Genomic DNA, 114975 nt, shown 5'->3' with positions numbered 1-114975 from the left:
ACATATTGTTGAAGCGGTGCAGGCCACGGCGGAAGAGTGCGCGCTGCTGCATATTCACGCCCACGATCCGTGCCTGCTGATCCGTCGCCGCACCTGGTCGACAACCCACATCGTCTCCCACGCGCGCCTGCTGTTCCCCGGTAGCCGATATCGTCTGCAGGGGCGCTTTGGCTCCTGATCCACGCTGGCGTCAGCAAAACGTGATTGCTGACGCAATATAACAAAATTGTATCATTTCTGTTAAATCCTGGCTTGCGCATGCTTGTATAGACAAGTATATGTATCTACGTAAACAACGTTCATTGTCAGGAGAAACCCCGATGTCGCAAAGCAAATATCGCCAGCTGGACGTCCGTGCGCCAAGAGGCACGACGCTGACCGCGAAGAGCTGGCTGACCGAAGCCCCGCTGCGTATGTTAATGAATAACCTTGATCCCGATGTCGCCGAAAACCCGCACGAGCTGGTGGTCTATGGCGGTATTGGTCGCGCAGCGCGCAACTGGGAATGCTATGACGCTATCGTGAAGGCGCTGAAGAACCTGGAGAGCGATGAAACCCTGCTGGTGCAGTCCGGGAAGCCGGTGGGCGTATTCAAAACCCATGAAAACTCACCGCGCGTGCTGATCGCCAACTCCAACCTGGTCCCGCACTGGGCCACCTGGGAACACTTTAACGAGCTGGATGCCAAAGGGCTGGCGATGTACGGCCAGATGACCGCCGGCAGCTGGATCTACATCGGCAGCCAGGGCATCGTGCAGGGTACCTACGAAACCTTCGTCGAAGCCGGTCGCCAGCACTACCAGGGCAGCCTGAAAGGCCGCTGGGTATTAACCGCCGGTCTGGGCGGCATGGGCGGCGCGCAGCCGCTGGCCGCGACGCTGGCCGGCGCCTGCTCGCTGAATATCGAATGTCAGCAGAGCCGCATCGATTTCCGTCTGCGTACCCGCTACGTGGATGAGCAAGCCACCTCGCTGGATGACGCCCTGGCGCGCATCAAAAAATACACCGCCGAAGGGCGGGCCATCTCTATCGCGCTGTGCGGCAACGCCGCGGAGATCGTACCGGAGCTGGTGAAGCGCGGCGTGCGCCCGGATATGGTCACCGACCAGACCAGCGCCCACGACCCGCTGCATGGCTATCTGCCGAAAGGCTGGAGCTGGGAAGAGTATCAGCAGAAAGCCGAATCCGACCCGCAGGGCACTATTCTGGCGGCGAAACGCTCGATGGCCGATCACGTGCAGGCGATGCTGGCCTTCCATGAGATGGGGGTCCCAACCTTCGACTACGGCAACAACATCCGCCAGATGGCGCAGGAAGTGGGCGTCAGCAACGCCTTCGATTTCCCGGGCTTCGTGCCGGCCTATATCCGCCCGCTGTTCTGCCGCGGTATCGGCCCGTTCCGCTGGGTAGCGCTGTCCGGCGATCCGCAGGATATCTACAAAACCGACGCGAAAGTAAAAGAGATCATTAAAGATGATCAGCACCTGCACCACTGGCTGGATATGGCGCGCGAGCGCATCAGCTTCCAGGGGCTGCCGGCGCGTATCTGCTGGGTCGGTCTGGAGTGGCGGCAAAAGCTCGGTCTGGCGTTTAACGAAATGGTGCGCAGCGGCGAAGTCTCCGCGCCGATCGTCATTGGCCGGGATCACCTTGACTCCGGCTCCGTCGCCAGCCCGAACCGCGAAACCGAAGCGATGCGCGATGGTTCTGATGCGGTCTCCGACTGGCCGCTGCTCAACGCCCTGCTCAATACCGCCAGCGGCGCGACCTGGGTGTCGCTGCACCACGGCGGCGGGGTAGGCATGGGCTTCTCGCAACACTCCGGGATGGTTATCGTCTGCGATGGTACCGATGAAGCGGCGGCGCGTATCGCCCGCGTCCTGCGCAACGACCCGGCCACCGGCGTGATGCGTCATGCCGACGCGGGGTATGAGATTGCCATTGAATGCGCAGCAGAACAGGGTCTGAATCTTCCGATGGTGGCGGCAACGCAGGGGAACGCTAAATGAAATCTTTAACTTTGATCCCGGGTCAACTCAGCCTGTCGCAGCTCCGCGACGTTTACAGCCACCCGGTAAATATTACCCTCGACAGCGGCGCGTTTGCCGCCATTGACGAGAGCGTGGCCTGCGTCAACGCCATCCTTGCCGAAGGGCGTACCGCCTACGGCATCAACACCGGTTTTGGCCTGCTGGCGCAGACCCGTATCTCGACGGAAGATCTGGAGAACCTGCAGCGTTCGCTGGTGCTGTCCCATGCGGCGGGCGTTGGTGAGCCGCTGGACGATGATCTGGCGCGGCTGATTATGGTGCTGAAGATTAACAGCCTGTCCCGCGGTTTCTCCGGGATCCGCCTGAGCGTGATCCAGGCGCTGATTGGCCTGGTGAATGCCGGCGTGACGCCGTGGATCCCGGCCAAAGGCTCCGTCGGCGCTTCCGGCGACCTCGCGCCGCTGGCGCATATGTCGTTGACCCTGCTCGGAGAAGGTAAAGCGCGGGTACGCGGCGGCGACTGGCTGCCGGCCACCGAAGCGCTGCGTCAGGTGGGGCTGGAGCCGATTACCCTGGCGGCGAAAGAGGGGCTGGCGCTACTCAACGGCACCCAGGCCTCGACCGCTTTTGCCCTGCGCGGTCTGTTCGAAGCCGAGGATCTGTTCGCCTCCGCGGTCGTCTGCGGGGCGTTAACCACCGAAGCGGCGCTGGGCTCACGTCGTCCGTTTGATGCGCGCATCCATGAAGTGCGCGGCCAGCGCGGGCAGATTGATGCGGCGGCGTTGTATCGCCACCTGCTGACCGAAGATAGCGCGATCTCGCAGTCGCACCATAACTGCAGCAAGGTGCAGGACCCGTACTCCCTGCGCTGCCAGCCGCAGGTGATGGGCGCCTGCCTGACGCAGATCCGCCAGGCGGCTGAGGTGCTGCTGGCTGAAGCCAACGCGGTCTCCGATAACCCGCTGGTCTTTGCCGCCGAAAATGACGTCATCTCCGGCGGTAACTTCCATGCCGAACCGGTGGCGATGGCCGCGGATAATATCGCGCTGGCGATCGCCGAAATCGGCTCGCTCTCCGAGCGCCGCATCGCGCTGATGATGGACAGCCATATGTCGCAGCTGCCGCCGTTCCTCGTCAAAAATGGCGGCGTCAACTCCGGGTTTATGATTGCCCAGGTCACGGCGGCGGCCTTAGCCAGTGAAAACAAAGCGCTGTCGCACCCGCATAGCGTTGACAGCCTGCCCACCTCTGCCAACCAGGAAGACCACGTCTCGATGGCGCCGGCGGCCGGTCGCCGCCTGTGGGCGATGGCCGAGAACACCCGCGGGGTGCTGGCCGTTGAGTGGCTGGCGGCGGCGCAGGGGCTGGATATGCGCGAAGGACTGACCACCAGTCCGCTGCTGGAAGAGGCGCGTCACTTGCTGCGCGAACGCGTGCCGCACTATACGCAGGATCGCTACTTCGCCCCGGATATCGATAACGCCATTGCGCTTCTGGCGGCCCGTCACCTGACGCGTCTGCTGCCTGCCGTACTGCATTAATCACCGTTGTTCTCTGTACCCGCGTCGGGGGAAGTCATTCCCCCGACCGCCCTACACCGCATATTTGTCGTCATATAAAAAAATCAGGACACCTGTATATGCAACAACAACACAAGCCACATCTGCTGCGCGGGCTCAATGCCCGACACATTCGGTTTATTGCGCTCGGCTCCGCTATCGGCACCGGGCTGTTCTATGGCTCGGCCTCAGCCATCAAAGCGGCGGGCCCGGCGGTGCTGCTGGCCTATCTGATTGGCGGCGCGGCGGTGTTTATCGTCATGCGCGCGCTGGGCGAGATGGCGGTGCGCAACCCGGTTTCCGGCTCCTTCGGCAGCTATGCCCGCCAGTATCTCGGGCCGCTGGCCGGGTTTATTACCGGCTGGACCTACACCTTTGAAATGGTGATCGTCGCCCTGGCCGACGTCACCGCCTTCGGCATCTATATGGGATTGTGGTACCCCGATGTGCCGCGCTGGATCTGGATCCTCAGCATCATCTTCTTTATCGGCGCGATGAACCTGTGCAACGTGCGGGTATTTGGCGAGATGGAGTTCTGGCTGTCTCTGGTGAAGGTGGTGGCGATTATCGCCATGATGCTGGCGGGGGCGGGGATCATCTTCTTTGGCTTTGGCCACAGCTTCCCGGCCACCGGGCTGGAAAACCTCTGGAGCCACGGCGGCTTTGCCCCTAACGGCTGGCAGGGCGTTATCGCCTCGCTTGGCATCGTGATGTTCGCCTTCGGCGGGGTGGAGATTATCGGCGTCACCGCCGCGGAAGCGAAGGATCCTAAGAAGGTGATCCCGCAGGCCATCAATACCATTCCGCTGCGCATTATTCTGTTCTACGTCTGCACCCTGGCGGTGCTGATGGCGATCTTCCCGTGGAACAGCTTTGGCGAACAGGGGAGTCCGTTTGTGCTTATTTTCGACGGTCTGGGGATCCCGGCGGCGGCGACCATCCTTAACATCATCGTGATCAGCGCCAGCATCTCGGCGATTAACAGCGATATTTTTGGCGCCGGACGCATGATGTACGGCATGTCGAAAGAGGGGCTGGCGCCGAAAAGCTTCCAGCGCATCGCCAGCAACGGTGTGCCCTGGATGACGGTGGTGGTCATGGGCGGCGCGCTGCTGGCGGCGGTGGTATTGAACTATCTGATCCCCGAGCAGGTATTTGTGCTAATTGCTTCGCTGGCGGCATTCGCCACGGTATGGGTGTGGCTGATGATTCTGCTATCCCATTTTGCCATGCGCCGCGGTTTGTCTGCCGAAGAGCGCAGCCAGATCGCCTTTCCCATTCCGTTCTGGCCGGTTGCGCCGCTGTTGACGCTGCTGTTTATGGGGCTGGTCATCGCCGTACTAGGGATGTTTGCCGAAACGCGGATGGCGCTGATCGCCGGCCTGGTCTGGCTCGGGCTGCTGACGGTGGTGTGGTATGCGCGGGTGCGTAAAACGGCGCTGCAGGTAGCCACTGAACAGTAAGATCAATTTCCCCGGTGGCGCTGCGCTTACCGGGGCTACAAATGGCACGGACCGTAGGCCGGGCAAGGCGTCAGCCGCCGCGCGGCATAAAAGCGGCTCCGTGCCCGCGGCAATCGCCCGGCGGCGCTGCGCTTGCGTAGGTCTACGTGTATTGTAGATTCTGTTATCGGATTGCCACTTTCTCAGTCCGGCAAAAGCGTGTATCACGTGTGACTTCAGCGTTCTTTGCGCTCCCGGTTATTTTTTCTGCACTCTGTTTTTCATGGCGCAGGGAGCGCACAGGGGGCGGCCAGTCGCCGCCGCCCCCTGTACCCCCGGGCTTCGGCCAGCAACATCGCCACTGCGTGGTGCCTTCGACTTATCCCTGCAGGCTTCGGGTCGGGCCGAGGCAGCGTCCTTGCAAAACACGGCCCTCAGCCCGCATCCATGCGGGCTGCCCCGGCCTTCCGGGAACGTCTCAGCGATGTTGAGGCCGCAACACCGGCAGTTTCAGCAGGACTGGTGGGTAACTTCACGGCAGGTCGCACGCACCGTAGGCCGGGCAAGGCGTTAGCCGCCGCCCGGCATAAAAGCGGCTCCGTGCCCGCGGCAATCGCCCGGCGGCGCTGCGCTTGCGTGGGCCTGGGGGTAGTGTAGGTCGGGTAAGCGCAGCGCCACCCGAAAAACAAATGGCGCCGCGGGTACCCCGGATAAGGCGCAAGCCGCTATCCGGGGGGAAGATTAACTGAACAGGGCGGTGATGGAGGCGCTGGCGAGGGAATGGAAATGGACGTTAAAGCCGACCATCGCGCCGCTGGCCTCAGCATCCACCTCAATTTTCTCGACGTCCAGGGCGTGGACGGTGAAGATATAGCGGTGGGTTTCGCCCTTCGGCGGCGCCGCGCCGCCGTAGCCTGCCTTACCAAAATCGGTGCGGGTCTGAACGGCCTCTTCCGGCAGCTCCGCCTGACCGGAACCGGCCCCTTGCGGCAGGACGCGGGTATCGGCCGGCAGGTTTGCGACCACCCAGTGCCACCAGCCGGAGCCGGTCGGCGCATCCGGATCGTAGCAGGTCACCACAAAGCTTTTGGTTCCCGCGGGCACATCATCCCACATCAGATGCGGCGAAATATTGTCGCCATCGTAGCCCATGCCGTTGAAGACGTGACGATTAGGCAGCTTACCGCCGTCCTGGAGATCGTGACTGATCAGTTTCATGCTTCATCCTCATTGATAATGCGCTGATTAACAAAGAAGTGTAGCCTTCCCGACGACGCAATTCCGCTATTTATTCGCTAAAAAATGTTTCGTCCTGCACTGCCTGGTTGACCGCACGGGTCAGGCGGGTCAGCTGCTCGGGCGTGATGATGTACGGCGGCATCAGATAAATCAGCCGGCCAAACGGACGGATCCAGACTCCCTGCTCGACGAAAAAGCGCTGCAGGGTGGCCATGTTGACCGGGCGACGGGTTTCAACCACGCCAATAGCGCCCAGCACGCGGACGTCCGCGACCAGCGCAGATCCCCGCGCCGGGGCCAGCTCGGCCTGCAGCTGGGCTTCAATCGCCGCCACCTGCGGCTGCCATTCGCCGCTCTCCAGCAGGCGCAGGCTTTCGCTGGCCACCGCGCAGGCCAGCGGATTGCCCATAAAGGTGGGGCCGTGCATAAAGCAACCGGCTTCGCCATTGCTAATGGTTTCAGCAACCGTTCGGGTAGTGATGGCGGCGGAAAGGGTCATGGTGCCGCCGGTCAGCGCTTTGCCCAGACACAGAATGTCGGCGGTAATCCCGGCGTGTTCACAAGCGAACAGCTTGCCGGTGCGGCCAAAGCCGGTGGCAATCTCATCGGCGATCAGCAGTATCCCTTCCCGGTCGCACATTTTACGCACCCGCTTCAGCCACTCCGGATGGTACATCCGCATGCCGCCCGCCCCCTGGACGATAGGTTCGAGGATCACCGCGGCGATTTCGTGACGATGCGCGGCCATCAGGCGGGCAAACGGTACCATATCTATCTCGTCCCACTCGCCGTCAAAGCGGCTTTGCGGCGCGGGGGCGAACAGGTTATCCGGCAGGTAGCCCTGCCACAGGCTGTGCATCGAGTTCTGCGGATCGCAGACCGACATCGCTCCGAAGGTATCCCCGTGATAGCCGTTGCGGAAGGTCAGAAAACGACGACGTGGTTCGCCTTTAGCCTGCCAGTACTGCAGCGCCATTTTCATCGCCACCTCTACCGCCACTGAACCGGAGTCGGCGAGGAAAACGCACTCCAGCGAGGCCGGGGTCATCGCCACCAGCTGACGGCATAGCGCTACTGCCGGCGGATGGGTGATCCCGCCGAACATCACGTGCGACATTTGGTCAATTTGTCCCTTCAGCGCCGCATTGAGGCGTGGGTGATTGTAGCCGTGGATCGCCGCCCACCAGGAAGACATACCGTCAACCAACTGTTCGCCGCCGGCGAGGGACAGCTCGCAACCGTGGGCGGATACCACCGGGTAGACCGGCAGGGGGGAAGTCATAGAGGTGTAGGGGTGCCAGATGTGGCGCCGATCGAAAGTGAGATCGTCCAGTGTCATAAGCGACTTGTAAACCATTTTGAAAACATTTAGGTTTACAAGTCTACACTGAACTTACTTACAATGAAACGTACACAAAATATTTCGCGCAGCATCGAGGCGGCAAGCGAGAACATCCCCAGGAGCATAGTTCACTATGTGACTGGGAGGCGCGAGTGCCGCCAACAAAGAGGCTGTGTGAAATAGGAAGTGTACGACCTTTTGGAGAGGAAAATGGCTCACCAACCTCGCTGGACAATGTCGCAAGTAACGGAATTATTTAATAAACCGCTGATCGATCTGCTATTCGAAGCACAGCAAATCCATCGTCAACACTTTGATCCGCGCCAGGTGCAGGTCAGCACCCTGCTGTCGATCAAAACCGGCGCCTGCCCGGAAGATTGTAAATATTGCCCGCAGAGCGCACGCTACAAAACCGGCCTCGAAGCCGAGCGCCTGATGGAGGTTGAGCAGGTGCTGGAATCAGCGCGCCAGGCGAAAAACGCCGGCTCCACCCGCTTCTGTATGGGCGCGGCGTGGAAAAACCCCAATGACCGCGATATGCCTTATCTGGAGCAGATGGTAAAAGGGGTGAAGGCGCTGGGGCTGGAGTCCTGTATGACGCTCGGCACCCTGACCGACAGTCAGGCGCAGCGCCTGGCCGAAGCGGGCCTCGATTACTACAACCACAACCTTGATACCTCGCCGGAATTTTACGGCAACATCATCACCACCCGCACCTACCAGGAGCGCCTGGATACGCTGGACAAAGTGCGTGATGCTGGGATCAAAGTCTGCTCCGGCGGTATCGTCGGGCTGGGAGAGAGCGTAAAAGATCGCGCCGGACTGCTGCTGCAACTGGCTAATCTGCCGACGCCGCCGGAGAGCGTACCGATCAACATGTTGGTGAAGGTCAAGGGCACGCCGCTGGCGGATAACGACGACGTCGACGCTTTCGATTTCATCCGCACTATCGCCATCGCGCGCATCATGATGCCCACCTCCTACGTGCGTCTCTCCGCCGGCCGCGAGCAGATGAACGAGCAGACCCAGGCGATGTGCTTTATGGCCGGGGCGAACTCGATTTTCTACGGCTGCAAGCTGCTGACCACGCCGAACCCGGAAGAGGACAAAGACCTGCAGCTGTTCCGCAAGCTGGGGATCAACCCGCAGCAGACGGCGGTGCTGGAAGGCGACAATGAGCAGCAGCAGCGTCTGGAGCAGGCCTTACTTACCCCGGACACTGAGGAATATTACAACGCGGCGGCGCTATGAGCTGGCAGCAGCGAATCGATCGGGCGCTGGACGAGCGGCGGGCGGCGGAAGCTTTTCGCCGCCGCCTGCCGGTGACGCACGGCGCCGGGCGCTGGCTGGAGCGGGAAGGGGAGCGCTGGCTTAACTTCTCCAGCAATGACTATCTGGGCCTGAGTCAGCATCCGGCGATTATCGCCGCCTGGCAACAGGGGGCCACGCGCTATGGCGTCGGCGCCGGCGGCTCGGGCCACGTGAGCGGCTATAGCGAAGCCCACCGCGCGCTGGAAGAGGCGCTCGCCGACTGGCTGGGCTATCCGCGCGCATTGCTGTTTATCTCCGGCTTTGCCGCGAATCAGGCGCTGATCGCTGCCCTGGTGGAGAAAGACGATCGGATTGTCGCCGACCGTCTGAGCCACGCCTCTCTGCTGGAGGCGGCGAGCCTCAGCCCGGCGCAGCTGCGGCGCTTTACCCACAACGATCCGCAGCAGCTCGCGCAACTGCTGGCTAAGCCGCTGGCGGGCGAACAGTTGGCGGTCACTGAAGGCATTTTCAGCATGGACGGCGACAGCGCGCCGCTGGCGGCCATTCACGCCGCGACGCAGGCCGCAGGGGCAGTGTTGCTGGTGGATGACGCCCACGGTGTTGGCGTGGTCGGCGACGAAGGACGCGGGAGCTGCGCCGCGCAGGCGGTGCGCCCTGAGCTGCTGGTGGTTACCTTCGGCAAGGCCTTCGGCGTCAGCGGCGCGGCGGTGCTGTGCGACGAAGCAATGGCCGATTATCTGCTGCAGTTTGCCCGTCATCTGATCTACAGCACCGCGATGCCGCCCGCCCAGGCGGTGGCGCTGAGCGCTGCCCTGGGGATCATTCGCAGCGATGAAGGGCAGCAGCGTCGCGACATCCTGGCCGCCCGCATCCGTCAGTTCCGTGAGGGGATGGGCGAGGTGTCGCTGGGGTTGACCGACTCCGTCAGCGCGATCCAGCCGCTGATCGTCGGCGACAACGCCCGGGCGCTGAACCTGGCCTGCCGTCTACGCGACGCGGGCTGCTGGGCAACGGCGATCCGTCCACCGACGGTGCCGGTCGGCAGCGCGCGTTTGCGCCTGACCCTGACAGCCGCCCATCATATTGAAGACATTAACCGTTTACTGGAGGTGCTGCATGGCCACAGTGAATAAGCAGGCGGTGGCCGCGGCGTTTGGCCGGGCGGCCAGCGGCTATACGCAACATGATGAACTGCAGCGGCGCTGCGCCGATCTACTGCTGCGCCAGCTGGCGCGCCGCGATTTTGCGCAGGTGCTGGATGCCGGCTGCGGCCCCGGCAGTATGAGTCGCTATTGGCGTGAGGCGGGCAGCGTGGTGACCGCGCTGGATCTCTCCGCCGGGATGCTCGCCCAGGCGCAGCGTAACGACGCCGCGCAGCATTATCTGTTGGGGGATATTGAGGCGCTGCCGCTGCCGGACGCCTGCGTCGATCTGGCGTGGAGCAATCTGGCGGTGCAGTGGTGCGACGATCTACGGGCGGCAATTGGCGAGCTGTACCGGGTGGCGCGTCCCGGCGGCAGAGTGGCGTTTAGCACGCTTCTCGCCGACTCGCTGCCGGAGCTCAATCAGGCGTGGCAGGCCATCGACGACCGGCCGCATGCCAACCGTTTCCTTAGCGAAGCGGCGGTGCGCGCGGCGCTTAGCGGCCTGCGCGCGACCGGCGAGGTTCATCAGATTAGCCTGCCGTTCGCCGATGCGCTGAGCGCTATGCGCTCGCTGAAGGGCATCGGCGCCACCCATTTGCACCAGGGGCGGACCGCCGCCCCGCTTGGCCGCGGCAAACTGCGCGAGCTGCAGCTGGCCTGGCCGCAGCGGCAGGGCATCTGCCCGCTGACGTATTCTCTTTTTACAGGAGTCATTGAGCGTGACTAAACGTTTTTTTGTCACCGGGACCGATACTGAAGTCGGTAAAACCATCGCCAGCAGCGCCCTGCTGCAGGCGGCTAATCTGCTGGGTTTTCACACTGCCGGCTATAAGCCGGTGGCCTCCGGTAGCGAGCTTACCGGCGATGGGCTGCGTAATGAAGATGCGCTGGCGCTGCAGCGTCATAGTCGGGTCGCGTTGCGTTACGACCAGGTGAACCCCTATACCTTCGCCGAGCCGACCTCCCCGCACATCATCAGCGCCGACGAAGGGCGGCCGATCGCCGCGGCCAGGCTCTCCAGCGGGCTGCGTGAGCTGGAAGGTCTCGCCGACTGGGTGTTGGTGGAAGGCGCCGGCGGCTGGTTTACGCCGCTCTCGGATTCCCTGACCTTCGCCGACTGGGCGCAGGCGGAACAGCTGCCGGTCATTCTGGTGGTGGGCGTTAAGCTCGGCTGTATCAACCACGCAATGCTTACCGCTCAGGCGGTACGCCAGGCGGGACTACCGCTGGCGGGGTGGATCGCCAATGACGTACAGCCGCCGGGCAAGCGCCACGCCGAATATCTGGCGACGCTGAAAAACCGACTGGCCGCGCCGTTCCTCGGCGAAATACCGTGGCTTGCCGACATCGCGCAGCGCGACGATCTCGGCCAGTATCTGGACCTCAGGGCGCTGGATCCGGCGTTATCCACTGCGCCAGCAGCGGCTCATCCAGCGCCATAATATCGCCTTCGGCGACGTTACGGCCCCGGTGCAAGACACAGAAGCGATCCGCCACCCGGCGGATAAAGGGCAGGTGCTGCTCGGCGAGCAGCACCGTCAGGCCGATATCGCGATTTAACCGCAACAGCAGATCCGCCAGCTTTTGCAGGCAGCGCGGCCCTCTGCCGCGCGAGGGTTCATCAAGGATCAGCAGCCGCGGCTGGACGATCAGCGCCCTGGCCAGCGCCAGCTGGTACTGATCGTCGTCGCTCAGCGAGGCGCCTTTGCGCTGCCGTAGGGCATAGAGCTCGGGAAAATGCTCATAAATCTCGCCGCCGCTGGCGTTAGCCCCGGGTTTCCCGGCCGCCAGGGCGATGTGCAGGTTCTCTTCCACGCTGAGTTGGGAAAAAATGCGTTTATCTTGTGGCACGTAGCCGATACCAATGGCGCTGCGCGATTGAGCGGACAGGGGGGTGAGATCCTGCGGCGGGGCGCCAATGTCATGCCAGGTCATCCGGCCGCTGGCCACCGGCAGGTGGCCAGCAATGCAGTTAACCAGGGTGGTTTTTCCCATGCCCTCGCGTCCCAGTACGCCAATGCACTCTCCCGGGCGTAGTACTAGATCGACATTCCACAGCGAATGCTGGTTGCCGTAAAAGTGATTTACTGCCTGTAAATTCAACATGGACGTTTTCTCCTTATCCTGGCGTCAGGGCGACAGAAAGATGCTGCAAAACTCTTGCCAGGAAAAAGAACGCTCGGAAAAAAGCGCTAAACGCCGATACCATCGGGCCTCGTCAGCGCCGGGGCTGCACTTTTCCGGTGCCAGACGCTAAAGGGTGGTGCAAAAAGCAGCAAAAATCGAGCGGCTTTAAGCGGATAGTTATCAAAAATAGTTCGATAAAAATTTTTCGCCACGCGGTTGACGGCAAAAGGCGACAGGCGCCGGGCGGCGGTGGTCTTGGGCTGCGGACAGTTATCCACTATTCCTGTGGATAACCTTGTGTATTAGAGTTAGAAAACCTGCGGTAAGCTAGAGCGTACGCGGCTTGCGGCTGAATTGGCGCGAAAGGCGTCTTTTCTTGAAAGATCTTAAATATCAGCTTGTTAGATAAAATCAATGGGTGTAAGAAAAGCGTCATCTGCTGCCATAAAAGTTTCATCCGTCCGCTTGACAAATGTTAAAAGGTAAAATTTTTTGGGGATAACCCTGGCGGCCGGAGGATTATTCCGTCTGACGCGCGTTTTGCACCCAGCTTGCCGGCCAATAAGACCCTTTTGTGGCGTTATCATAAGTACGCACTGTTTAAATATCCAGTGTAATTTATTGGCAAAAAACGGCCCGGGGGGTAGAATTAAACACCGGCCGCTAATTCTTTTTTCAGGTTCTGATTGATGAGTAAATCGTTTGTACTGCATTCCGCCTTTCGCCCCTCCGGAGACCAACCGGAAGCCATCCGCCGCCTGGAAGAGGGGCTGGAGGATGGGCTTGCGCATCAGACGCTACTGGGGGTTACCGGCTCCGGTAAAACCTTTACCATCGCCAATGTGATTGCCGACCTACAGCGGCCGACGATGGTGCTGGCGCCAAACAAAACCCTGGCGGCTCAGCTCTACGGCGAGATGAAAGAGTTTTTTCCGGAGAATGCCGTCGAGTATTTCGTCTCCTACTACGATTACTATCAGCCGGAAGCCTACGTTCCCAGCTCAGATACCTTCATTGAGAAGGACGCCTCGGTAAACGAACATATTGAGCAGATGCGTCTGTCGGCCACCAAAGCGCTGCTCGAGCGGCGCGACGTAGTGGTGGTGGCGTCAGTCTCGGCGATCTACGGCCTCGGCGACCCGGACCTGTATCTGAAAATGATGTTGCATCTGACGGTCGGTATGCTGATTGACCAGCGGGCGATCCTGCGTCGTCTGGCCGAACTGCAGTATACCCGCAACGATCAGGCCTTCCAGCGCGGCACTTTTCGCGTGCGCGGCGAGGTGATCGACGTCTTCCCGGCGGAATCCGACGATATCGCTCTGCGCATTGAGCTGTTTGACGAAGAGGTCGAGCGTCTGTCGCTGTTCGACCCGCTCACCGGCCACGTCGAAGGGACGGTGCCGCGCTATACCATTTATCCCAAGACCCACTACGTGACGCCGCGGGAGCGCATCGTCCAGGCGATGGAAGAGATCAAGCTTGAGCTGGCGGAGCGGCGCAAGGTGCTGCTGGCCAACAACAAGCTGCTGGAAGAGCAGCGCTTAACCCAGCGTACCCAGTTTGACCTCGAAATGATGAACGAGCTGGGTTACTGCTCGGGCATTGAAAACTACTCGCGCTTTCTCTCCGGGCGCGGGCCCGGCGAGCCGCCGCCGACCCTGTTCGACTATCTGCCGGCGGATGGCCTGCTGGTGATTGACGAATCCCACGTCACGGTGCCGCAGATCGGCGGTATGTACCGGGGCGACCGGGCGCGCAAAGAGACGCTGGTGGAATACGGTTTCCGCCTGCCGTCGGCGCTGGATAACCGGCCGATGAAGTTTGAAGAATTTGAAGCGCTGGCGCCGCAAACCATCTATGTGTCGGCGACCCCGGGCGCCTATGAGCTGGATAAATCCGGCGGCGAGGTTGTGGATCAGGTGGTGCGGCCGACCGGTCTGCTTGACCCAATCATCGAAGTGCGCCCGGTGGCGACTCAGGTCGACGATCTGCTGTCAGAGATCCGCCTGCGCACGGCCATCAACGAGCGCGTGCTGGTCACCACTCTCACCAAGCGGATGGCGGAGGACTTAACCGAGTACCTTGAGGAGCACGGCGAGCGCGTGCGCTATCTGCACTCGGATATCGACACCGTCGAGCGCATGGAAATCATCCGCGACCTGCGTCTTGGCGAGTTTGACGTGCTGGTGGGGATCAACCTGCTGCGTGAGGGGCTGGATATGCCTGAGGTGTCGTTGGTGGCGATCCTGGATGCGGATAAAGAGGGCTTCCTGCGTTCTGAACGCTCGCTGATCCAGACCATCGGCCGCGCGGCGCGCAACGTCAACGGCAAGGCCATCCTCTACGGCGATAAGATCACCCCCTCCATGGCCAAAGCCATTGGCGAGACCGAGCGTCGACGGGAGAAACAGCAGCGCTACAACGAAGAGCACGGCATCGTGCCGCAGGGGCTCAATAAGAAAGTGGTGGATATCCTGCAGCTGGGCCAGGGCCTGGCGAAAACCAAAGCCAAAGGGCGCGGTAAAGCGAAGGCCGTTGAGCCTGCCGGGCTTAGCGCTGTGGATATGACGCCAAAAGCGCTGCAGCAGAAAATCCACGAGCTGGAAGGGCAGATGATGCAGCACGCGCAGAACCTCGAGTTTGAGGAGGCGGCGCAAATACGCGACCAGCTGCATCAGCTGCGCGAGCTGTTTATCGCCGCCTCCTGATTCTGGGCGCAGACTGGCGGAGTGGACGTGCGGGATATAGTGAAGGCGCGCTTCTCTTATATCGTCCTGCTTGCCAGATAACAAACATTTGAGAAGAAAAAAGGCCGCGTTGCGGCCTTCTTAATGTTTGCTTAATCTCGCCAGGCGACACTATCTTCAACCTGATGAGGATAGCGCCCATGCAAAAAATTAACTTCCGTGAATATCTGGCGGTCGCCACCGCCCTGGTCATTATTGTTGCCTTCTTCCATCAATGGGTGCTGACGTTCTGACCCCCGCGCTGCGGGAATAGCACCCACGCGCGGACCCCTGGCCCTGGCTGTCGGTTATGCAAAAAAAACTGGGCGTCATGCAGCTGAGCGATGCGCGTGACGATGCTCAGTCCGAGGCCAATGCCGCCGTAGCGACTGTCCATGCGCACGAAGGCTTTACTGAGTTCGCCGCTTTTCGCCTCATCGATCCCCGGCCCTTCATCTTCCACCGCCATCACCGGCATCAGGCCCGCTTTCACCGACACGCGGATCGTCGACCCTTCAGGGCTGTAGCGGTGAGCATTCTCCACCAGATTGCGCAGGATCACGCGGATTAACGTCGCATCGCCAGAGACGACGGCCTCGTTTTCGTCCGTCAGCAGCAGCCGCTGCTGACGCTGCGCCAGCATAGCCTCCAGTTCGTCCTGCAGGGGTTTTACCACGTCATCCAGCAACAGCACCTGCTGGTAGCTGCCGGCGGAAAAGGACTGGCCGACGCGCGCCAGCTGCAGCAGCTGGGAAATGCTGGTGGTCATCTGATCGAGACGCTGGATCAGCGGGTCGACGCCCATGCCATGCACTTTCGCCAGCAGCTCAAGGTGCAGCCGCAGCCCGGCCAGCGGGGTGCGTAGCTCATGCGCCACGTCGGCGGTAAACAGCCGCTCGCGGTCGAGGGTCAGATTGAGGCGGGAAACTAACTGATTCAGGGCGGTGGTCACCGCCGTGACTTCGGGCACCGATTCGCTGAGTACGATAGGAGTGAGGTTGTCCGGCGTGCGGTTCTCCAGTTCGCTTTGCAGTCGTGAAAGCGGGCGGGTGATCTTGCGCACCGCCAGCATGCTGATATACAGCGCCAGGCCAACGATCAGCAGGCTCGGCACCAGCAGGCTGGCAACCGCTTCCCGTACCTCATGCTCCACATGTTTCTGGTTGTTGTGCCCTTCGATGGCGCTGGCCACCAGCAGCTGGATCTGCTCTTTGCTCTCATGCCATAGCCAGAAGACGCTTATCAGCTGGCAGACCACCAGGATGGCGCCGATGGTCAGCAGCAGCCGGTGGCGCATGGTCCAGGTTTCAGTTGCAAACAGAGCCATGGTCTATTCCGTGTCGATGTTGTTAGCCAGCATATAGCCAAAGCCCCGGACGGTGCGGATCCGCGATTTGCCAATCTTTTCGCGTAGGTTGTGAATATGCACTTCCAGGGTATTGGTCGCCGGCTCGTTGTCCCAGCTGTAAATGTCGTTGTAGAGGATCTCGCGATGCACCGGGCTACCGGCTTTCATCATCAGTCGCGACAGCAGGGCATACTCTTTCGGCGTAAGATCCAGCGCCGTTTCACCCAGCCACACCAGGCGGCGAGTGACGTTAAGGCGCAGATTGCCGACGCTGATTTCATTATCGCCCTGGTTGTTATGCCGGCGGAGCAGGGCGCGAATGCGCGCATTGAGTTCCTCCAGGGCAAAGGGTTTTACCAGGTAGTCATCCGCCCCGGTATCGAGACCGCTAATGCGATCCTCAAGCGTATCGCGGGCGGTGAGGATCAGCACCGGCTGGGTCATTTTCTCCCGCCGCATGCGGGAGAGAAAATGCAGCCCGTCTTCATCCGGCAGGCCGAGATCCAGCACGATCAGGCTGTAATGATTGCTGGCCAGCGATAGCGCGGCTTCGTGCGCGGTGGAGACGCCGTCGCACACGTATCCTTCACTTTGCATCGCCAGAATTAACCCCTGCAACAGCAGCGCATCGTCTTCAATGACTAAGATTTTCATCAACCAGCCTCTCTACATGGCGTTAAGATATCATCTGCCGCCTGGTACTCGCGGGTGCTGACGCCGAGCAGGCCGAGCAGGGTGGAGAACAGATTATCCTGCGAGTAATTCTCTTTTTGCGCCCGCTGCTGCAGACAGTGCGCGGAAATGCCGTAGCGCTGCTGGTAGTCGGCGGAGAGCCACAGCGCCATCGGCACATGTTTCTGCGTATCCGGCGCGATGGAATACGGTAGACCATGCAAATAGACGCCATCTTCTCCCAGCGATTCGCCGTGGTCGGACAAATAAACCAGGCTAGTGGTAAATTTATCCTGTTTAGATTGCAGTAGTTTTATCGCTTTATCAACGACATAGTCGACATAAAGGATGGTGTTGTCATAGGTATTGGTCAACTGCTCCCGGGTACAGCCCTGGATCTCATTGGTGTCGCAGGTCGGCGTGAATTTGCGAAACGCCGCTGGATAGCGATTGTAGTACGTCGGACCGTGGCTGCCGATGGTATGCAGCACAATAATGCCATCCTGTTGCAGGTTATCGATATAGCTGTCGAGATTATGGAACAGGACGTCATCGTAGCACTCGCCATCGATGCACTGCCCGGTGAGCTTCAGGTCGGTGACGTTCTGGTGTGGTACCCGGTCGCAGGCGCCTTTGCAGCCGCCGTCATTATCGTTCCACAGCACCTGGATCCCTGCGCGTTGTAGAATATCCAGGACGCCTTCCTGATGGTGCGCCAGCTCTTCGTCATAATGCGCGCGCGGCATATTGGAGAACATGCACGGTACGGAAACTGCGGTTGCCGTGCCGCAGGAAGTGGTATGCGGAAAATAGATCACGCCGTCCTGCCGCATCAACGGGTTGGTGTCGCGCGAATAGCCGCCCAGTGAGAAGTTATCCGCTCGCGAAGTCTCGCCGAGCACGACGATCGTCAGGTTCTTACGGGGAGCGTTATGCATCACCGCTTTCTGCGTGGCATCTTCGCCAATCTTCACCAGCGGCAGGTTGTCCATCCGATGATGAGCATACCATGAGTTCACGGCCACAATGCTGTTGGAAGGGCTCAGGGATTTCACCAGCTCTTTGTTGTTACGGAACACCGAGGCGTAATCTTTGTAGAACAGCGCGGCCACCAGAATAATCAGCAGCGCCGAAACGGCGATATTGAGCAGGCGCATCGCCGCGCCGCGCCACCGCGTGGCGGGCTTACGGATTTTCACCCACCAGGCGACGAATACCGCCAAAACCCCGGAAAGGCCGAGGACGGCAATCATTTCGCCGGAGAGTAGAGCAAAGCTTTCCGCCGGAGTGGTGTCGAGGATATTGGTGATCATGCTGCGGTCGATCACCACGCCAAAGTTCCAGATGAAGTATTGCGCCGAGGCGCTGAGCAGAATGAACAGGCTAATCACCAGCCGGTCCAGCTTCAGGAACGAGGCGAGAGTGGTGAGGATATTCATCACGCTAATGGCCACGATCGGCATACTGAGAAATACCAGCCAGTTATGCAGGCTATTTACCGGCAGTAACGGGAAAACCTGGCGATAAAAAGCCAGGTTGAGAAAGATACCGATATAGCAAGCAAAGAGAATCAGATAAGTCGTGCGGCTGACCACCGGCCGACGCAGAGGCAATAACGACATAATGCACACCCACAGAAAAAGATGAGGGTATAGTGCCAGCCCTATTTTAAGACAACCTTAAGATTTTAAGGTGCGCCGAAGTGGGCCGCTTCCGGCGCGCAGGATCAGCCCGGCAGCTGGATCGCTTTCTCCAGCGCCCCGCGGAGCAGCGCCCGGTCATGACGATAGGGAACGTCGCTGGCCTCCAGCGGCGTCTGGATCACCAACCGGTCGTCGATGCCGCTGATATCGGCTTTTGGACCGGCGATCACCGCATCCACCACCCGCTTGCCTACATAGCGCTCCATAATCGCGATGCGCTCCGCCAGCGACAGCCTCGCGGCCGGGCTATGCTCTTTGCCGAGGTTATCGATAAAAACCATCGGCGCCGGGGTGCGGCGCAACGCCTGGGCCATCTCGTCGAGCAACAGGATCGGCAGCAGGCTGGTGTAAAAACTGCCCGGCCCAATGAGGATCAAATCGGCTTCGGCGATAGCCTCCACCGCCTCGCGGGTGGCCGGTACCGGCGGGGTGAGCATCAGCTCCTGCGGCACATTATCAAGCTGATCAATATTCACTTCGCCATAAACTTCATGGCCTTCATGATCGAGCGCCATCAAATCCACCGGTTGTTCTGACATCGGGATCAGGAAAGCGTCCACTTTCAGCAGGTTTCTGATCAAATTGATCGCCTCTAACGGCCGCACGCTCAGGTGATCCAGCGCCTTTAACATCAAATTTCCGAGGTTATGTCCGGAAAGCTCGCCGTTACCGCCAAAACGATACTCAAACATCGCCGACGCTACGCTCGGCTCGGCAATTAACTGGTTGATGCAATTGCGCATATCGCCCCAGGCAATGCCACCTTCCGAACGACGGATCCGCCCGGTGGAACCCCCGTTATCGGTGGTGGTGACAATGCCGGTCAGCCGTGAACCGAGCGAGGAGAGGGAGGACATCACCCGGCCCAAACCATGCCCGCCGCCGAGCGCTACCACCCGATCGAGGTCAGCGAATGTACGATTGCGCATAGAAATTCCTTATTTCACATAAACGGCCACACACTACCCGATCTACCCCTAAAAGACGATGGGAGGAGCCCGACAAACTGACCGACATCAAGGCAAAAAAATGATTTATGGCTATTCTGTAGCGAAAATGCACGAAGATAGCGATATGTATAAAATTATATAGCGAAATCGCCAATGGCGAAACTGCCTGTAACGCGCTACTATCGACATAACCTGTTAACACTCTAGCCTCTTCGCCTGTGTCAAAAGATATGGCGATTTGGCCGCGACGCCGCCGGTTGTCGCCAGGGCGTGGAAAGAAATGACCGCGTCTCCCGTATTTGGAAAGGTGTATATGGCCTCACAGCTTACCGATGCATTCGCGCGTAAGTTTTATTACCTGCGTCTGTCGATTACCGATGTGTGCAACTTCCGTTGCACCTACTGCCTGCCGAACGGTTACAAACCCGGCGCCGTCAATAACAATGGCTTTCTCAGCGTAGACGAAGTACGCCGGGTTACGCGCGCTTTCTCCGCGCTGGGCACCGAAAAAGTTCGCCTCACCGGTGGGGAACCCTCCCTGCGCCGCGACTTCACCGAGATTATTGCCGCCGTGCGTGAAAACCCGGCGATCCGTCAGATTGCGGTCACTACCAACGGTTACCGCCTGGCGCGCGATGTCGAACGCTGGCGCGATGCCGGCCTGACGGCGATTAACGTCAGCGTTGATAGCCTCGACGCCCGCCAGTTCCATGCCATCACCGGCCAGGATAAGTTCCACCAGGTGATGGACGGCATTGACGCCGCCTTCGCCGCCGGCTTTGACAAGGTAAAGGTGAATACCGTGCTGATGCGTGATGTTAACCATCACCAGCTCGATACCTTCCTCGCGTGGATCCAACCCCGCCGTATCCAGCTGCGCTTTATTGAGCTGATGGAAACCGGTGAAGGCAGCGACCTGTTCCGCCGTCACCATCTCTCCGGCATGGTGCTGCGCGATGAACTGCTGCGCCGCGGCTGGATCCATCAGATCCGCCAGCGCAGCGATGGCCCGGCGCAGGTCTTTTGTCACCCGGACTACGCCGGCGAGATCGGTCTCATCATGCCGTATGAAAAAGACTTCTGCGCCACCTGCAATCGGCTGCGCGTCTCGTCCGTTGGCAAACTGCACCTGTGCCTGTTTGGCGAAGGCGGCGTCGACCTGCGCGACCTGATGGCCGAAGACCAGCAGCAGGCTGCGCTGGAGGCGCGGATCGCCGAAGCCTTAACCCATAAAAAGCAGACCCATTTCCTGCATCAGGGCAACACCGGTATTACGCAGAACCTGTCCTATATTGGCGGTTAATCTTTTTCGAAAGGAGCATTCAGATGAGCCAGGCTAGCGCTGAGTTTATCCCGACCCGTATTGCTATTCTTACCGTTTCCAGCCGTCGCGGCGAAGAGGACGACACTTCCGGTCACTGGCTGCGCGAGGCGGCGCAGGAGGCGGGGCACCAAGTCGTCGAGAAGGCGATCGTCAAAGAGAATCGCTACGCCATCCGCGCTCAGGTATCGGCGTGGATAGCCAGCGATAACGTGCAGGTGGTGCTGATCACCGGCGGCACCGGTTTTACCGACGGCGATCAGGCGCCGGAAGCGCTGCTGCCGCTGTTTGATCGTGAGGTCGAAGGCTTTGGCGAAGTGTTCCGCATGCTGTCGTTCGAAGAGATCGGCACCTCGACGCTGCAGTCCCGGGCCGTGGCCGGCGTCGCCAATCGCACGCTGATTTTCGCCATGCCGGGCTCAACCAAAGCCTGCCGTACGGCGTGGGACAACATCATCGCCCCGCAGCTTGATGCCCGCACCCGTCCGTGTAACTTCATTCCACACCTGAAGAAATAATCTATGTCACAACTGACCCATATTAACGCCGCGGGTGAAGCCCATATGGTCGATGTCTCCGGCAAAGCGGAAACGGTGCGCGAAGCGCGCGCCGAGGCTTACGTTGAAATGCAGGCGACGACCCTGGCGATGATTATCGACGGCAGCCACCATAAAGGCGACGTGTTTGCCACCGCGCGTATCGCCGGGATCCAGGCGGCCAAACGCACCTGGGAGCTGATCCCGCTGTGTCATCCGCTGATGCTCAGCAAAGTGGAAGTCAATCTGCAGGCGCAGCCGGAACATAACCGGGTGCGCATTGAATCGCTCTGCCGACTCACCGGGAAAACCGGCGTTGAGATGGAAGCATTGACCGCCGCCTCGGTTGCCGCGCTGACCATTTACGATATGTGCAAAGCGGTGCAGAAGGATATGGTGATTGGCCCGGTGCGCCTGCTGGCGAAAAGCGGCGGCAAGTCCGGCGATTTTAAGGTGGGTGAATGCCATGATTAAGGTTCTGTTTTTTGCCCAGGTGCGCGAGCTGGTCGGTACCGATTCGCTGACCCTTGATGCCAGCGAACTGGCGACTGTCGAAGCGGTTCGTCAGCAGCTTGCCGCTCGCGGCGATCGCTGGGCGCTGGCCCTGGAGGAGGGCAAGCTGCTGGCGGCAGTTAACCAGACGCTAACCTCTTTCGAACATCCAGTGGCCAGCGGCGACGAAGTGGCGTTCTTCCCACCGGTAACAGGGGGCTGACATGACGCAAACCCGTATCGTGGTCAGCCCGGCGCGCTTTAGCGTCAGTGAGGAATATCCCTGGCTGGCGGAACGCGATGAAGACGGCGCGGTGGTCACCTTCACCGGTAAAGTGCGTAACCACAACCTCGGCGACAGCGTGAAGGCGCTGACCCTCGAGCACTATCCGGGGATGACTGAAAAATCGCTGGCGGAAATTGTCGAGCTGGCGCGCGAGCGCTGGCCGCTGGGCCGGGTGACGGTTATCCATCGCATCGGCGAAATGTGGCCGGGGGAAGAAATTGTGTTTGTCGGCGTCACCAGCGCTCACCGCGGCAGCGCCTTCGCCGCCGGCGAGTTTATTATGGATTACCTGAAAACCCGCGCGCCGTTCTGGAAGCGTGAAGCGACGCCGGATGGCGAACGCTGGGTCGACGCCCGCGACAGCGATCGCCAGGCGGCAGAGCGCTGGTAGTGTGATACGCTTACAGGGTGAAACTTTGTTTATCAGGAGAGAGTCATGGACAGATATCCGCGTTCCGATTCAATAGTGCAGGGCCGTACCGGCCTGCAGACTTACATGGCGCAGGTGTACGGCTGGATGACGGTCGGCCTGCTGCTGACGGCGTTTATCGCGTGGTTTGCAGCGAATACTCCGGCGGTGATGATGTTCGTCTTTTCGAGCAAAATCACTTTCTTCGGGCTGATTATTGCCCAGCTGGCGCTGGTGTTTGTGCTGTCGGGAATGGTGCAGCGGCTGAGCGCCGGGATGGCCACCACGCTGTTTATGCTCTATTCGGCGCTGACCGGACTGACGCTATCGAGCATTTTTATCGCCTATACTTATTCATCGATCGCCAGCACCTTTGTGGTCACCGGCGGGATGTTTGGGGCGATGAGCCTGTATGGTTACACCACGAAGCGCGATCTGAGCGGCTTCGGCAGCATGCTGTTTATGGGGCTGATTGGCATCGTGCTGGCGTCGCTGGTCAACCTGTGGCTGAAGAGCGAGGCGCTGATGTGGGCCGTGACCTATATTGGGGTGGTGCTGTTTGTCGGTCTGACGGCGTATGACACCCAGAAGCTGAAAAACATCGGCGAGCAGATTGATACCCGCGACAGCGCCACGCTGCGTAAATACTCGATCCTTGGCGCCTTAACGCTGTATCTGGACTTCATCAACCTGTTCCTGATGCTGCTGCGTATTATGGGCAACCGCCGCTAACCTCTTTATATCACGGGGTTGCATCTCCGAACGCCCGGCAAGCGCAGCGCCGCCGGGCGAGATATCAGGCACGGTACCCGTGGTATTGCCGGGCGGCGGCTACGCCTTACCCGGCCTACAGGATCCTCTCACAGGCTCACACTCCGTAGGCCCGCGCAAGCGCAGCGCCGCCGGGCGAGATATCAGGCACGGTACCCGTGGTGCTGCCGGGCGGCGGCTGCGCCTTACCCGGCCTACAGGCTCCTCTCACAGGCTCACACCCCGTAGGCCCGCGCAAGCGCAGCAACGCCGGGCGAGATATCAGGCACGGTACCCGTGGTATTGCCGGGTGGCGGCTGCGCCTTACCCGGCCTACAGGCTCCTCTCACAGGCTCACACCCCGTAGGCCCGCGCAAGCGTAGCGCCGCCGGGCGAGATTTCAGGCACGGTACCCGTGGTGCTGCCGGGTTGCGGCTGCGCCTTACCCGGCCTACTGGATCTTCTCACAGGCTTACACTCCGTAGGCCCGCGCAAGCGCAGCGCCGCCGGGCGAGATTTCAGACACGGTACCCGTGGTGCTGCCGGGCGGCGGCTGCGCCTTACCCGGCCTACAGGATCCTCTCACAGGCTCACACTCCGTAGGCCCGCGCAAGCGCAGCGCGACCAGGCCGTTTCATTCGCGGGCCAGCTTGCGCTGGTTCTTTTGCCGTAGCTTTTTCGCCCGGCTCTCCAGCAGCAGATAGGCCACCGTCGCCAGCAGCAATGGCAGGAAATAATAGAGCGCGCGCCAGGCGAGCAGGGCGGCAATGATCGCGCCCTTCGAAATATCTTCCCCGGAGAGCATGGCGATAAACACCGCCTCCAGCACGCCGATCCCAGCCGGAATATGGATAATCACCCCGGCGATACTGCTCACCAGCAGCACCCCTAATACCAGAAAATAGTTAATCTCGCTGCCCAACAGCAGCCAGATTATCGCCCCCATCGCCATCCAGTTCGCCGCCGAGAGCCCCATCTGCAGCAGCGCGAAGCGCCAGGAGGGCAGCACCAGCCGCTGGCCTTTAATCGTCAGGTGACGGCGTTTGGCGAACGCGCAGCCGAACAGATAGCAAAGCGTAAGGATCAGCATCACCCCGCCGATAATACGCAGAGTGGTCTGGCTGATGTACCAGTGCGGCGGCAGCTTCACCAGATCTGCCGTGAATATCACCCCGCCCAGCAGAATATAGCCCAACCAGTTGGTGGTAATGCTTAAGGAAAAAATACGGGTGATGGTGCTGCCGTTCAGCCCCAGCCGCGAGTACAGCCGGTAGCGCATACCGATCCCGCCGACCCAGGTGCTGAGTGTCAGGTTAAAGGCGTAGCAGATAAACGACACCAGCATGACCTGGCGTTTCGCCAGCTTGTGCCCGCAATAAGCCCGACCGAGCAGATCGTAGCAGCCGTAAATGAGGTAGCTGACGATAACCAGCGCAATGGCGCTAAACAAGGCCAGCCGATCGTAGCCGCGGATCACCTTCCACACGTCCTGCCAGTCGACTTTTTGCGCGTAGATCACCAACAGGACGATGACGGCGATAAAAAAGAGCACGGTCAGCACTCTTTTCGCCATCCGCCAGCGGGGATGTGATTTGCTCATAGTGGATTATCCCTGGCTGGAGACTCGACGCGGTCCTGAGTTTCAATTTCCGGCTGGACCGGCGGGCTGACTCTGGCCAGCCGCGGGGTATGAGCCGGTAGCCAGCCGACCCATGCCGGGAAGTGGCGCAGAAAGTGGAAAGCCATCACGCTGACGCCCAGCCGCCACCAGTTGCGTTTCGGCAGCATCGTTTTATCGATCCGCTGGCAATCCCGGGCGATAAGCCCGTTGAGATTATCGCGCAGCGTCTGGTTAAACACCCGATCGTGGATGATCAGATTGGCTTCCAGATTCAGCGACAGGCTGAGCGGATCCAGGTTGCTTGACCCAACGGTGGCCCAGTGGTCGTCTGCCAGAGCGACCTTGCCATGCAGCGGGCGACGGCGATATTCGTAAATCTGCACCCCGCCCTTAACGAGATAGTGATAGAGCAGGTGGGCGCCAAACTTCACAATGGGAATATCCGGTTCGCCCTGCACGATCAGCTTAACCCGTACTCCGCGCCGCGCGGCATTGCGCATCGCATGCAGCAGGCGGTAGCCGGGGAAAAAATAGGCGTTAGCGATAATCACTTCCCGGCGGGCGCTGGTCAGCATCTTCAGGTAGTGGCGTTCAATATCGTCGCGGTGATCCTGGTTGTCGCGCCAGACGAACAGCGCCTGCGCTTCGCCGGGGGTCTGGTTAATCTCCGGCTGGTGGCGACGACGTCGCCACCAGCGGCGGGCGGTTTCGCTGTTGGGCAGGTTTTCCAGCTCGAACTGCAGGATGTCGAGCACCACCGGCCCTTCGACCTGCACCGCATAATCCTGCTTCGCCTCCGGACCGTAGTCGCTCATATGTTCGGCGGAGTAGTTAATACCGCCGACAAAGGCGGTGGTGTCGTCGATTACCACGATTTTACGGTGCATGCGACGGAACAGATTGGTGCGCATCCCCATCAGCTTAGGACGCGGATCGTAGTAGCGGAAAATCACGCCAGCGGCGGTGAGCTCGCCGACAAATTCATCGCTGAGATCCGGGGAACCATAGCCGTCGAGGAGCACCTCCACCTGGATGCCGCGGCGGGCAGCCTCGAGCAGGACCGCGTGCAGCCGCCGGCCTACCTCATCTTCAAACCAGATAAAGGATTCGAGGATCACCCGCCGGCTGGCGCGACCGATGGCCGCAAACAGCGCCGGATAGTACTGGTCGCCATTCTCCAGTAGCGTAATGCGGTTGCCTTCCTGCCAACGACATTTCACAAATGTATCTCCACGCTAAGGGGTGCATGATCGGACAGATGCCGCCATTGTTTAAGGGCCAGCGCCTTCGGGCGACTGGCGTGGGCGTTCTTGACGTAAATGCGGTCGAGGCGCAGCAGCGGAAAACTGACCGGAAAGGTGCGCGCCGGCCGTCCGCGGGCGCGGGTAAAGATCTCTTCCAGCCCGGCCTGGGCTTTTAACGGCTGGTTAGCCTGCTGACGCCAGTCGTTAAAATCGCCAGCCACCACCACCGGCTCGCCCGCGGGCAGGGTATTGACCCACTCCGCCAGCATGGTCAACTGCGCCTGCCGTTGGTCGGCGCGTAGACCGAGATGGACGCAAATCACGTGAATAGTTATCCCGCTCTGCGGCGGCACGATGCGGCAGTACAGCAGGCCGCGCTTCTCCCCGTTGCCGACCGAGATATCGCGATTTTCGTAGTATTCAATGGGAAAGCGCGACAGCACGGCGTTGCCGTGGTGGCCTTCCGGATAAACCGCATTGCGCCCGTAGGCGTAGTCGCTCCACATGGTGCCGGCGAGAAATTCATAATGGGTCGTATCCGGCCAGTTTTCGATGTGCAGCGGATGTACCTCATGAGCGCCCATCACCTCCTGCAGGCAAACAATATCCGCGCTAACGCTGCGCACGGCGTCGCGCAGTTCGGGCAAAATAAAACGCCGATTAAACGCCGTAAAGCCTTTATGGGTGTTAATTGTCAGCACGTTCAACGAAAATCCCGCCGTTGGCTCAGCCATAATTCTCCAGTAAATGTCACTTTCCTGAATAAAATAGTGTAGTAGACGTCACAAAAAGATGCGGTGTTACGGAATTTTCCGTAAAGTGCGGTACTCTGAGTAGCAGAGAAAAATCCTTCAGGAGAGAAGCCATGAAGTGGCAACAACGTGTACGCGTCGCAACGGGTCTTAGTTGCTGGCAGATTATGTTGCATCTACTGGTCGTGGCAGTACTGGTGATGGGTTGGATGAGCGGCGCGCTGGTGCGCGTCGGATTGGGACTGTGCGTCCTCTACAGCGTCACGCTGCTGGCGATGCTGTTTTTACAGCGTCACCATGAGGCGCGCTGGCGCGATGTGGGAGACTTCCTTGAGGAGCTCACCACGACCTGGTACTTCGGCGCGGCCATGATAGCGCTGTGGCTGCTGTCGCGCGTGCTGCACAACAACCTGCTGCTGGCCCTCGCCGGGCTGGTGATACTGGCAGGCCCGGCAGTGGTCTCGCTGCTGGCGAAAGATAAGAGCCGTTACCCTAAAGCGTTCGGGCTACAACAAGGCGGCAACGCAGCGAATCCCCAGAAGCATAGATAACTATGCGACTGGGGTGAGTAAGGAAAGCCAACGCCGTTGTAGTTTGAACGATGACGGGTATTACGCAATCTTCCTTCGGAACATCGCATACGCCGCTGAGCCGGTGGTGGCCGCTATGACCAGTAGCGGCCACAAACTTCCCCACACAATCTCCAGACTCGCATCCTTCAGATAAATTTGCTTGGTGATATCGGTAAAGTGGCGGATGGGATTTATCCAGGTCAGATCCTGCAGCCACTGCGGCATGTTTTCCACTGGTGAGACGTACCCCGACAGGAGAATAGCCGGCATCATAAAGACGAACACGCCGATAAACGCCTGCTGCTGGGTGGCGCACAGCGACGAAATCAATAAGCCAAAGCCCACCAGCGATAGACCGTAAATCACCATGGTGAAATAGAACAGCAGCAGCGAGCCGGCAAACGGGATCTGATAGGCCCAGATACCAATCGCCAGCACGATAGTTGCCTGCAGGGTGGCGACGATCAGCGCCGGCACCGCCTTGCCAACGAAAATTTGCCAGGTGGCGAGGGGGGAGACCAGCAGCTGGTCAAGGGTGCCCTGCTCGCGCTCGCGAGCCACCGACAGCGAGGTGACGATCATCACCCCGATGGTAGTGATCATGGCGATAAGCGACGGCACCACGAACCATTTATAGTCGAGATTCGGGTTGTACCAGTTGCGCACCACCAGCTCGCTGTTGTTCGGCTTCGCTTTACCCTCCAGCAGCTCCTGCTGATAGTTTTTCACAATCTGTTGTAGATAGTTGGCGGCGATTTGCGCGCTGTTGGAGTTGCGTCCGTCGAGCAGAAGCTGCAGCGGGGCGGTTTGATAGTTATCCAGATTGCGCGAGAAATCGGCCGGGAAGCGCACCACCAGCAGAGCTTTTTGTTCATCGATGGTCGGCTGGATCGCCTGCGGGCTTTGCAGCAGCAGGACGTGGGTAAAGGCTTTGGCGCGGGCAAAGCGCTGAGTGAGTTCCACCGCGTGGCGACCGCTGTCCTCGTTGTAGATGGCGATGGTGGCGTTGGTCACCTCCAGCGTCGCGGCAAAGGGAAAAAGCAGCACCTGAATCAGCACCGGCATGATTAAAATCGCCCGCGTCTGCGGCTCGCGCAGCAGCGACTGCAGCTCTTTGCGGATTAATGTCCATAAACGGTGAAACATAATAGCTCCTTTGGCCCATTCAACCACGCCGGGCGGCACTGCGTTTGCCCGGCCTACGGGATCGGCGAACCGTATAATCGATGTTGGTTAAACCGTAGGCCCGGTCGGCGCAGCGCCACCGGACAAAACCTAATCCAGACGCCGTTTGGTTTTCAGCCACGTCAGACCGATAAACATCACCGCCGACGCAATCAAAAACAGCACGTTGACCAGCAGCACCACCGGAATATTGCCCGCCAGAAACAGGCTTTGCAGAGTACTAACGAAATAGCGCGCCGGGATCACATAGGTCACCGCGCGGATCACCGCCGGCATACTGTCTATCTGGAAAATAAACCCGGACAGCATAATCGACGGTAAAAAGGCGGCGTTCAGCGCCACCTGCGCGGCGTTAAACTGGTTGCGGGTAATGGTTGAGATCAGCAGCCCCATCCCCAGGGTGCTGAGCAAAAACAGACTGGTAATGACAAACAGGATCGGCAGCGAGCCGCGATAGGGCACGCCGAGAATAAATACCGACACCAGCATACACAGCAGCATCGCCAGCATGCCGAGGAAATAGTAGGGAATGAGCTTGCACAGCAGCAGTTCGGCGCGGGTGATCTCCGTCGACAGCAGCGCCTCCATGGTGCCGCGCTCCCATTCGCGGGCCACCACCAGCGAGGTCAGTATGGCGCCGACCACGGTCATGATGATGGTGATCGCCCCGGGGATAATAAAGTGCTGGCTAATAGCCGCCGGGTTAAACCAGTAGCGCATCTGCACGTCGATCAGCGGTTCAAAGGTTTCGCCGCGGTCTTCCGCCCGCTGCTGCTGCCAGATTTGCCAAATACCTTCCACATAGCCCTGAGCGAAGTTGGCGGTATTGGGCTCGCTGCCGTCGGTGATGAGCTGCAGCTGTGCGTCGGCGCCGGGGCGGGCCATCTGGCGGTCGAAATCCACCGGAATGACCACCATGGCGCGGATGCGCCCGGCCTGCATCATCTCAATCAGCTGCCTGCGGCTGTCGCTGACGGTGGCGTCGATATAGGGCGAGCCGGTCATGGTATGGACGAAATCCAGCGCCTCTTCGCTCTGCTGCTCAAGCAATACGCCGACCCGCAGCCTGCTGGAGTCGAGGTTAATGCCGTAGCCGAAGATAAACAGCAGCAGCAGGGGGATCACCACCGCGATCAGCCAACTGCTGGGATCGCGCACAATCTGCCGGGTCTCTTTGACGCACAGGGCGCGGACCCGCCGCCAGGAGAGAATGCTATTGCCCATGGCTATTCTCCTTGTCCCAGCGGTTAATCAGGGTAATAAACGCCTGCTCCATGGTCGGGTCCGTCTGGCTGTCGTCCGCCGCCTGGGCTTTCAGCTCATCCGGGGTCCCGCTGGCGATAAGCTTGCCGTGATAGACCAGCCCGATGCGGTCGCAGTATTCCGCCTCATCCATAAAGTGGGTGGTGACCATTACCGTCACGCCTTTATCAACCATGCTATTAATATGTAGCCAGAACTCGCGGCGGGTGAGGGGGTCGACGCCGGAGGTGGGTTCATCGAGAAACAGAATATCGGGTTCATGCATCAGGGAGCAGGCCAGCGCCAGCCGCTGCTTGTAGCCGAGCGGCAGCTCGTCGGCGGCGTGGCGGGCGATCCTTTCCAGGCCAAAGGCATCGCTCATCCGGGCGATTTTTTCATTTTGCGCCCGGCCGCGCAGGCCATAGACGCCGGAGAAAAAGCGCAGGTTTTGCTCGACGCTGAGGTTGCCGTACAGCGAAAATTTTTGCGCCATATAGCCCAGATGCTGGCGCGCCTTGCCAGAGCTGACCTTGAGATCCATTCCCAGCACCAGCGCTTTGCCGGAGGTGGGCACCAGCAGGCCGCACATCATTTTGAAGGTGGTGGATTTCCCGGCGCCGTTGGGGCCGAGCAGGCCGAAAATTTCACCGCGCTTAACCTGGAAATCGACATGGTCGGTAGCGGCGAAATCACCAAACTTTTTCGTTAACGACTGGGCTTCAATGACCGTTTCCTCTTTGCTGCCGTCAACGCGATGGATAATCGCCCCCAACGGCGATTCAGCGGTCCCGGCGCCGCCGAGCAGGTCGATAAACGCATCTTCAAAGCGCGGCGCGGTGTCGGCCACCTGCAGCGGCGGCATGTCGCCATGCTGCTGGACTTCCTCAATGCGCGCGTCCTTTTTCAGGATCAGACGCACCGATTTGCCCTGGATCACCCCGTCGCTAACCTGCGGCAGCTTCAGCGCCCGCTGCAGCAGGCGGCGGTTGTTCTCCTGCGGGCTGGAGACCAGAAAGCTGCGCCCGGCCATGGTTTGCGTCAGCGCCGTCGGCTCCCCTTGATAGAGCAGTTTGCCTTCGTTCATCAGCAGCACATCGCGACACTGCTCGGCTTCATCGAGATAGGAGGTGCTCCACAGGATCAGCATGCCGTCGCCGGCCAGCTCGTGCACCATCTGCCATAGCTCGCGGCGCGAGATAGGGTCGACGCCGACGCCGGGCTCATCGAGCAGCAGTACTTTCGGATCGCCCACCAGGGTACAGGCGAGGCCCAGCTTTTGCTTCATCCCGCCGGAAAGCTTGCCTGCCAGCCGTTCGGTGAATGGACCAAGGGAGGTGAACTCCAGCAGGCGATCGAAAATTTTCTTCCGCGCCTCGCCGGTGACGCTGCGCAGGTCGGCGTACAGGGTCAGGTTTTCCATCACCGTCAGATCTTCATACAGACCGAACTTCTGCGGCATATAGCCGAGCACCGCGTGCAGGGCGCTGTCGTCTTTTAGCGGGTCGAAGCCTATCACGCTGGCGCGGCCCTCATCAGGCTTGAGCAATCCGGCGAGCATTCGCATCAGGGTGGTTTTCCCCGCGCCGTCGGGCCCCACCAGCCCGGTGACGTAGCCGGCGCGGATCGTGCAGGTGAGCGGCGCTACCGCTGGCCTGTCCATACCGGGAAAACGGCGGCTCAGGCCGTTTAAGGCGATGACGGTCTCACTCATGTCCGTTCCCGTGGCTAAAGGAGATGGTCACCGGCATTCCCTGGCGCAGCGCGCCGTCGGCATCAGTCACCACAATGCGCAGACGGTAGACCAGATCGGTGCGCAGATCCGGGGTCTCGACGGTCTTCGGCGTGAATTCAGCGCTCGGCGAGACAAAACCGATTTTGCCGTGATAGGGCTTATCCGGCCGGCTGTCGGTATAGAGCAGCACTTCTTGTCCCGGCTGCGCCTGGCCGAGGTTTTTCTCGTCAACATAGGCGCGGACCCACACCGGATGCGTTAACGACAGCGTCAGTACGGTACCGCCGGCGTTGAGCATAGTGCCGGGCTCGACGGCGCGGGTCATCAGCGTACCGTCAGAAGGGGCGGTGAGCACGGTATCGTGCAGGTCCAGTTTGGCCTGGGCCAGCGCCGCCTGCGCCTGTTCCAGACTGGCTTTGGCCTGGGCAATCTCCTGCGGGCGGTTACCGGCGCGATACTGACGCAGCTTATCCTGCGCCGATTTGAGCGTTGCCTGCGCCTGATCGCGCGAGGAGCGGGCATTCTCCAGATCGTTGGCGGAAATGGCGCTGCTGGCGCGCAGCCCGAGCTGGCGCTGATAAAAGTTTTGCGCATAGTCGTAAGCGGCCTGCGCCTGTTTCACCGCCGCCGCGGCCTGGGCAATCTCTTCCGCGCGGTAGCCGGCCATCATCAGGTCATACTGCGCCTGGGCGGTGGAGACATTGGCCTGGGCCTGCAGCAGGGCATTTTCATACGGCGCGCGGTCAAGCTCGCCGAGAGTTTGCCCGGCGCGGATGCTGTCGCCTTCGTCGACGGTCAGCGAGGCCAGCCTACCGCCAACGCGGAAGCTCATGTTGACGGTGCGGATATCGACATTGCCATACAGGGTCAGCGGCTGCTGCCGGCTGCTCTGGTACCACCACCAGCCGCCGCCCAGCGCGGCGAGAAGAATCACGATCAGCAGAATGACGACGACGGGTTTTTTCATCAGCCCAAACTCCTTTGCGATAACCCATGCAGGATGAAATCGATATGACAGGTAATGACTTCGAAAATCTGTTCCGTTTTTTGCGCGTCAAACTGCGTCCAGCCGGTGCGCAGCAGGATAGTTTCACGCCCGAGACGGAAAGCGAGCACCTCGCCCAGCAGGGCGTGGGTATGGAGGATCATTTGCGTATCACTGGCTTCGCAGCCGGTCCAGGCGGCAATCAGCCGGGTGAGATAATGGTGCAGGGGGGCAATCACCTGCTGGTGGATCAGATGGTAGGCGGCGGTCGGCGCCAGCTGCTCACGGGAAATGAATTTGCTTAAGTTAACCGTATCGTCCTGGGTGAGCAGCAGGATCATGTTGTGGCAGGCGCTAAGGATGAGGTCGCGGATCGCCTGGCGATCCGGCGCTTCCCCGGCAAGCAGGTGCTCCGCCGCTTCGGCCTGCGGGCGAAAATTGTCGCCGATAAAATCGGCGATCCACTGGGCGCAGGCAAGATACAGATCGTCTTTCGAGCCAAAATAATAGGTGATAGCGGCGATATTCTGCCCGGCCTGGGCGGCGATATCGCGGGTGGTGGCGTGCTGGCCGTACTCGCCAAACTGGGCGATAGCGGCCGCGATAAGCTGATTTTTTGCCTGTTCGCCTTTACTGGTCATCGCGCTCGGTAAAAATTAATCAATCGATTGATTAACTTTAGGCGCCGACTGGCGGTTTGTCCACCAGCCGGGATCAAATATGGAACCCTTCCTCTTTCAGCTCTCCGGCGACCCAGGCGAAGAAGCGCTGGACCTTCTCCTTCTGTTCATTAGCGTGGGGGAGGACGAAGTGGTGCGCGCCGACCGGCATGCTCCGCTCGTCGGCAAATACCGGCGTCAGCTGCCCCTGGCGCACGTGTCCGCCGGCCAGCAGATTGCTCTCGAGGATCACGCCCATCCCCATTCTGGCCGCCTCGATGCTCATATATGACCGGTCGAAATTAAAAATGAAGTTTTTATGCCAGCCGCGGACCTTGTGCCACGACAGCCAATTGCTCCAGTTAATTAAGGTGCTGTCGGAGTGGATCAGATCGCAGGCCAGCAGATCTTCCACAGCCTGCACAGGATGGCTGGCTAAATAAGACGCTGCGCTGTAGGGCAGGACGCGCTCATTTTTAATGGTTCTGACCAGCAGCGTCGGCCACTGTGACAGCCCGTGACGAATATCGATATCAATATTATCCCGGGAGAACTGGATGCTTTCGTATGAACAGGTCAGGCTGATTTTTAACGCCGGCCACGCCTGGCGGAATTTATCCAGACGGGGCATCAGCCATAGCAGGCCGAAGCTCGGCGCCGAATGAATGCGTAAATAATCCTGATGGATATCGTTGATCACTTGGCTGGTGGCCTGGCCAATCATATTTAGCGCCCCGGAGACCTCTTTGAGATATTTTTCTCCCACCGCCGTTAACGTGACGCCTTTGCTGCTGCGGGAGAACAGTTTTTTCCCCAGAAAGTGCTCCAGGCTAGCTATCTGATGGCTGACCGCCGAGGCGGTAATATTGAGATTCTCTGCGGCCAGGTTAAGGCTGCCGGTAGCGGCGACTTCAATAAAAGCCTGGATATTGCGTAAAGAGGGCATCGGCAGATTTTTATTGGGTAGCGGTTGGCTCATGGCGGCATCCTGCGCGGGGCGCGAATAAAAGAAAATAGCGAACAGCGTGGCGCAGCCGGGATGTACAGCATAGGGAAAAGCGAAAAAACAACGTTAATTTGTGATGGGCTTAACAATTTATCTTGTTAAAAGCGCGCAGGTCAGTAAACGCTAAAAATTTGCGGGAAGTCACTAACTCAATTTTTCTCAATCATAATTGAGGTTTTTTGAATACCGTTTCATTTTGGGGTTGTTATATTCCTCTCACAGGCCTGATAACAAACTGCGATGTGCTTGCATCGCAATTATAAAACACCTAACCACCTGTTTCGCTGGCGAAAAGCATTTATCTCTTGCTCCTGTATGGATAGTAAAACGCGGTGATCCGAAGCGGCAGCTTACAGCGAAGTGGATGAGGTATAAAACGAGGAAACCCTATGTCACGTATAGATACGCTGGTCTGTACTGACGCCAGGAAAACGAAATATCGTTTCGTGGTTTTGACGATGATTTTTCTGGTGTATGCCATCAATTACGCCGACCGAACGAATATTGGCGCGGTACTGCCTTTCATCATTGATGAGTTTCATATCAATAATTTTGAAGCCGGGGCCATCGCCAGTATGTTTTTCCTCGGCTATGCGGTAAGCCAGATCCCGGCCGGCTTTTTCATCGCCAAACGCGGTACCCGGGGGCTGGTATCGCTCTCCATTTTCGGCTTCTCCGCCTTTACCTGGCTGATGGGCACGGTGAGCTCCGTGTTTGGCCTGAAGCTGGTGCGGCTGGGACTGGGGCTGAGCGAAGGGCCTTGCCCGGTGGGGCTGGCTTCCACCATAAATAACTGGTTTCCACCAAAAGAGAAAGCCACAGCAACCGGCGTTTACATCGCGGCGACCATGTTTGCGCCGATTATTGTGCCGCCGCTGGCGGTGTGGATTGCGGTAACCTGGGGCTGGCGGTGGGTCTTTTTCTCTTTTGCTATACCCGGAATTGTGGCGGCCATCGCGTGGTATCTGCTGGTCAAATCCAAGCCTGCTGAGAGCGGATTTGTTTCCCAAAGCGAACTGGCAGAGATTAATGCCGGGCGTGAAAGTCATAATAATAGCGTACGCGAAAATATCTTAATTGCCGAAAGATTTACCTGGCTGGATAAAATCATTCGGGTAAAGAAAATGGCGCCAATTGATACGGCGAAAGGCTTATTCACCTCAAAAAATATTCTCGGTGACTGCCTGGCGTATTTTATGATGGTTAGCGTGCTGTACGGATTATTAACCTGGATCCCCCTGTATTTAGTCAAAGAGCGCGGTTTCGATGTAATGAGTATGGGCTTCGTGGCCAGTATGCCGTGCATCGGCGGCTTTATTGGCGCGATCGGCGGCGGATGGATTTCGGATAAGCTATTAGGCCGCCGGCGTAAACCCACCATGATGTTCACTGCGGTGTCAACGGTGGTCATGATGCTAATTATGCTGAATATCCCGGCCAGCACCCTGGCAGTTTGTATTGGATTATTCTTTGTCGGCTTTTGTTTAAATATCGGCTGGCCAGCCTTTACCGCGTACGGTATGGCCGTTTCGGATAGCAAAACCTATCCAATCGCCTCTTCCATAATTAATAGCGGCGGCAACCTCGGTGGATTTGTCGCGCCGATGGCGGCTGGTTTCTTGCTTGATAAAACCGGGAGTTTTAATTCTGTATTTACCTATTTTGGTATCTGCGCCGCCATTGGTTTGGTGGTGATTCTTTTCCTCGATGAACCACAATAACGGAAATATATCCTGTTAATTAATATGACGTAATGTCATGGAGTGAAACTATGTTATTAAAAGATAAAGTCGCCATTATTACTGGCGCGGCCTCCGCACGCGGTTTGGGCTTCGCGACTGCGAAATTATTCGCCGAAAACGGCGCGAAAGTGGTCATTATCGACCTCAATGGCGAAGCCAGTAAAACCGCCGCGGCGGCATTAGGCGAAGGCCATTTCGGCCTGGCGGCCAACGTCGCTGATGAAGTGCAGGTGCAGGCGGCCATCGAACAGATCCTGGCGAAATACGGTCGGGTTGATGTACTGGTCAATAACGCCGGGATTACCCAGCCGCTGAAGCTGATGGATATCAAGCGCGCCAACTATGACGCGGTGCTTGATGTTAGCCTGCGCGGCACGCTGCTGATGTCGCAGGCGGTTATCCCCACCATGCGGGCGCAAAAATCCGGCAGCATCGTCTGCATCTCGTCCGTCTCCGCCCAGCGCGGCGGCGGTATCTTTGGCGGACCGCACTACAGCGCGGCAAAAGCCGGGGTGCTGGGTCTGGCGCGGGCGATGGCGCGCGAGCTTGGCCCGGATAACGTCCGCGTTAACTGCATCACCCCGGGGCTGATTCAGACCGACATTACCGCCGGCAAGCTGACTGATGACATGACGGCCAACATTCTTGCCGGCATTCCGATGAACCGCCTTGGCGACGCGATAGACATCGCGCGCGCCGCGCTGTTCCTCGGCAGCGATCTTTCCTCCTACTCCACCGGCATCACCCTGGACGTTAACGGCGGCATGTTAATTCACTAAGCGAGGCAAACAGATGAAGATGACCGAATCACAAAAAGTCGCCGCGGCGGCGTGGCGTATTCGCCGTTACGCCCTGCAAATGGGGGAAGTGCAGGGGCAGGGCTATATCGGCCAGGCGCTGGGCTATGCCGATGTGCTCGCCACCGCCTTCAGCCATGCCATGACCTATCGCCCGGAAGATCCCGAGTGGGAGGGGCGCGATCGCTTCCTGCTCTCTCATGGCCATTACGCTATCGCTTATTATGCCGCGCTGCTGGAGGCGGGCATTATCCCGGAAGCCGAACTGGAAACCTACGGCTCCGACGACAGCCGCCTGCCGATGTCCGGCATGGCGACCTACACCCCGGGGATGGAGATGTCCGGCGGCTCGCTGGGGCAGGGGCTGTCCATTGCCGTCGGCATGGCGCTTGGGCTGCGGCAGAAACAGAGCAAGGCCTGGGTCTACAACTCCATGTCCGATGGGGAGCTGGACGAAGGGTCGACCTGGGAGGCGGCGATGTCGGCGGCTCACTATGGCCTGAGCAACCTGATTAACCTTGTCGATGTCAACAAACAGCAGGCTGACGGCGATTCACGCAAAATCCTCGGCTTTGAGCCGCTGCAGGATAAATGGGCCGCCTTCGGCTGGTACGTACAGCGCGTGGACGGTAACGATCTGCCGGCGGTGATGGCCGCCTTTGACAACGCGAAAAGTTATTCCGGCAATCAGCCGCGGGTCATTTTATGCGACACGCTGATGGGCAAAGGGGTGCCGTTCCTCGAAACCCGCGATAAAAACCATTTTATTCGCGTCGATGCCGACGAATGGCAAAAAGCGATCGCGGTGCTGGACGCTAACAAACCGGAAGGAGTGCTGTAATGAGCCAGAGTCAACCCCGTTTAAAAACGTCGGCGATGATCGCCTCGATTGCTGATGAAGGCCAGGCGACCGTCCCTGCGCCCTTCGGCGTCGCGCTGTCAAAACTGGCGGCGCAGCGCCCGGATATCGTCGGCATGACTGCGGATCTGTCAAAATATACCGACCTGCATATTTTCGCCCAAGCCTTCCCGGATCGCTTTTTCCAGATGGGCATGGCCGAACAGCTGCTGATGGCGGCGGCAGGGGGGATGGCGAAGGAGGGATTTATTCCTTTCGCCACCACCTATGCCGCCTTTGCAACCCGTCGCGCCTATGATTTTATTCACCAGGTCATCGCCGAAGAGCATCTGAACGTGAAGATCTGCGCGGCGCTGCCGGGCCTGACGACCGGCTATGGCCCCAGCCATCAGGCCACCGAAGATCTGGCGATCATGCGTGGTATCCCCGGGATGGTTATCGTCGATCCTTGCGATGCACTGGAGATAGAGCAGGCGGTACCGGCCATTGCCGATCACCAGGGGCCGGTGTATATGCGTCTGCTGCGCGGTAAGGTGCCGCTGGTGCTGGATAAATATGACTATCAGTTCGAACTGGGTAAGGCGAAGCTGCTGGAGGACGGCAACGATGTGCTGATTATCTCCTCCGGGCTGATGACCATGCGCGCGCTGGAGGCGGCTGAAAAGCTGCGGGCCGATAATATCGGCGTGGCGGTTCTGCACGTGCCGACCATCAAACCGCTGGATGAGAAAGCGATTATTGAACAGGCGTCGAAGCCGGGCCGCCTGGTGGTAACTGCGGAGAACCACACCGCGGTCGGCGGCCTGGGGGAAGCGGTGGCCGCGCTGCTGATGCGTAAGGGCGTACGCTGTGAGCTGGATAGCGTGGGGCTGCCCGACGCGTTCCTGTTAGCCGGCGCCCTGCCGACCCTCCACGATCGCTACGGCATCTCCACCGCGAAGATTGTCGAAAAAATTAAGTATCGTCTGCGTTAACCGCGCTGCTATGACCCACTGGCCGCTGAGCGCGCTCGGCGGCCTTCTCATGCCCGCCAGCCAGGCGCGGCATTCTTTTGCAGATTTTATGCGGCCTGTCACAAAATCTGCTAGACTGCGCCCCTTCATGGCATTGTGGTTTTTGCCATCTCTTATCGCAATAATCTCCCTGAAAACTACGCCCTTCACCGGGCCGGGGCGGTTCGGAGTTGTTATGTCTTTTGATTCCCTTGGCCTGAATCCCGATATCCTGCGCGCTGTCGCTGAGCAGGGCTACGTTGAGCCGACCCCTATCCAGCAGCAGGCGATCCCGGCGGTACTGCAGGGCCGTGACCTGATGGCCAGCGCCCAGACCGGCACCGGTAAAACGGCGGGCTTTACCCTGCCGCTGCTGCAGCGCCTGATCCAGAATGAGCCGCACGCAAAGGGCCGTCGTCCGGTGCGCGCGCTGATCCTGACCCCGACCCGTGAGCTGGCGGCGCAGGTGGGCGAGAACGTCCGCGATTACAGTAAATACCTGAATATTCGCTCGCTGGTGGTCTTCGGCGGCGTGAGCATCAACCCGCAGATGATGAAGCTGCGCGGCGGCGTCGACATCCTCGTCGCCACCCCGGGCCGTCTGCTGGATCTTGAACATCAGAACGCCGTCAGTCTTGATAAAGTTGAAATCCTCGTGCTGGACGAAGCGGACCGTATGCTGGATATGGGCTTTATCCATGACATCCGTCGCGTACTGGCTAAACTGCCGGCGCGTCGACAGAATCTGCTGTTCTCGGCGACCTTCTCCGACGAGATCAAGGGCCTGGCCGAGAAACTGCTGCACAACCCGCTGGAAGTGGAAGTGGCGCGTCGTAACACCGCGTCCGAGCAGATCACCCAGCACGTCCATTTTGTTGACAAGAACCGCAAGCGTGAACTGCTGTCGCAGCTTATCGGCGAAGGCAACTGGCAGCAGGTGCTGGTGTTTACCCGTACCAAGCATGGCGCCAACCACCTCGCGGAACAGCTCAACAAAGACGGCATCCGCAGCGCGGCGATCCATGGCAACAAGAGCCAGGGAGCGCGTACCCGCGCGCTGGCCGACTTTAAATCCGGCGGCATTCGCGTGCTGGTGGCGACCGATATCGCCGCCCGCGGTCTGGATATCGAAGAGCTGCCGCACGTGGTGAACTACGAGCTGCCGAACGTACCGGAAGATTACGTCCACCGTATCGGCCGTACCGGTCGCGCGGCGGCCACCGGCGAAGCCTTATCGCTGGTGTGCGTGGATGAGCATAAGCTGCTGCGCGATATCGAGCGCCTGCTGAAAAAAGAGATCCCGCGCATCGCGATTGCCGGCTATGAGCCGGATCCGTCCATTAAAGCCGAACCTATCCAGAACGGTCGCCAGCAGCGCGGCGGCGGTCGCGGGCAAGGTCAGGGACGCGGCGGCCAGGGTCAGGGACGCAGCGGACAGCCGCGCAGCCAGAATAATGCCCCGCGCCGTCAGGACGGCGAGGCGCCGAAAGCGCGCACTCAGGACGGCAAACCGCCGCGCCGCCGTCGCCCGCGTAAACCGGCTGGCGAATAACACGCTGATGTCCGGGCCGCGATAACGCGCCCCGGCTCAGGCCCGTCTGTCCGCTACGCGGCGGCGGGCCTTTTTCTTTCCATTACACTATTTGTCGAGCAGGCTTCCACACTCCGCAGAAAGCAATACCTCCGGGCGGGCAAAAATGGCACAATAGTGGCTGTTTATACAGTATTCAGGTTTTCTCATGGCTTTGACCGCTGCGCTGAAAGCACAAATCGCCGCCTGGTATAAGGCGCTTCAGGAACAGATCCCGGACTTTATTCCGCGTCCCCCGCAGCGGCAGATGATCGCCGATGTGGCGAAAACCCTTGCCGGGGAAGAGGGCAGGCATCTGGCTATCGAAGCGCCGACCGGTGTCGGCAAAACGCTGTCATATCTGATCCCGGGCATCGCCATCGCCCGCGAGGAACAAAAAACGCTGGTGGTCAGCACCGCCAACGTCGCCCTGCAGGATCAAATCTACAGTAAGGACCTGCCGCTGCTGCGTAAAATCATTCCCGACCTGCGCTTTACCGCCGCCTTTGGCCGCGGACGCTACGTCTGTCCGCGCAACCTGACGGCGCTGGCCAGCACCGAGCCGTCGCAGCAGGATCTGCTGGCCTTTCTCGATGACGATCTCACCCCGAATAATCAGGCGGAGCAGAAGCTGTGCGCGACCCTGAAGCAGGATCTCGACAGCTACCGCTGGGACGGCCTGCGCGACCATACCGACAAAGCCATCGACGATGGGCTATGGAGCCGGCTGAGCACCGATAAGGCCAGCTGCCTGAACCGCAACTGCCACTACTATCGCGAGTGCCCGTTCTTTGTGGCGCGGCGGGAAATTCAGGAGGCGGAAGTGGTGGTGGCCAACCATGCGCTGGTGATGGCGGCGATGGAGAGCGAAGCGGTGCTGCCGGAGCCGAAAAACCTGCTGCTGGTCCTCGATGAAGGCCATCATCTGCCGGACGTCGCCCGCGACGCGCTGGAGATGAGCGCCGAGATCACCGCCCCCTGGTTTCGCCTGCAGCTGGATCTATTCTGCAAGCTGGTGGCTACCTGCATGGAGCAGTTTCGTCCGAAAACCACGCCGCCGCTGGCCAATCCGGAGCGGCTCACCGCTCATTGCGAAGAGCTTTTCGAGCTGATTGCTTCGTTGAATAATATTCTCAATCTCTATATGCCCGCCGGTCAGGAAGCGGAGCATCGCTTCCCGATGGGCGAACTGCCGCAGGAGGTGATGGAGATCTGCCAGCGGCTGGCGAAGCTCACCGAGTTGCTGCGCGGCCTGGCGGAGCTGTTCCTGAACGATCTCAGCGAAAAGACCGGCAGCCATGACGTGGTGCGCCTGCATCGGGTGCTGCTGCAGATGAACCGCGCCCTTGGCATGTTTGAAAGCCAAAGCAAGCTGTGGCGCCTGGCGTCGCTGGCGCAGTCCTCAGGCGCGCCGGTAACCAAATGGGCGACGCGGGTGGTGCGCGATGGCCAGATCCACGTCTGGTTCCACTGCGTCGGGATCCGCGTCAGCGATCAGCTTGAACGGCTGCTGTGGCGCAGCGTGCCGCATATCGTGGTGACGTCAGCGACGCTGCGCTCGCTAAACAGCTTCTCGCGCCTGCAGGAGATGAGCGGTCTGAAGGAGAAAGCGGGGGACCGCTTCGTGGCGCTGGATTCGCCGTTCAACCACGTGGAGCAGGGGAAAATTATTATTCCTCAAATGCGTTATGAACCGCTGATGGATAACGAAGAGCAGCACATTGCCGAGATGGCGGCCTATTTTCGCCAGCAGGTGGAGAGCAAAAAACATCTCGGGATGCTGGTGCTGTTTGCCAGCGGGCGGGCGATGAACCGCTTCCTCGAGCATGTGACCGATCTGCGCCTGATGCTGTTGGTGCAGGGCGACCAGCCGCGCTACCGGCTGGTGGAGCTGCATCGCAAACGGGTGGAAAGCGGCGAGCGCAGCGTGCTGGTGGGTCTGCAGTCCTTTGCCGAAGGTCTCGATTTAAAAGGCGATCTGCTAAGCCAGGTGCATATCCATAAAATCGCTTTTCCGCCCATCGACAGCCCGGTAGTGATCACCGAAGGCGAATGGCTGAAAAGCCTCAATCGTTATCCCTTTGAGGTACAGAGTTTGCCCAGCGCCTCCTTTAATCTTATTCAGCAGGTGGGGCGTTTGATCCGTAGCCATAACTGCTGGGGAGAGGTGGTGATTTACGATAAGCGTCTGTTGACCAAAAACTACGGCGCGCGTCTACTGAACGCGTTACCTGTTTTTCCCATAGAGCAGCCGGGCGTTCCGGAGGTTATAGTAAAACGGAAAGCAAAACAGACAGCAAAACAGACGGGCCGCAAACGTCGCTGACGCCGGCGCGTGATGCACCAGGGGGAGCCATGGAGTACAGCAAAATTATAAAAGAGGTGGGTCGCGGTAAGAATCATGCCCGCGATCTCGATGAAGAGACCGCCCGTGCGCTCTACGCGCGGATGCTGAACGGCGAGGTGCCGGAGCTGGAGCTGGGGGGAATATTAATTGCCCTGCGCATTAAAGGCGAAGGCGAAGCGGAGATGAAAGGTTTTTACGCCGCGATGCAGCAGCATACGCTGCGCCTGACCCCGCCGGCCGGCAAGCCGATGCCGATCGTTATCCCCAGCTACAACGGCGCGCGCAAGCAGGCGAACCTCACGCCGCTGCTGGCGATGCTCCTGCACAAGCTGGGATTTCCGGTGGTGGTTCACGGCGTCAGTCACGATCCCACCCGGGTGCTGACCGAAACCATTTTTACCCTGCTGGACATTCCGGCCACCCTGCACGCCGGACAGGCTCAGGCGCAGCTGGAGGGCCATGAACCGGTGTATATCCCGGTGGGGGCCTTCTGTCCGCCGCTGGAGAAACAGCTGGCGATGCGCTGGCGGATGGGCGTACGCAACAGCGCCCATACCCTGGCCAAGCTGGCCACGCCGTTTGGCGAAGGGGAGGCATTGCGTCTCACCAGCGTGTCGCATCCGGAATATGTTCCCCGGGTGGCGAACTTCTTTCGCGAGACCGGTGGCCGCGCGCTGCTGATGCATGGTACCGAGGGCGAAGTGTACGCCAACCCGCAGCGCTGTCCGCAGATCAGCCTGATTGATGAGCAGGGCGTGCGGGTGCTGTACGAACGCCAGACTGAGATGGCAGCGGAGGCGGTGGTCCTGCCGACCTCGAAAGACCCTGAGGTCACCGCGCGCTGGATTGAACGCTGCGTCGCTGGCGTCGAACCGGTGCCCAACTCGTTGAAGATCCAGCTTGCCTGCTGTCTGCTGGCCTGCGGGGAAGTCACCTCGCTGGAGCAGGGCCTCAGCCGCGTCAACGACTGTTGGTGATCGGATCTGCAGGATAAAAAAAAGCCCGTCCGGTGGCTCGGACGGGCAAGGCAAGGGTATTAAAGGTCTTTTCAGGGTTAATTCAGTGGCTTACAGATGGGTGCAGCGATTATTTATAGATAACCGCAGTACCGCTCAGTTTGTTGTTGGTGTTAGCGGAAGTAATGCTGTAGCCGGTCGCGCCAGCGGCTTCGGCTTTAGCAGCCAGTTTTGCTTCCAGACCATCTAAAGTGGTTGCGCCTTGCGCAGACACCACGCCGATCTTATTCATGCTTTCAGCCTGAGCGGGGGTAACCGGTTCGGCGGCAAAGGCGCCGAAGGAAAGAGCGGTCAGAGCGATGGCAGCGGCAGCATATTTGATGTTTTTCATAGTTAATCTCTCGCAGGTTGTTCTGTTCAGGGGACGATGTTCCGTCGATGTGATAAGTATCACGCTTTTTTGCGGGAGATAAAATCGAAGGAAATTCACAGTCTTCATCGAATTTTTTGAATGATTAATAATTTACTGATTATTAATAAATTATTTCTTATTCTTTTCGTCACGAAGCGTAGCGAGGAACACCGACGCGTTTAAGGGCACATATTGCGACTTTTTCCGCCAAAAAATGTGCGCGAAAAGATAATGCGAAAGGCTGTCATAAACGGTAAAGGAAAGTCAGCGTAGCTGGCTATCCTTGGAACCGCGACGATTATATCCTGAAAATGTATTGTTATGTAAATCTTTCTCCTGCTGGCACTTCACGCAGTATCTGACCCCTGGGATGGCCTGTCGACGGGCCTCCGGAATCGGCTCTCCGCATTCATCACAAAATTTGTTGCTTTCGCCGCGCGGAAGCTCGCGGCGGGCGCGAGCCACCGCATCGTCAATAGTGCTGTCGATCTGATCCTGTACGGCGCCGTCGCTTGCCCAACCTGATGCCATCGTCTGCCTCCTGTAAAAGGTTATTGATAAATTATAGCTGAACCGTACAGCCGGTTACCGCTGCTGGCGGCATTGATCCGCCAGGCTATCGCCCCATGACGGTGGGCCTTATCCGCAAGGGCGGCCGTCAGGTCGTCCAGGGTGCTGGCGCCGAAGGCGGAGACGGTGCCGACAGGGCGGAGCGGCCCGTTATAGGGCAGTACGGATGGCGGTGGCAGGGGAGAGGCCGCGGTGGCATGAGCGGTGAGCGCCGCGGCGAACAGCAGCGAGACCAATTTCATCAGCATATCCTCATAAACCGCATGGGACATAGCTTAAGTGTAGGTCTTTCCAGACCGCGCGACAGGGAATGTTTAATGCAAAACAGTGCGTTTTGCATGCTACCGGCGCAGGGGAGCGCTACTCTGGCCGGTAGATTATTTAGCGGGCGTCAGGGCGGATCATGTCAAAGCGCAGGCTGTCATCAATACCGTAATAGGCGCTCGGGCCACCGGCGCGCAGGATCGGCTGGGCCCGGGCGGTTTGATAGATACCGTTGTCCAGCAGTGATTCATCGATATGCACGGCGACCACTTCGCCGAGCACCAGCCACGTATCGACAGGGTTGCCGTCGGCGGTGGTGAGTTGAATACACTGCGACAGACGGCACTCAAAGTTCACCGGACTCTCCGCGACCCGTGGAGCGCTGACCAGGCGGCTGGCGGCGGCGGTGAGGCCGGCGCGCACGAATTCGTCCTCATGGTGCGGAATCGAGGCTGACGTTTCATTCATCGCCATGGCCAGCGGTCGCGTCGCCAGGTTCCAGACAAACTCCTTTGTTTCGACGATATTTCGCACGCTGTCTTTCCAGCCGCTGCTGGCGAAACCAATGATTGGCGGCCGATAGTTAAAGCAGTTAAAAAAGCTGTATGGCGCCAGATTACGCTGGCCCTCGGCGTCCTGGGAGGCGATCCAGCCTATCGGGCGAGGCCCGATTATCGCGTTCAGAGGGTCATGCGGCAGGCCGTGGCCCTGCGAAGGTTGATAAAAGTACATGCTGCACCTGTCACGGATAATGGAGATATCCAGACTCCCTTATTTACCGCGCCGCCGTCAACGGGTATCTTACGCGGCTGTTCAAAGGAGATTGTCATGAAAGCCCAGAAACCGGGGTTACACCCGCGTAACCGCCACCATCAACGCTACGACCTGCCCGCGCTCTGCCAGGCCCATCCTGACCTGCAGGGCTACATTACGCTCAATCCGCTGGGTGAGCAGACCATTGATTTTGCCAATCCGCAGGCGGTGAAAGCGTTGAATAAAGCGCTGCTGGCGCATTTCTACGCGGTCAAACACTGGGACATTCCTGACGGCTTTCTCTGTCCGCCGGTGCCTGGGCGGGCCGACTATATTCATCATCTGGCGGATCTGCTGGCCGGGGATAGCGGCGAGGTGCCGAAGGATGCCACGATCCTTGATATTGGCACCGGCGCCAACCTCATCTATCCCCTGATCGGCGCCCACGAGTATGGCTGGCGCTTTACCGGCAGTGAAATCAACCCGCAGGCGTTCGCCAGCGCGCAGGCGATTATCAATGGCAACCCGGGCTTGACCCGGCAGATCCGCCTGCGCCGGCAAAAAGAGAGCCAGGCTATCTTTCACGGCGTGATCCATAAAAACGAGACCTACGACGCCACGCTGTGTAATCCGCCGTTCCATGACTCCGCAGAGAGCGCCCGGGCGGGGGGCGAGCGCAAGCGCCGCAACCTCGGACTCGGCGCCGAAAGCGGCCTCAATTTTGGCGGTCAGCAGCAGGAGCTGTGGTGCGAAGGGGGCGAAGTAGCCTTTATCTCGCAGATGATCCGCGAAAGCCAGGCCTTCGCCCGCCAGGTGAAATGGTTTACCTCGCTGGTGTCGCGTGGCGATAATCTGCCGCCGCTCTACCGCCTGCTGACCGAGGTCGGCGCAGTGAAAGTGGTGAAAAAGGAGATGGCCCAGGGGCAAAAGCAAAGTCGCTTTATCGCCTGGAGCTTTATGGACGACGCCAAACGCCGTCGTCCATTCTAACGCTACTCGGCGGCCGGGCTGTCGGCGCCCGGCATCGGCAGCTGCTGCCAGGTCTGTACCGGCGCGCGAACCCCGGCGCGGTCGAAGTGCTTTTTCACTTGGGTGTCGAGGGCAAAACGCACCGTCCACTGCTTCAGCGGCAGGGTAGTGAAGCTGACGCGTAGCGTAAAGGCGGTATTGCTCAGCCCCACCAGCCCGGCGAACGACGGTTCGCCAATGATCAGACCGCGGATCTCCTCCTGGGCCAGCAGATCGTCCACCGCCGCCTTCAGCGCCTGGCTGGCTTTATCCAGATCCTCATGGCGGTCAACGTCATAGTTAGCCACAACCGAGCCAATGCCGCGCACGAAGTTGGCAAAGGTGGTGATCGAGGACCAGGGAATAATGTGATAGGCGCCGGTATCCTGACGTACCCCCACGGAGCGAATCGACATTCGTTCCACGGTGCCGGTCAAAGGGCCGATGGTGACCAGGTCGCCGGTGTTCATCCCGTTCTCAAACTGGATAAATATGCCAGTGATAATGTCTTTGACCAGGGTTTGCGCACCAAACGAAATGGCCAGCCCTAACGCCCCGGCGCCCGCCAGCAGCGGCGCAATGTTTACCCCAATTTCCGAGAGCAGGATCATCACCGTGATGGTGCTGATCACCACCGCCAGCGCGTTGCGAAACAGCGTCAGCAGCGTCCGGGCCCGCGCGCTGGGCAGCGGACGGCCATGAATATCCGATGCCAGCCGGTTTTCAATCAGGCTGGCCAGAACCGTCCAGCCAATGGCGGAGAAGAAGAGGATCAGGGCGATGCGGATCAGCACATCCACCGTTTTTTGCCCGGCATCGTTGTGCAGCCATTCCCGGAAGTCAAACAGGCCCCAGGCGCTCAACAGCAGCATGATGGCGACACAGACGGTGAGAATGCGCGCCGCCTTCAGCGAGGCGGAGATCCAGCCATTTAGCCGCTTTTGCAGTTCAGGGTAGTTGCGCTGAGTGGCGGGCGACAGGGTGATGGTTTTGGCTATCCAGCGCGACAGGATGCCAGACACCAGCGCCGCGCCGCCGATAATCGCCAGGCTTTGCAGGGTGGCGCCCATCATGAATTTCAGGCTGTTGCCCGGGTCGAACAGGGAAAAGAAAAAAAGCACCACAAAGTAGGCGCAGGCCAGCCAGTGCCAGACCAGCGCGAAGGCGCGGATAAACAGGCTAAAGAAAGCGAGTGAGTGGTCGGCCAGGTGGATCAACCCTTGAGTAATCACCGCTTTGTTATGAAAAATCAGGTACAGCGCCCACAGCGTAATGCACAGCATGATGACGACGTTAGCCAGCGCGCCAACCTGAACATTCACCTGATTGGAAATAATCGGCACCGCGACGATCAGACCGTAACCAATCAGGCTGCTGAGCGCGCTCAGGCGCAGGCTCCAGTATGACGCGGCCTCGTCGCTGAGGTTAAAGGGCCGCAGGGCAGGAATGCGCGGGCAGAAAATGAGCCGCAGAATAGCTTTAAAAAACTCGATCAGCGCGAAGGCGTTGAGGAAAAGGCTCTGCTGGAAGGCGATGGTAGGGTTATTCCCATTCAGGCGATCGCTTAGCAGCTGACCGACAAACAGGGTTAGCGCCAGCAGCAGCAGGTCGATGATAAACGCCCCGGCGATGGTCAGGGGCAGCTGAAGCCAGTTACCGCGATCGCGGTTTTTATGCCGTCCCCATTCGCCCATTTTGCGATACAGCGGCAGCGCCGCGAGGCGTACCAGCCACCAGAAGGCAAACACCAGCCCGGCCAGCAGTAAAAAATGCCAGGCCGCGCTGGTAAAGGTTTGCGGATTAAAGGGCTTATGCGGTGAGCCGGTGATATTGCGCCACAGCTGGGAAAAGCGTGATGAGAGCTGTTCGCCATATTCCCGGCTTATCTGGGTGACGTTCTCCAGTACCGTGGTCTCTTCTTTCACCGCCGGTGGCGTCAGCGTCGGGGTGCTGTCGGGCGGCGGCGTGGCGGCTGCTTTACGCAGCTGGTCAATGAGCTCCTGACGGGCGGAGTCGTTGGCCAGCACATCGGCCAGTGCGGCATAAGCCGCTCTTTTCTGTTCCACATCGGGTTCGCTGGCGCTGTTTTTATCAGTGTTAGCCGTCGGCACGCCGGGAAGGGTGGCGGCGGAAAGCGGGGCAGTAAACAGTGCAGCGAGCAAAAGCAGGATCCACGGCATGGGCACCTCCGTTGCAACGTAAACGGGTAAGTATAGAAGCCGCTGGCGGAAGGGGAGGGAAGAGGATTCTGGAAAAGCGGCTCTCATCGTGGGGGAGAGAGCCGTTGTGGGTCAGGCGACGTGTTGCAGGAATTCACGCAGGCGCGGGCTGGGCGGGTTCTTCACCAGCTCCTGGGGATTGCCGTCTTCAGCAATTCGTCCTTTGTCGATAAAGATTAGTCGCGAGGCCACTTTTTCGGCAAAGCCGATTTCGTGGGTCACAATCACCATCGTCATGCCCTCTTCCGCCAGGTCCTGCATCACCTTGAGCACTTCATGGCGCAGCTCCGGGTCGAGCGCGGAGGTCGGTTCATCAAACAGCATCATCTTCGGCTTCACCGCCAGCGCGCGGGCGATGGCCACACGCTGTTGCTGGCCGCCGGAGAGTTCGGACGGATAGTGATGCGCGCGCTCAGCCAGACCGACTTTCGCCAGCAGCTCTTTCGCCTGCTTCTCTGCCGCCTGCTTGCTGGCGCCGCGTACCCGCAGCGGGCCAAACATCACGTTTTCCAGCGCCGTGAGGTGCGGGAACAGATAAAACTGCTGGAAAACCATCCCGGCTTCCTGACGAATCAGACGTTCGTCCACCTTCGGGTCGTTGACCTTCAGACCATCGACAATCAGATCGCCGCTGGTGATCTCTTCCAGCTTATTGATGCAGCGCAGCATCGTTGATTTACCGGAACCGGAAGGGCCGATAATGACCACCACTTCACCCTGATTAATTTTCAGAGAGATATCGTGTAGCACCTGGGTCGGACCAAAGTGCTTGGAGACGTTTTTAAATTCAATCACAGGATTTTCATCCTTCTTTCAAGACGACGCAGAATAAAGCTCAGGACCAGGGTGATAATCAGGTAGATCACGGCTACGGCGCTCCAGATTTCCAGCGCGCGGAAGTTGCCAGCGATGATCTCCTGTCCCTGACGGGTCAGTTCGGCGACGCCGATGACGATGAACAGCGAGGTATCCTTGATGCTGATGATCCACTGGTTGCCCAGCGGCGGCAGCATGCGGCGCAGCGCCAGCGGCAGGATCACGTGGCGAATGGTTTCGCGACGCGACAGGCCAAGCGCCAGGCCCGCTTCGCGGAAGCCTTTATGTATGGAGAGCACCGCGCCGCGGGTGATTTCCGCGATATAGGCGCCCGAGTTTATCATGATGGTCACTACCGCCGCGGAGAAGGGGTCGATGCGCAGATCGCTAAAGGCCATCGGCAGCGCAAAGTAGATGAACATAACCTGCACCACAATCGGGGTGCCGCGAATGATTTCAATAAAGACCAGCGCGATGTGGTTGGCGATCCAGCCGCCGAAGCAGCGGGCGAAACCGGCCACCAGACCAATTATCAGACCGCCGGCCAGGCCGAGGACGGAAATCCACAGCGTCATTTTGGCGCCTTCCAGCAAAATCGGAATGGCAGGCCAGATGGCACTCCAGTCAAACTGCATAATACGTTCCTGTTACCGTGTCGAGAGCAGAGGAAAGCCTCCGCCAAAATACCGTCTCCCGCTGAGCCTGTGCCGGAAGACCGTTGTGGTGTCGCCGGACCTCGGTCCGGCGAAGTACGTTTTTATTATTTGGGTTCAGTGCCGAACCATTTTTTATAAATTTCGTTATAGGTACCATTGTCGCGCAGCGTTTTCAGCGCACCGTTCACTTTCTCACGCAGCTCGTCGCTGCCTTTCGGGAAGGCGATACCGTAGTTTTGCGCTTCCAGTGATTCGCCTACCGCTTTGAACTTACCGTTGCCCGCGGTTTTGATGAAGTACAGAATATTCGGCGTATCGTGCAGCACGGCATCCGCGCGACCGGTTCCCAGCTCCATATAGGCGTTATCGATGTTCGGGAACTGACGCAGATCTTTGGTTTTGATATTGGCTTTCGCGTAGTCAACGGAGCCGGTGCCGCTCTTCACCGCGACCACTTTACCGTTCAGATCTTTGACATCTTTGATGTCGTTATTATTGGCGTTGACCATCACCAGCAGGCCGCTTTTGTAGTAGCCGTCGGAGAAGTCGATCGCTTTTTTACGCTCGTCGGTAATGGTGATCCCCGCCAGCGCCAGATCGATATTTTTGGTTTGCAGCGCCGGGATAATGCCGCTGAAGTCCATTGGCTTCAGGGTGTAGTCGAGCTTCAGCTCTTTGGCGATAGCCGCCCACAGGTCAACGTCAAAACCCACATACTTATCGCCTTGCTTAAATTCGAACGGGACGAACGCCGTATCGGTGGCGACAACCAGGGTCTTATTGGCGGCATGGGAAGAAACCGCAAAAGCCAGGGTCAGTGCAGCCAGTGAAACTTTAAATACAGACTTCATAGCATTTCCTTTTATATCCACGGGACGATCCCCTGCGAGAACGACTAGCCTAATGAAAAAATCGTGCCACTTTTACAAGCTGTTGTTTTTCAACAAACGAAGCGTAAGTCGTTGCACAAGATCGATCATTTCAGGCAGTGACTGCACCATGGTGGGGCGTCATTTTGGTGCGTCATAAGGGTGCTGAATTACCAGCCCATTTTTAGCGCAAACCCTGATGGGAAAACAATCTCGACGTAACGATTGTGTGAGGTGATTATTACAATCTTTTTACTTTTGCGCGCATTTTCATCAATCTGGTGCCCTGAAACGGTGCAAGGCCAGTGGGGGATGAAAAGCAAAGGATGGAATATAGGGCAGGGAGAAACGCTGTGGCGCCGCCGACCGCGCTGGGCCGGCGGCAAAGCCTTACTCAATGTTGGCTTCAATGAACCACAGGAATTTATCCAGATCGCGGGAAGCCGCGGTGAAGATATCTGCAGTGTCTTCGTCTTTTGCTTCGTCGATCGCCTTACGCACATCGTTCGCCACTACCGCGTAGCGGTCAGCCAGGGCTTTCAGGTGATCCTGAACGTGATGGATGTCCAGCGGGTAGCTCTGCAGCGGGGTTTTGCTGTTAATGACCTGAGTGGTACCCAGGGCGACGCCGCCCAGCTGCACCGCGCGCTCGGCCATGGTGTCCAGATGTTCGGTCAGCGCGGTACGGAAGCCATCCAGCATTTCGTGCACGGCGATAAAGTTCGCACCGCGCATATTCCAGTGTGCCTGCTTGGTGATAAGTGACAGGTCAATGAACTGGATCACCTGGCGATTCAACAGCTCAATGGTCGCTTTCTTTTCGCTGTCAGCGACATCGTTGCGGGTATAGACCAGATTAGACGCTTTTGATTTAACCAGTTTTGCGGTACTCATCGTTTCATATCCTCTTGATATTGATGCTCATCACACTTCAGATCTGAATGATGTGGAGCGTTGTCCCAAATGACTTCGGAAATAAGTATAGCAAGGGTTTTCAAGAGTGAGGCATCGGCAGGCTATATCACTCCGATAGCGCAAAGTGGTTGGTTATTTTAAAAATATTTAAATATCAGCTATTTATATTTGGCTGAACGGCTCGGATTTCTCTCGGGCCGGCGCCGTAACAGAATGTTAATTGATATCGACCTGCTCGACTTTACTCTGCCGTTGCATCGTCAGCGTGGCGCCCATCGAGGCGATAATGATCGCGCCGAGCGCCAGGGTCTGGGAGAGCTTCAGCGTTTCACCGAGGAAGATCATACCGGAGAGGGCGGCTAACGCTGGCTCAAGGCTCATCAGCGTGCCGAAGGTGCGCGTCGGCAAGCGCGTCAGGGCCATCATCTCGAGGGAGTAGGGCAGCGCGGTAGAGAGAATCGCGATCCCCAAACCCAGCGGCAGCAGCGACCACTGCCACAGCGTATCGGTGGCCTGCGCCATGCCTAACGGCACAAACACCAGCGAGGCGATGAGCGACCCCATCGCTACCGTGGCTGGACCATGCTCTTCACCGGCACGCTGTCCGGTCAGAATATAGACCGCCCAGCACGCCCCGGCGCCGAGGGCGAACAGCGCGCCGGTTAAATCGACCTGCGCCACGTTCTGCCCCAGCGGCAGAAGATACCATAGTCCGAGGATCGCCAGCGCCACCCAGACAAAATCCAGCGGGCGGCGCGAACCAAACAGCGCCACCGCCAGCGGGCCGGTAAACTCCAGGGCCACCGCCACGCCGAGCGGAATACGCTGCAGGGATAAATAAAAGAGATAGTTCATCGCCCCGAGCGCCAGGCCGTACAGTAGCAGCGGCACGCGCTGCGCCGGGGAGAAACGTAGCCGCCATGGCTTGAACACCACCACCAGAATCAGCGTTCCCAGCGCCAGACGCAGGGCGGTGACGCCCGGGGCGCCGACCACCGGGAACAGCGATTTAGCAAGCGATGCGCCGCTTTGAATCGAGGTCATGGCGACTAAAATCACCAGTATCGGCAACCATGCCGCCGCTTTTCTGGATGGACCGGGCATCCTTTCTCCTGTCAGGTTTTGTCAAAAGGGGTAAAAGTTCCAGTGTACTGGAATTACCTGCCGGCGGTTGAGCTAATGTTGAAAAAAACAGGGGCAAAAACAGTACAATGGCGAAAACTGCTGAGAAATTCACCAGGCGGTTAGGATTAATCTGGATGCTTGCGAATTTCTTAATGAGCGTTAAGATGTAAGTTAACGCCAAAAATTGTTGTTTTCCATATTGTTACAGAAATATGGAAACTTTTGGTTACATGAAAAAGTATGTTAGACAATGTAAACTCCAAAGAGTTTCCCAAAAGTTTTTGATATATTTAAGGCTTAGGACTTATTAGAAACACATTTGAGGTGGTTATGAATAAAATTGCACGTCTTTCAGCACTGGCCGTTGTTCTGGCTGCATCCGTAGGTACCACTGCATTTGCTGCAACTTCTACCGTAACCGGCGGTTACGCGCAGAGCGACATGCAGGGTAAAGCGAACAAAGCTGGCGGTTTCAACCTGAAATACCGTTACGAGCAAGATAACAACCCGCTGGGCGTTATCGGTTCCTTCACCTACACCGAGAAGGATAACAACAGCAACGGTACTTACAACAAAGGTCAGTACTACGGCATCACCGCTGGTCCGGCTTACCGTCTGAACGACTGGGCAAGCATCTACGGCGTAGTGGGTGTTGGTTACGGTAAATTCCAGAACAACAACTACCCTCATAAATCCGATATGAGCGACTACGGTTTCTCCTACGGTGCTGGTCTGCAGTTCAACCCGATCGAAAACGTTGCTCTGGACTTCTCCTACGAGCAGTCTCGTATTCGTAACGTTGACGTCGGCACCTGGATTGCTGGCGTGGGTTACCGCTTCTAATCACTCCGGTGATATGAAAAATCCGCCTCTCGGGGCGGATTTTTTTTGCCTGCTGACGGCCGGCCCGGGCGACTGGCCGGGCCGGCGCAATTAATTGACTGTGAACTCATCGGTACCGAGGTGAGCGTAGTCCACCTTCTGCAGCTGGAAGTTGGTGATGTACACCGGACCGGCCTTTTGCTCAGAGATAAACCGATAGCGTGGGGTGATTTCCGCCGCCTGGATCCCGGTCCACTGGGAGAAGAAACTGAGGAAATCATTCGCCGAACGCTGCGCCTTAATCACTTTATGCGCTTTGTCATCGCTGGATAGCACCATAAACGGCACCTGGAAGTTCTGCTGGAACTTATCATCATGCGCCAGATACTGCACCTCTTTGCCCCGCTCCTTGAACGCCAGACCATGATCGGAAAAATAGGTCAGGGAAAAAGTGTCACCGGAATTTTGCAACTGATGATAAAGCTTAGCCAGCAGCGAATCGGTCTGCGTCATGCTGTAGAGGTAGCATGAGGTCTCTTTCGACTGAACGAAAACCGTGTATTTGCCCTTGGTCCGATCGCAGGCCTGTGGGTGAGAGCCCATCAGGTGCAGGACAATCAGCTGCGGCTGGGTACGCTGGGTTGAGAGCACCTGCTCGGTCAGCTTCAGCAACTGCTCGTCCTGGGTGTTTTTATTGGCTTCGAAATCGCCGTTTTTCAGGAACTGTACTTCATCCGCCCGTTTGGCGATGCTGGCGATAGCGGTGTCGTACTCGCCAATTTGCCCCTGGTTGGAGAACCACCAGGTCTGGAAACCGGCGCGGTTGGCGAGGGTGACAAAGTTATCCTGATACTGTGGTTTGCCATCGACCACCCGGTTAAGCGTCAGGCCGAGCGATTTCTGCGTTGAGCCGCTGGCGGCGATGTAATTGTTAAACAGATAACCGTTTACCGAGCTGGCAAACGGCGTGTTGTCCCAATGGCCACCGAAAGCGCCGAGGGCATCGCGGCGCGCGCTTTCACCGATCACCACCACATAGAGATGGTATTTTGGCTTTACCGCCAGCACGTGCCAGCTGTCTTTCATGCCAGCCAGCTGCGCCATCCGCGCCTGTTCGTCCAGCACCTCGTTGTTATTCACCACCACGTCTTTGACAAAACGAAAGGCCGGATAACCGGTGTCAATCACCTTGAATACACCGCCCCAGGCAAGGTTTTGCACCGGCTGGAGAAAGAAGATCCCGATGCTGAACAACAGGCCCAGCGTATCCATTTTTCCCCAGCGGGAGGGCTCAACGATCCTGCGGCGGACCGCAATGATCCCCAGTGCGAAAATGAAGACCGCCAGCAGATAGTTGTACCACGGGAAGATGGTCAGGATTTCCGTAGACTCTTCCACGTTGGTGGCGTGCAGCGCCAGCAGAGTGTTGAAGTTGGGGGCACCGTAGGCCTGGCCAAAGGGATAGTACAGAGCCGCCAGCAGGGAATAGGCGCCGACCACCGCTTTCTGGACGCGCGGAAAGGCGCGCCACAGCAGATGTAACACGCAGGTAAATGCCACGGTATAAAGCAGGCTAAATTCATAGCCCAGCGCCAGGTTAATTAACAGCGACTGTAAAAAGTAGAATCCCGTCCATGGGTTCAGTGCCAGTCGGCGGGCGACCAGCGTATCTTTCAGGGTGGTGACATTCATAGTAAACAATCAAAAAGAGGCCATGCGCATCCCCTGGCGTCAAGGGGTAAAACCTGCTGGACAGTGCGTGAAGAGGGTCTCTGCGAGCCGCGAATGTGGCAGGGCTGTGCAAAGATAGGGCTTGTAAATGGTAAGGTCAACCAGACATAACAGATTGTTTTGCGAGGGCGCTTACAAAACTTGAAAAAAGGTCAGGGAAACGGGGGGAACCGGTCATTTTACCGGCAGAAAATGACAGAAAAATGAAGCGGCGTACCGCGACGCCGCCTTAGGAATTGGGTTTGCCCTGCTGCGGTTTACCGTTGATCATCTCGCACAGCATACCGATCAGCATTAATCGTACTTTAAAGGGTGAATGGCTAAACACGTTTATGCACCTCTTGAATTCATTCATCTGCTCTCCTCCTGCCAGTTCGCTCCGTCATTCCCTGATGGATGTTTGCATTATATACAGATATAGCACAGGCTATATTTTATAGCTATGGCTAAAACGTTAATTTTTTGTGCTCTTGGCGCAATCCATTACAATGTGGATCTTTTTATACGATGCTTGACGCGTCACACGAATGAGGAAGCACAATGAACCGTCGCGCAGGTAAGCCAATAACAAAAAAAGTGACGCAGTTAGTGAATGTTGAAGAGCACGTGGAAGGGTTTCGCCAGGTGCGGGAAGCGCATCGCCGCGAGCTGATCGATGACTATGTGGAGCTGATCTCCGATCTGATCAACGAAGTGGGCGAGGCGCGCCAGGTGGATATGGCCGCGCGTCTTGGCGTTTCGCAACCGACGGTCGCTAAAATGCTCAAACGCCTGGCCAGCGTCGGTCTTATTGAACAGATCCCCTGGCGCGGGATCTTCTTAACCCCGGAAGGTGAGAAGCTAGCCCAGGAGAGCCGCGAGCGCCATCAAATCGTGGAGAACTTCCTGCTGGCGATCGGCGTCAGCCCGGAGATTGCCCGACGTGATGCGGAAGGGATGGAGCATCACGTGAGCGAAGAGACGCTGGCGATGTTCCTGAAATTTACCCAAACACAGGGATCTCAGGAAGCATGACTCTTCCCTTCGTCCAGTCGCTGCTGCGCGATCGTTTTCTCCATTTGCTGCTGATTATCGCCTGTGTGCTCAGCGCCATCGTGCCGTTTGTCCCGGCAAGCTGGCCGGCGGCCATTGACTGGCATACCATCGTCACGCTTAGCGGCCTGATGTTGTTGACTAAGGGGATCGAACTGAGCGGCTATTTTGACGTGCTGGGCCGAAAAATGGCCCGCCGCTTTGTGACTGAGCGCCAGCTGGCCATCTTTATGGTGCTGGCGGCGGCGCTGTTGTCTACCTTTCTTACCAACGACGTTGCGCTGTTTATTGTGGTGCCGTTGACGCTGACGCTAAAAAAATGGTGCGCCATCCCGGTGAACCGGCTGATTATTTTCGAAGCGTTGGCGGTGAACGCCGGTTCGCTGCTGACGCCGATCGGCAACCCGCAGAATATTTTGCTGTGGGGACGATCCGGCCTCTCTTTCTTCGGGTTTATCGGTCAGATGCTGCCTCTGGCAGCGGCGATGATGCTGACCCTGCTGGCGCTGTGCTGGTTCTGTTTTCCGGCGAAGCGGCTAAGTTACCAGAGCAGCGACAGGGCGCCGTCATGGCAACCTAAGCTCGTCTGGAGCTGTCTGGGACTGTATGTGGTGTTTCTGACGGCGCTGGAGATGAATCAGGCCCTGTGGGGGCTGGCGCTGGTGCTGCTGGGCTTCCTGGTGCTGGCCCGGGCGGTGATCGTCCATGTCGACTGGTCGCTGTTGCTGGTGTTTATGGTGATGTTTATTGACGTCCATCTGCTGACCCAGCTTCCGGCGCTGCACCAGGTGCTGAGCGGGGTGGGGACCCTCTCCGGCGGTGGACTGTGGCTGACCGCTATTGGCCTGTCGCAGGTGATCAGTAATGTGCCCTCGACTATTCTGTTGCTCAACTATGTCCCGCCGTCGATACTGCTCGCCTGGGCGGTTAACGTGGGCGGCTTTGGCCTGCTGCCGGGCTCGCTGGCCAATATTATCGCCCTGCGTATGGCCAGCGATCGGCGCATCTGGTGGCGCTTCCATCTCTACTCCATTCCAATGCTGCTATGGGCGGCACTCAGCGGCTACTTGCTCTTCAAACTCAGCGCCTGATCTCAACAGAATCGCGCCATCATTCACATCGATCGCCAGGATCGCCTTTCGGGGCGATCTTTTTTTGTCCGGCTCACAGAAACCGATCCCGGCCTTTGCTTACCTTTTCACTTTCCGGTATATGACTAGTCATTACGTTTAAATGACTAGTCATATACCGAGGCGCAGCATGAAGAACAGACTACCGGCAGATTTTTTATGGGGAAATTCCGTCTCCAGCATGCAGACGGAGGGGGCGTGGAACGAGGATGGCAAGGGGATGTCGGTGTATGATATCCGTCAACCGGCGGAGTTCGCCTCCGACTGGAAGGTGGCGACCGACTCTTATCATCGTTATCGGGAAGATTTCGATCTGATGCAGGATTTGGGCATGAACTGCTACCGTTTTCAGATCGCCTGGAGCCGGGTGTGCCCTGACGGAGATGGCGAATTCAATGAACAGGGGATCGCCTTCTACCATCAATTTATAGATGAACTGATCGCCCGCGGCATTGAGCCGATGATCTGCCTGTACCACTTCGATATGCCGCTGTCGCTGGCGGAGCGCTACAACGGTTTTACCGACCGCAGGGTGATGGACGCTTTTATCCGCTACGGCCAGAAGATGATCGCCTGCTATGGCGACAAGGTGAAATATTGGCTCACCTTTAATGAGCAGAATCTGTACCATTCGCCGGAAGCGTTTATGATTTCCGGCTATCTGCAGGGAGAGAAGACCCTGCGCGAACTGTATCTGATCCAGCATCATGTGATGATGGCGCACGTCCATCTAACTCACTATCTGCACCAGACGAAGCCGCAGTGTCTGATGGGCGGAATGCTGGCTCACGCTCTGGTTTATCCGGCTACCTGCAAACCACGCGATATCCTCTGCGCCCAGCAGCTGGATGAGTTCTTAAACCAGAACCTGCTGCGCGCCTACGCGGGTGAGGGTTATAGCCCGGAGGTGATGCATTTTGTCGCCGCGGAAGGGTTCGATGATATCTATCGTCCGGAGGATCTCGCCCTGATGGCGACGGTGAGGGTCGATTATCTGGCGTTCAGCTATTACGCCAGCCGCACATTGAACAGCGACGCGATCCCGCCGGGAACGGCGGTCAACAACTATATGCTGTTTGGCAACCAGGATAACCCGTTCCTGAAAGCGACGGAATGGAACTGGCAGATTGATCCGCTGGGCTTCCGGACGATCATCACTCGTTACTATAACGACTGGCGCCTGCCGGTGTTCCCGATTGAAAACGGCATCGGGGTGATTGAGTCCTGGGACGGCGAACATCCCATTGCCGACGATTACCGCATCGCTTACCATCGCGACCATATCAACGCCATGAAAGCGGCCATCTTTGAGGATGGGGCGCAGGTGATCGGCTATCTCGGCTGGGGATTAATCGATATCCTGAGCTCACAGGGCGATATGCGTAAGCGCTATGGCGTGGTGTACGTCAATCGCGAAAACCATGACCTCAAGGACCTGCGGCGGGTGCCGAAGAAGAGCTATGCATGGTTGAAGCAGGTGTTCCGCAGCAACGGCGAAGCGATGTAACGCTGCCCTGGCGGTCAGATGGTGTATCCAGCCTGCCAGCCACTCACTGAATGGATAAGGACCGGGAAATGACGGCGAAGTATCTGCAAATCGCGCGGGAAATAAAAAAACGCATCATCAGCCAGCAGTATCCTGCCAGCGCGCCGCTACCCGACCAGTTTGCGCTGGCGGCGGAGTTCAGCACCAGTCGGATGACCATCCAGCAGGCGATGCGCCAGTTAATCGTCGAAGGGCTGATCTATACCCGAAAAGGGCAGGGCACCTTTGTGCGGAAAAATTTCCTTCAGCTGTCGCAGTGGGAGCTGCCCGGCAGCGACTATTTCGGCGCCACCAAAACCTGGGAGCATCTTGGCGAGGTGCAAAGCGAAGTGGTGCGCTTTGCGGTGCGCTTTCCCAGCGACAAGGAGCAAAGTTCGCTGCTTATCGACGCCGATGCCCCGGTGTATGACTTTGTTCGCCTGCGGCTGCTCAACGGCGAGCCGGTATCGCTGGATCTGACGGTCATGCCGGTGGGGCTGGTGCCGGGGTTAACCAAAAGCCATCTGGAAGGTTCCGTGTTTCGCTATGTGCAGGAGACGCTGGGGCTGAAGCTGATGGGATCTTACCGCGTGGTGCGGGCGATGAAGCCCGGGGAACTGGATAAACAGCATCTTCACTGCGAACCGACCGATCCGGTGCTGGAGGTGGAGCAGGTTATCTATCTGGAGGATGGCACGCCGCTGGAGTACGCCCACTGCCATTATCGCTACGATCACGGCGGGATTATTCTGGTGAATAACGGCTAGGCCGGGGCTCCTGCTGGCGCTGCGCATAGCGGGGTTACGGCGTGATAGGGTTTGGTAGCCCGGGCGAGCGTTAGCCGCCTCGAGGGAAAATGCCGATAAAAAACGGCGGGCATCAGGCCCGCCGTTTTTCTTGTCATGCACAACTTAGTTCAGACGCACCGGCATACCGGAGCGGTTCTGGATAGCCTGCTCAACCACGTTCTGATCGACATCAGACTGGCTGGTAACTGCCTGTACCGGCTGAGTCAGGGTGATCGGCACGATCTCGCCGCCCTGGAACTGCGCTTCGGTGGTCGACAGCGGGTTGTGCACCTCGATGTAACGGCTGCCGTCCGGCTCGGTGGTCGCTTTTACCGGCTCATCGATAAACTGTACGCGGGTGCCGACCGGCACGTTCTCAAACAGGAATTTGATGTCATCGTTACGCAGACGCACGCAGCCGTGGCTCACGCGCAGGCCGATACCGAAGTTAGCGTTGGTGCCGTGGATGGCGTACAGACGGCCGATATACAGCGCGTACAGCCCCATCGGGTTATCCGGACCGGCCGGTACGACGGCTGGCAGCGGGTTGCCGGCGGCGGCGTATTCAGCATGCATTTTGGCGGTCGGTGTCCAGGTCGGGCCGGCCTTCTTGCGTTCGACTTTGGTGGTCCAGTTGATCGGCGTATCTTTACCTAACTGGCCGATGCCGATCGGCAGAACGATCACGGTATTGGTGCCTTTCGGGTAGTAATACAGACGCATTTCCGCGCTGTTGATAATGATCCCTTCATGCACGGTATCCGGCAGAATCAACTGCTGAGGGATGTTCAGGACGCTACCGCCCTTCGGCAGGTAAGTATCCACCCCCGGGTTGGCTTCCAGCATGTTGGAAAGCCCCATCTGATATTTCGCCGCGAAGTATTCCAGCGGCTGTTTGTTATCATCCGGAATGGTAATGACCTGATTCTGACCAACCAAACGGCTGCCATCGGTTGGCAAAGGATAGGTGACAGCAGACGCTGTATTGCAAAAGCCTACGATGGCGAAGGCTGCCGCTAAGAGTGTAGATAATTTCATAGTCTTTAATGTCGTGTGCGAAATCAACGCCACACAGGCCTTTGTTAATGATTGAGACAGTAGATGGGAGCGCATTATATGTGCATTCCGCTGAACAGGTAAATCAGATGTGTACGAAATCACATTTTTTTCCCTGTCGCCTCGGCTGCCGCGGTCCGGCAGGCGGCCGAAGCATCGCTCGCCGCGCGGGTAACGGGCGGTTACTCTTCCAGCAGCCGGGCCTGCAGCGCGGCGCGAACCGGCGCCGTAAGCTGGTACTCTGCCGCCAGCCAGGCGTCGACGGTGCCATAGCGCTGGTGAATAGCCGACAGCGCGGCGGCGAGATAGGACTCTTTTACCGTCAGAATATCCGCCAGGCTTTGGCGCCCCTGGGCAGTGAGGTCGTTGCCGAGCAGCTCCAACATCCAGGCCTCCACCTGCGTCAGCATGCCGTGGGTAAGGAGATACTCCTCCATTACCGTTTCGCTGTCGCAGCCGACGGCGAACAGCGTTAACGCGCAGCCGACGCCGGTGCGATCTTTGCCGACCGCGCAGTGTTGCAGTAAAGCGCCTTCAAAAGGCGTGGTCAGCCAGGCGGCGAGCTGGCGATAGGCCGGGTTGTTAAACGGCAGCTGACGATAGAGTTGCAGCATAAACTGCTCGCCGTTCAGCGCGTTAAGGGTGGCGGCATTCAGCTCGGTGACCTTCGCATTTACCTCGCTCACCGGCGGATTGGCCGGCGCGTTGAGATAATGGGTAAGCGGGCTAAGCTTGTCCGGAGTACGGGCTACCTCTCCGGGGTCGCGATAGTCGAGCACCCGGCTGAGCGGCAAAGTATCGAGGTGGTTGAGATCCTCCGCCGTTAACCGGTTTAGCGCGCCGGATCGCAATAGCTTGCCGCTGCGGACGCGGCGTCCGTCGGCGGCAAGCTGGCCGCCCAGGTCGCGAAAATTGATGCCGCCCTGCAGGGATAAAAAAGCCGGGTGTCGCGATAGGCTGCTGGTCATGGGACTCCTTATAAATACGTACAGAATAACCGTTTGAGCGCGGGTTTCCGGCTCATCTGACAAAGACCTTAGCACAAGCGCCGCGGTGGAATTTACCGCAGGCCGTGAAAAGTGTGTCATTTGCTGGCATAATGTCTGCTGTATCACACCCCTCATACTCTTTTTTCAGGATATCCCCGTGCTAGTATCCAGCAACGTTACCATGCAGTTTGGCAGTAAGCCGCTGTTCGAAAATATCTCCGTTAAATTTGGCGGCGGCAACCGTTATGGTCTGATCGGCGCCAACGGCAGCGGTAAATCGACCTTTATGAAGATCCTCGGCGGCGATCTCGAACCGACGCTGGGCAACGTTTCTCTCGACCCGAACGAGCGCATCGGTAAGCTGCGTCAGGATCAGTTCGCCTTTGAAGCGTTCACCGTGCTGGATACGGTCATCATGGGCCACGGCGAGCTGTGGGAAGTGAAGCAGGAGCGCGATCGCATCTACGCCCTCGCTGAGATGAGCGAAGAAGATGGCTACAAAGTGGCCGACCTGGAAGTCAAATATGGCGAAATGGACGGCTACTCGGCGGAAGCGCGCGCCGGCGAACTGCTGCTCGGCGTCGGCATTCCGGTTGAACAGCATTATGGCCCGATGAGCGAAGTCGCGCCGGGCTGGAAGCTGCGCGTCCTGCTGGCGCAGGCGCTGTTTTCCAATCCGGATATCCTGCTGCTCGATGAACCGACCAACAACCTGGACATCGACACCATTCGCTGGCTGGAGCAGACGCTGAACGATCGCGACAGCACCATGATTATCATTTCGCACGACCGTCACTTCCTGAACATGGTCTGCACCCACATGGCGGATCTCGACTACGGCGAGCTGCGCGTGTATCCGGGCAACTACGACGAATACATGACCGCGGCCACCCAGGCGCGTGAGCGTCTGCTGGCGGACAACGCCAAGAAAAAAGCGCAGATTGCGGACCTGCAGTCCTTCGTTAGCCGCTTCAGCGCCAACGCCTCTAAATCGCGTCAGGCCACCTCGCGCGCGCGCCAGATTGACAAAATCAAGCTGGAAGAGGTTAAAGCCTCCAGCCGTCAGAACCCATTTATCCGCTTCGAGCAGGATAAGAAACTGTTCCGTAACGCGCTGGAAGTGGAAGCCCTTACCAAAGGCTTTGATGAAGGTCCGCTGTTCAAAAACGTCAACCTGCTGCTGGAAGTGGGCGAAAAGATCGCCATTCTGGGCGCCAACGGCGTGGGTAAATCCACCATGCTGAAAACCCTGGTAGGCGAACTGCAGCCGGACAACGGCAGCGTGAAATGGTCTGAAAACGCGCAAATCGGCTACTACGCGCAGGACCATGAGTACGAGTTCGAAAACGACCTGACGGTCTTCGAATGGATGAGCCAGTGGAAGCAGGAAGGCGACGACGAACAGGCAGTACGCAGCATCCTCGGCCGTCTGCTGTTTAGCCAGGACGATATCAAAAAGCCGGCGAAGGTGCTTTCCGGTGGCGAGAAAGGGCGCATGCTGTTCGGTAAGCTGATGATGCAGAAGCCAAACATCCTGGTGATGGACGAACCGACCAACCACCTGGATATGGAGTCGATTGAATCGCTGAACATGGCGCTGGAGATGTATCAGGGCACCCTGATCTTTGTCTCCCACGACCGTGAGTTTGTCAGCTCGCTGGCGACCCGCGTCCTGGAGATCACTCCGGACCGCGTGATCGACTTCAGCGGCAACTACGAAGACTACCTGCGCAGCAAAGGTATCGAGTAATCCCTGTCCGTTACCCGGGTAGCGGCTACGCCTTACCCGGGCTACCAAACCGCATAGTGCTGTAGCCCCGGTAAGCGATAGCGCCACCGGGGATTTCTAGACCACCAATACCGGCATTTCAGCCGGCCTATGGTCAGAGTCTCCACTCGGTCCCTTCAACGCCATTCACCAGCAGCTTACGCTTTTCTCCTACCGGTAATGACAGCTTCAGCGCTTTCCAAGCCGGGCGATAGTTGCCGCGGGCGTTGATATCCAGGTTTATGCTGCTGGCGCTGCAGGTCATTTCCCACTCCAGCCATAGCGCATCCCCCTGTTTATAGCCCCAGCTTTCGCCGTCGTCTTCAAACAGCAGACCGCGGGTTGAGCCGGTACCTTTCAGCGGGAACAGCTGCAGTTCGCGACGATCGTCTTTTTGCGCATCGACATGGCTGATACGTTCACTAAGCGGCAGACCAGCGCCGGCGCGGACCAACAGCGGCAGTTTTTCCAGCGGCGCGTCCAGCGTCACCCACTGGCCGCCGGCGAACCACTGATGGCTGTAGAAATCGTACCAACCGGCCTGATTATCCGGCAGCCATACTTCACGCTGGCGGGCGCCCGGCTCGACCACGCTGGCCACCAGCAGGTCGCGGCCCAGCAGGAAGTCATCGCATTCGGCGAAGGTCTGCGCATCGTGCTGGTGATCGAGGAAGGTCGGGCGGAGCATCGGCTCATCATCAGCATGCGCCTGCCATAGCAGAGTGTACAGATAGGGCAGCAGGCGGTAGCGCAGCTCAATGGCTGAGCGGATCGCCGGAGTGATGGCCGGATACATCCATGCTTCGTTTACCGTCTGGTCATCATTCCACGAGTGAATGGTAAAGCGCGGATGCATGACGCCATTTTGTACCCAGCGCACAAACAGTTCCGGCTCTGGTTTATCGCCGGAGAAACCGCCGACGTCGTGGCCGACGTTAAACAGCCCGGAAAGGCTCATCCCCAGGCCCATGCGGATGTTATAGCGCAGCGTATCCCAGTTGGTGCGGTTGTCGCCGCTCCAGGTCTGGACGTAGCGCTGCATCCCGGCGCAGCCGGAGCGGGAGATCAGATATGGGCGCTTTTGCGGCGCAAAGCGCTGCTGGGCTTCCAGCGAGGCGCGCATCATCAACAGCGGCATCACCGGGCGAATATGTTTGATGGCGATTTCACGGCCAAAGCCGTAGCAGCGGGCTTCGCCGTCCCATACTTCGTATTCGTTATTATCGTTCCAGGTCGAATCGATGCCCATCTCCAGTAGCTGGGTGGTCACGCCTTCCTGCCACCAGGCCACGGTTTGCGGATTGGTGAAATCGAGATGCGACCCTTCATCATCCCAGAAGCTGGAACGCTCCGGAGCGTCAGTTTGCGAATCGCGAATGAAGAGACCGCGCTCCGCCACCTCGCCGTAGCGCGGGTGATCCTGCAGCAGGCACGGTTTGATATTGGCGGCCAGCTTCAGCCCGGCATCGTGAAACGACTGGCTCATCACTTTGGGCTGCGGCACCTTGTCGTAGTTCCAGTTAAAGACGTAGCGCTTGCCGTTGATTGAGGTATAGCCGGAAGAGAGCTGGAACGAATCGCAGGGGATCGCGTGCTGCTCGCACAGGCGGATAAAGTTCATCAGCTGAATTTGCGCATCCGGCGCGTCGGTATAGTGCATGGTGGAGCCGCTGTAGCCGAGGCTCCATTTGGGTCCAAACAGCGTTTTACCGGTCAGGCGAACGAAGGCTTTGGTCACATCCAGCACCTGCTTACCGGTAAACAGGTAATAATCGATGTCGCCGGCTTCCGCCTGCCAGCGGCGATAGGCGGTGTGGTAGTTGTCGATCTCGTTCCCCAGATCCAGCCAGCAGCTGCTCAGGTTGTCATAGAACAGGCCGTAGCTGATATCGCTGCGCTGGGTGATGGTGAACGGAATATGTTTATACAGCGGGTCAGTGCTGACGGCGTTGTAGCCCATGGCATCGAGGTTACGCATCTCATAGCGTTTACCGGTGCGCTGCAGGTCGCCGGCCTTTTCGCCCAGGCCGTAGAAACGCTCGTCTTTGCGGCGGCTCAGATAATGGGCGACGCCGTCGCCGTGGGCATTCGCCAGGTAGGCGCTGGTCGGACGGTCATTGGCAAGCGGCTGCCATTCGCCGGCCTCGTCGCGATAGCTCCACTCCAGCCACAGCGGCTGGTGAACGGTGACGCGCAGCTGGCGGGTGGCGATAGTCAGCGTATCGCCCTCCCGGGTCAGCTGCCAGGCCGGGAGACTAAAACCGCTGAGGTCATCCCGGGCGCGGCCTTCCCACGGCACATCCTGCTGTGGAGCGATGCTCCAGGTGCGATCCAGCGCCAGCTGGCCCTGGCGTTTTAGCAGGACGCGGAACAAATTCTCTTCCAGTACGTACAGGCACAGGGTGTGCTGGCCATCGACCGTCAGTTCAACGTGATGCTCCAGCTGTTGATGCAAACTCCAGTGTTTCAGCGTCTTCATATCTTACATCCACTCTCAGGCGCGCTTGGCGCGACGTTCAGCAATAAATGCCACCAGGAAAACGGCGCCAATCAGGTCAAAGAAACCCATGGCGATAAATAGCGGGTTGAAGCCGATTTTGTCGGCGGTCACCCCGATTAATAACGAGAACAAGAAGCTGGCGATCCACGCTGCGGAGCCGCGCATACCGTTGACCGTCGCCATTTGTCCCTTGTCGAAAGACTCCACCACCAGCGCGCTGAGCATGCAGGAGATGATCTGATGGCCGAAGCCGCCAATGGAGATCAGGATGATGGTGATATAGGGATCGCGGGTGATGGCGACGAGGGCCAGGGAGAGCATCAGGAACGCGCCGGTTACCGAGCTGGCGATCACCGAGTTCACTCGCGTACAGCCGAACCAGCGAACATACAGGCGGGTGAGGTAGCCGCTGACCACGCTGCCGAGATCGGCGGCGAGAAACGGCAGCCAGGCGAACATGGCGATCTGCTTCAAATCCATGCCGTGCTCTTTCGCCAGGTACAGCGGCACCCAGAAACTCAGCACCGCCCAGGCGGGCTCGGCCATAAAGGCGGGAATGGCGATCCCGTAGAAACGTTTATTTTTCGAGACGGTTTTGAGCGCGGTAAAGAAGGGCTGTTTTACCGGCGGGGCTTCGTTATCCTGTTTGATGTACTCCAGCTCGCTTTTGCTGAGATTGGGGTGCTTTTCCGGGGTCTGATAGAAGGCCCACCATAGTATTACCCACAGTAGCGCCAGCGCGCCGGTAAACATAAACGCCCCTTGCCAGCCGAAGGAGGCGTGGGCGAAGTAGATGATCGGCGGGGCCAGCATCGCGCCGATGGAGAACCCAACGCCAGCCCAGCCGGCGGCAATCGGGCGTTCAGATTTCGGAAACCATTCGCCGATGGTTTTGGCGTTGGCCGGAGTAGCGGCCGCCTCGGCCCCACCCATAAAGAAGCGCAACATAGCCAGGTGCAGCCAGCTACCGGCCCCGGCGTGGGCGATACAGGCCAGCGCCCACAGGGTGGCGCAGATCATAAAGCCAAGCTTCAGGCCGATGACGTCGATAAGCCAGCCGCACAGCGGCTGGAAAATCGTGTAAGCCAGCTGAAACGCGCCGACGATCCACGAGTATTGTTCGGTAGTAATGCCGAGGGTCGCTTTCAGTTCCGGCGCGATAATTCCCAGCGAGTTGCGTGTGATGTAGTTGACGGTAACGCCAAGTAAAAACAGGACCAGCACCCACCAGCGCAGGTTTTTCACTACCCGGCGCGTTTTGCTGACGGCGATATCATTGTTGAGGCCTTGACTCATAGCACACTCCACAAGACGTTTGTAGGGGGAAAGTGACGGTCTCACTCCCTGAGTGGTCACGTAGATTTATTAACTATTTGAATAGTCTATTTTTAATCTCAACATCATTGGTATAACTAGTATGGGAGATGTTGGACCAATTCAGGCTAGGGCAGAAAAATCGTCTGGCAAAGCGCTATTTATGCAAGTTTTTTCATGAAATGAGCGAGATCGCATATTTGACAGCGGAATTTGCTTGTAACGTGTGCTTTGGCGATTATGAAAATTCTTTCATTTTTCAATCGGAGCTGGATCACAAAATGGATAAAAAGCTGCGCGTCGCCGAAATTGCCGCCCGCACCGGGCTATCGCCCAGCACCGTTTCACGCGTCCTGGCCGGGAAAGCGAATACCAGCGACAAGGCGCGCCGGGCGGTGCTGGACTGCGCCCGCGAGCTGGGTGTCATGCAGGGGTTGGCCGCCGGGCGTCTGCTGCTCAATCATCTGCTGGTGTTTGCCCCGCAGCGCGCATTCGATGAGCGATCGGATATCTTCTACTACCGGGTGATCCAGAGTATCAATAACGCGCTGGCGGCGCATGAAGTGCGCCTGCGCTACTGCGCGCTGGATGAGAACGACAGCGACGCCAACCTGTTTCTTGCCCGCATGAATGAACCTGAGACCCAGGCCGCGGTGCTGCTGGGGATCGACGATCCGCATATTCATGGCCTGGCGGCGGATCTGGGCAAACCCTGCGTATTGATCAACTGTCGGGATGAAGGGATGCGGCTGCCGTCCATCGCTCCCGATCATCGGCTGATCGGCCAGTGCGCGGCCCGCTATCTGTTTGATATGGGGCATCGGGCGGTGATGAACGTGATGTGCCTGCGCCGCTATACCATGGAGCTGCGGCTGGGGGGGATTCAGGAGGCGTGGCGCGCGCGTAATCTGCGCTTTACCGCCAGCCGGGATCTTATCAGCGTCGCCAACTTTAGCGCCAGAGAGACGGAAGAGCAGGTGGGCGCCTGGCTTGACGGCTTACAGGGCAGGCCGTTGCCCACCGCCTTCCTGGTGGGCGGCGATTTTATGGCCGCCGGCACCGTCAGCGCATTGCAAAAGCGTGGCCTGCGGGTGCCGCAGGATGTCTCGGTGATGAGCATTGACGGATTTAATCTGGCGGCGATTCAGGAGGTGCCGCTGACCGCGGTGCATGTGCCGCGGGATGAGCTGGGCAGCGAGGCGGTGCATCTCCTGCAGCAGCGCCTGCTGCGCCCGGAGGCGCCGCACGGCTCGCTACTGCTGCATGGCACGCTGGTGGTACGCGATTCGGTACGGCGGATCCGGCCGGGCAAAGGCCATACCGCCGTCGAGCCGCAGGGGCTGTATGACGATTAGACCGGCATACCCAGCGCCCGTTTGCCGTGGATATTCAGATCCTCCAGGGTGAAGCGCCCCTGCCAGCTGGCTTCATAGTCCTCGCGCGGGAAATCCCCCGGCGAGGCGCCTTTTTCCAGGGCGATTTTTACTTTCTGCGCGTAGGCGAGGTTCTTCTCGCACATCGGCGCGGCCGGAATGTACATCACATTTCCCCAGCCCTGCTGATTTTCCACCGGTGCCACCGAGTGAATGATGTCGCAGTGCCACCAGACGGAGTCCCCGGCATTCAGCGCTGGAATCGAGCTTAACGCTTTAATTAAGAGCGGGTGCCACTGCTCAGAGATCGGCAGCACTCTGCCCGGCGCGACGCCGCACAGCTCATCTTCCGGCACATCGTCGAGCAGGGGGCGCAGCAGCACATAAGCCATCGCCTCCGGGATCGGCACCACGTGCAGCAGCCCCTGACCCGGGATCATGTCCGACAGCGCGGTCCAGCCCTGGAAGGTACGGAACACCGAGCATTTGGTGGTGTTGTCGACGGTATACTCTTCCACTTCGGTACGGTGCGCGGCGTCCCACGGGTCGTAGGCGTCGATATTGCCATTAAAAACGTTGGCGAAAACCTGCTGATAGGCGGGAAGCAGCCAGCGCTCCAGCGCGCCGGAATCGGTATGCGCCCCCAGCCCCTTCGAAGTGGTTCCCGGCGGGCGGCGGCGGATGCGGTCGGGATAGATCACGCTGACGTCCGGATCGAACCAGCGTTTGCCATTCTGTTCAAAACGCCACAGGCGGTTGAGAAAAGATTGCACTGCCGCCATTTCATCGCTCTGCCGCGCCTGCATTTGCGAGGGCGACCAGTAGATCGGGTAGATCTCCGGGCGCGAAGCCTCCAGCGAACCGAAGAAGCTGTCGCCAGGCCCTTTGTAAACATCGTCGAAATGGTTGCGATCCAGATATTCCAGCATCGCGGTATCCCACGCCAACGCCTGTTCGCGTGGGAAGTGGCCTTTAATCACCGCGCAGCCCCGGCGCTTAATGGCCGCGCGCTGCTCATCGCTCACTGTTCCTTCGGCGATATCGCGGAACGGAACGGTTGGCCAGACCTCCTGGCCTGCGGCTTTCAGTGTCTCAATCTCCTGCAGCCGCTCGCTGATGCGCGCTGAGAGCTTATCGAACACCGCCTGGACGTCGCCAATTTGCGCCCGCAGGGCCTGTTTCATCTGGCGAATCGCCGCTTTGTGATCGGCGGGAAGTGTTTCGTGGGTCGGGAGAGCAGCCATAATAACCTCGCTGTATCTTTCATTCGAAAGTATCAAATCTTACAAACGTTAATTTAAGTTAAAATGGAGTTAATGCAAGTTTAAAATCTTGCTGCGGCGCACAAAATGGAAAACCGGGGCGCGATGCCCCGGCGAAGGGTCAGGCGTTGAAGGGCGGGGTGTTATCGAGGACGGCCTGGATAACGTTCAGCGCGCCGTCATGGTTATTATCGTCGGTAGCGTAGCCGGCGATGGCCTTGATGCTGTCGGCAGCGTTACCCATGGCGAAAGCGTATTTCACCAGCTTCAGCATTTCGGCGTCGTTGCCGCTGTCGCCGATGGCGACGCATTGCTGCGGCGAAAGATCCCAGCGCTTGAGCAAACGGCTGATGCCGTTGGCTTTATGCAGGCCAGGGATAATCAAATCGACAAAGCCAAAGCCGCTGGTGACCGGCTTCATGATGCCGTCGAGCGACACGTGCAGTTTATCAATCAGCTGTGGGATCTCGCTGTCCGGCAGGTTGAGAGAGAATTTAAACAGCGTATCGTCGATGGCGTGATAGTCGCTCACCCGCTGTAGGCGATGGTAGTGCTTCGACATCAGCTCAACAAAGGCGTCCGGAGCTTTATCGCTGACGTAGGCGCTCTGCAGGCCGCAGGCGACAAAGTTGAGCTGCGGATCTTTGAGCAATTCGCCAATCACCACTTGTGATTCGTGGCGGGTCAGTTCGCCGTGGAACAGCTGCGTGCCATGTTCATAAACCAGAGCGCCGTTTTCTGCGACGAACGAAATCTGCTCGCGGATCTCCGGGAAGAAGGAGATCAACTGATAGTACTGGTTGCCGCTGGCGACAACAAATTCAATGCCGCGCTGCTGCAACTGGGCGAATTGCGCCAGAAACCGTGAGCGATCGTAGGTTTTGGCGTCATTGAGAAAAGTTCCGTCCATATCGGTGACGATAACTTTAACGGTCATAAGGGGATGCTCCTGGCTTAACTTCGACCAGTAACATTCTAATTACAATGTGATGGGGAGCACAAATTTATTTCGAATGAAAGTTCAGGCATTCAGAAAATGCCGGAAGGGCATGTCTTTTCCGGCCTGCAGAACAGGGTTGGCCCGCTAAGCATAGCGCCAGCGGGCACGAAGGATTACAGCGTATGTTCGGTACGGGCGATGATATCGTCCTGGGTATCCGGCGACAGGGCGGTGAAGAACGCCGAGTATCCAGCGACGCGGACCACTAAATCGCGGTACTGGTCAGGATGTTTCTTGGCTTCCAGCAGCGTGTCGCGCGACACGATGTTGTACTGGATATGCCAGCCTTTGTGCACCTCGAAGAAAGTGCGCAGCAGCACCATCAGCTTCTGCTTATCGGACTCGTTCTCCAGCGTTGACGGATTCAGCTTCTGATTAAGCAGCACGCCGCCGAGGATCGCCCCGGTCGGCAGCTTGCCCACCGAACTGATAACCGCCGTCGGCCCCAGATGATCGGTACCGGAGGCCGGGCTGGCCCCCTCCGCCAGCGGGGTATGCGCTTTACGGCCATCCGGCGTCGCCATGGTCTGCGCGCCGAACGGGACGTTAGCGGAAATAGAGGAGGTGCCAGCGTAATAATTGCCGCCAATCGGGCCGCGGCCATAGCGCGGGTTGTGATACTGCTTCAGCTCGTCGATATAGGTCTGGTAGGCCCGCGCCAGCAACTCGTCGACGCTGTCATCATCGTTACCATACTTCGGCGCGCCGTTGATCAACCGCTGGCGCAGCTGCTCGTGGGTCAGACCGTCGAAATCTTCCGCCAGCGCCTTCGCCAGCTCCTGCTGGCCGATGGCGCCCTGATCGAAGACCAGTTTTTTCACCGCCGCGAGGCTGTTGCCGAGGTTGGCGATACCCACCTGCAGGCCGGAAACCCAGTCATACTTCGCGCCGCCTTGCTTAATGCTTTTCGCCCGTTCGATGCAGTCATCGACTAGCGCCGAGCAGAGAATATCGTGGACGTTCTCTTCCAGCATGGTATCGACCACGTACTCAATCTCGATGGATTTACGGGTGTAGTAACGAATCTGGCGGTCCCAGTCTGCCAGCACCTGATCGAAGTTAGCGAAGTTGCCTTTCGACAGGGCGTGCTCCTGCGGCAGGAACACCTGACCGCTGGTGGCATCGCGGCCGCCTTCCAGCGTCGCCAGCATCACCCGCGCGAAGTTAATAAAGCTCATGCCGGTACAGCGGTAGCCCCACTTACCGCCGACCGCGGTTTCGATACAGCCGATAGCCGCGTAATCGTAGGCGTCCTGCGGCTCAATGCCCAGCTTAATGAATTCCGGGATGACGATTTCATCGTTGTTAAACGCCGGCATGCCGAAACCGCAGCGGATCACCTGGACGCAGGCGTCGAGGAAGTCGTTGCTCATCCCGGCGTGGTAGCGCACGCTGAGGTTCGGCTGGGTAGAACGCAGGCGACCGCAGGATTCCAGGATCGCATAGGACAGCGGGTTGACCGCGTCCTGCGGCTTACCATCCACCAGATTCTGGCCGCCGATGGTGACGTTCTGGTATAGCGGGCTGCCGGCAGAGGCTTTGGAGTGCGAGCCGGAACGGATCTTATTGACCTCCAGCAGCTTCAGCCAGCAGCTGTGCAGCAGCTCAATGGCCTGTTCGCGATCCAGCGACTGTTGCAACTCAACGTCGCGGCGGTAGTACGGGTAGAGGTACTGGTCCATACGGCCGAAGGATACCGAATGGCCATTGGATTCAATCTGCAGGATAAGCTGAATGAAGTAGCACAGCTGCAGCGCCTGCCAGAAGGTTTTCGGCGGCTCATGGGCGATGACGTCGCAGTTTTCGGCAATCGTCAGCAGTTCGTGGCGGCGTGATTCGCGGGATTCTGCTGTCGCCATCTCGCGCGCCAGCGCGGCGAAGCGTTTGCTGTGATCGCTGACCGCTTCCAGCACGATATCAATCGCTTTCAGGAACTGCTCGCCGTGCAGGTCTTCCAGTACTGTCAAATTGATACGCGAGCGGCGTTCGGCGACTTTCGCACGCATCCCGTCGAGGCCTTTCTCCAGCAGCAAGGGGTAGTTGACCGCGAGGTGAGCATCCCCGGAGGTCATATTGCCTTCCGCCTTAATAATGCCGGTGGCGAGCAGCGCCTTTTGCTCATCGGTGAACATACCGTAGCAGCGGTCTTGTACGGTCTGGCCGCGCCACCATGGGCACACTTCATGCAATACGCGTTTATTCTCCTCGCTGACCGAGAAGCCGGCGCCGGGGCGGTCGGCGAGATCGTCGATCTCTTTCTCAATCCAGCTGACGGTGTATTCCGGGAAAATAGGCGCGGCGCGCACTTCGCTGGCCTGGTTACCGACGATCAGCTCATCGTGCTTGATCCAGATGGTGCGCTCCGCCAGGTGGTGAGCCAGCGCCAGCGCGCGGCGCACCGGGATCGGTTTATCGAGATGCCGCTGATACATCTCCGTATAGTGGCGGGCGCGCTCGGTACAGACCGGCGGCTTGACGATATGCACCAGCGCCATTTTATGGGCCTGGATACGGGCGCTGAGGGTGTTGAGCTTCAGGGTAGTCATAGGGTTATCCTCGTAATATCGCCGTTAGCCCCTTGCTTTGCGCATAATCCTGCGCGAAGGCGAGCAGCTCAGGAGCGTCCAGCGGTTTGTCCGGTGCGGTGTAGGGCTGACTGAGTAACTGGTATTTGTTCATTCCCAGCGTGTGGTACGGCAGGTAATGGATCTCGCTGACCTGCAGGCGATCGGCGGCAAAATCGGTGATCGCGGCAATGTCGGCTTCGCTGGCGTTGAATCCCTGGATCAACGGCACGCGAATAATCATTTTTTTCCCCGCCTGCGCCAGACGCTGCAGGTTATCCAGCACCCGGCGGGCGCTGCCGTCGGTCCACTGCTGAAAAACGGCCTCGTCAACATGCTTCAGATCGGCGAGAAACAGGTCGACAAAGGGTAAAGACGGTTCAATGTATTTCCACGGCACGTGCAGGCAGGTTTCCACGGCGGTGTGAATGCCTGCCTGATGACTGGCTTCGAACAGCGCTTGCGCCAGCGTTGGGTTCATAAAGGGTTCGCCGCCGGAAAGAGTGATGCCGCCGCCGCTGCGATCGTAGAATGGTTTATCACGCAGCACCGTCGCCATGATCTCCTCGACGCTCTTCTCCTCGCCGCACACCGTGAGCGCGGTGGTGGGGCAGCAGTCGCGCAGCGCGGCGATATGGCTGTCGTTAACGTTTTGCCGGTGAATGATCAGGCCATCGAGGGTGCGGGTGATAACCGCCGGCGCCGCCTGCTGGCACAGCTCGCAGCCGGCCAGGCACAGCCGCGAGTCATACAGCAGATCTTCGCTACGGGCGCGGCTCTCCGGGTTCTGGCACCAGCGGCAGCCCAGCGAGCAGCCTTTCAGGAAGACGACGGTGCGGATCCCTGGGCCGTCATGGGTGGAATAGCGCTGGATGTTGAAGATCATGGCTTATCCTCTTGCTTGCGTATGAACATAAAAACACTTTCGAATGAAAGTTGTGTTGACGCAAATCAACAAGCGGGATGGGGATAAGTCAGAGAGGAGAAAATAACGAGAGCGGTCACAAAACCACCGGCGACTCTCGTCGCCGGTGTGAGGGTCAGTGCGAGCCGCATACCTCGCACTGCGGGTGACGCATCAGCCTCATTTCGCGAAACTGGCAGGTCATGGCATCGTAGATGACGATTTTTCCGCTGGCAGGGGTGCCGTAGCCGCTCAGCAGCTTAATCGCCTCCATCGCCTGCAGCGAACCGATGGTGCCCACCAGCGGGGCCATTACCCCGGCTTCGACGCAGGTGAGGGCATTTTCGCCGAACAGACGGCTCAGGCAGCGGTAGCAGGGTTCGCCATCCTGATAGGTAAAGACGCTGATTTGCCCCTCCATACGGATCGCCGCTCCGGAGACCAGTGGGGTTTTGTGCTGAAAGCAGCCGACGTTAAGCTGGTTGCGAATGGCGACGTTGTCGGTGCAGTCGAGCACCAGATCGTGATCGGCAATCTGCGCCGCCAGCGCCGCCTCATCCAGCAAGGCATTGAGCGGGACCAGACGGACGTGCGGGTTAATGCGCGCCAGCGCCTCGCGGGCGGAATCCACCTTCGGCTGGCCGAGGGTGGCGTCGCTGTGCAGCGTCTGGCGCTGCAGGTTGGAGAGCGAGACAGTGTCGAAATCGAGCAGGGTGAGCTGCCCGACCCCGGCGGCGGCCAGATACTGCGCGGCGGCGCAGCCGAGCCCGCCGAGGCCGACCACCAGCACGCGAGCGGCTTTTAACCGCTCCTGGCCGTCAAAATCAAAACCGCGCAAGACGATCTGCCGGTTATAGCGCAGCATCTCTTCATCGCTCAGCTCAACGGTCATTACAGCCCCCCAAACAGGTGACTGAAGGGTTCGACCTCGACCCATTCGCCTGCTTCAACATGGCCGCGCTCACGCTCCAGCACGATAAAGCAGTTGCCGAGGCTGAAGGAGCTGAAAATGTGCGAGCCCTGATGGCCGGTGGTGTTCACCACCAGTTCGCCGTCCGGGTTGCGCTGCAGAATACCGCGCTGAAAATCGAGGCGGCCAGGCGACTTTTTCAGGCGCGTGGCGGCGCGGACCCGCAGGCGGGGCGCCTGAAGCGGGCCGTGCTTGCCCGAGAGTTTCGCCAGCAGGGGTTGCACCAGCTGACAGAAGGTGACGGTGGCGGACACCGGGTTACCCGGCAGGCCGCAGAACCAGCTGCTGCTGAGCTTGCCGAAGGCGAAGGGTTTCCCCGGCTTAATCGCCAGCTTCCAGAAGCCGATCTCCCCCAGCTCTTCGAGGATAGTTTTGGTGTAATCGGCTTCACCCACCGAGACGCCGCCGGAGCTAATGACCACATCGGCCTGCTGGTCGGCGTCGATAAAGGCGTCGCGCAGCTTCGCCGGGTCGTCAGGAATAATGCCGAGGTTAATGACCTCGTAGCCCAACTGCTGCAGCATCAGGTGCACTGCCAGGCGGTTGGTATCGTAAATCTGGCCGTCGCCGAGCGGTTGACCCGGCAGCTGCAGCTCATCGCCTGTTGAGAAGACCGCGACGCGTACCTTGCGCACCACCTCGACCTCGGCAATGCCGAGCGAGGCCAGCACCGGCAGCTCGGCCACCGTCAGGGGTGTCCCCGCCGGGAAGACCACCGCGCCGTGGGCAATATCTTCTCCGCGGCGGCGAATATGCTGCCCGGCTTTTACCGGCGCGATAAAGCGCACGCCGCCCTCGGTCTGTTCAGTCTCTTCCTGCATCACCACCGCATCGCAGCCTTCCGGCACCGGCGCGCCGGTCATGATGCGGATACAGGTGCCCGCCGGCCAGGCGTCGTTGAACGGCTGGCCGGCGAAGGCCTTACCGGCGACCGGCAGCGCCGCGCCGTCGCGAAGGTCGTTCAGCCGGACGGCATAGCCATCCATCGCCGCGTTATCAAAGCCGGGCACATCCAGCGGGGAGACGATGTCATGGGCGGTCACACGCGAGAAGGCCTGCAACAGCGGTACAGTTTCCGTCGCGTTCAGCGGCGTAATACGATCGAGCATCTGGGCGAGGGCTGTGTCGAGCGGCATCAGTCCGGCGGTAAAATCCATGGGTCACTCCTGCGGGCAAAACAGCGAAAACGCCTATTATGGCAGAAAAGCGGCGCGGGCTGTATGCCACCTGGGTACGAGGCTTTACATCGCCCGCCGCTCTTTCTATATTCAAAAATTGTATAAGACATTCAGCAATATAATGATATCAATACCCTTATTCATGACGTGACCGGCGCCGCGCCGCGGTACGACAGGGCAGGGGCGATCCACTTCATCGTTAAGGACTGGCGAAATGGGCAAGGCGGTTATAGCAATTCACGGCGGCGCAGGGGCGATTTCTCGCGCGCAAATGACGCCGGAGCGGGAGCGAGAGTATGTGGCGGCGCTGTCGACTATCGTCGAAAGCGGGCAGAAAATGTTGGCCGCGGGCGCCAGCGCGCTGGATGCCGTGACCGAGGCCGTTCGGCTGCTGGAGGAGTGTCCGTTGTTCAACGCCGGAATGGGCGCGGTATTTACCCGCGATCAAACCCACGAGCTGGACGCCTGCGTAATGGACGGCTACAGCCTGCAGGCGGGCGCGGTAGCCGGGGTCAAACATTTGCGTAATCCGGTGCTGGCGGCGCGTCTGGTGCTGGAGAAGAGTCCGCACGTACTACTGATCGGCGAGGGGGCGGAAAATTTTGCCATCTCCCACGGGATGGCGCGCGTGGATAACGATCTGTTTTCCACTCCTGAAAGGCTGCTGCAGCTGCAGGAGGCGAAAGCGGGCGGGGAGATTATCCTCGACCACCACGCCGCTCCCCTCGACGAACGCCAGAAAATGGGCACCGTCGGCGCGGTGGCGCTCGATCTGGCCGGCAATCTGGCGGCGGCGACCTCCACCGGCGGCATGACCAACAAACTGCCCGGACGCGTCGGCGACAGCCCGCTGCCGGGCGCGGGGTGTTATGCCAATAATGCCAGCGTGGCGGTCTCCTGTACCGGCACCGGCGAAGTCTTTATGCGCACCCTGGCGGCCTACGATATCGCCGCCCTGATGGAGTATGGGCAGCTCAGTCTCTATTCCGCCTGCGAGCGGGTGGTGATGGAGAAACTGCCGGCTCTCGGCGGCAGCGGTGGGCTGATAGCCGTCGATCGCGAAGGCAACGTCGTTTTACCGTTTAACAGTGAAGGCATGTACCGGGCCTGGTGCTATGCCGGCGATACGCCGACCATTGGCATTTATCGCGAATAGAACAAGGGAGAGGGCGAGTGTCGCAAACTCACGAAACCGATACCTGCGAAGTGCTGGTGGTGCGCAACCTGAACGTGGCGTTCCGCCAGCAGGATGCGCCGGAGGTGCAGGCCGTGCGTCAGCTTTCCTTCAGCCTGCGCCGCGGCGAGACGCTGGCGATAGTGGGTGAGTCCGGTTCGGGAAAATCGGTGACCGCGCTGGCGCTGATGCGTCTGCTAGACGCGGCCAGCAGCGAGGTGAACAGCGAGGGGCTGTGGTTGCGGCGGCGTAACCGGCAGGTGATCGCGCTCAATGAGCAAACGGACGCTGAGATGCGCCGGGTGCGCGGCGCGGATCTGGCCATGATTTTTCAGGAGCCGATGACCTCGCTGAATCCGGTTTTTACCATCGGCGAGCAGATTGCCGAATCCCTGCGCCTGCACCAGGGGCTGGGGCGCGAAGAGGCGCTGCGCGCGGCGAAAAAGATGCTCGATCAGGTGCGTATTCCCCAGGCGGAAGAGATGCTCTCGCGCTATCCGCACCAGCTCTCCGGCGGCATGCGCCAGAGGGTGATGATCGCCATGGCGCTCTCCTGTCGGCCGGCGGTGTTGATAGCCGATGAGCCAACCACGGCGCTGGATGTCACCATCCAGGCGCAAATTCTGCAACTCATTGCCGTCCTGCAAAAGGAGATGGCGATGGGGGTGATCTTTATCACCCACGATATGGGCGTCGTGGCCGATATCGCCGATCGGGTGCTGGTGATGTATCGCGGTGAGGCGGTAGAGACCGGCAGCGTTGAGGAGATCTTTCGTTCGCCGCAGCACCCGTATACACAGTCGCTGCTGGCGGCGGTCCCGCGGCTGGGGGAGATGCGTGGCCAGGATCTGCCGCGCCGTTTTCCGCTGCCGGGCCAGCCGCTGGCGGAGAGCGAAACGCCCGATACGGTAGTCGCCGGCGAGCCGATCCTGCAGGTGCGTGACCTGGTGGCCCGTTTTCCGGTGCGCGGCGGGCTGCTCAATCGCGTGACGCGCGAAGTGCATGCGGTGGAGAAGGTCAGTTTTGATCTCTGGCCGGGAGAGACCCTGTCGCTGGTGGGCGAGTCCGGCTGCGGCAAGTCGACCACCGGCCGGGCGCTGCTGAGGCTGGTAGAGACCCAGGGAGGCACCATTACCTTCGACGGTCAGCGGATCGATACCCTCGCCGGCGGCAAGCTGCAGGCTCTGCGGCGCAATATTCAGTTTATTTTTCAGGATCCTTACGCCTCGCTTGATCCGCGTCAGACGGTCGGCGATTCGATTATGGAGCCGCTGCGGGTGCATGGCCTGCTGCGTGGGGAAGCAGCGCGTGAGCGGGTCGCCTGGCTGCTGAAGCGCGTGGGGTTGCAGCCGGAGCATGCCTGGCGCTATCCCCATGCCTTTTCCGGCGGCCAGCGGCAGCGGATCTGCATTGCCCGCGCGCTGGCGCTGAATCCGAAGGTGGTGATAGCCGACGAGTCGGTGTCGGCCCTGGATGTCTCCATTCGGGCGCAGATTATCAATCTGATGCTCGACCTGCAGCGCGAGATGGGCATCGCGTTTCTGTTTATTTCCCATGATATGGCGGTGGTGGAGCGCATCAGCCACCGCGTGGCGGTGATGTATCGCGGTCGCATTGTCGAAATAGGCCCGCGCCGCGCGGTGTTTGAAAACCCGCAGCACCCCTATACCCGTAAGCTCATGGCCGCCGTACCGGTGGCCGATCCGGGCCACCGTCATCCGCAGCGGGTTCTGCTGTCTGATGACGTCCCGGGCAATATTTATAAGCGGGGCGAGGAGATCGCCAGCGTGCCGTTGCAGCAGGTCGGGCCGGGCCACTTCGTCGCCCGCGAATCCGCCGATGTGCTGGGCAGAACATAACAACACATAACGCATCTTTTCAGGAGAACACGATGACACAACCTGTTTCACGCAAATGGTGGCTGGCGCTGAGTATCGCGGCAGCCCTGGCGAGCGCTCCCGCCTTTGCCGCCAAAGATGTGGTGGTGGCGGTCGGGTCTAACTTCACGACCCTCGACCCCTATGATGCCAACGATACCCTGTCGCAGGCGGTGGCGAAGTCCTTTTATCAAGGCCTGTTCGGCCTTGATAAAGAGATGAAGCTGCAAAACGTTCTTGCTGAGAGCTATACCGTGTCACCGGACGGCCTGGTGTACACAGTTAAGCTGCACAGCGGGGTGAAATTCCAGGATGGCACTGACTTTAACGCCGAGGCGGTAAAGGCTAACCTCGATCGCGCGAGTAACCCGGATAACCATCTCAAGCGCTATAACCTGTATAAAAATATTGCCAGTACCGAGGCGGTCGATCCGACTACGGTCAAAATTACCCTGAAGCAGCCCTTCTCGGCGTTTATTAACATTCTCGCCCATCCGGCGACAGCGATGATTTCGCCGGCGGCGCTGAAAAAATATGGTAAGGATATCGGCTTCCACCCGGTGGGCACCGGGCCGTATAAGCTCGACACCTGGAACCAGACGGATTTTGTGAAGGTCAGCAAGTTCGATGGGTACTGGCAGCCGGGGCTGCCAAAGCTGGATTCTATCACCTGGCGTCCGGTGGTGGATAACAATACCCGGGCGGCGATGCTGCAGACCGGCGAGGCGCAGTTCGCCTTCCCGATCCCTTACGAACAGGCGCCGCTGCTGGCGAAAAACAGCAAACTGGAGCTGGTGGCCAGCCCGTCGATCATGCAGCGCTACATCAGCATGAACGTGACGCAGAAGCCGTTCGATAATCCGAAGGTACGGGAAGCCATCAACTATGCGATTAACCGTCAGGCGCTGGTGAAGGTAGCGTTCGCCGGCTACGCCACCCCGGCGACCGGAGTGGTGCCGCCGTCGATCGCCTATGCCCAGACCTACCCCGCCTGGCCATACGATCCGGCGAAAGCGCGCCAGCTGCTGAAAGAGGCGGGCTACCCTAACGGTTTCAGCACCACGCTGTGGTCATCACATAATCACAGCACCGCGCAGAAAGTACTGCAGTTCACCCAGCAGCAGCTGGCGCAGGTGGGGATTAAGGCGCAGGTGACGGCGATGGACGCTGGTCAGCGGGCGGCGGAAGTGGAAGGTAAAGGGCAGAAAGAGAGCGGGGTACGGATGTTCTATACCGGCTGGTCCGCCTCCACCGGTGAAGCCGACTGGGCGCTGTCGCCGCTGTTCGCCTCGCAAAACTGGCCGCCGACGCTGTTTAATACCGCGTTTTACAGCAACCCGCAGGTGGATAACGCGCTGAGCGAGGCGCTGAAAACCACCGATCCGCAACAGAAAACCAAACTCTATAAAGAGGCGCAGGATATTATCTGGAAAGAGTCGCCGTGGGTGCCGCTGGTGGTCGAGAAACTGGTCTCCGCCCACAGCAAGAACCTCACCGGTTTCTATATTCAGCCGGATACCGGCTTTAGCTTCGAACAGGCGGACCTGACGCCGTGATCATGTTCATCTTCATGCGTCCTCTCTCCCGGAATGGGAGGGAGCGATGCTGAATTATGTGATTAAGCGCCTGCTGGGCCTGATCCCTACTCTGCTTATCGTCGCGGTGCTGGTGTTTCTGTTCGTCCATATGCTGCCCGGTGACCCGGCGCGGCTGATTGCCGGACCTGAGGCCGATGCCCAGGTGGTGGCGATGGTGCGCCAGCAGCTGGGGCTTGACCAGCCGCTGCATGTCCAGTTCTGGCACTACATCACCAACGTGCTGCGCGGCGATTTTGGCATTTCCATGGCCTCGCGGCGTCCCGTTGCCAGTGAGATTGCCAGTCGCTTTATGCCCACGCTGTGGCTGACGCTGGCCAGCATGAGCTGGGCGGTACTGTTCGGGATGGCGGCGGGGATTGCGGCCGCGGTGTGGCGCAATCGCTGGCCCGACCGTCTGGGAATGGCGCTGGCGGTGAGCGGTATTTCGTTTCCGGCTTTTGCCCTTGGTATGCTGCTGATGCAGGTGTTTTCGGTTGAGCTGGGCTGGCTGCCGACGGTGGGGGCCGACAGCTGGCGGCACTATATTTTGCCGTCGTTGACCCTTGGCGCGGCGGTGGCGGCGGTCATGGCGCGCTTTACCCGCGCGTCATTCGTCGATGTGCTGCATGAAGACTATATGCGTACCGCCCGGGCGAAGGGGGTGAGCGAAACGCGGGTGGTGCTCAAGCATGGTCTGCGCAATGCGATGATCCCGGTGGTGACCATGATGGGGCTGCAGTTCGGCTTTCTGCTCGGCGGGTCGATCGTTGTGGAGAAGGTGTTTAACTGGCCGGGGCTTGGGCGCTTGCTGGTCGATTCGGTGGAGATGCGCGATTACCCGGTGATTCAGGCGGAAGTGCTGCTCTTTTCGCTGGAGTTTATTCTTATCAATTTAGTGGTGGATGTGCTGTACGCGGCCATAAACCCGGCTATCAGGTATAAGTAAGGTGCGATTGCTTAACTGGAGAAGGCAGGCGGCGCTGAACGCCATGCCGGGCATCAGACCCGGCGAGATCCATACCCCCTGGCATGAGTTCTGGCGGCGCTTTCGTCGCCAGCCGGTGGCGATGGGCGCTGGTATTTTCGTGCTGTTGCTGATTGCGGTAGCCATCGTTGCCCCATGGATAGCGCCGTACGATGCGGAAAATTATTTCGACTACGACCGTCTGAACGAGGGACCTTCGCTGGTGCACTGGTTTGGAGTCGACTCCCTGGGACGGGATATTTTCAGCCGGGTGCTGGTCGGGGCGCAGATCTCGCTGGCCGCCGGGGTACTGGCGGTGCTGATTGGCGCGGCCATCGGCACGGTGCTTGGGCTGCTGGCTGGCTACTATGAGGGCTGGTGGGACCGGCTCATTATGCGACTTTGCGACGTGTTGTTCGCCTTTCCGGGGATCCTGCTGGCGATCGCGGTGGTCGCCGTCATGGGCAGCGGGATGGCCAACGTGATCATCGCCGTGGCGATCTTCTCGATCCCGGCGTTTGCTCGTCTGGTGCGCGGCAATACGCTGGTTCTGAAGCAGCAGACCTTTATTGAATCGGCGCGCAGCATCGGCGCCAGCGATGCCACCATTCTGTTCAACCATATTCTGCCGGGGACGGTGTCATCGATCGTGGTTTATTTCACCATGCGCATTGGGGTATCGATTATTTCGGCGGCCAGTCTGTCGTTTCTCGGCCTCGGCGCGCAGCCGCCCACCCCGGAGTGGGGCGCGATGCTCAACGAAGCGCGGGCGGATATGGTGATGTCTCCGCACGTGGCGCTCTTTCCGGCGGTGGCGATTTTCGTGACCGTGCTGGCGTTTAATCTGCTGGGAGATGGCCTGCGCGATGCGCTGGATCCGAAGTTAAAGGGGTAGGGTGAGGGAAAGCTCCGCCGGGAGTCCTTTATGTTATCTGCGGCTTCAGCGCACATTGCGCTTCCGGTTAATTTTCTGCGTTAGGTCTCTCATGGCGCAGGGAGCGGTGTGAGGCGGAAACGACCGCCGGACGGTTCCCTCTCCTCCCGGGAGAGGGCCAGGGTGAGGCGAAGCATCGCTGGAAAGTCCTTTATGTTATCTGTGGCTTCAGCGTAGTTTGCGCTCCCGGTTAATCGTCTGGGTTATGTCTCTTATGGCACAGGGGGCGGCCAGTCGCCGCCGCCCCCTGTACCCCCGGGCTCCGGCCAGCAACATCGCCACTGCGTGGTGCCTTCGACTTATCCCTGCAGGCTTCGGGTCGGGCCGAGGCAGCGCCCCTGCAAAACACGGCCCTCAGCCCGCATCCATGCGGGCTGCCCCGGCCTTTCGGGAACGTCTCAGCGATGTTGAGGCCGCCAGCACCGGCAGTTTCAGCAACAATGGTGAATAAATTAACGGCAGGCCGCACGAACTGTAGGCCGGGTAAGGCGTTAGCCGCCACCCGGCAATATGAAGGCATGATGACTGATAAATTACCCGGCGGCGCTGCGCTTGCGCGGACCTGGGGGGTCAGCCTACGGGAGGACCCCGTAGGCCGTGGAATGCGCTAAGCCACTATCCGGGAAGCCGGACTAGACCCGGGTACCCCACAGGTCGTATTCGTCGGCGTGCTCGACTTTCACCCGCACCACGTCGCCCGGCTTAACGCGGGTTTCGCCGTTCAGGTACACCGCGCCGTCGATTTCCGGAGCGTCGGCCATGCTGCGGCCAATGGCGCCTTCTTCATCAACTTCATCTACCAGCACCAGGATTTCGCGCCCCACTTTCTCCTGCAGACGCTCGGCAGAGATCTGCTGCTGCAGCTGCATAAAGCGGTTCCAGCGCTCTTCTTTCACCTCTTCCGGCACCTGGTCCGCCAGCTCGTTGGCGGTAGCGCCTTCAACCGGGCTGTACTTGAAGCAGCCGACGCGGTCGAGACGCGCCTCTTTCAGGAAGTCGAGCAGCATCTGGAAATCTTCTTCCGTTTCGCCCGGGAAGCCCACAATAAAAGTGGAGCGCAGGGTCAGATCCGGGCAAATTTCACGCCACTGCTTAATGCGCGCCAGCTGACGGTCCGCAGAACCAGGACGCTTCATCAGCTTCAGAATACGCGGGCTGGCGTGCTGCAGCGGAATATCGAGGTACGGCAGAATCTTGCCTTCCGCCATCAGCGGGATCACATCGTCAACGTGCGGGTACGGATAGACATAGTGCAGGCGCACCCAGATGCCGAGCTTCGCCAGCTCTTCGCACAAACTGACCATGCTGGTCTTCACCGGCATACCGTTGTGGAAACCGGTGCGGTGCTTGACGTCGACGCCGTAGGCAGAGGTGTCCTGCGAAATCACCAGCAGCTCTTTCACGCCGGCGTCAGCGAGGCGTTTGGCTTCGGCCAGCACTTCGCCAATCGGACGGCTCACCAGATCGCCACGCATGGACGGGATGATGCAGAAGGTGCAGCGATGGTTGCAGCCTTCAGAAATTTTTAAGTAGGCGTAGTGGCGCGGCGTCAGCTTAACCCCCTGTTCCGGCACCAGGCTCAGGAACGGGTTGTGCTTCGGCTTCGGCGTATAATGGTGGACATGCTCCAGCACCTGCTCATAGCTGTGCGGACCGGTGATCTCCAGCACCTTCGGATGCACTTCGCGGATCTGATCCTCTTTCGCGCCGAGACAGCCAGTGACGATTACCTTGCCGTTCTCTTTCAACGCTTCGCCGATCGCTTCCAGCGATTCCTGCACAGCGCTATCAATAAAGCCGCAGGTGTTAACGATCACCATATCGGCGTTGTCGTAGGTCGGTACGACGTCATAACCTTCGGTGCGCAGTTCGGTCAGGATACGCTCTGAGTCCACGAGGTTTTTCGGGCAGCCCAGGGAGACGAAGCCGATTTTCGGCTGATGCGTGACATTGCTCATAGCTTAAAAAGTGTTCAATTATTGGAATGGTCAGGGCAGGAATTCTACAGATCTTTGCGAAAAAGAGTATAGCTCCGTCGCGGTTAATGGTGAAAAAGCGCCCCCGACCTGTCTTTTACGCCCCCCACCGCCAGAGCGGATCCCACACGCCCCGGAGCAGAGGGGCGGGACACGCTTCTGACAAGGCGTGCGCACAGGCGGCTCAAGCCCGGCGTGGCTGCCGGGCAGAGACTTATTGCGCCGGGTTAATGGCTGCGGAGGGCGTGGCGCCGGTTTTTTTCGGCTCGCGCTTATCCTGCAGCGTGAAAATAGAGATCAGGGTAAAGAGCCCGGCGACGCTGCCGAGAATCAGATAGGTGTTGGCGAAGCCAATGGTATCGTACAGATAGCCTGCCAGCGGAGAGTAAATGGCGGTGGCGATCGAGGCGACGAACAGCACCAGCAAATAGACCGTCGAAGAGAGCTTGTGGTCGAAGTTGGCGGCGATGAATTTAAAGACCGATACCAGAATCAACGGCTTCTCCAGAGCATGCATCATTTTCACCGCACCAATCCACACCGGGCCGAGGGGCACGGCTGAGCCGACAATACGTACCGACATGATCAGCCCGGCGATGATCAGCGCCCATTTGGCGCCGGTCCGGTTAACAAACCATGGCATCAGGCAGAGGAACAGGGTTTCACCGCAGACCTGAATAGACGCGAGGATCCCGTACCAGCGGTTGCCTTCCTCCGGCGTCGGGAACTGTAGCGAGAAGTACTGGGCAAACTGCTGATCGTAGGTGTCGTAAATCTGCGTGACGAACAGGGTAAAGAGCAGCAGCATCCAGAACTGACCATTCTTCGCCAGCTCAAGGGCATGAGAGACCTTCAGCGATTCGCTTCGCGCCACATCGGCGTCGGTTAATTCAATTTTGGTTAGCATAAAGCAGATGGCGGCGATGACAATGGCGAGGCTGGCGAGCCAGAAGGCCAGATTAGGATTGCTGTCGATATATTTACCCACAATCCAGGCCGCCGCTGCCCAGCCTAACGAGCCCCACATCCGCACACGACCATATTCGAACTGATAGCGCCGGGAAATCTTATCGATATAAGAGTCGATTACTCCGCAGCCGGAGTTAAAGATGATCCCCAGATAGATCCCTCCCAGCAAGGCGCCAAACCAAAAGTTGTGCACCAGCAGCGGCGCGTAAACGTAGATAAAGAAGGGGCCCACCGGCAGGAGCAGGGCGACCAGCAGCCAGATAAGCCGTTTTTTCAGGCCGAACTTGTCAGAGATAAAGCCGAAGAAAGGCTGCATCAGCAGGGCGATAAAGGCGTTGACCGAGTAAAGCAGCCCGGTCTTCGTGGCGCTGATGCCAAGATGCTGGGTGGTCCAGATAACGAAGAAAGCCATGGTCGACGACCAGGCGAACAGGTAGAGGAAATCGAAAAGACTCAACAGAAGGTAGTTTCTTTTACCGGACGTCATGTTTAAGTTCCTTGCAAATGGGCAGAGAGAATGTCAGCGATCCGCGGGCCGCGTTCGCTGTTTTTCTGGGATGTTATACGTATTACATTAATTATTTGTTATGACATCCGAATTGACGATGGTGCAACAGATCATATGAGGTATTGTGATCATTGCTGCACTAATTTTGTCTCTTATTGCCATTTTCTGTTTATTAATTTCATCTTGAAATTAATTGTGATCGTATAACATTATTTTTGTTATACACCCTACAATGCGTTAAAGTTGTCACATTGTAAATGATGTTAAAGAACTGGGGATTATTGACCTGGCGCATCATTTTGCACAAAAAATAACCGTATTATGGAAAGGGTAAAGGACGACAGAGGAGGAACCGTGATGACCGTTGACAGACTATACCGCCACCTTCTGCAGAAGCTTATTAACGCCAATATCGATATTGACGCCTATCTGCAACTGCGAAAGGCCAAAGGCTACATGTCAGTCAGCGAAAATGACCATCTGCGTGATAACTTGTTTGAGCTTTGCCGTGAAATGCGTGCGCAGGCGCCGCGCCTGCAGAATGCCATTTCACCGGAGGAGAGGGATGTCCTTCGCCTGGCCGGCGAATCGGTCGCCGCCGCTGCACTATGCCTGATGAGCGGGCATCATGATTGTCCGCTATACATCGCTGTTAACGTAGAGAAGCTAGAACGCTGTCTGACAGGATTGACCTCAAATATTCATAAATTGAATAAATTGGCGCCAATCACTCATGCCTGATCGGCTGAAACCCAGGGGAAGTGAACGCTTCCCCTGTTAAAGGTTATGTAAAAATCCCCGCGCAAATTTCCCCGCTGGCTACCCTTTAGCCCAGAGCTGACGAAAGGAGAATGCCATGCGTCCGATCCCACTGCTGTTGATATTGAGCGCCTTAGCGCTACCAGCCCTGAGCCAGGCCGCGGTGCGGGTGGAGGTATTGCAAAACCGGCTGGCCCAGCCGTGGGGCATGGCCTTTCTGCCTGACGATCAGGGCATACTGATCACCCTGCGCGGCGGCGAGCTCAAGCGCTGGCAGCCGGGTAAAGGTCTGTCGGCGCCGATAGCCGGCGTGCCGCAGGTATGGGCCAACGGCCAGGGTGGCCTACTGGACGTGGCGCTGGCCCCGGATTTCGCCCAGTCGCGGCGGGTGTGGCTGAGCTATGCGGAAAGCGACGCCAGCGGTAAGGCGGGCACCGCGGTGGGCTATGGGCGGTTGAGCGAGGATGCCACGCAGCTGACGAACTTTACCGTGGTCTTTCGCCAGCAGCCGAAGCTCTCCGTCGGCAATCATTTTGGCGGCAGGCTGGTGTTCGACGGCAAAGGATATGTGTTTATCGGGCTGGGCGAAAATAATCAGCGCGCCACCGCCCAGGATCTCAGCAAGCTGCAGGGGAAAGTGGTCCGCCTGACGGAGACCGGAGGTGTACCGCCGGATAACCCTTTTGTCGGCCGGGCTGACGCCAGGCCGGAGATCTGGGCTTACGGCATCCGTAATCCGCAGGGCATGGCGATGAATCCCTGGAGCGAGGCGCTGTGGCTGAACGAGCATGGCCCGCGTGGCGGAGATGAAATTAATATTCCGCAGGCGGGGAAAAATTACGGCTGGCCGCTGGCGACGCACGGTATTAACTACAGCGGCCTGCCCATTCCGGAAGCAAAAGGCAAAACGGTTCCGGGGACCGAACCTCCCCTGTATGTCTGGCCGGTCTCTCCCGGGGTGAGCGGGATGGCCTTTTATTCGGCGCCGACCTTTCCCCAGTGGCAGCATAAGCTGTTTATCGGCGCGCTGAAGGAGACATCGCTGATTGTCCTGGCGGTGGACGGTAATCAGGTCCGCGAGGAGGGGAGATTACTGGAGGCGCGCGGAAAACGCATCCGCGATGTTCGCGTGGGACCCGACGGCTATCTGTACGTTTTAACCGACGAGTCTAACGGCGAGCTATTGCGGTTGAGTCCCGAGGCTTAGCCTCAGGTCACCGGGATCTGCACTACTTCGCGCCAGGCAGGACGTTGGCTAATCTGCTGATACCAGCGCTGCAGATGGGGCCGCGGTTGCCAGCTGTCGAGGATCGACAACAGATTGTAGACGAAGGGAGCGACGGCAATATCGCCAAGGCCGAACTGCTCGCCGGAGAGCCACGGCATTTTGGCCAGTTCGTCATCCAGCATGGCGAACAGCGCTTCGCAGGCGCTGATCCCCGCGGCGATGGCCGCCGGGTCGCGCTGCTCCGGCGGCGTTCTCACCAGGCCCATTAATACCGGGCGATGGGCGGGAGAGAGGGTGCCGTTGGACCAATCCATCCACTTTTCCCCTTGCGCGCGCTGCGCCGGCGCGGCCAGCCACAGACGGTCAACGCCATACTGGGCCGCCAGGTAGCGAATAATCGTATTTGATTCCCACAATACCACCCCGGTGGCATCGTCCTTTAACAGCGGCACCAGCCCGTTCGGGTTCATCGCCAGATATTCCGGGTCATGATTGAGACCAAACTCCAGCCCGGCGAGGATCTGCTGATAAGGCAGATCCAGCTCCTCCAGCACCCAGCGTACTTTCTTCACGTTGGTCGAGTTATTACGTCCCCACAGTGTAATCATTTTCGCTCCTGAGTTTGTTTCACTGCCGTTGCAGCGCGATCGGCGATCATGTTGGGATAAAGTTAAAAATCCGGCAAGCTTTTTTATTTGGCTGTTATTAAAGGTTTTTATGCTTACTCCCTTCAGCCAGGGGCACTCCTGGGTCACAGGGCCCGGAAAGTGTTTTTACTATTTTACAGGAGTAATATCTATAGGGTGTTACGCTACGAAGGAAAGGGCGTGATCATGGTATATCTTATTGATAATTAAAGCTTTAAATCATGCGCGCATCTATAAAAACGCTCCCTCTCCGTCTCGGTTAAAATCTCAATGTCGCCTGAGGGTATAATTTGATGCTGATTATTGCATCGCAATCATCTGAGGAACACAGGTTAATATTAATAAATAGAAAGTCGGTGAAAGAATTATTTTTTTACAGGGATGAACTGTTGTTTTTATCGATCGGATATACATCTTTTTCATCCCACCCAGAAAAAATAGACCATGAGAGGCGCCGACTGGCTGGAAGATATTCTGAAAAATAGCAAAAAAAACCCAGTGACTGGCACTGGGGAGTAAATTTACTCAGGGTTGCATGCTGTTCTCAAGATAATATTCGAGTCTCGAAGTATGGGTTAACCAAAGGTAACCATCAACTTCCATACAGACTACATGGGAAATATACTGTATTAAATAACCAGGAATCCACCCTTACTTTTGTGCTATTTATCTTACCTGGGTAATCACTGCGGGGGTAAGTGGTATATAATGCAATAATCAGTATTTGAATCTATAGCGTTAAACGAGCAGAGCCTGGTAGAGGACTTTACTTTCCCCGGAAGGATTTGAAAAAGGCGGTTAAAATGAATGACTGATAAGGATGGCCAGCATACTATCGCGGTGCTATCAAAACATCCCTGCAAAACGAAATAGGGATAAAAGAAGCACTGGCGAACTGCAGTCTGGAAGAGCGAGTCGTAGAGCTCGATATGGCATCGGACGAGAAGGGTAGGAGATTACCCGGGAAGAGATGTTAACCTTTTCATCAAACCGGCGTGATTAATAACGGGCAACAGAATCAGAACGGCCCGGGGTTTTGAGAGCAATACTTCTGTAAAGGCCACGGCTGTGGATGCGCTGTTATGAATGTATTTGTAAAATTTATCACCATCCAGAGTCGCCTTGAAAAAAAAAGCCCAGCGACAGGCTGGGGTGTAATTACACGCATAAAGGGATATGCCATTTTCAACACAATATGCGAATCTTAATTTATGGAATAACTGCGGGTGAGCTACCCGCTTCCATAAAGATTGCAGGGGAAACTATACTGTATTTAATGACCAGGAATCCATCCTTATCGATGTGCTATTTTTCTTACTTGTGTAATACGGAAAGTGAAAATAGCCCGATAAACTATTTTTTACCGATATGCCGACTAAAACAGGGAAGCCGTCTGCCTGCTTATCCACTGGGCGAATAATTCATATCATTAGCGGGAGGCTCTCCCTTCCTGACCTCAATCCCTGATGGTGGCGTATAGAGGGGATAGCTGATTGATATCCTTTATCAAGGAGATTGCGCCTCCATCGGCGGAATGCTGTGGCAATCGAAGCCCTGCTGAACATGGCGATCAGGCAGACCCGATGGAGAGAAAAGTGCGGGCGTTGTTGCTAATTTCCTGAGACGGGCGTAATGACCGTCTCAAGCATAGCCCGGGAGTTCTCAACTGCATTTCAGGCGTAAATAGGGCCTACAGAACCTTCAGGTTTATATTTAAGCGTCTGAGACTTCTACAGCAGCAAGTCAGATGTGGTTATTGTGAGTTCGGAAGTTGAGCTGGGCCTCATGGAATGCAACCGGGCCGACATTTTGAGTTTTGTGAAGGGTATCAGCAGTAACAACCATCCCCGGTTCTCAGGTGAAGGGGGTAGGGGCGAGGCGACTGGATATCACTGGCCAGGCTTTCGCTTACCCCACACGGCCCCGCCATAATGTGAATATATGACCAGGCAAACCACAATGAAAGACACGCTCGCGACGTCTCTTTAGTAGCATTTTTCCCGAAGAGAAGTGAGCTATGTCATTGAAATTTCGGTGACTAATTGGTTTTGAAAGGCGATTTTTTTCTTGCCATAATAAAGTTAACATTAAGGCGATTACGATCAAAAAAATTGTTCTGATTAAAGCACAGCGGCATGTTATTGCGTAAACTTTAAAAACTTTACCAACTCGCTGTTTCTTTAAGGTCATTTGTACGCTTTACTCACCGGTTGCTGCGGCGCGGTCAGAGTGGCGCGGCATATTTTGTTTGGAAAGGATACTTGGGTGGCTCTTATGATGCATGACGCTTTTTCCCTTCGCGGCCTCGCGGCAGGTTACGCGCTGTTATTTCTTGTCGCACCTGCGGTGCAGGCTGCGGAACAACTCCCCGACGCCCCTTCAATTGACGCTCGCGCCTGGATCCTGATGGACTATGCCAGCGGGAAGGTGCTCAGCGAAGGCAATGCCGATGAAAAACTCGACCCGGCCAGTCTGACGAAGATCATGACCAGCTACGTGGTAGGGCAGGCAATAAAAGCGGGAAAAATCAAACTGACCGATATGGTGACCGTTGGGCGCGATGCCTGGGCGACCGGCAACCCGGCGCTGCGCGGCTCATCGGTGATGTTCCTCAAGCCTGGCATGCAGGTTTCCGTAGAAGATCTGAACAAAGGGGTCATCATTCAGTCCGGTAACGACGCCAGCATTGCGATTGCTGACTACGTAGCGGGCAGCCAGGACGCTTTCGTTAGCCTGATGAACGGCTACGCCAAAAAAATGGGGCTGACCAACACCACCTTTATGACCGTCCACGGCCTTGACGCGCCGGGGCAGTTCAGCACCGCCCGCGATATGGCGCTGCTGACCAAAGCGATGATCCACGACGTACCGGAAGAGTACGCGGTACATAAAGAGAAAGAGTTCACTTTCAATAAAATTCGCCAGCCGAACCGCAACCGCCTGCTGTGGAGCAGCAACCTCAACGCCGATGGCGTGAAAACCGGGACCACCGCCGGGGCCGGCTATAACCTCGTCTCCTCGGCCACTCAGGGTGATATGCGTTTGATTGCCGTGGTGCTGGGGACCAAAACCGACCGCATTCGCTTTAACGAGTCAGAAAAACTGCTGACCTGGGGCTTCCGCTTCTTTGAAACCGTGACGCCGATTAAACCAGATGCCACCTTCGTTACCCAGCGCGTGTGGTTTGGCGATAGCAATGAAGCGAAACTGGGGGCTGGCGAGGCGGGCTCTATCACTTTGCCGAAGGGCCAGCTGAAAAACCTGAAAGCCAGCTATACCTTAAATCAGCCACAGCTTACCGCGCCGCTGGAGAAGGGGCAGGTGGTCGGGACTATCGACTTTAAGCTAAATGATAAAACCATTGAACAGCGTCCGCTGATTGTCATGGAGCCGGTAAAAGAGGGCGGTTTGTTCAGCCGGATGATCGACTTCGTGCTGATGAAACTGCACGGCTGGTTCGGCAGTTGGTTCTCCTGATGCCTGCCCGCGCCCTGCGGGGCGCGGGCAGCGACGCTTCAATACAGTAGGGAAATCTGCTGCGCCTTCGCCAGCGCGACCAGCTCATCATCCGGGCAGATATCGCTGGCAATCACGTCAAATTTCGCTAACGCCCCCATGCGCGCCGGACGCACTTTGCCAAACTTGCTGTGGTCGACCACCAGCACGTGATAGCGCGCGTGACGCATCGCCCAGTGCTTAACCGGCAGCTCTTCCAGGTTATAGCAGGTCGCCCCCTGCTCGCAGTCGATCCCCGCCGCCGAGTAAAAGGCGATATCAGGGCTCAGATGGCTGAGGGTATCCTCAAGGCTCAGCGGCATAAAAATCGCGTTGCTGGCATGAAACTCCCCACCGCACAGGACCGCGCGGCACTGGGGTTTTTCCTGCAGGGCCAGAAAGGTGTTCAGGGAGTAGCAGACGCCGGTGAAGGGCAGGGCATCGTCAATGGCGTCAATAATCCACGGCGTGGTGGTCCCGCAGTCGAAGAAGGCCATCTGATGGGCCTCCAGCAGCGCGGCCGCATGGCGAGCGGCACGGCGTTTTTCCTCGACCAGCCGGGTTTTTTGATCGCTGAGCAGGTAATGGGTAGCGCTGCGCGGCTCCAGCACAATGTATCCGCCGAGCAGCACAACCGGGCCGCTGTGGCCATTGAGGTCGCGACGAATGGTCATTTCCGACACCCCAAGCAGGGAAGCGGCTTCTTTCAGATGCAGCTTATCGCTGCGTTTAAGTGCCTGAATGAGCTGACTGATACGTTCGTCACGGCGAGTTTCCATATTCCCTCTGCGCTAAAATCGCCCTGCGGGGGCAGGGCGTTAGCGGGATTTTACCTGTCGCTTGCGGGTTAGTCACGCGGTGGCCGCAGCGACGGCGGCGTTTAGCCGCGCACCCAGCCTTTGCGGATTGGCAAGGAGAAGCAGAGACGATACAGCCGCTGCAGCTGATGGTATAGCGCCGGGCCGAACGTGTGCCAGATCAGCGCCGCGCCAAGGCAGCCGCACATCCCGGCCAGCAGCCCGCCGACCATATCCAGCGGCCAGTGCACGCCGAGATAGACACGGGACCAGGCGATGGCGGCGGCAATGGCCATCAGCAGGGCGCCGGACCACAGGCGATGCCAGAACAGGAAGGCCAGGGCAAAGGTAAAGCTGACGGTGCCATGGTCGCTGGGGAAGGAGTCGTCCGCCGCGTGGTGCAGGAAGTTATAGCCTACGCCGGCGACAAACGGCCGATCGTGCGGATAGAGGTGGCCGATCGCCCACGACACGGTCAGGCTGATCGTCAGCGCCAGCATCAGCTTAAACACCATCTGCCGCTGGGCAGGCCCCCACAGCCACAATGTCACCACCAGCAGAGGTACGATCAGAATCAGATCTTTAGCGATGAAGATCGCCATCTCAATGGCCCACTGCGGCGAGGCAGGCGTCGCGTTGAGCAGGGCGAACAGCGCATAGTTAATATTTTCCAGCATAGACTTCCAGGCTCGTTGGTCCGATAGCAATTAAGCCGCCTACCCTAAATAAAAGCGGTGCGGAGTTAAAGGCGGCATTGTCTTAAAGATCAGGTTGTTATGAAATCCACTACCATAAAGTCTACGGCTAACAGCCTGAAAAACGTCAGTATATCGTTTGTCACATTGCTGAAACATAAACGGAATATATACACAGGCTGAATAACAGGGGAGAGGCAGGACGATGGCGCACGGCTCGTAATATTGTGCGGTGTCACCCACAATTCACTATCTCCGCGCCGGGAGTTTCATTACACTTTGCGCGATTTTTGATAGATAAGAGATTTCATGCAAAATTATTCGCTTTCAGGCCGCCGCCTCGGAAGGCAGGCGCTGTTGTTCCCGTTATGTCTGGTGCTGTACGAATTTTCCACTTATATCGGCAACGATATGATTCAGCCGGGCATGTTAGCCGTGGTGCAGGAATTTCAGGTGGGTAACGAATGGGTACCTACCTCAATGACTGCCTATCTGGCAGGCGGCATGTTTTTACAGTGGCTGCTGGGGCCGCTGTCGGATCGTATTGGCCGCCGTCCAGTGATGTTGACCGGCGTAGTATGGTTCATCGTTACCTGCCTGGCGACGCTGCTGGCGCAGACCATTGAGCAGTTTACCCTGCTGCGCTTCCTGCAGGGGATCAGCCTGTGCTTTATCGGCGCGGTGGGCTATGCGGCGATACAGGAGTCCTTTGAGGAGGCGGTGTGTATCAAAATCACCGCCCTGATGGCTAACGTGGCGCTGATAGCCCCGCTGCTGGGGCCGCTGGTGGGCGCCGCCTGGGTGCATATCCTGCCGTGGGAGATGATGTTTGTCCTGTTCGCCGTGCTGGCGGCCATCTCGTTCTTCGGCCTGCAGCGGGCGATGCCGGAGACCGCGACGCGGCTGGGCGAAAAGCTGTCGGTGAAAGAGCTGGGCCGCGACTATCGGCTGGTGCTGAAGAACCTGCGCTTCGTCGCCGGCGCGCTGGCCACCGGCTTTGTCAGCCTGCCGCTGCTGGCGTGGATTGCCCAGTCGCCGGTGATTATTATCAGCGGCGAACAGGCCACCAGCTATGAGTACGGCATGCTGCAGGTGCCGATTTTCGGGGCGCTGATTGCCGGCAACCTGGTGCTGGCGCGCCTGACTGCGCGCCGGACCGTGCGCTCGCTGATTATCATGGGCGGTTGGCCGATCATGTTTGGCCTGATCCTCTCTGCGGCGGCGACCGTGGTCTCTTCCCACGCTTATCTGTGGATGACGGCCGGTCTGAGCTTCTACGCCTTCGGGATTGGCCTCGCGAACGCCGGCCTGGTGCGTTTAACCCTGTTCGCCAGCGAGATGAGTAAAGGCACGGTCTCGGCGGCGATGGGAATGCTGCAGATGCTGATCTTCACCGTCGGCATCGAGCTCAGCAAACATGCTTACGAGCTGGGCGGCAACGGGCTGTTCAGCCTGTTTAACCTGCTGGGTGGGGTACTATGGCTGGGGCTGATGATTTACTTTCTGAAAGATAAAAGCGTCGGCAATTCGCAGCAGGGGTAGTTGTTTTCAACCCGGATGCGCTCGCATCCGGGTCTTATCAGGCGAACGGCGCTTCGCGATCCAACACCTTATCAATAATCTGCAGGACACCTTCTTCGTTGTTATGCGGCGCCTGATAGCGGGCGACGGCTTTGACGTCTTCCCGGGCGTTGGCCATGGCAAAGCCAAACCCGGCGTGCTGCAGCATTTCGATATCGTTGCCGCTGTCGCCGAACGCCACTACCTCGTGATCCTCAATGCCCCAGCGCTGCTGCAAAATGCGCAGCCCGTTGGCTTTGTGCACACCCGGGATAATTAAGTCGATGCTGCCGTAGCCGGTGGCCACCGCGGTGACCATGTCCCCCAGCGCCGCGTGCAGCTTCGGCTGAATTTCCGGGATCAGGCTGTCTGGCACGTTGAGACCAAATTTGAGGATGGTGTCATCGAGATGGTTAAAATCATCCACCAGTTCAAGGCGGTGATAATACTTCGCCGCCACCGTCTTCAGCGCGTCGTTGTAGCGATTGAGGGTGTAGGCGCTGCGCTTCCCGCAGGCGATGATTTCGATATTCGGCAACGTCTGCAGATGGTCGACCACGGCGTTGAAGTGGTGAACCGGCAGTTGGCAGTTGAAGACGTCTTCATTGCCGCTCACCACCCAGCCGCCGTTTTCCGCCACGAAGGCGATCTGATGGGCGATCTCCGGGAAAAAGGAGATCAGCTGATAATATTGGTTGCCGCTGGCGACCACGAAGCGAATATTCTGTTCGCGCATTCGCTGGTACTGGGCGAGGAAGCGCGGCCGGTTGTAAGTTTTGGCATCGCTTAAAAAGGTGCCGTCCATATCCACCGCAATCAGTTTGATGCTCATTAGCTGTTCTCCATAACGGGTTCAGATTGTGGCTTAGCCACCGCGCGGGCGACCAGCGCCGCCACCATCACCAGACCCAGCACCACCATCATGGCGCTGCGCAGGCCGAAGTGTTCGCCGAGGAAACCCAGCAGCGGCGGCCCGACGAGGAAAGCGAGATAGCCGGTGATCGCCACCACGCTGACGCGCTTGGGCGCGTCCGGCCCGGTATCGCTGGCGGCGGAGATGGTCAGCGGGAAGCCGAGCGAGGCGCCAATGCCCCACAGCAGCACCGAGATGCCCGCCACCCAGGGGTTATCGACGAAGATGATCAGGCCTATGCCGAGGGCGCCCATCACTGCGCTGCCGCGGACCACCGCCACCCGGCTGTAGCGATCGATAAACCAGCCGCCGGTAAAGCGGCCCAGCGTCATGCCGAGGGTGAAACCGGCATAAATCAGGGAGCCGGAGGTGGGGCTAAAGCCGTGGCCATCCACCATCAGCAGCGGCAGCCAGTCGTTGGCCGAGCCTTCGGCAAAGGCCATCGCCAGGACAATGACGCCGATCAGCAGCAGCTGCGCGTCGCGCCACACCGGCAGACCTTTCGCCTCACCGTGGGCGACTTCGGCGGCATTTTTACCGGTGCCGTCGGGAATGGCGCGGATAGCAATGGTGATGGGCAGGATAGCCACCAGCGCAGCCGCCAGGATGTGCGGGGCGGCCGGCAGACCGAATCCGGTCACTGCCATGCCCGCCCCGGCGCCGAACAGGGTGCCAAAGCTGTAGAAGCCATGCATCATCGGCAGCACCGTTTTATTCATCTCCCGCTCGATCGCCGCGCCTTCGACGTTGATAGCGACCTCTGCGGAGCCGAAGCTGGCGCCGAAGATAGCCAGACCGAAGGCGAACAGCGGGGCGGAAGTGACCCACAGCGCCAGGCTGAGCACCAGCATGCCAAGCACGGCGAAGGACATGGTGGTGCGGATGACCTTGCGGGTACCAAAGCGCTTCACCAGCCACGCCGAGCAGAGAATACCGCTCATCGACCCCACCGACAGACCAAACAGCACCACGCCCATCTCTGCGGTGGATAGCGCCAACAGATCGCGGATCGCCGGCGTGCGGGTGGCCCAGGAGGCCATTAACAAGCCGGGGATGAAAAAGAACATAAACAGCGCCCATAGCCGAAGCTGCAGCGCTCTGCGCGAGGATTGCGTCGTCATCCGTAAACGCCTTAAAGGAGAAGAGTGAAGACAACAGTAGCAAGTATGTGTACATTTGTACATAAACCGGAAGAGGAAAATCATGGCCCGTAGACCAAACGATCCGCAGCGCCGCGAGCGCATCCTGCAGGCGACGCTGGATACCATCGCGGCGCACGGCATCCATGCGGTGACGCACCGTAAAATCGCCACCTGCGCGAATGTGCCGCTGGGATCGCTGACCTACTATTTCAGCGGCATTGAGGCGTTAATTGAGGAGGCGTTCAGCCTGTTTACCGCCGAGATGTCGGCGCAGTATCAGCAAGGCTTCGTCGGGGTAACGAACCGGGAACAAGCCTGCGATGCCATCGCGGATCTGATCTTCAGCGCCCAGGTGACCACGGCGCGCAATATGGAGCTGATGTACCAGCTGTACGCGTTCTGCAGCAGTCAGCCGGCGCTGAAGGCGGTGATGCAGAACTGGATGCGGCGCAGCCAGCAGACGCTGGAGCAGTGGTTCGCCCCCGATACCGCCCGCGGTCTCGACGCCTTTATTGAAGGGATGACCTTGCACTTTGTCACCGACCGCGCGCCGCTGTCGAAGGCGGCAATCCGCATGATGGTCGGGCAGCTGGCGGGGGAGAGGGCGCAGGAAGAGGGGCGCTGAAGCGGCGTTTCACCCGGAATGGCTAAACGCAGGCAACAAAAAACCCATCAACCTTGAACCGAAGTGGCGGGGTTGATGGGCTCCACAAAATGGGGACATCAAAGAAAAGCAGTGGCATTACTTATGACTGATGCCCTGAGAAAAAGTTCTGCCTGTGACGGCTTTTTTCTCAAAAAATTATTGTAGCCCTGGCCAGATGATCACGATGAGCGTCCCGGCAAGGGTAAGCAGCACGTTGGCGATGGCGTAGGTGCCTGCGTAGCCGAGCGCTGGAATATTGCTGCGCGCGGTATCGCTGATGATCTCCATCGCCGGGGCGCAGGTGCGGGCTCCCATCATGGCGCCGAACAGCATCGCCCGGTTCATGCGCAGCACGTAGGCGCCGAACAGGAAGCAGATCACCACCGGCACCAGGCTGACGATAAGCCCTGCCGCCAGCATCTGGCCGCCGACGGCGCCCAGCCCGTTATTGATCCCGGCCCCGGCGCTGAGACCGACCCCGGCCATAAACACCATCAGACCAAACTCTTTCACCATGTTCAGCGCCCCCTGCGGGATATAGCCGAAGGTTGGGTGGTTGGCGCGCAGGAAGCCAAGCATGATGCCGGCGAACAGCAGGCCGGCGGCGTTGCCGATGCCGAAGCTGAAGGAGCTGAACTGGAAGGTGATCATGCCGATCATCAGGCCGACGATAAAGAAGGCACAGAAGGCCAGCAGATCGGTCACCTGGCTGTGAATGGAGATAAAGCCGATGCGGTCGGCCACGGTTTTTACGCGGCGGGCGTCGCCGCTGACCTGCAGCACGTCGCCTTTGTTCAGTACGACGTTATCGTCGATAGGCATCTCGATCTGGCTGCGAATAACCCGGTTTAAGAAGCAGCCGTGGTCGGTAAGCTTGAGCTGCGCCAGGCGGCGGCCGACGGCATTGTGGTTTTTGACCACAATCTCTTCAGTGACGATGCGCATGTCGAGCAGATCGCGGTCGAACACCTCTTTACCGTTGCGGAAGCTCGGGTCGAGGCGGGCGTGGGCGTCCGGGTAGCCCACCAGCGCAATATCGTCACCCATCTGCAGCACCGCGTCGCCGTCCGGGTTGGCCAGAATACCGTTGCGACGAATGCGTTCAATATAGCAGCCGGTCTGGCGGTAAATACCCAGTTCGCGCAGATTTTTGCCATCCGCCCAGGCCACCAGCTCCGGGCCGACGCGGTAGGCGCGGATCACCGGCAGGTAGACTTTACGTTTGGAATCGGTATCGAGGCCGCGCTCGCGGGCGATTTGCTGGGCGCTGGTCTGCAGATCCTGATGCTGCAGCTTGGGCATATAGCGGGCGCCGACGATCAGGCTCACCAGACCAACCAGATAGGTCAGGGCATAGCCGAGGCTCAGATGGTCAAGCGACTGCGCCAGCTGATCGCTGGGCAGGCCGAAATGGCGCAGGGTGTCGCCCGCGCCCACCAGCACCGGGGTGGAGGTCATGGCGCCTGCCAGCATACCGGCGGTGAGCCCGATATCCCAGCCGAACACTTTACCCAGCATCATGGCGATCAGCATCGCGCTGCTGACCATCACCAGCGCCAGCATCAGGTAGTTTTTCCCGTCGCGGAAAAAAATAGAAAAAAAGTTGGGCCCGGCTTCTACGCCAACGCAAAAAATAAACAGCATAAAGCCGAGATTAAGGGCATCGGTGTTAATCGCGAAATGCTGCTGGCCTAATAATAGAGAAACGACTAAAACGCCAATGGAATTACCAAGTTGTACTGAGCCGAGACGCAGTTTTCCCAGGCATAGTCCTAATGCAAGTACAACGAATAATAACAGGATGTAATTCCCGTTTAACAAATCTGCGACGTTTATATTCACGAAAGCCAACTTCTCATTTACTAGTAAGTTGTTGAAGGAAATGGTTATTTGGTCTAAGGTTGCTCAGGCGTTCGCGTTGTCGCGAACCTATTCTGGCACCCTGTTATAACCAGCAAAAATATACCGCTAGTTTAATCCTTCCTGGATGCGGCGGCTAGTGACAATCGTTTTTAGGCTGGTAGGGGAGTTATTGGCATGGATTGCCGAAATGCTTTATCTGACTGGGCGACGTGGACGTGAGTTAGAGGCAACATCAGGAGGATACGGTGAAATCTGAGCGTAGTTGGGCCGGCATTATCTGTGGCTTCGTTCTGTTCATTGTGGTGTGCTTATCGTTGTTGTTACATATGAAAGGGGCATTTCGCGCCAGCGGCAACCCGGAGCTAGGCCTGCTCTTCTTTTTGCTGCCAGGGGCGGCGGCGAGCTGTCTCTCTCCCGGACGGCGGGTGCTGCGTCCTTTGCTCGGCGCGATACTGGCGGCGCCGGTCTGCATGGTGACGATGCGGCTGTTCTTCGTGACCCACCGGACGTTCTGGCAGGAGATGGCGTGGGTGTTGAGCGCCGTGTTCTGGTGCGCGCTTGGGGCATTGTGCTTTTTGTTTATCTGCGCCTGGCTTGATACCTGGCGCAGTCATTCATCGAGCAAATAAATTGACTCAGGCAAACAGGCCGAGATTCTCTTTTGCCCAGGCTTCAAAATCGGTGCAGCCGCCGATGTGTTTCTGGTCGACGAAAATCTGCGGCACGGTTTCAACCGGTTTGCCAACGGTTTTTTCCAGGTCAGCTTTGCTGATGCCTTCGGCATGAATATCCACGTAGCGGTAGTTGAAATCATCACGCTCGTTGGTCAGTTTTTCTGCCAGTTCTTTAGCGCGAACGCAGTAAGGGCAGCCTGGACGACCAAAAATAACGGTAAACATTGCTTCTCTCCTTAAACCTCAGCCGGATGGCGAATGGCGCTTATGATGCCTGGAACGGGCGGGGAGGGAAAGAAGGTTCTGCCTTTTACTTCGATGGTTTACGGCTATGTTTGATAAATGTCGGACTGTCAAAACCCGTATACTGGCCCGACGGCGCGGTGGAATTGGCTGGCGCGCCGCGTTTATCAACCGGAGAGGCGTGATGCGAAAATTTGCCCCATTGCCGAAAAGCATACTGCTGGTTGAGATCCTCGGGATGGGGCTGTTAACCCTCGCCTGGCTCTCCCTTAACCAGTATGTCCAGCTGCCTGCGCCCATTGCCAGCCCGACCGCGGCGCTGGTGATGCTCTTTGCCGGGATCGTGCTGATGATCCCCGCCGCCCTCGTCGTGATGTGGCGGATGGCGCAGATCGTGGCCCCGCAGTTAACGCACTCTCCAAAGCCTGAATCCTTGTCTGACAGAGAAAAACGTAATGACGCCGACCATTGAGCTGCTGCGCAGCCACCGTTCCATCCGCCACTTCACCGATACCCCCGTGAGCGACGAACAGCGCGCGGCGATTATCGCCAGCGCGCAAGCGGCATCTACCTCGAGTTTTTTACAGTGCACCTCCATCATCCGTATTACTGACCCGGCGCTGCGTGAACGTCTGGTCCCGCTGACCGGCGGCCAGCAGCACGTCGCCCAGGCGGCGGAGTTTTGGGTCTTCTGCGCCGACTTTAATCGCCACCTGCAGATCTGCCCACAGGCGCAGCTGGGGCTGGCGGAACAGCTGCTGATCGGCGTTGTCGATACGGCGCTGCTGGCGCAAAACGCGCTGACCGCCGCCGAGTCCCTCGGACTAGGGGGCGTCTATATCGGCGGGTTGCGCAACAGCATTGAGGCCGTCACAGAGCTGCTGGAGCTGCCGCAGCACGTCCTGCCGCTGTTCGGTCTTTGCCTTGGCTGGCCGGCGGATAACCCGGACATCAAGCCGCGGATGCCGGCGGCCATGCTGGTGCATGAGAACCGCTATCAGCCGCTGGATAACGCGCTGCTGGCGGAGTATGACGAACAGCTGGCGCACTATTATCTGTCGCGCGGCAGCAACGCCCGCCGCGATACCTGGAGCGACCATATCCGGCGCACTATCGTGAAAGAGAGTCGTCCGTTTATTCTTGACTATCTGCATAAGCAGGGGTGGGCAACGCGCTGATTACGTGTACACTGCTGCTCCGGCCAGGTGATATCCGCCGCCGGCCGCAGGAAAGGTGAAAGTGTGTTCGATAGCTGAGGCCCGCCAGAGCGGGTCTTTTCGCAGAGGTGCAGGATGAAAATTGCCATATTATCCCGGGATGGAACGCTTTATTCATGTCGGCGCCTGCGCGAAGCAGCGCAACAGCGCGGTCATCAGATCGAGATCCTCGATCCGCTTTCCTGTTATATGAACGTCAGCCCGGTGGCCTCGTCGATCCACTACAAAGGGCGTCAGCTGCCGCACTTTGATGCGGTGATCCCGCGCATTGGCTCGGCGATCACCTACTATGGCACCGCGGCCCTGCGCCAGTTTGAGCTCCTGGGAAGCTATCCGCTGAATGAGTCGGTCGCCATCACCCGCGCTCGCGATAAGCTGCGCTCGCTGCAGCTGCTGGCGCGCCAGGGCATCGATCTGCCATTGACCGGCATCGCTCACTCCCCGGATGACACCAGCGATCTGATCGCCATGGTGGGCGGCGCGCCGCTGGTGGTGAAGCTGGTGGAAGGCACCCAGGGGATCGGCGTGGTGCTGGCGGAGACCCGCCAGGCGGCGGAGAGCGTGATCGACGCCTTTCGCGGACTGAACGCTCATATTCTGGTGCAGGAATACATTGCCGAAGCGAAAGGGTGCGATATCCGCTGCCTGGTGGTCGGCAATGAGGTGGTGGCGGCGATCGAGCGGCGGGCGAAAGAGGGGGATTTCCGCTCTAACCTGCACCGCGGCGGCATGGCCACGGTGGCGCAGATTAGCGACGAGGAGCGGGCCATTGCCATCAAGGCAACGCAAACTCTCGGGCTGGACGCCGCCGGTGTCGATATTTTACGCGCCGCCCGCGGGCCGCTGGTGATGGAGGTGAATGCCTCGCCGGGGCTGGAAGGGGTGGAAACCACCACCAGCGTGGATGTCGCCGGCAAGATGATCGCCTGGATCGAGCGCCAGGCGACGCCGGAATTCTGTTTGAAAATAGGCGGCTAACCGCCGGATGCAAGACGGCCATGGTATGCGGCGCTTTTTTTGCGTAAGCTATGGCGTCGTTTTTCCACTGTAAGAGGTCACAGGCACTATGGATTCACTGGTCGTTCCAGGTCTGGATACGCTACGTCGCTGGCTGGACGAAATCGGCATCAGCTTTTTTGAGTGCGATTCCTGTCAGGCATTGCACCTACCGCATATGCAGAATTTCGACGGTATTTTTGATGCCAAAATTGACCTGGTGGACAACGTGGTGCTCTTTTCCGCCCTGGCGGAGGTGAAGCCGTCTGCCCTGCTGGCGCTGTCGGCGGATCTCTCGGCCATCAACGCCAGCTCGTTAACCGTGAAGGCGTTTATCGACATTCAGGACGATAATTTGCCCAAGCTGGTGGTTTGCCAGTCGCTGTCTATCGGCCCAGGGGTGACCATGGAGCAGTTCGCCTGGTTCTTCCGCCAAAGCGAAGAGCAGATCTCGATGGTAATCCTCGAAGCCGGCGCAAATCAGCTGCTGTACAAAGGCGAAGAAGAAGAGCCTGCGGCGGAAAACGTGCAATACCATTTTCTTCACTAAACCTGCCTAAAATTAGCGCAGCCACTACCGCAGCGGCTGCGTATTACCCGCTTTTATTCTGCATTTAACCTTTCTTTAAAGCATTATTCACCGCCATTCAGGCCGTTTTGGCTTATCACGTAGACCGTTATTGCATAAAAATTTGATAAAAGGCGTTTTTTTACCTGGGCTATAGCCTCTTATTCTGGCTACAGTTATTCTGGCGATGCTTCCAGTTGCGAGCAACCACTCCGGGAGAGATCCGCTCTCCTTTTCTCAGGCAATGAAAAAATATGCATGATTTTTGCATGCGTAGAAATGCGTATATTTGAGCCCGTAAGTTAACGGGCGTTGAGAAGGAAAAGAGATATGACCGCCTTTGGTAAAAAATGGTTAACAGGTCTGGTTACGGGTGCGCTGATGGCCGTCTCTGCCGGTTCGCTCGCCGCCGAACAAAAAACCCTGCATGTTTATAACTGGTCTGATTATATCGCGCCGGACACGGTAGCGAATTTCGAAAAAGAGACCGGGATTAAAGTGGTGTATGACGTTTTTGATTCCAACGAAGTGCTGGAAGGCAAATTAATGGCGGGTAGCACCGGTTTCGACCTGGTGGTGCCGTCGGCAAGCTTCCTCGAACGCCAGCTGGCGGCGGGCGTGTTCCAGCCGCTGGATAAAAGTAAGCTGCCCAACTGGAAGAATCTTGACCCCGAAGTGCTGAAGCTGGTCGCCAAGCATGACCCGGAGAATAAATACGCCATGCCTTACCTGTGGGCGACGACGGGCATTGGCTACAACGTGGATAAGGTGAAAGCCGTTCTCGGCAAAGATGCGCCGGTGGACAGCTGGGATCTGGTGCTGAAGCCGGAGAACCTCGAAAAACTGAAAAGCTGCGGCGTCTCCTTCCTCGACGCGCCGGAAGAGATTTTCGCCACCGTGCTGAACTACCTCGGCAAAGATCCGAACAGCAGCAAAGCGGATGATTACACCGGCCCGGCGACCGATCTGCTGCTGAAGCTGCGGCCGAACATTCGCTACTTCCACTCTTCGCAATATATTAACGACCTTGCCAATGGCGACATCTGCGTGGCGATCGGCTGGGCAGGGGACGTCTGGCAGGCGGCCAACCGCGCGAAAGAGGCGAAGAACGGCGTCAATGTCTCCTACTTTATTCCGAAGGAAGGCGCGCTGGCGTTCTTTGACGTCTTTGCCATGCCGGCCGACGCGAAGAATAAAGATGAAGCCTATCAGTTCCTTAACTATCTGATGCGTCCGGACGTCATCGCCAAAATCAGCGACCAGGTGTTCTACGCCAACGGCAACAAGGCTTCCACGCCGCTGGTCAGCGAGACTATCCGTAACAACCCGGCGATTTATCCGCCAGCGGATGTGTTCGCCAAACTGTTCACGCTGAAGGTGCAGGATCCGAAGATTGACCGCGTGCGCACCCGCGCGTGGACCAAAGTGAAGAGCGGCAAATAATTCCTGACGGCCCGTCGAATACGGGCCAAATCAGATCTGCACTCGCCGGGAAATAGCAGCGCGCCCGGCGAGCAGAAGCACCAGGATGGTGCAAATGCACTGTTAAGCACGAAGTATGGCACCGGACCATATGGTGATCGTTTTTTTGCCGGAGAGCACCCGATTGAACGACGTAATGCCCCGCCCACAGGCGAAAGCCCCCAAAGCGCTGACCCCGCTACTGGAAATCCGTAACTTAACCAAGTCGTTTGATGGCCAGCATGCGGTCGACGACGTCAGTCTCACTATCTACAAAGGCGAAATTTTTGCTCTGCTGGGCGCGTCAGGCTGCGGGAAATCGACGCTGCTGCGCATGCTGGCGGGCTTTGAACAACCGACCGCCGGGCAGATTATGCTCGACGGCGTGGATCTGGCGCGCGTGCCGCCCTATCAGCGGCCTATTAATATGATGTTCCAGTCCTATGCCCTGTTTCCCCATATGACCGTTGAGCAGAATATTGCCTTCGGCCTGAAGCAGGACCGCCTGCCTAAGGCGGAAATCACCGCCCGGGTGCAGGAGATGCTGGCCCTGGTACATATGCAGGAGTTTGCCAAACGTAAGCCGCACCAACTCTCAGGCGGCCAGCGGCAGCGCGTCGCGTTGGCGCGCAGCCTGGCGAAACGGCCCAAGCTGCTGCTGCTTGATGAACCGATGGGGGCGCTGGATAAAAAGCTGCGCGATCGCATGCAGCTCGAGGTGGTGGATATTCTTGAGCGCGTTGGCGTGACCTGCGTGATGGTGACCCACGATCAGGAAGAGGCGATGACCATGGCGGGCCGTATCGCCATCATGAATCGCGGCAAGTTTGTGCAGATTGGCGAACCGGAAGAGATTTACGAGCACCCGACCACCCGCTACAGCGCCGAGTTTATCGGCTCGGTGAACGTCTTTGAAGGGCTGGTGAAGGAGCGGCTGGAAGACGGTCTGGTGCTAAGCTCGCCGGGACTGATGCATCCGCTGAAGGTCGACCCCGACGCCTCGGTGGTGGACAACGTGCCGGTCTGGGTGGCGCTGCGTCCGGAGAAGATCATGCTGTGCGATGAACCGCCGGCGGACGGCTACAATTTTGCCGTCGGCGAGGTGATTCATATCGCCTATCTGGGGGATCTCTCTATCTATCATGTGCGCCTGCAAAGCGGGCAGATGATCAGCGCCCAGCTGCAGAATGAACACCGCCATCGGAAAGGGACGCCCACCTGGGGCGATGAGGTGCGTTTATGCTGGGATGCTGACAGCTGCGTTGTGCTGACGGTGTGAGGAGAGGGCGATGAATACCGTTGAATCCCCGTCAGGGGCGAAAAAACCGGGCGGCTTCGCGCTGTGGGCGGCGCGCCTGCAGATGGCGCATGGCCGCAAGCTGGTGATTGCGCTGCCCTATCTGTGGCTGATCCTGTTGTTTATGCTACCGTTCCTGATCGTGTTCAAGATAAGTCTTGCCGAGATGGCGCGGGCGATCCCTCCCTACACCGAGCTGATGGAGTGGGCGGACGGCCAGTTGACGCTGACGCTTAACTTTGCCAACTTCCTGCAGTTGACTGACGATCCGCTCTATTTTGAAGCTTATCTCCAGTCGCTGCAGGTGGCGGGTATCTCGACGATCTGCTGCCTGCTGCTGGGCTATCCGCTGGCCTGGGCGGTGGCGCACAGCAAGCCGTCGACGCGTAATATTCTGCTGCTGTTGGTGATCCTCCCGTCGTGGACCTCGTTTTTGATCCGCGTCTATGCCTGGATGGGGCTGCTGAAGAGCAACGGGGTGTTGAATAACTTCCTGCTGTGGTTAGGGGTTATCGATCAGCCGCTGGAGATCCTGCACACCAACCTGGCGGTGTACATCGGTATCGTGTATGCCTATCTGCCGTTTATGGTGCTGCCTATCTACACCGCGCTGACCCGCATCGACTATTCGCTGGTGGAGGCCTCGCTGGATCTCGGCGCCCGGCCGCTGAAGACCTTCTTCCAGGTGATCGTCCCGCTCACCAAAGGCGGCATTATCGCCGGCTCCATGCTGGTGTTTATCCCGGCGGTCGGCGAGTTCGTGATCCCGGAACTGCTGGGCGGGCCGGACAGCATCATGATTGGCCGCGTGCTGTGGCAGGAGTTCTTTAACAACCGCGACTGGCCGGTCGCCTCGGCGGTGGCGATTGTCATGCTGCTGTTGCTGATCGTGCCGATCATGTGGTTCCACAAGCACCAGCAAAAACAGATGGGAGAGCAGGGATGAACGACTTGCCGGTAGTACGCTCGCCGTGGCGCATTCTGATCCTCGTGCTCGGATTCACCTTCCTCTACGCCCCGATGCTGATGCTGGTGATCTACTCGTTCAACAGCTCGAAGCTGGTAACGGTCTGGGCCGGATGGTCGACGCGCTGGTATAGCGAACTGTTCCACGATGATGCGATGATGAGCGCGGTAGGATTGAGCCTGACCATCGCCGCCTGCGCGGCGACGGCGGCGGCGATCCTCGGTACCATCGCCGCGGTGGTGATGGTGCGCTTTGGGCGTTTTCGCGGCTCCAACGGCTTCGCGTTTATGATCACCGCGCCGCTGGTCATGCCGGACGTGATCACCGGTCTCTCGCTGCTGCTGCTGTTCGTGGCGCTGGGACATGCCATCGGCTGGCCGTCGGACCGCGGCATGTTGACCATCTGGCTGGCGCATGTCACCTTCTGTACCGCCTACGTGGCGGTGGTGATCTCCTCGCGCCTGCGCGAGCTGGACCACTCCATTGAAGAGGCGGCGATGGATCTTGGCGCCGCGCCGCTGAAGGTCTTCTTCGTCATCACGCTGCCGATGATTATGCCAGCGGTGATCTCCGGCTGGCTGCTGGCCTTCACGCTGTCGCTGGATGACCTGGTGATCGCCAGCTTTGTCTCCGGTCCCGGGGCCACGACCTTGCCGATGCTGGTCTTCTCCAGCGTGCGCATGGGGGTCAACCCGGAGATCAACGCCCTGGCGACGCTCATCCTCGGCGTGGTCGGTATTGTTGGTTTTATCGCCTGGTATTTGATGGCCCGCGCAGAAAAGCAGCGAGTGCGCGATATCCAGCGTGCAAGACAAGGCTGAACCACCTAAAATCGGTACAGCAGCCTCCGGTCGGCGCCACCCTGTGGCGCCGTTTTCATGGAAGACATTACGTTGGGATTGTTTACGAAAACTCGCTCATCGCATGCCCGCCTTAACGTCCCTGCGCTGGTGCAGGTGGCGGCCTTTGCTATTATTTTGATTCGTGGCCTGGATCTGCTGATGATCCTTAATCTGTTGGGCCTGCAGGGGCTGAACGAATTCATACACCGCAGCGTTCAGACCTGGAACCTGACGCTGGTCTTCCTCGGCAGCCTGGCGCTGGTGTTTATCGAAATCTGGTGCGCCTTCTCGCTGGTGAAAGGGCGCAACTGGGCGCGCTGGATCTATCTGCTGACGCAGATTATCGCTGCCGGCTACCTGTGGGCGGCATCGCTGGGCTACGGGTATCCGGAGCTGTTCAGCATTCCCGGGGAATCAAAACGAGAGATTTTCCACTCGCTGGTGATGCAAAAACTGCCGGATCTGCTGGTTCTGACGCTGCTGTTCGTGCCGGCGAACTGCCGTCGCTTTTTCCGCCTGCAATAACGGTGATACAATCCCCGCCCCTGGATTTTTGAAGGTCAATTATGCATTGCGCACTCTACGACGCCGGCCGCTGCCGCTCCTGTCAATGGCTGGAGCGGCCGGTCCCGCAACAGCTCGCCGATAAAATGGCCGATCTGCGCACGCTGCTGGCGGCGATCCCGGTCGCAGCCTGGGGCGAGCCGGTCAGCGGGCCGGAGGCGGCTTTCCGTAACAAGGCTAAAATGGTGGTCAGCGGCAGCGTTGAGCGTCCGCTGCTGGGGATGCTGCACCGCGATGGCACTCCGGTGGACCTCACCGACTGCCCGCTCTATCCCGCCGAGTTTGCCCCGGTTTTTGCTACCCTGAAGCCCTTTATCGCCCGCGCCGGGTTAACACCTTACAACGTCGCGCGCAAACGCGGGGAGCTGAAATATCTGCTGCTGACCGCCAGCCAGCAGGGGGAGATGATGCTGCGCTTCGTGCTGCGCTCAGAGGCCAAGGTGGCTCAGCTGCGCGCCGCGCTGCCGTGGCTACAGGCACAGCTGCCGCAGCTCAGCGTGATCACGGCGAATATCCAGCCGGTGCATATGGCAATCATGGAAGGCGAGCAGGAGATCTTCTTCACCGAACAGCAGGCGCTGGGGGAGGTCTTTAATGGGGTGCCGCTGTGGATCCGCCCGCAAAGCTTCTTTCAGACTAACCCGACGGTAGCCAGCCGGCTGTACGCCACGGCCCGCGACTGGGTGCGCGCGCTGCCGGTCCAGCATATGTGGGATCTGTTTTGCGGCGTTGGGGGATTTGGCCTGCATTGCGCGACGCCGACGATGCGCCTGACCGGTATCGAGATCGCCCCGGAAGCCATCGCCTGCGCCAGACAGTCAGCCGCGCAGCTGGGGCTCAGCAATCTGCATTTTCAGGCGCTGGACTCGACGCAGTTCGCCACTCACGAAGCGGATGCCCCGCAGCTGGTGCTGGTTAACCCGCCGCGCCGCGGTATTGGCGCTGAACTATGCGACTATTTAAGCCGCATGGCGCCGCCCTATATTATCTATTCCAGCTGTAACGCCCGCACCATGGCGACCGATATCGCTCGTCTTAGCGGCTATCGCGTTGAGCGGGTCCAGCTGTTTGATATGTTCCCTCACACCGCCCACTACGAAGTGCTGACCCTGCTGGTCCGCGAAGTTTAAACAAAATGTGAAGGCTTTGCGCCGCTGAAATCGGGTAAGCTTGACGCAGCATGTTTTGTTATTGGTGGGGGGAATCTAATGGCCAAAACCATTCTGCTGGTAGAAGATGACGAGGATATAGCCACGCTGCTGCGGCTCAATCTTCAGGATGAGGGCTATCAGATCGTCCATGAAGCCGACGGCGGCCAGGCCCTCGCCCGGCTGGAGACGCAGGTCTGGGATGCGGTGATCCTCGATTTGATGCTGCCCGGCGTCGATGGTCTGGAGATATGCCGGCGTATCCGCCAGATGACCCGCTACCTGCCGGTGATTATCATCAGCGCTCGTACCAGCGAAATGCACCGCGTGCTGGGCCTGGAGATGGGCGCCGACGACTATCTGGCGAAGCCCTTTTCATTGCTGGAGCTTATCGCCCGCGTCAAAGCGCTGTTTCGTCGCCAGGAGGCGATGGGGCAGAATCTGCTGATGGACGCCGGGCGCCTGTCCTGCCATGGCCTGAGCATCGACCCGCTGTCGCGCGAAGTGAAGCTGCGCGGCGAGACGGTGGACCTCACGCCGCGTGAATTCGACCTGCTGTATTACTTCGCCCGCCACCCAGGGGAAGTGTTTTCCCGCCTGGCGCTGCTGGAGCAGGTCTGGGGATATCAGCACGAGGGCTATGAGCATACCGTCAATACCCATATCAACCGCCTGCGCAGTAAAATCGAACGTGACCCGGCCGAGCCGGACATCATTCTTACCGTCTGGGGAAAAGGCTATAAGTTCGCCCCGGTGACGCAAGAGGCCGCCCCGTGATCCGCCGCCTGAGCCTCAGCCAGCGGCTGGCGCTGGTGGTGGTTTCCCTGCTGATGCTGTGCGCGGTGGCGGTATGCGCCGTCCAGTTACACAGCAGCGCGCAGTATGGCAACGCTATGGTGCAGCGTCTGTCGTCCGGGCTGGCTCAACAGATTGTCGCCCGCGAGCCGTTGCTGGACGCCCACGGCGAGGTCAACCGGCAAACCCTGAAGTCGCTGTTTGACCGACTGATGACCTTTAATCCCAGCGTGGAGCTCTATCTGCTGTCGCCGGATGGCGATCTGCTGGCCGATGCGGCGCCGCCGGGCCATATCCAGCGCCAGCGTATCGACATGGCGCCGGTGCAGGCTTTTCTCACCGGCAGTGCGTCGCCGGTGTATGGCGACGATCCGCGCAGTCCCGACGGACGAAAAGTCTTCAGCGCCGCCCCGCTGCGCGTCGACGGCCAACTGCGCGGCTACCTGTATATCATTTTGCAGGGGGAGACGTTTAATCAGCTGGCGGCCGACGCCTGGCAAAAAACGCTGTGGAGCATTGTTCTGTGGACGCTGCTGCTGGTGGCCCTGTTTGGCCTGCTGGCAGGGGGGCTGGCATGGTTCTGGGTCACCCGGCCGGTCCGCCTGCTCACCGCCCAGGTGGCGGCGAGCGGCCAGGACAGCATCAGCGCCATCAAAACCCTGGCGGCCCGCAGGCCGGAGCCCCGGCCTGGTAACGAGGTGGCGGTGCTTGAGAACCGCTTTATTGACCTTGCCCGGCAGATTGCCGATCAGTGGGATCGGCTGGCCGACAGCGATCGCCAGCGCCGTGAATTTGTGGCCAATATCTCTCACGATTTGCGTACGCCGCTGACTTCGCTGCTGGGGTATCTGGAAACGCTGACCCTGAAGGATGAATGGCTGACCGCCGAGGAGCGCAGGCAGTATCTCACCATCGCCCTGCGCCAGGGGAACAAAGTGCGCCATCTCTCGCAGCAGCTGTTTGAGCTGGCGCGACTGGAGCATGGAGGCATTAAGCCGCAGCGCGAGCGTTTCGCGATGGGGGAGCTGATTTCCGACGTGGCGCAGAAGTTTGAATTAACTGCCCGCACGCGCGAGGTGAACCTGCATATTGATGTACCGGGACCGCTGCCGCTGATTAACGCCGATGTGTCGATGATTGAGAGGGTGGTGACCAACCTGCTCGATAACGCGATGCGGCATACTCCCGTCGGCGGGGAGATCCGTCTGGCGGTCTGGCAGGAGAATCAACAGCTTCAGGTCGAAGTGGCAGACAACGGAGCGGGCGTCGATGCCGCGCTGCGCGACGATCTGTTCCAGCGGCCGTCGGCGTTGTCAACCCAGGCATCGCGGGAGGATCGCGGCGGGTTAGGACTGCTGATTGTGAAACGAATGCTGGAGCTGCACGGGGGCGATATCAGACTGGTGGAGTCGGTAAGCGGGGCGCGGTTCAGGTTCTTCGTGCCACTTTGAGAAATCGCCGGGTGGCGGCTACGCCTTACCCGGCCAACGGGGAAGAGCGGTGGCCGGGTAAGCGCAGCGCCACCCGGCGAAAAAAGTTACTCCGGGAACCACTGGTTGCTAATTTTCTGGTAGGTACCGTCGGCCTTAATCGCTTTCAGCGCGGCGTTCAGTTTCTCCAGCAGCGCCTTGTTATCCGGGCGCACGGCAATGCCGAGTCCGGTGCCGAAGTATTGCGGGTCGGTCACTTTCGGCGTGGCTGCCCCCAGCTGCGGGTTAGTTTTCAGCCATTCGTTGACCACCGCGGTGTCGCCGAACACGCCGTCGATACGGCCATTTTTCAAATCGATAATCGCATTCTGGTAGCTGTCATAGGCGACGGTCTTCACCTCAGGATGCTTATCCTGCAGATATTTCTGGTGGGTGGTGCCGTTTTCCATGCCGATCCGTTTGCCTTTCAGGTCATCGAAAGAATGGAACGCATCTTTTTTGGCGATCACCAGCGCCGAGTTGGCGTAGTACGGGTCGGTGAAGGCCACCTGCTTGCTCCGTTCCGGCGTAATATCCATTCCGGAAATCACCGCATCATATTTCTTGAACTTCAGCGCCGGGATCAGGCTGTCAAACGCGTGGTTGGTAAAGGTACATTCTGCCTGCATTTGTTTGCACAGCGCGTGGGCCAGATCGATATCAAAGCCGACAATCTGGTTATTAGCGTCCATCGATTCAAACGGCGGATAGGTTGCGGAGACGCCAAAGCTGATTTTTTCCGCGGCAGCAGCGCCGAACGCGAAAGAGGTGAGCAGTGCAGCCAGAACTAACTTTTTCATCGTGGAACTCCCGTCTGTCTATCTTATGATTATTCGCCGTGTCTGCGGCATAGAGTGACAATGCCATTAAATGAATTTATATGCAATAAATTTGATTAAATATTTTTATAGGCATAAAAAAAGACGGACAGGTGTTAGACTTGTCCGCCTTGCTGTTTGCTTTTTATGCAATATGCTCAGGTGCTAGCTACGTCGCTCGAAGGCCAGCGCTTTGCGTTCCACCAGGCGCATCAGCAGCGTCAGCAGTCCATTAACGATGAGATAGATAATCCCGGCGGCGCCGAACACCATCACGTCGTAGGTGCGTCCATACAGCAGCTGGCCGTGGCCCATCACTTCCATCAGCGTGATGGTGTAGGCCAGAGAGGTACTCTTGAAAACCAGCACCACTTCGTTGGAATAGGACGATAGCGCACGCTTAAAGGCGTACGGCAGCAGGATCGCCAGTGTATCCTTTTTACTCATCCCCAGCGCGCTGCAGGACTGCCATTGCCCGTCGGGGATCGCCCGGATGGCGCCATAAAACAGCTGAGTGGTGTAGGCGGCGCTGTTGAGCGACAGAGCGATCAGGGCGCACAGCCACGGCTCGGAGATAAGATGCCACAGCCACGGATACTCCTGCAGCGAAGGGAACTGTCCCGGGCCGTAGTAGATCAGGAAGATCTGCACCAGCAGCGGCGTACCGGTAAACAAGGTGATATAGCCGCGCACTATCCATACCAGCCCCGGCGTCTTCAGGGTCAGGATAATGGTGAAGATCAGCGACAGGATCAGCGCCACGATAATCGACGCCACGGTCAGCGTCAGGCTGGTATGCAGTCCTTTCAGCAGTTCGGGTAAATAGTCGAGCATCAGCCTGGTCTCCGTTCGAAGCGCGTCGCACGCTGGTCAATCCGCTTAAGGATGTATTGACTCAACAGGGTGATGACGAGATAGATTGCCGCCGCAATGATATACCAGTTAAAGGGTTCCTGAGTGCGGGTGGCGATGCTTTTGGTCTGCAGCATTAGATCGTTGACGCTGATCAGGCTCACCAGCGCGGTGTCCTTCAGCAGCACCAGCCACTGGTTACCGAGGCCGGGCAGGGCATGGCGCCACATCTGCGGCATCACCAGCCGGAAGA

Annotated in this window: 106 protein-coding genes, 1 pseudogene and 1 riboswitch (2 of these 108 running past the window's edge); of the genes and pseudogenes, 56 read left to right on the top strand and 51 right to left on the bottom strand. The window is 58.6% G+C overall.

What is annotated here, in order from left to right; translation table 11 throughout:
* The 4 genes from ACR809_RS17380 to ACR809_RS17365 all read left to right on the top strand — a co-directional run.
* Window positions 1-178 carry the 3' portion of a histidine utilization repressor gene (locus ACR809_RS17380; protein ID WP_002895358.1) on the top strand. The gene continues 548 nt to the left of window position 1, outside the view, so only the last 178 of its 726 coding nucleotides appear in the window; the start codon falls outside the window, past its left edge; it ends in the stop codon at window positions 176-178.
* A gap of 142 nt (window positions 179-320) precedes the next feature.
* On the top strand, window positions 321-2009 hold the full coding sequence (hutU, locus tag ACR809_RS17375) for a urocanate hydratase (RefSeq protein WP_012068474.1): 1689 nt from the start codon (window positions 321-323) through the stop codon (window positions 2007-2009).
* The gene (hutH, locus tag ACR809_RS17370; protein ID WP_020804491.1) at window positions 2006-3532 is read left to right on the top strand and encodes a histidine ammonia-lyase; all 1527 of its coding nucleotides are present in this window, start codon (window positions 2006-2008) and stop codon (window positions 3530-3532) included. Before hutU ends, hutH begins: the two co-directional genes overlap by 4 nt.
* Before the next feature lie 98 nt (window positions 3533-3630).
* Complete coding sequence (locus tag ACR809_RS17365; RefSeq protein WP_004147672.1) at window positions 3631-5013, top strand: amino acid permease; 1383 nt, start codon at window positions 3631-3633, stop codon at window positions 5011-5013.
* Window positions 5014-5733: 720 nt separating this feature from the next.
* Here ACR809_RS17365 and ACR809_RS17360 read toward each other — a convergent pair.
* A complete protein-coding gene (locus ACR809_RS17360) occupies window positions 5734-6210 on the bottom strand; it encodes a kinase inhibitor (RefSeq protein ID WP_002895575.1) in 477 nt (158 codons plus the stop codon).
* Window positions 6211-6280: 70 nt separating this feature from the next.
* Complete coding sequence (gene bioA / locus ACR809_RS17355) at window positions 6281-7570, bottom strand: adenosylmethionine--8-amino-7-oxononanoate transaminase (RefSeq protein WP_040251260.1); 1290 nt, start codon at window positions 7568-7570, stop codon at window positions 6281-6283.
* Window positions 7571-7783: 213 nt separating this feature from the next.
* Between bioA and bioB the strand changes: the two genes are divergently transcribed.
* From bioB to bioD, 4 genes are read left to right on the top strand one after another with little or no spacing between them, the layout of a single operon-like run.
* Window positions 7784-8824, top strand: coding sequence for a biotin synthase BioB (gene bioB / locus ACR809_RS17350; protein ID WP_002895580.1), 1041 nt, complete (start codon window positions 7784-7786; stop codon window positions 8822-8824).
* Window positions 8821-9978: an 8-amino-7-oxononanoate synthase gene (gene bioF, locus ACR809_RS17345; RefSeq protein WP_087637908.1), complete on the top strand. Its 1158-nt coding sequence runs from the start codon at window positions 8821-8823 to the stop codon at window positions 9976-9978. The genes bioB and bioF overlap by 4 nt, the downstream gene beginning before the upstream one ends.
* On the top strand, window positions 9962-10717 hold the full coding sequence (gene bioC, locus ACR809_RS17340; RefSeq protein WP_004142100.1) for a malonyl-ACP O-methyltransferase BioC: 756 nt from the start codon (window positions 9962-9964) through the stop codon (window positions 10715-10717). Before bioF ends, bioC begins: the two co-directional genes overlap by 17 nt.
* Window positions 10710-11432, top strand: coding sequence for a dethiobiotin synthase (gene bioD / locus ACR809_RS17335; protein ID WP_002895648.1), 723 nt, complete (start codon window positions 10710-10712; stop codon window positions 11430-11432). The genes bioC and bioD overlap by 8 nt, the downstream gene beginning before the upstream one ends.
* On the opposite strand, the gene ACR809_RS17330 is transcribed toward bioD, so the two are convergent.
* Together ACR809_RS17330 and ACR809_RS17325 are read right to left on the bottom strand one after the other, a co-directional pair.
* Window positions 11374-12096 carry an ABC transporter ATP-binding protein gene (locus ACR809_RS17330; protein ID WP_004152853.1) on the bottom strand — a complete coding sequence of 241 codons (723 nt, stop codon included), beginning with the start codon at window positions 12094-12096 and terminating at the stop codon, window positions 11374-11376. The two genes, bioD and ACR809_RS17330, sit on opposite strands and share 59 nt — an antisense overlap.
* 86 nt (window positions 12097-12182) lie before the next feature.
* Window positions 12183-12395, bottom strand: a complete 213-nt coding sequence (locus tag ACR809_RS17325) for a hypothetical protein (RefSeq protein ID WP_016831283.1) — start codon at window positions 12393-12395, stop codon at window positions 12183-12185.
* Between the two features lie 411 nt (window positions 12396-12806).
* Between ACR809_RS17325 and uvrB the strand changes: the two genes are divergently transcribed.
* Window positions 12807-14828 (top strand): excinuclease ABC subunit UvrB, encoded by a 2022-nt coding sequence (gene uvrB / locus ACR809_RS17320; protein WP_002895655.1) that lies wholly within the window; start codon window positions 12807-12809, stop codon window positions 14826-14828.
* 250 nt (window positions 14829-15078) lie between these two features.
* On the opposite strand, the gene pmrB is transcribed toward uvrB, so the two are convergent.
* The 4 genes from pmrB to yvcK all read right to left on the bottom strand — a co-directional run bounded on the left by pmrB (window position 15079) and on the right by yvcK (window position 19498).
* Entirely contained in the window at window positions 15079-16173 is a 1095-nt protein-coding gene (gene pmrB, locus ACR809_RS17315; RefSeq protein ID WP_122051455.1) for a two-component system sensor histidine kinase PmrB, read from the bottom strand.
* 3 nt (window positions 16174-16176) lie between these two features.
* A complete protein-coding gene (gene pmrA / locus ACR809_RS17310; RefSeq protein ID WP_002895659.1) occupies window positions 16177-16848 on the bottom strand; it encodes a two-component system response regulator PmrA in 672 nt (223 codons plus the stop codon).
* A complete protein-coding gene (eptA, locus tag ACR809_RS17305) occupies window positions 16848-18488 on the bottom strand; it encodes a phosphoethanolamine transferase EptA (RefSeq protein WP_004147681.1) in 1641 nt (546 codons plus the stop codon). Before eptA ends, pmrA begins: the two co-directional genes overlap by 1 nt.
* A gap of 104 nt (window positions 18489-18592) precedes the next feature.
* The gene (yvcK, locus tag ACR809_RS17300; RefSeq protein ID WP_004142092.1) at window positions 18593-19498 is read right to left on the bottom strand and encodes a uridine diphosphate-N-acetylglucosamine-binding protein YvcK; all 906 of its coding nucleotides are present in this window, start codon (window positions 19496-19498) and stop codon (window positions 18593-18595) included.
* A gap of 208 nt (window positions 19499-19706) precedes the next feature.
* Window positions 19707-19845, top strand: a riboswitch (molybdenum cofactor riboswitch).
* On the opposite strand from yvcK, the gene moaA reads away from it, so the two are divergent.
* From moaA to ACR809_RS17270, 6 genes are all read left to right on the top strand, one after another.
* A complete protein-coding gene (gene moaA, locus ACR809_RS17295; protein ID WP_002895665.1) occupies window positions 19833-20822 on the top strand; it encodes a GTP 3',8-cyclase MoaA in 990 nt (329 codons plus the stop codon). It overlaps the preceding riboswitch by 13 nt.
* A 23-nt stretch (window positions 20823-20845) precedes the next feature.
* On the top strand, window positions 20846-21358 hold the full coding sequence (gene moaB, locus ACR809_RS17290; protein ID WP_002895668.1) for a molybdenum cofactor biosynthesis protein B: 513 nt from the start codon (window positions 20846-20848) through the stop codon (window positions 21356-21358).
* 3 nt (window positions 21359-21361) lie between these two features.
* A complete protein-coding gene (gene moaC / locus ACR809_RS17285; protein WP_002895670.1) occupies window positions 21362-21850 on the top strand; it encodes a cyclic pyranopterin monophosphate synthase MoaC in 489 nt (162 codons plus the stop codon).
* Window positions 21843-22091 (top strand): molybdopterin synthase sulfur carrier subunit, encoded by a 249-nt coding sequence (gene moaD, locus ACR809_RS17280; protein ID WP_002895672.1) that lies wholly within the window; start codon window positions 21843-21845, stop codon window positions 22089-22091. Before moaC ends, moaD begins: the two co-directional genes overlap by 8 nt.
* Before the next feature lies 1 nt (window position 22092).
* Window positions 22093-22545, top strand: a complete 453-nt coding sequence (moaE, locus tag ACR809_RS17275; RefSeq protein ID WP_002895674.1) for a molybdopterin synthase catalytic subunit MoaE — start codon at window positions 22093-22095, stop codon at window positions 22543-22545.
* A gap of 45 nt (window positions 22546-22590) precedes the next feature.
* Window positions 22591-23295 (top strand): Bax inhibitor-1/YccA family protein, encoded by a 705-nt coding sequence (locus ACR809_RS17270; protein WP_004142079.1) that lies wholly within the window; start codon window positions 22591-22593, stop codon window positions 23293-23295.
* 652 nt (window positions 23296-23947) lie between these two features.
* Here the strand turns inward: ACR809_RS17270 and ACR809_RS17265 are convergent.
* Genes ACR809_RS17265 through ACR809_RS17255 form a run of 3 tightly spaced genes read right to left on the bottom strand, consistent with a single transcriptional unit; the run spans window position 23948 to window position 26912 of the window.
* On the bottom strand, window positions 23948-24913 hold the full coding sequence (locus ACR809_RS17265; protein ID WP_002895728.1) for a lysylphosphatidylglycerol synthase domain-containing protein: 966 nt from the start codon (window positions 24911-24913) through the stop codon (window positions 23948-23950).
* On the bottom strand, window positions 24910-26154 hold the full coding sequence (clsB, locus tag ACR809_RS17260; RefSeq protein WP_002895730.1) for a cardiolipin synthase ClsB: 1245 nt from the start codon (window positions 26152-26154) through the stop codon (window positions 24910-24912). The genes ACR809_RS17265 and clsB overlap by 4 nt, the downstream gene beginning before the upstream one ends.
* Window positions 26151-26912: an endonuclease/exonuclease/phosphatase family protein gene (locus ACR809_RS17255; RefSeq protein WP_122051454.1), complete on the bottom strand. Its 762-nt coding sequence runs from the start codon at window positions 26910-26912 to the stop codon at window positions 26151-26153. Before ACR809_RS17255 ends, clsB begins: the two co-directional genes overlap by 4 nt.
* Before the next feature lie 131 nt (window positions 26913-27043).
* On the opposite strand from ACR809_RS17255, the gene ACR809_RS17250 reads away from it, so the two are divergent.
* Complete coding sequence (locus ACR809_RS17250; protein WP_004176793.1) at window positions 27044-27481, top strand: YbhQ family protein; 438 nt, start codon at window positions 27044-27046, stop codon at window positions 27479-27481.
* A 60-nt stretch (window positions 27482-27541) separates the two neighbouring features.
* On the opposite strand, the gene ACR809_RS17245 is transcribed toward ACR809_RS17250, so the two are convergent.
* The 6 genes from ACR809_RS17245 to ACR809_RS17220 form a co-directional block, all read right to left on the bottom strand.
* Window positions 27542-28648 carry an ABC transporter permease gene (locus ACR809_RS17245; protein ID WP_004142068.1) on the bottom strand — a complete coding sequence of 369 codons (1107 nt, stop codon included), beginning with the start codon at window positions 28646-28648 and terminating at the stop codon, window positions 27542-27544.
* Between the two features lie 129 nt (window positions 28649-28777).
* Window positions 28778-29911, bottom strand: a complete 1134-nt coding sequence (locus ACR809_RS17240) for an ABC transporter permease (protein ID WP_065908854.1) — start codon at window positions 29909-29911, stop codon at window positions 28778-28780.
* Window positions 29901-31640, bottom strand: coding sequence for an ATP-binding cassette domain-containing protein (locus ACR809_RS17235; RefSeq protein ID WP_122051453.1), 1740 nt, complete (start codon window positions 31638-31640; stop codon window positions 29901-29903). Before ACR809_RS17235 ends, ACR809_RS17240 begins: the two co-directional genes overlap by 11 nt.
* Complete coding sequence (gene hlyD / locus ACR809_RS17230) at window positions 31633-32628, bottom strand: secretion protein HlyD (protein WP_002895745.1); 996 nt, start codon at window positions 32626-32628, stop codon at window positions 31633-31635. The genes ACR809_RS17235 and hlyD overlap by 8 nt, the downstream gene beginning before the upstream one ends.
* Window positions 32628-33287, bottom strand: a complete 660-nt coding sequence (gene cecR / locus ACR809_RS17225) for a transcriptional regulator CecR (RefSeq protein ID WP_002895746.1) — start codon at window positions 33285-33287, stop codon at window positions 32628-32630. The genes hlyD and cecR overlap by 1 nt, the downstream gene beginning before the upstream one ends.
* Window positions 33288-33360: 73 nt before the next feature.
* A complete protein-coding gene (locus ACR809_RS17220) occupies window positions 33361-34284 on the bottom strand; it encodes a LysR substrate-binding domain-containing protein (protein WP_004179102.1) in 924 nt (307 codons plus the stop codon).
* Between ACR809_RS17220 and ACR809_RS17215 the strand changes: the two genes are divergently transcribed.
* From ACR809_RS17215 to ybiB, 8 genes are all read left to right on the top strand, one after another.
* On the top strand, window positions 34276-34413 hold the full coding sequence (locus tag ACR809_RS17215; protein ID WP_004142057.1) for a hypothetical protein: 138 nt from the start codon (window positions 34276-34278) through the stop codon (window positions 34411-34413). The two genes, ACR809_RS17220 and ACR809_RS17215, sit on opposite strands and share 9 nt — an antisense overlap.
* A gap of 287 nt (window positions 34414-34700) precedes the next feature.
* Complete coding sequence (locus ACR809_RS17210; protein WP_019705008.1) at window positions 34701-36032, top strand: MFS transporter; 1332 nt, start codon at window positions 34701-34703, stop codon at window positions 36030-36032.
* A gap of 50 nt (window positions 36033-36082) precedes the next feature.
* Entirely contained in the window at window positions 36083-36832 is a 750-nt protein-coding gene (locus tag ACR809_RS17205; RefSeq protein WP_095123861.1) for an SDR family NAD(P)-dependent oxidoreductase, read from the top strand.
* Window positions 36833-36845: 13 nt separating this feature from the next.
* On the top strand, window positions 36846-37691 hold the full coding sequence (locus ACR809_RS17200; protein WP_002895753.1) for a transketolase: 846 nt from the start codon (window positions 36846-36848) through the stop codon (window positions 37689-37691).
* On the top strand, window positions 37691-38683 hold the full coding sequence (locus tag ACR809_RS17195) for a transketolase family protein (protein ID WP_004176778.1): 993 nt from the start codon (window positions 37691-37693) through the stop codon (window positions 38681-38683). Before ACR809_RS17200 ends, ACR809_RS17195 begins: the two co-directional genes overlap by 1 nt.
* Window positions 38684-38897: 214 nt before the next feature.
* Window positions 38898-40253 carry an ATP-dependent RNA helicase RhlE gene (rhlE, locus tag ACR809_RS17190; protein ID WP_004151702.1) on the top strand — a complete coding sequence of 452 codons (1356 nt, stop codon included), beginning with the start codon at window positions 38898-38900 and terminating at the stop codon, window positions 40251-40253.
* A 187-nt stretch (window positions 40254-40440) separates the two neighbouring features.
* Entirely contained in the window at window positions 40441-42597 is a 2157-nt protein-coding gene (gene dinG / locus ACR809_RS17185; RefSeq protein WP_004147693.1) for an ATP-dependent DNA helicase DinG, read from the top strand.
* Window positions 42598-42626: 29 nt separating this feature from the next.
* Window positions 42627-43595, top strand: a complete 969-nt coding sequence (gene ybiB, locus ACR809_RS17180; protein ID WP_122051452.1) for a DNA-binding protein YbiB — start codon at window positions 42627-42629, stop codon at window positions 43593-43595.
* 109 nt (window positions 43596-43704) lie between these two features.
* Here ybiB and ybiJ read toward each other — a convergent pair whose 3' ends face one another.
* From ybiJ to ACR809_RS17160, 4 genes are all read right to left on the bottom strand, one after another.
* The gene (gene ybiJ / locus ACR809_RS17175) at window positions 43705-43965 is read right to left on the bottom strand and encodes a DUF1471 family protein YbiJ (RefSeq protein ID WP_004176772.1); all 261 of its coding nucleotides are present in this window, start codon (window positions 43963-43965) and stop codon (window positions 43705-43707) included.
* A gap of 285 nt (window positions 43966-44250) precedes the next feature.
* The gene (locus ACR809_RS17170; RefSeq protein ID WP_122051451.1) at window positions 44251-44517 is read right to left on the bottom strand and encodes a DksA/TraR family C4-type zinc finger protein; all 267 of its coding nucleotides are present in this window, start codon (window positions 44515-44517) and stop codon (window positions 44251-44253) included.
* A 20-nt stretch (window positions 44518-44537) separates the two neighbouring features.
* The gene (locus ACR809_RS17165) at window positions 44538-44798 is read right to left on the bottom strand and encodes a DUF1471 domain-containing protein (RefSeq protein WP_122051658.1); all 261 of its coding nucleotides are present in this window, start codon (window positions 44796-44798) and stop codon (window positions 44538-44540) included.
* 139 nt (window positions 44799-44937) lie between these two features.
* Entirely contained in the window at window positions 44938-45552 is a 615-nt protein-coding gene (locus tag ACR809_RS17160) for a flavin reductase family protein (RefSeq protein ID WP_002895828.1), read from the bottom strand.
* 96 nt (window positions 45553-45648) lie between these two features.
* Between ACR809_RS17160 and rlmF the strand changes: the two genes are divergently transcribed.
* On the top strand, window positions 45649-46563 hold the full coding sequence (gene rlmF / locus ACR809_RS17155) for a 23S rRNA (adenine(1618)-N(6))-methyltransferase RlmF (RefSeq protein WP_002895831.1): 915 nt from the start codon (window positions 45649-45651) through the stop codon (window positions 46561-46563).
* 2 nt (window positions 46564-46565) lie between these two features.
* Here rlmF and ybiO read toward each other — a convergent pair whose 3' ends face one another.
* The 6 genes from ybiO to rhtA form a co-directional block, all read right to left on the bottom strand.
* Window positions 46566-48761: a mechanosensitive channel protein gene (gene ybiO, locus ACR809_RS17150; protein WP_004142041.1), complete on the bottom strand. Its 2196-nt coding sequence runs from the start codon at window positions 48759-48761 to the stop codon at window positions 46566-46568.
* Window positions 48762-48872: 111 nt separating this feature from the next.
* A complete protein-coding gene (gene glnQ, locus ACR809_RS17145) occupies window positions 48873-49595 on the bottom strand; it encodes a glutamine ABC transporter ATP-binding protein GlnQ (RefSeq protein ID WP_004142040.1) in 723 nt (240 codons plus the stop codon).
* On the bottom strand, window positions 49592-50251 hold the full coding sequence (gene glnP, locus ACR809_RS17140; RefSeq protein ID WP_002895837.1) for a glutamine ABC transporter permease GlnP: 660 nt from the start codon (window positions 50249-50251) through the stop codon (window positions 49592-49594). Before glnP ends, glnQ begins: the two co-directional genes overlap by 4 nt.
* A 125-nt stretch (window positions 50252-50376) precedes the next feature.
* Entirely contained in the window at window positions 50377-51123 is a 747-nt protein-coding gene (gene glnH, locus ACR809_RS17135; RefSeq protein ID WP_002895839.1) for a glutamine ABC transporter substrate-binding protein GlnH, read from the bottom strand.
* Between the two features lie 408 nt (window positions 51124-51531).
* On the bottom strand, window positions 51532-52035 hold the full coding sequence (dps, locus tag ACR809_RS17130; protein WP_002895841.1) for a DNA starvation/stationary phase protection protein Dps: 504 nt from the start codon (window positions 52033-52035) through the stop codon (window positions 51532-51534).
* A gap of 237 nt (window positions 52036-52272) precedes the next feature.
* Window positions 52273-53160 carry a threonine/homoserine exporter RhtA gene (rhtA, locus tag ACR809_RS17125; protein WP_002895842.1) on the bottom strand — a complete coding sequence of 296 codons (888 nt, stop codon included), beginning with the start codon at window positions 53158-53160 and terminating at the stop codon, window positions 52273-52275.
* A 351-nt stretch (window positions 53161-53511) separates the two neighbouring features.
* Between rhtA and ompX the strand changes: the two genes are divergently transcribed.
* Window positions 53512-54024, top strand: a complete 513-nt coding sequence (gene ompX, locus ACR809_RS17120) for an outer membrane protein OmpX (RefSeq protein ID WP_002895845.1) — start codon at window positions 53512-53514, stop codon at window positions 54022-54024.
* A gap of 90 nt (window positions 54025-54114) precedes the next feature.
* Here ompX and ACR809_RS17115 read toward each other — a convergent pair whose 3' ends face one another.
* Window positions 54115-55695 (bottom strand): phosphoethanolamine transferase, encoded by a 1581-nt coding sequence (locus ACR809_RS17115; protein WP_095123862.1) that lies wholly within the window; start codon window positions 55693-55695, stop codon window positions 54115-54117.
* A 268-nt stretch (window positions 55696-55963) separates the two neighbouring features.
* The gene (mntS, locus tag ACR809_RS17110) at window positions 55964-56089 is read right to left on the bottom strand and encodes a manganase accumulation protein MntS (protein ID WP_002895851.1); all 126 of its coding nucleotides are present in this window, start codon (window positions 56087-56089) and stop codon (window positions 55964-55966) included.
* Between the two features lie 185 nt (window positions 56090-56274).
* On the opposite strand from mntS, the gene mntR reads away from it, so the two are divergent.
* The 4 genes from mntR (at window position 56275) to ACR809_RS17090 (ending at window position 60188) form a co-directional block, all read left to right on the top strand.
* Window positions 56275-56748: a manganese-binding transcriptional regulator MntR gene (mntR, locus tag ACR809_RS17105; protein ID WP_004176765.1), complete on the top strand. Its 474-nt coding sequence runs from the start codon at window positions 56275-56277 to the stop codon at window positions 56746-56748.
* The gene (locus tag ACR809_RS17100; protein WP_004179117.1) at window positions 56745-57857 is read left to right on the top strand and encodes an anion transporter; all 1113 of its coding nucleotides are present in this window, start codon (window positions 56745-56747) and stop codon (window positions 57855-57857) included. The genes mntR and ACR809_RS17100 overlap by 4 nt, the downstream gene beginning before the upstream one ends.
* 169 nt (window positions 57858-58026) lie before the next feature.
* Entirely contained in the window at window positions 58027-59403 is a 1377-nt protein-coding gene (locus tag ACR809_RS17095) for a glycoside hydrolase family 1 protein (RefSeq protein WP_122051450.1), read from the top strand.
* Window positions 59404-59471: 68 nt separating this feature from the next.
* Window positions 59472-60188 (top strand): GntR family transcriptional regulator, encoded by a 717-nt coding sequence (locus ACR809_RS17090; RefSeq protein ID WP_004151705.1) that lies wholly within the window; start codon window positions 59472-59474, stop codon window positions 60186-60188.
* Between the two features lie 144 nt (window positions 60189-60332).
* On the opposite strand, the gene ldtB is transcribed toward ACR809_RS17090, so the two are convergent.
* Both ldtB and ACR809_RS17080 read right to left on the bottom strand, forming a co-directional pair.
* Window positions 60333-61247, bottom strand: coding sequence for a L,D-transpeptidase (gene ldtB / locus ACR809_RS17085; RefSeq protein ID WP_002895871.1), 915 nt, complete (start codon window positions 61245-61247; stop codon window positions 60333-60335).
* Between the two features lie 200 nt (window positions 61248-61447).
* A pseudogene (locus tag ACR809_RS17080) lies at window positions 61448-62363 on the bottom strand (tyrosine-protein phosphatase).
* A gap of 48 nt (window positions 62364-62411) precedes the next feature.
* Between ACR809_RS17080 and ACR809_RS17075 the strand changes: the two are divergent.
* Window positions 62412-64004 carry an ABC-F family ATPase gene (locus ACR809_RS17075; protein ID WP_002895876.1) on the top strand — a complete coding sequence of 531 codons (1593 nt, stop codon included), beginning with the start codon at window positions 62412-62414 and terminating at the stop codon, window positions 64002-64004.
* 133 nt (window positions 64005-64137) lie between these two features.
* On the opposite strand, the gene ACR809_RS17070 is transcribed toward ACR809_RS17075, so the two are convergent.
* Both ACR809_RS17070 and ACR809_RS17065 read right to left on the bottom strand, forming a co-directional pair.
* Complete coding sequence (locus ACR809_RS17070; protein ID WP_122051449.1) at window positions 64138-66501, bottom strand: glycoside hydrolase family 31 protein; 2364 nt, start codon at window positions 66499-66501, stop codon at window positions 64138-64140.
* A gap of 15 nt (window positions 66502-66516) precedes the next feature.
* Window positions 66517-67818 carry an MFS transporter gene (locus ACR809_RS17065; protein ID WP_004893256.1) on the bottom strand — a complete coding sequence of 434 codons (1302 nt, stop codon included), beginning with the start codon at window positions 67816-67818 and terminating at the stop codon, window positions 66517-66519.
* Window positions 67819-68060: 242 nt separating this feature from the next.
* On the opposite strand from ACR809_RS17065, the gene ACR809_RS17060 reads away from it, so the two are divergent.
* On the top strand, window positions 68061-69191 hold the full coding sequence (locus tag ACR809_RS17060) for a LacI family DNA-binding transcriptional regulator (RefSeq protein ID WP_004219745.1): 1131 nt from the start codon (window positions 68061-68063) through the stop codon (window positions 69189-69191).
* On the opposite strand, the gene ACR809_RS17055 is transcribed toward ACR809_RS17060, so the two are convergent.
* The 6 genes from ACR809_RS17055 to moeA all read right to left on the bottom strand — a co-directional run bounded on the left by ACR809_RS17055 (window position 69188) and on the right by moeA (window position 77066).
* Complete coding sequence (locus tag ACR809_RS17055; RefSeq protein ID WP_004176744.1) at window positions 69188-70453, bottom strand: DUF1479 domain-containing protein; 1266 nt, start codon at window positions 70451-70453, stop codon at window positions 69188-69190. The two genes, ACR809_RS17060 and ACR809_RS17055, sit on opposite strands and share 4 nt — an antisense overlap.
* Window positions 70454-70592: 139 nt before the next feature.
* Window positions 70593-71408, bottom strand: a complete 816-nt coding sequence (locus tag ACR809_RS17050; RefSeq protein ID WP_004191195.1) for a Cof-type HAD-IIB family hydrolase — start codon at window positions 71406-71408, stop codon at window positions 70593-70595.
* Window positions 71409-71584: 176 nt separating this feature from the next.
* On the bottom strand, window positions 71585-74017 hold the full coding sequence (locus tag ACR809_RS17045; protein ID WP_004893251.1) for a formate C-acetyltransferase/glycerol dehydratase family glycyl radical enzyme: 2433 nt from the start codon (window positions 74015-74017) through the stop codon (window positions 71585-71587).
* 4 nt (window positions 74018-74021) lie between these two features.
* On the bottom strand, window positions 74022-74921 hold the full coding sequence (locus ACR809_RS17040) for a glycyl-radical enzyme activating protein (RefSeq protein ID WP_004183492.1): 900 nt from the start codon (window positions 74919-74921) through the stop codon (window positions 74022-74024).
* A gap of 154 nt (window positions 74922-75075) precedes the next feature.
* Window positions 75076-75831, bottom strand: a complete 756-nt coding sequence (moeB, locus tag ACR809_RS17035; protein WP_004176736.1) for a molybdopterin-synthase adenylyltransferase MoeB — start codon at window positions 75829-75831, stop codon at window positions 75076-75078.
* The gene (gene moeA, locus ACR809_RS17030; RefSeq protein WP_122051448.1) at window positions 75831-77066 is read right to left on the bottom strand and encodes a molybdopterin molybdotransferase MoeA; all 1236 of its coding nucleotides are present in this window, start codon (window positions 77064-77066) and stop codon (window positions 75831-75833) included. The genes moeB and moeA overlap by 1 nt, the downstream gene beginning before the upstream one ends.
* Before the next feature lie 235 nt (window positions 77067-77301).
* Here moeA and iaaA point away from each other — a divergent pair, with 235 nt between their 5' ends.
* Genes iaaA through gsiD form a run of 5 tightly spaced genes read left to right on the top strand, consistent with a single transcriptional unit; the run spans window position 77302 to window position 83574 of the window.
* Entirely contained in the window at window positions 77302-78243 is a 942-nt protein-coding gene (gene iaaA, locus ACR809_RS17025; protein WP_004147725.1) for a beta-aspartyl-peptidase, read from the top strand.
* Window positions 78244-78260: 17 nt separating this feature from the next.
* Window positions 78261-80120, top strand: coding sequence for a glutathione ABC transporter ATP-binding protein GsiA (gene gsiA / locus ACR809_RS17020; protein WP_004151710.1), 1860 nt, complete (start codon window positions 78261-78263; stop codon window positions 80118-80120).
* A 32-nt stretch (window positions 80121-80152) separates the two neighbouring features.
* On the top strand, window positions 80153-81694 hold the full coding sequence (gsiB, locus tag ACR809_RS17015) for a glutathione ABC transporter substrate-binding protein GsiB (RefSeq protein WP_012737705.1): 1542 nt from the start codon (window positions 80153-80155) through the stop codon (window positions 81692-81694).
* A gap of 46 nt (window positions 81695-81740) precedes the next feature.
* Window positions 81741-82661 carry a glutathione ABC transporter permease GsiC gene (gene gsiC / locus ACR809_RS17010; RefSeq protein ID WP_002892997.1) on the top strand — a complete coding sequence of 307 codons (921 nt, stop codon included), beginning with the start codon at window positions 81741-81743 and terminating at the stop codon, window positions 82659-82661.
* A gap of 1 nt (window position 82662) precedes the next feature.
* Complete coding sequence (gene gsiD, locus ACR809_RS17005) at window positions 82663-83574, top strand: glutathione ABC transporter permease GsiD (RefSeq protein WP_004147729.1); 912 nt, start codon at window positions 82663-82665, stop codon at window positions 83572-83574.
* A 671-nt stretch (window positions 83575-84245) separates the two neighbouring features.
* Here the strand turns inward: gsiD and rimO are convergent.
* A complete protein-coding gene (rimO, locus tag ACR809_RS17000) occupies window positions 84246-85571 on the bottom strand; it encodes a 30S ribosomal protein S12 methylthiotransferase RimO (RefSeq protein ID WP_004141985.1) in 1326 nt (441 codons plus the stop codon).
* A 232-nt stretch (window positions 85572-85803) separates the two neighbouring features.
* A complete protein-coding gene (locus ACR809_RS16995) occupies window positions 85804-87045 on the bottom strand; it encodes an oligosaccharide MFS transporter (RefSeq protein ID WP_004147732.1) in 1242 nt (413 codons plus the stop codon).
* A 378-nt stretch (window positions 87046-87423) separates the two neighbouring features.
* On the opposite strand from ACR809_RS16995, the gene bssR reads away from it, so the two are divergent.
* On the top strand, window positions 87424-87807 hold the full coding sequence (bssR, locus tag ACR809_RS16990) for a biofilm formation regulator BssR (RefSeq protein ID WP_004151712.1): 384 nt from the start codon (window positions 87424-87426) through the stop codon (window positions 87805-87807).
* Between the two features lie 115 nt (window positions 87808-87922).
* The gene (locus ACR809_RS16985; RefSeq protein WP_009485546.1) at window positions 87923-89032 is read left to right on the top strand and encodes a PQQ-dependent sugar dehydrogenase; all 1110 of its coding nucleotides are present in this window, start codon (window positions 87923-87925) and stop codon (window positions 89030-89032) included.
* A gap of 2 nt (window positions 89033-89034) precedes the next feature.
* Here the strand turns inward: ACR809_RS16985 and ACR809_RS16980 are convergent, their stop codons facing one another.
* Entirely contained in the window at window positions 89035-89661 is a 627-nt protein-coding gene (locus ACR809_RS16980) for a glutathione S-transferase family protein (RefSeq protein WP_009485545.1), read from the bottom strand.
* Window positions 89662-91193: 1532 nt separating this feature from the next.
* On the opposite strand from ACR809_RS16980, the gene ACR809_RS16975 reads away from it, so the two are divergent.
* Both ACR809_RS16975 and dacC read left to right on the top strand, forming a co-directional pair.
* On the top strand, window positions 91194-91322 hold the full coding sequence (locus tag ACR809_RS16975; protein ID WP_049000775.1) for a hypothetical protein: 129 nt from the start codon (window positions 91194-91196) through the stop codon (window positions 91320-91322).
* 652 nt (window positions 91323-91974) lie between these two features.
* Window positions 91975-93177, top strand: a complete 1203-nt coding sequence (dacC, locus tag ACR809_RS16970; RefSeq protein WP_122051447.1) for a serine-type D-Ala-D-Ala carboxypeptidase — start codon at window positions 91975-91977, stop codon at window positions 93175-93177.
* A gap of 38 nt (window positions 93178-93215) precedes the next feature.
* On the opposite strand, the gene deoR is transcribed toward dacC, so the two are convergent.
* Both deoR and ybjG read right to left on the bottom strand, forming a co-directional pair.
* A complete protein-coding gene (gene deoR, locus ACR809_RS16965; protein WP_004151717.1) occupies window positions 93216-93974 on the bottom strand; it encodes a DNA-binding transcriptional repressor DeoR in 759 nt (252 codons plus the stop codon).
* A 101-nt stretch (window positions 93975-94075) separates the two neighbouring features.
* On the bottom strand, window positions 94076-94669 hold the full coding sequence (gene ybjG, locus ACR809_RS16960) for an undecaprenyl-diphosphate phosphatase (RefSeq protein WP_004141974.1): 594 nt from the start codon (window positions 94667-94669) through the stop codon (window positions 94076-94078).
* A gap of 327 nt (window positions 94670-94996) precedes the next feature.
* On the opposite strand from ybjG, the gene kdeA reads away from it, so the two are divergent.
* The gene (gene kdeA, locus ACR809_RS16955) at window positions 94997-96229 is read left to right on the top strand and encodes a multidrug efflux MFS transporter KdeA (RefSeq protein WP_004141972.1); all 1233 of its coding nucleotides are present in this window, start codon (window positions 94997-94999) and stop codon (window positions 96227-96229) included.
* Window positions 96230-96266: 37 nt separating this feature from the next.
* On the opposite strand, the gene ACR809_RS16950 is transcribed toward kdeA, so the two are convergent.
* Window positions 96267-97079, bottom strand: a complete 813-nt coding sequence (locus tag ACR809_RS16950) for a Cof-type HAD-IIB family hydrolase (protein WP_004141971.1) — start codon at window positions 97077-97079, stop codon at window positions 96267-96269.
* The gene (locus ACR809_RS16945) at window positions 97079-98281 is read right to left on the bottom strand and encodes an MFS transporter (protein WP_122051446.1); all 1203 of its coding nucleotides are present in this window, start codon (window positions 98279-98281) and stop codon (window positions 97079-97081) included. Before ACR809_RS16945 ends, ACR809_RS16950 begins: the two co-directional genes overlap by 1 nt.
* A gap of 82 nt (window positions 98282-98363) precedes the next feature.
* Here ACR809_RS16945 and ACR809_RS16940 point away from each other — a divergent pair, with 82 nt between their 5' ends.
* Window positions 98364-98927, top strand: coding sequence for a TetR/AcrR family transcriptional regulator (locus ACR809_RS16940; protein ID WP_004141969.1), 564 nt, complete (start codon window positions 98364-98366; stop codon window positions 98925-98927).
* Between the two features lie 177 nt (window positions 98928-99104).
* Here ACR809_RS16940 and ACR809_RS16935 read toward each other — a convergent pair whose 3' ends face one another.
* Window positions 99105-100790, bottom strand: a complete 1686-nt coding sequence (locus ACR809_RS16935; RefSeq protein ID WP_122051445.1) for an aspartate:alanine antiporter — start codon at window positions 100788-100790, stop codon at window positions 99105-99107.
* Between the two features lie 266 nt (window positions 100791-101056).
* Here ACR809_RS16935 and ybjM point away from each other — a divergent pair, with 266 nt between their 5' ends.
* A complete protein-coding gene (ybjM, locus tag ACR809_RS16930; protein WP_002896351.1) occupies window positions 101057-101440 on the top strand; it encodes an inner membrane protein YbjM in 384 nt (127 codons plus the stop codon).
* Between the two features lie 6 nt (window positions 101441-101446).
* Here ybjM and ACR809_RS16925 read toward each other — a convergent pair whose 3' ends face one another.
* Complete coding sequence (locus tag ACR809_RS16925; RefSeq protein WP_002896352.1) at window positions 101447-101710, bottom strand: GrxA family glutaredoxin; 264 nt, start codon at window positions 101708-101710, stop codon at window positions 101447-101449.
* A gap of 202 nt (window positions 101711-101912) precedes the next feature.
* Between ACR809_RS16925 and ACR809_RS16920 the strand changes: the two genes are divergently transcribed.
* The 12 genes from ACR809_RS16920 to ACR809_RS16865 all read left to right on the top strand — a co-directional run bounded on the left by ACR809_RS16920 (window position 101913) and on the right by ACR809_RS16865 (window position 113034).
* Window positions 101913-102200, top strand: a complete 288-nt coding sequence (locus ACR809_RS16920; protein WP_004179132.1) for a YbjC family protein — start codon at window positions 101913-101915, stop codon at window positions 102198-102200.
* Window positions 102184-102906 carry a nitroreductase NfsA gene (nfsA, locus tag ACR809_RS16915; protein WP_122051444.1) on the top strand — a complete coding sequence of 241 codons (723 nt, stop codon included), beginning with the start codon at window positions 102184-102186 and terminating at the stop codon, window positions 102904-102906. Before ACR809_RS16920 ends, nfsA begins: the two co-directional genes overlap by 17 nt.
* 114 nt (window positions 102907-103020) lie before the next feature.
* Window positions 103021-103923, top strand: a complete 903-nt coding sequence (gene rimK, locus ACR809_RS16910; protein ID WP_122051443.1) for a 30S ribosomal protein S6--L-glutamate ligase — start codon at window positions 103021-103023, stop codon at window positions 103921-103923.
* A gap of 88 nt (window positions 103924-104011) precedes the next feature.
* Complete coding sequence (locus tag ACR809_RS16905; RefSeq protein ID WP_002896365.1) at window positions 104012-104491, top strand: YbjN domain-containing protein; 480 nt, start codon at window positions 104012-104014, stop codon at window positions 104489-104491.
* Between the two features lie 348 nt (window positions 104492-104839).
* The gene (gene potF, locus ACR809_RS16900; RefSeq protein ID WP_002896368.1) at window positions 104840-105952 is read left to right on the top strand and encodes a spermidine/putrescine ABC transporter substrate-binding protein PotF; all 1113 of its coding nucleotides are present in this window, start codon (window positions 104840-104842) and stop codon (window positions 105950-105952) included.
* Between the two features lie 163 nt (window positions 105953-106115).
* Window positions 106116-107249, top strand: coding sequence for a putrescine ABC transporter ATP-binding subunit PotG (gene potG / locus ACR809_RS16895; RefSeq protein WP_002896370.1), 1134 nt, complete (start codon window positions 106116-106118; stop codon window positions 107247-107249).
* A 10-nt stretch (window positions 107250-107259) separates the two neighbouring features.
* A complete protein-coding gene (gene potH, locus ACR809_RS16890) occupies window positions 107260-108213 on the top strand; it encodes a putrescine ABC transporter permease PotH (protein ID WP_002896371.1) in 954 nt (317 codons plus the stop codon).
* Entirely contained in the window at window positions 108210-109055 is an 846-nt protein-coding gene (gene potI, locus ACR809_RS16885) for a putrescine ABC transporter permease PotI (RefSeq protein WP_002896372.1), read from the top strand. The genes potH and potI overlap by 4 nt, the downstream gene beginning before the upstream one ends.
* Before the next feature lie 57 nt (window positions 109056-109112).
* Entirely contained in the window at window positions 109113-109601 is a 489-nt protein-coding gene (locus tag ACR809_RS16880; protein WP_002896376.1) for a YbjO family protein, read from the top strand.
* A 41-nt stretch (window positions 109602-109642) separates the two neighbouring features.
* Window positions 109643-110770, top strand: a complete 1128-nt coding sequence (gene rlmC / locus ACR809_RS16875) for a 23S rRNA (uracil(747)-C(5))-methyltransferase RlmC (protein ID WP_048996169.1) — start codon at window positions 109643-109645, stop codon at window positions 110768-110770.
* 78 nt (window positions 110771-110848) lie between these two features.
* Complete coding sequence (locus tag ACR809_RS16870; protein WP_002896380.1) at window positions 110849-111565, top strand: response regulator transcription factor; 717 nt, start codon at window positions 110849-110851, stop codon at window positions 111563-111565.
* The gene (locus ACR809_RS16865; RefSeq protein WP_002896382.1) at window positions 111562-113034 is read left to right on the top strand and encodes a sensor histidine kinase; all 1473 of its coding nucleotides are present in this window, start codon (window positions 111562-111564) and stop codon (window positions 113032-113034) included. Before ACR809_RS16870 ends, ACR809_RS16865 begins: the two co-directional genes overlap by 4 nt.
* Before the next feature lie 86 nt (window positions 113035-113120).
* Here ACR809_RS16865 and artJ read toward each other — a convergent pair whose 3' ends face one another.
* The 3 genes from artJ to artQ form a co-directional block, all read right to left on the bottom strand.
* A complete protein-coding gene (artJ, locus tag ACR809_RS16860; protein WP_002896384.1) occupies window positions 113121-113852 on the bottom strand; it encodes an arginine ABC transporter substrate-binding protein ArtJ in 732 nt (243 codons plus the stop codon).
* A 183-nt stretch (window positions 113853-114035) separates the two neighbouring features.
* On the bottom strand, window positions 114036-114704 hold the full coding sequence (gene artM / locus ACR809_RS16855; protein ID WP_004141917.1) for an arginine ABC transporter permease ArtM: 669 nt from the start codon (window positions 114702-114704) through the stop codon (window positions 114036-114038).
* Window positions 114704-114975, bottom strand: partial view of an arginine ABC transporter permease ArtQ gene (gene artQ / locus ACR809_RS16850; protein ID WP_002896386.1) — the end only. 445 nt of this gene lie beyond the right edge of the window; the window shows 272 of its 717 coding nt (coding positions 446-717); the start codon falls outside the window, past its right edge — the gene reads right to left on this strand; it ends in the stop codon at window positions 114704-114706. Before artQ ends, artM begins: the two co-directional genes overlap by 1 nt.

Origin of the sequence: Klebsiella sp. CD33 (assembly GCF_051992865.1) — a bacterium.
GTDB lineage: Bacteria > Pseudomonadota > Gammaproteobacteria > Enterobacterales > Enterobacteriaceae > Klebsiella > Klebsiella pneumoniae.
The sequence above is the reverse complement of the archived record's forward strand: the minus strand, read 5'-3'. Positions and strand labels throughout refer to the sequence as shown.

Coding starts and splice junctions, on each gene's coding strand:
- ACR809_RS17240 (WP_065908854.1), bottom strand. CDS start 29,911: ATGGGCAATAGCATTCTCTCCTGGCGGCGGGTCCGCGCCCTGTGCGTC.
- ACR809_RS17095 (WP_122051450.1), top strand. CDS start 58,027: ATGAAGAACAGACTACCGGCAGATTTTTTATGGGGAAATTCCGTCTCC.
- ACR809_RS17040 (WP_004183492.1), bottom strand. CDS start 74,921: ATGATCTTCAACATCCAGCGCTATTCCACCCATGACGGCCCAGGGATC.
- dinG (WP_004147693.1), top strand. CDS start 40,441: ATGGCTTTGACCGCTGCGCTGAAAGCACAAATCGCCGCCTGGTATAAG.
- ACR809_RS16940 (WP_004141969.1), top strand. CDS start 98,364: ATGGCCCGTAGACCAAACGATCCGCAGCGCCGCGAGCGCATCCTGCAG.
- ACR809_RS16985 (WP_009485546.1), top strand. CDS start 87,923: ATGCGTCCGATCCCACTGCTGTTGATATTGAGCGCCTTAGCGCTACCA.
- moaE (WP_002895674.1), top strand. CDS start 22,093: ATGACGCAAACCCGTATCGTGGTCAGCCCGGCGCGCTTTAGCGTCAGT.
- ACR809_RS17255 (WP_122051454.1), bottom strand. CDS start 26,912: ATGGCTGAGCCAACGGCGGGATTTTCGTTGAACGTGCTGACAATTAAC.
- ACR809_RS17070 (WP_122051449.1), bottom strand. CDS start 66,501: ATGAAGACGCTGAAACACTGGAGTTTGCATCAACAGCTGGAGCATCAC.
- ACR809_RS17245 (WP_004142068.1), bottom strand. CDS start 28,648: ATGTTTCACCGTTTATGGACATTAATCCGCAAAGAGCTGCAGTCGCTG.
- ACR809_RS16945 (WP_122051446.1), bottom strand. CDS start 98,281: ATGACGACGCAATCCTCGCGCAGAGCGCTGCAGCTTCGGCTATGGGCG.
- ACR809_RS17050 (WP_004191195.1), bottom strand. CDS start 71,408: ATGACCGTTAAAGTTATCGTCACCGATATGGACGGAACTTTTCTCAAT.
- ACR809_RS17330 (WP_004152853.1), bottom strand. CDS start 12,096: ATGTTGAATTTACAGGCAGTAAATCACTTTTACGGCAACCAGCATTCG.
- glnP (WP_002895837.1), bottom strand. CDS start 50,251: ATGCAGTTTGACTGGAGTGCCATCTGGCCTGCCATTCCGATTTTGCTG.
- bioB (WP_002895580.1), top strand. CDS start 7,784: ATGGCTCACCAACCTCGCTGGACAATGTCGCAAGTAACGGAATTATTT.
- moaA (WP_002895665.1), top strand. CDS start 19,833: ATGGCCTCACAGCTTACCGATGCATTCGCGCGTAAGTTTTATTACCTG.
- rhtA (WP_002895842.1), bottom strand. CDS start 53,160: ATGCCCGGTCCATCCAGAAAAGCGGCGGCATGGTTGCCGATACTGGTG.
- ACR809_RS17200 (WP_002895753.1), top strand. CDS start 36,846: ATGAAGATGACCGAATCACAAAAAGTCGCCGCGGCGGCGTGGCGTATT.
- ACR809_RS17090 (WP_004151705.1), top strand. CDS start 59,472: ATGACGGCGAAGTATCTGCAAATCGCGCGGGAAATAAAAAAACGCATC.
- moaB (WP_002895668.1), top strand. CDS start 20,846: ATGAGCCAGGCTAGCGCTGAGTTTATCCCGACCCGTATTGCTATTCTT.
- rhlE (WP_004151702.1), top strand. CDS start 38,898: ATGTCTTTTGATTCCCTTGGCCTGAATCCCGATATCCTGCGCGCTGTC.
- deoR (WP_004151717.1), bottom strand. CDS start 93,974: ATGGAAACTCGCCGTGACGAACGTATCAGTCAGCTCATTCAGGCACTT.
- bioC (WP_004142100.1), top strand. CDS start 9,962: ATGGCCACAGTGAATAAGCAGGCGGTGGCCGCGGCGTTTGGCCGGGCG.
- bssR (WP_004151712.1), top strand. CDS start 87,424: ATGACCGTTGACAGACTATACCGCCACCTTCTGCAGAAGCTTATTAAC.
- ACR809_RS17100 (WP_004179117.1), top strand. CDS start 56,745: ATGACTCTTCCCTTCGTCCAGTCGCTGCTGCGCGATCGTTTTCTCCAT.
- ACR809_RS17270 (WP_004142079.1), top strand. CDS start 22,591: ATGGACAGATATCCGCGTTCCGATTCAATAGTGCAGGGCCGTACCGGC.
- potI (WP_002896372.1), top strand. CDS start 108,210: ATGAACGACTTGCCGGTAGTACGCTCGCCGTGGCGCATTCTGATCCTC.
- ACR809_RS17250 (WP_004176793.1), top strand. CDS start 27,044: ATGAAGTGGCAACAACGTGTACGCGTCGCAACGGGTCTTAGTTGCTGG.
- bioA (WP_040251260.1), bottom strand. CDS start 7,570: ATGACACTGGACGATCTCACTTTCGATCGGCGCCACATCTGGCACCCC.
- yvcK (WP_004142092.1), bottom strand. CDS start 19,498: ATGCGCAATCGTACATTCGCTGACCTCGATCGGGTGGTAGCGCTCGGC.
- ACR809_RS17115 (WP_095123862.1), bottom strand. CDS start 55,695: ATGAATGTCACCACCCTGAAAGATACGCTGGTCGCCCGCCGACTGGCA.
- ACR809_RS16870 (WP_002896380.1), top strand. CDS start 110,849: ATGGCCAAAACCATTCTGCTGGTAGAAGATGACGAGGATATAGCCACG.
- artJ (WP_002896384.1), bottom strand. CDS start 113,852: ATGAAAAAGTTAGTTCTGGCTGCACTGCTCACCTCTTTCGCGTTCGGC.
- ybiB (WP_122051452.1), top strand. CDS start 42,627: ATGGAGTACAGCAAAATTATAAAAGAGGTGGGTCGCGGTAAGAATCAT.
- dacC (WP_122051447.1), top strand. CDS start 91,975: ATGATGCATGACGCTTTTTCCCTTCGCGGCCTCGCGGCAGGTTACGCG.
- ACR809_RS17220 (WP_004179102.1), bottom strand. CDS start 34,284: ATGAGCCAACCGCTACCCAATAAAAATCTGCCGATGCCCTCTTTACGC.
- ompX (WP_002895845.1), top strand. CDS start 53,512: ATGAATAAAATTGCACGTCTTTCAGCACTGGCCGTTGTTCTGGCTGCA.
- moaD (WP_002895672.1), top strand. CDS start 21,843: ATGATTAAGGTTCTGTTTTTTGCCCAGGTGCGCGAGCTGGTCGGTACC.
- rlmF (WP_002895831.1), top strand. CDS start 45,649: ATGAAAGCCCAGAAACCGGGGTTACACCCGCGTAACCGCCACCATCAA.
- ACR809_RS17055 (WP_004176744.1), bottom strand. CDS start 70,453: ATGGCTGCTCTCCCGACCCACGAAACACTTCCCGCCGATCACAAAGCG.
- ACR809_RS17045 (WP_004893251.1), bottom strand. CDS start 74,017: ATGACTACCCTGAAGCTCAACACCCTCAGCGCCCGTATCCAGGCCCAT.
- artM (WP_004141917.1), bottom strand. CDS start 114,704: ATGCTCGACTATTTACCCGAACTGCTGAAAGGACTGCATACCAGCCTG.
- ybiJ (WP_004176772.1), bottom strand. CDS start 43,965: ATGAAAAACATCAAATATGCTGCCGCTGCCATCGCTCTGACCGCTCTT.
- moeA (WP_122051448.1), bottom strand. CDS start 77,066: ATGGATTTTACCGCCGGACTGATGCCGCTCGACACAGCCCTCGCCCAG.
- ACR809_RS16950 (WP_004141971.1), bottom strand. CDS start 97,079: ATGAGCATCAAACTGATTGCGGTGGATATGGACGGCACCTTTTTAAGC.
- pmrA (WP_002895659.1), bottom strand. CDS start 16,848: ATGAAAATCTTAGTCATTGAAGACGATGCGCTGCTGTTGCAGGGGTTA.
- hutU (WP_012068474.1), top strand. CDS start 321: ATGTCGCAAAGCAAATATCGCCAGCTGGACGTCCGTGCGCCAAGAGGC.
- rimO (WP_004141985.1), bottom strand. CDS start 85,571: ATGAGCAATGTCACGCATCAGCCGAAAATCGGCTTCGTCTCCCTGGGC.
- ACR809_RS17160 (WP_002895828.1), bottom strand. CDS start 45,552: ATGTACTTTTATCAACCTTCGCAGGGCCACGGCCTGCCGCATGACCCT.
- potH (WP_002896371.1), top strand. CDS start 107,260: ATGAATACCGTTGAATCCCCGTCAGGGGCGAAAAAACCGGGCGGCTTC.
- eptA (WP_004147681.1), bottom strand. CDS start 18,488: ATGTCGTTATTGCCTCTGCGTCGGCCGGTGGTCAGCCGCACGACTTAT.
- ACR809_RS17210 (WP_019705008.1), top strand. CDS start 34,701: ATGTCACGTATAGATACGCTGGTCTGTACTGACGCCAGGAAAACGAAA.
- potF (WP_002896368.1), top strand. CDS start 104,840: ATGACCGCCTTTGGTAAAAAATGGTTAACAGGTCTGGTTACGGGTGCG.
- gsiB (WP_012737705.1), top strand. CDS start 80,153: ATGACACAACCTGTTTCACGCAAATGGTGGCTGGCGCTGAGTATCGCG.
- ACR809_RS16995 (WP_004147732.1), bottom strand. CDS start 87,045: ATGACGTCCGGTAAAAGAAACTACCTTCTGTTGAGTCTTTTCGATTTC.
- ybjG (WP_004141974.1), bottom strand. CDS start 94,669: ATGCTGGAAAATATTAACTATGCGCTGTTCGCCCTGCTCAACGCGACG.
- gsiC (WP_002892997.1), top strand. CDS start 81,741: ATGCTGAATTATGTGATTAAGCGCCTGCTGGGCCTGATCCCTACTCTG.
- ACR809_RS17205 (WP_095123861.1), top strand. CDS start 36,083: ATGTTATTAAAAGATAAAGTCGCCATTATTACTGGCGCGGCCTCCGCA.
- ACR809_RS17195 (WP_004176778.1), top strand. CDS start 37,691: ATGAGCCAGAGTCAACCCCGTTTAAAAACGTCGGCGATGATCGCCTCG.
- ACR809_RS17265 (WP_002895728.1), bottom strand. CDS start 24,913: ATGAGCAAATCACATCCCCGCTGGCGGATGGCGAAAAGAGTGCTGACC.
- hutH (WP_020804491.1), top strand. CDS start 2,006: ATGAAATCTTTAACTTTGATCCCGGGTCAACTCAGCCTGTCGCAGCTC.
- moeB (WP_004176736.1), bottom strand. CDS start 75,831: ATGACCGTTGAGCTGAGCGATGAAGAGATGCTGCGCTATAACCGGCAG.
- ACR809_RS16980 (WP_009485545.1), bottom strand. CDS start 89,661: ATGATTACACTGTGGGGACGTAATAACTCGACCAACGTGAAGAAAGTA.
- ACR809_RS16925 (WP_002896352.1), bottom strand. CDS start 101,710: ATGTTTACCGTTATTTTTGGTCGTCCAGGCTGCCCTTACTGCGTTCGC.
- hlyD (WP_002895745.1), bottom strand. CDS start 32,628: ATGAAAAAACCCGTCGTCGTCATTCTGCTGATCGTGATTCTTCTCGCC.
- glnH (WP_002895839.1), bottom strand. CDS start 51,123: ATGAAGTCTGTATTTAAAGTTTCACTGGCTGCACTGACCCTGGCTTTT.
- mntR (WP_004176765.1), top strand. CDS start 56,275: ATGAACCGTCGCGCAGGTAAGCCAATAACAAAAAAAGTGACGCAGTTA.
- ACR809_RS17165 (WP_122051658.1), bottom strand. CDS start 44,798: ATGAAATTGGTCTCGCTGCTGTTCGCCGCGGCGCTCACCGCTCATGCC.
- rimK (WP_122051443.1), top strand. CDS start 103,021: ATGAAAATTGCCATATTATCCCGGGATGGAACGCTTTATTCATGTCGG.
- ldtB (WP_002895871.1), bottom strand. CDS start 61,247: ATGAAATTATCTACACTCTTAGCGGCAGCCTTCGCCATCGTAGGCTTT.
- ACR809_RS16905 (WP_002896365.1), top strand. CDS start 104,012: ATGGATTCACTGGTCGTTCCAGGTCTGGATACGCTACGTCGCTGGCTG.
- cecR (WP_002895746.1), bottom strand. CDS start 33,287: ATGACCAGTAAAGGCGAACAGGCAAAAAATCAGCTTATCGCGGCCGCT.
- ACR809_RS16920 (WP_004179132.1), top strand. CDS start 101,913: ATGCGAAAATTTGCCCCATTGCCGAAAAGCATACTGCTGGTTGAGATC.
- ybiO (WP_004142041.1), bottom strand. CDS start 48,761: ATGCCGTGGATCCTGCTTTTGCTCGCTGCACTGTTTACTGCCCCGCTT.
- kdeA (WP_004141972.1), top strand. CDS start 94,997: ATGCAAAATTATTCGCTTTCAGGCCGCCGCCTCGGAAGGCAGGCGCTG.
- mntS (WP_002895851.1), bottom strand. CDS start 56,089: ATGAATGAATTCAAGAGGTGCATAAACGTGTTTAGCCATTCACCCTTT.
- uvrB (WP_002895655.1), top strand. CDS start 12,807: ATGAGTAAATCGTTTGTACTGCATTCCGCCTTTCGCCCCTCCGGAGAC.
- ACR809_RS16880 (WP_002896376.1), top strand. CDS start 109,113: ATGGAAGACATTACGTTGGGATTGTTTACGAAAACTCGCTCATCGCAT.
- ACR809_RS17365 (WP_004147672.1), top strand. CDS start 3,631: ATGCAACAACAACACAAGCCACATCTGCTGCGCGGGCTCAATGCCCGA.
- ACR809_RS17065 (WP_004893256.1), bottom strand. CDS start 67,818: ATGAGTCAAGGCCTCAACAATGATATCGCCGTCAGCAAAACGCGCCGG.
- dps (WP_002895841.1), bottom strand. CDS start 52,035: ATGAGTACCGCAAAACTGGTTAAATCAAAAGCGTCTAATCTGGTCTAT.
- bioF (WP_087637908.1), top strand. CDS start 8,821: ATGAGCTGGCAGCAGCGAATCGATCGGGCGCTGGACGAGCGGCGGGCG.
- ACR809_RS17235 (WP_122051453.1), bottom strand. CDS start 31,640: ATGAGTGAGACCGTCATCGCCTTAAACGGCCTGAGCCGCCGTTTTCCC.
- moaC (WP_002895670.1), top strand. CDS start 21,362: ATGTCACAACTGACCCATATTAACGCCGCGGGTGAAGCCCATATGGTC.
- ACR809_RS17170 (WP_122051451.1), bottom strand. CDS start 44,517: ATGGCATCAGGTTGGGCAAGCGACGGCGCCGTACAGGATCAGATCGAC.
- nfsA (WP_122051444.1), top strand. CDS start 102,184: ATGACGCCGACCATTGAGCTGCTGCGCAGCCACCGTTCCATCCGCCAC.
- pmrB (WP_122051455.1), bottom strand. CDS start 16,173: ATGGCTCTGTTTGCAACTGAAACCTGGACCATGCGCCACCGGCTGCTG.
- rlmC (WP_048996169.1), top strand. CDS start 109,643: ATGCATTGCGCACTCTACGACGCCGGCCGCTGCCGCTCCTGTCAATGG.
- ACR809_RS17360 (WP_002895575.1), bottom strand. CDS start 6,210: ATGAAACTGATCAGTCACGATCTCCAGGACGGCGGTAAGCTGCCTAAT.
- iaaA (WP_004147725.1), top strand. CDS start 77,302: ATGGGCAAGGCGGTTATAGCAATTCACGGCGGCGCAGGGGCGATTTCT.